A 108,636-nucleotide genomic window follows, 5' to 3' on the forward strand; every position below is an offset into this window, starting at 1 on the left:
CCTTTATGAGGAGCGGGACGCGCGGATCTCCATCTTGGCAGCGGCCACCGAGCCGTCATAATGACGTGACTCGGTGTGCGGCGAAGAAGCGGCTGCCCCCCAGCTATATCATGAAATCCGGAAAGTGGCAGCGCGCGGACCGGCGCGACTGTGGCCGCTGCCCGCTCAAGGCACAGTGCCTCCCGCAAGGCGCGCCATCCCGTCGAGTGCATATCGTCACCAACCACGCGGCCCTCCAACGCGCCCAACGCAAACGCCTGGCATGGGGCGAGGACGAACACGCGGTCTACACTCGCCACGGCTGGCGAGTCGAAGGCGAGCACGGCACGGCCGAGAAGCTCCACGGACTGGCCAGAGCCGTCCGCAGGAGGCTCGACAACATGAAGATCCAAGCCCTCCTGACCGTCAGCGGACCTCCCCCACTCCGCCTGCCAAGGGAAACCATTCCGACGTACCCACTATTGCGACCGCCTGCAAAGTGCCCCACCAAACGGGGGCAGGACCTGGCTCTCAATGCCATGCCGCCGGACACCATGTTCCTCCATGCACATCGGTTGTTGATGCCTGTGCATTGTGATCCCGGCATCCGCGGGCGACTGTCTCGCATCATCCAGGAAGGAAATCGGAATGAAGCACATCGCCCTTGCAACCGCCCTCGCCTTCTCCGCCTCGGCTGCCGTCGCCGCACCCGAAGCCTATGTCCTCGATCCAAGCCACAGCCAGATCGTCTTCACCTACAACCACCTCGGCTTCTCGACCGGGAGCGGCATGTTCTCGGGCTTCGAGGGCGAGATCGCGTTCGACCAGGACGATCCGGCCGCCTCGTCGGTCACGGTCTCCTTCCCGGTCCGGTCGATGCTGACCGGCTGGGAAGCGCGGTTCGAACATTTCATGTCGGCCGACTTCTTCGATGCGGGCGAGGACGAGATGGTGACCTTCACCTCCACCGACATCGAGGTGACTGGCGAGAAGACGGCGAAGATCACCGGCGACCTGACGCTGAACGGCGTGACGAAGCCCGTGGTGCTCGACGCGACGCTGAACCAGGCTGGAATGCACCCGATGGAGAACAAGCCCTGGGCCGGGTTCGACGCCACCACCACGGTCCTGCGGTCGGACTTCGATCTCGGCCAGTTCGCGCCCTTCGTGTCCGACGAGGTGCAGATCCAGATCTCGATCGAGGCGATGAAGGCCGAGTGAGGCGCATCGGTTCGCGTCGGGAGGCAGGTTTGCCCTTGGCGCGCTTGAAACGGAAGGGCCGCCACCGGCGGCCCTTTTCGCGCGGAAGCCTGCGCCCGTCCGCGCGCAGCCCGGATCACTCCGCCGTGACTGCCCGCCGCGCCGTCAGCGCCACATCGACCCGCACCTCATGGCCGACCGTCGCCTCGTCCGCGTAGCTCTGGCCGATGCCGAAATCCCGACGGTCCAGCGTGACAGACCCCGTCATCCGCGCCGTCCCGCCGTCGATCGCGAGGTCAAAGGGCAGATCGACCGGCACCTCGACACCCCGGAGGTCGAGCACGCCCCGCGCGACATGGCCCGCCCCCTCCGGCACGATGTCGGCGGCGAAGACCGCCTCGGGATGACCGGCCACGTTGAAGAACTCTTCCTCCTGCGCCTGGCTGGTAACCGAGCCGATCCTCACGCTCGGCATCGCGATCGTCACGCGGACATCGCCGCTCCGTCCCGCAACCGGCTCTTGCTCGAAGCGGATGGCGGCGGTCCACTCTTCGAAGGAGCCGGTGACCTCGCTGCCCATCTGGCGCACCGTGAAGGTCAGGGCCCCCTCCTCGACCACCCAGTCCGAGGCGACCTCGGCCAGCGCCGGCGACGAACCGGGCCTGTCGGAGGGCATCAGGGCCAGCGCGGCGCCCGCAGCGACTGCATAGACGGCAAGCGCGGCCAGGGCCGGTCCCCGGTGGCGGGCGGCCGGACCCCGCCCTCCCTCGACGCCGCGGACCATCCGCGCGAGCGTCGCGTCGCGATCCACCAACGCATGTTTGGCAACGCCCGCCAGATGCAGCCCGATGGCCGCGATCAGGCCCCATGCGAAGGTTACATGCAGCGTGGCGGCCACCTCCGCCACGGCGGGCGACTTGGGCACCAGCGGCAGCGATTGCCCGAACGGCCAGAGGATCGGCGCGAAGCCGTCGGTCGCGGCATGTTCCACCCACCCCGCGAGGGGCACCAGCACCAGCGAGAGATAGAGGAACCCGTGCACCCAACCCGCCAGTGCCGTCTCGAGCCGCCGCTCGGGATGAAGCGGCGCGGGCCGCGGCTGGATCGCCACCCAGACAAGACGGGCCAGCGCCAGCAGGAAGATCGTGACGCCAAGGGTCTTGTGCAGCGAGAATAGCAGCGCCTTTCGCGCCACCGCCTCGGCCGTGTCGTAGGGAAGCCCTTCGGCCAGGATGCCAAGAGGGGCGGCGCTCAGTATCATGAGCGCCATCAGCCAGTGGAAGCCGCGCTCTATCGTTCCGTACCTGCGGGGTGTGTTGCCGAGGGCCATTGAGGATCTCCTTTCGCGCCGAGAGCTAGAGGAAATCCCGCGGGCCCGATACGAGAAGCGACGCACAGGCGCTGTGCAGAAGGTGCGGACCCCGGCAGCCGCGGGCTCAGCAGACCACAGACCTCAACCGGCGCGCGGGCTCAGCTGCAATGGACCAGACGGAACTGGTCCTCGGGCCGGAGCCTGTATTCGCCCATCATCATGTAGACCGGACGGCCCCGGCGAAGGTGGCGCAGCAGGGCGGCCTCGTCGGGAAATTCGTCATCGTTCGTGGCGAGAAGCGCCGCGAGTCGCGTCTCGTCGAGCGGCACCTCGCTGGCAGGACAGCCCCGGATGGAACGGACGATGGTGGCAGGGCGCATGGCAGTCTCCGTGCTGCGCGAGGGTCGAGCGGCGCGCGGCCCGTCCTGTCCGGGGGCCGAGGGCGCCCGCGGCGCCCACCGGGTCAGAGCCGCAGCGTCTGCTGATTGCCTAGCCTGCGCGGCGGGCGCGCGTCCACGTCTCAAACGGCCGCAACCCCCTCCGAAGGAGAGCGGATCACGCCCCTCGGCATGGGCGCAGGGCGGGGGCGATCCGGCGGGTCAGGGCGCGGCCGAAAGACCGTGCGCCACCGCGTCCCATTCCGCCTCGCCCGTGACGGCAAGGATCAGCCGGCCGGCCGCATCATAGGCCTCGACCGTCAGGCCGCCGGCTGGGCCCCGGTCGGTCAGGAACACCGAAGCGAGATGGTCGGTGCGCAGATGCAGGTTGTAGCCGGGGTCCATGACGTTGATCCAGTAGCCGGCCGGCAGGATACGCTCCACCCGGCCGCGGAAGATCTGCAGGCATCCGGGGTTGCCACCGCGGATCTCCAGCGGAACGCCGCCCGCGGCCGCACGCTCAAGCAGTTCGGTCATCGCGACGGGCCGAAGCGGCCGGGCCCGCGGCGCCCCCAGTTCCTTGAGGACATCGGGCGGCGACATCGCCGCGGCCGTCAGACGCGCAGCGAGGGCCTCTGTCGAGGGCGCCTCTTGCCACAGCTGCGCGAGGCCCCCGCCGGCTGGGCTGCCCGACGGGGCGGCCGGGGCCGCGGGAACGAGCGGAAGATCGTCGCTCTGCTCGGCAAGCCGCAGCTCTTCGATCAGGCGCCCGAAGGTCGCCAGGTCGCTGGTCCCGGTCAGGTGGATCTTGTGCACCGCCTCGCCCGCCGCGTCGAAGACCTGGATCGAGCGTTTGGCCCCTTTCGCGGTTTCCTCGGTGACGGCAAAGGCATGAACCCAGTGCTGCGGATCGAGCTGCAGCTCGATCCCGTCGCCCGTCAGCGCCCATCCCTCGCCGCGCGGCGCGAGCGGACCGTAGCGGCCCTCGCGCTCCTGCACGGCCGAGGCGTTGCGGGTCAGGGCCAGCGCCTCGCCCAGCTGCCGGACGAGCGGCAGAAGCCTCTCGGGCCGGGCCTCCACCGCCACGACCCCCGGCCCGATGAAGGCCGCGACCAGCGCCGCCTCGGCGAGACCGTGGCTGTCGGCAAAGTCGCGGGCACGGGCGCGGTGATTGGCGGCGCGGGCCTTGCGGATCTCGGCAGGGGTCATCGGCTCATCTCCTCTCGGCTGTGCCAGCGTGGCGGGTGGCCCTGCATGGGTGCCACGAGCTGCCGCCCGCCCGAAAGGCGCAATTTGCCGCCGCCCCCGCAGGCGGCCGTCGCTCGCCCCTCAGATGACGAGGAAATCCGCAGCCGTGACCGAGAGGCCGGGTGCGAGCACGGCAAACTTGATCGGCGCCACCCGGCCCGTGCCGTCGGCGTCGTACCAGAGCGCGCCGGTATCGGTTTCGTAGATGATCCGGTCGGTCGCATCCTTGGCCCGGCCAGCCGCGTTCGCGCTGAAGGCGGAATTCGCCAGGCGCCCGGGCGCGAGGGCCCGGAAGATCGCGTCGTCCAGCCGGATCGTGTCATCCACCACGTTGAAATCGGTGATCCGGTCCACATTTCCGCCGCCGAGGGCGGTGGAGAAAACAAAGCTGTCGGCCCCGCCCCGCCCGGTCAGCACATTGGCCGCACCATTGCCGACGATCACATTGGCCAGATCGTTCCCCGTGCCGTTGATCGCGCGGTTCCCCGTCAGGGTCAGGTTCTCGACATGCGCGCCGAGCTGGAAGCTCGCGCTCGAGATCACGCGGTCGACGCCGTTGCCCGCAAGCTCGATCACGCGGTCGCCTCCGTCCACGCGGTAGATGTCATTGCCCGCCCCGCCGCGCAGCGTGTCCGAGCCGCCGCCCCCGCCCAGGTCGTTGTTGGCCGAATTGCCGAAGATGACGTCATCGCCCTTGCCGCCGCGCGCTACCTCGATCACCGTTCCCTGCGCGATGGTGAGATTGCCGACGGCGCCATAGACATTCGAGACGCTGCCCGGCCGCAGGTCGATCACCTGCGCCGCCGTCGCCGACCGCAGGTCGAGGATGTCGCGGCCGCCCTGATCGTAGATGGTCCAGGCGACCTCGCGCCCCGGCAGGCTCGCGATCCGGTCATACATGCCGCCGGCGTTCGAGTTGTCGCCGTAGGTGGTGTTCCCCGCGCGGATGCCGCTTGGCGTGCCGTAGATCATCTGGACCGCCACGATGTCCGCGATCATCGGCGTGACGACGAACGCCTTGTCGGCCTTGATGGACGTGTTCTCGGTCTGGCTGAAATAGGACATGACCGACATCTGCCAGCTGTCGTTGAGGAACAGGTTGTCGGTGCCGTAACTGGCCGAGCCGTTGTAGTTCCCCGGATGGCCCAGACCCAGCGCGTGGCCAAGCTCGTGGATGTAGGTCTGCAGCGAGTAGCCGTTGACGTCGGTCCCGTAGTCCGAGAGCCATTTCGTGCCGATATTCACATGGGACTTCAGGATCTTGCTGCCCGTGTAGGTCGAGGACGTGCTCGCCCCGGATCGGTCATCATCCATCGTGATATGGACCGTCGCCGTCCGCGCCGGGTTCGTGTTGAAACGGATTCCGGTCGCGTCCGACCAGCTCTCCAGCGCGAGGGTCGCAAGGCGCTTGCCGTCGGAGGTGAGGCCCGAGATATCCACGTTGAGCGTGCCCCCCGGCTTCACGTCGAAACCGTGCGCCGAGCCGCCTTTCCACTCCCAGTAACCGCTCACGAGGTGCTTGGCGATGGCCTGCGCCGATCCGAAGGTCGGTGCGGACGACGGGCTGGTCGTGGTGGACGAACCGATCGGGAAGGCGAAGGCCTCGTCCCGCTGAACCGAGATTGCGGCAGGCTCATTGCTGCGGGCAGGCGCAGGGCCGCTGAACAGGGCCCAGTCGAAGACCCTGGCCTCTTGCGGGCGGCCGGACGAGGCGGCTTCCTCCGGCACGGGCGTGGCCACGGCCTTGAGGTCGAGGGCGCCCCGACCCGCGGGCCGATCGGAAACCCCGGCCGACCACAGGAGCCCCGGCCCATCGTCGCCGGAGGGCCCCAGATACCGCGAGACGGTCGCGGCCACGGCCTTCGGCAAGCCGGCCGGTCCGACCGCCCACGGGAACAGGGAGGAGAGGTTCATGGGGCGGTTCCTTCTTGGGTCATTCGCTTGGCCGGTTCGCAGCCGGAGGAAGCGGAGGTTCCACAAGCTCCACGAGGGTTCTCACGAAGCCCGGCAGGGCGGATGCGGGGATGGCATCGCTGTCCTCGACCGTCAGGTCGAGAACCGGGCTTTCGCCGCCGGCGTCGCCCGAAGACCAGTGCAGCTGCGCCGAGAGCGCCGTGGGGCGCGCCGCGACCAGCCGGAGGTGCAAAACGACCGGCGCAGCCTCGCCCCGGACCGGATCAAGCCCGTGGCGCTCCCGAACCACCTCCTCCAGCGTCCGGCAGAGCTGTTCGACCATATCCTCGGCGCCGGCCGGTCCCTCGCACGAGAGGCTGGGCTGCCCGCCCGCCGTCGCCGCTGTCGCAACCCACAGCGTCAATATGCCGATTCTCAGATCGAGAGGCACGGGCCCATCCTATGTCAAACGGCGCATGATTATCCGAAGGCATGGCAGTGCGGCAAGCGTCACATCCGGCGGATTGGAGGGATCGGCCGCGTTCGCCCCTGCCGGCTCCGCTTCGGGCCTGGCCGTTCCGAGCCATCCCGCGCGAGGCCGGGCGCCGCACCTGCGCCCCGGGCAGTTCACCTTCGTCCTGCGCTAGTCGTCATAGGCGATCTCGATCTCGATCCGGCGATTCTGGGTGCGGCCGGCCTCTGTCGCATTGTCCGCGACCGGATCGAACTCACCCCGGCTGACGGCGGTGATGCGGCTGGGATCGACCCCGCCCGAGGCCACCAGTTCGCGCACCACGCTGGCCGCCCGGCCCGCCGCAAGGGCGATGTTGTCCCGGAAGACCCCGCCCGCGACCGGCACGTTGTCGGTGTGCCCGGTCACGGTGATCGTCCGCTCGGGATGCTGCGTCGCCTCGGCGATCCTCGACATCACCGCCCGCGCGTCCTCGGACAGCACATCGGAGCCCGAGGTGAAGGAGCCGCCCGCGCCAAGGCTGACGAAGACCTTGCCATCCATCTGCTCGACCTTCACCAGCCCCTCGGCCACCTCGCGGTCGAGCGCATTGCGCAGCCGCAGCGTGTCCAGCTCGGCGCGCACCGACTTGCGCAGCGCCGCCCCCTGCTCTCCGCCCACCGGCGGACCGGCCGGCGCGCCCGTGCCCTCGCCCGGACCGGCGGGGCCCGCCTGCGGCTCGGGCCGCGGCTGGGCCGTGGTCTGCGGCTCGGGCAAGGGGCCGGTGCCGATCCCCGCGGCCTCGGCCAGCGCCTGTGCGAGCGCCTGCGCTGCGGGCTTGCCCGGCAGTTCGATCACGACCGACCCGTCTTCCGCCCGGACCTGCAGTTCGCCCCGCTCGAGCGCCTCGCGCAGCGCCTCGGCCACCCGTTCGGGCGCGTCGCCCCCCGGCTCTTCACTGCCGCCCATGTCCGAGCGTTCGTCGGGATGCAGCCCGTCAGGGTCCGCCGGCGGCATCCCCAGCTCGATCACCGTGTTGCCCGAGGTCGCGTCGCGGATCGAGTGGAAGCCGAAGGTCTCGCGCATCGCCCCGGCCATCTTGCTGAAGGAGGGCTCGTCGAACTTGGCAAAACCCAGGATCAGCACGAAGAAGGCCATGAGGTTCGTCGCGATGTCGGCGAAGGTCGCGAGCCAGGCCGGCGCCCCCGGAGGCGGGCATTTCGGGCATTCGTCGCCGTCCCCGTCGTCGTCAGGGACGGGAGGCTGAAATCGGACGACCTTGGGTTTGGCTGCCATGACGTCCTCAGGCGGCCTTGCGCTTCAACTGCTGCTTGCGGTCGAGGGCGCAGACCATCTGATCCTCGATCACCCGCGCCGACTCGCCGCGCGCGATCCCGCGCAGCCCCTCGATCACCAGCTCGCGGTAGGTCACCTCGTCGGCCGAGTAGCCCTCGAGCTTGTTGAGGATCGGCGCGAAGATCACATTGGCCATCAGCGCGCCGTAAAGCGTCGTCAGCAGCGCGACGGCCATGGCGGGGCCGATGGACTTCGGGTCGGTCATGTTGCCCAGCATCAGCACGAGCCCGATGAGCGTGCCCACCATCCCCATCGCGGGGCCGATGTCGATCCAGGCCTTGACCGCGCCCTGATAGGCCTCGTGGCGGACCTTCATCGCCTTGATCTCGTACTTGAGCTGCTTGACGAGCTTGGCCTCGTCCGTGCCGTCCACCAGAAGCTGCAGGCCCTTCTCGAAGAACGGATCGGGCACCGCCTTGCCCTCGAGCGCCATGATCCCGTCCTTGCGGGCGGTGTTCGACAGCTCGACCATGACCGAGATCACCTCGTTCGTGTCGAACCGCGTCGGTTTGAACACCTTCGACATGGCCCTGAAATGGCCGAGAAAGACCGGAAACGGCTTCATGGCGAGGACGATGAAGGCCGTGCCCACCACCACGATGAAGAAGGACGGAATGTCCACGAAGGGCGATACGCCGCCCGCATAGATCATCGAGCCGACGACCATGATGACGGCCCCGATCAGTCCGATGATTGCTGCGATGTCCATGCCGGCCCTCTGGTCCCACCATCCGCGGCAGGAGCGGCAAGAAACATGCCAGCCAGAGACGCCCTTCGATCGTTCCGCGCACGATCACGAGAGCGTGCTCAGCGCGGCGCCTGTGTGCGGGTGCTGCACGGCGCCTGCCGCCGCCTCTCGCGCCTTGCGCATGCTGCATGGCAGCACGGCGATAACGGCCGTTGTTAGCGCCAACATTCGACGCCAATTAGGGGGCCAGGAGGAAAGGAACTCTCGAAGGACGCATGACATGAAAACCCTGATCCAACCGATTCTCGCCGTGCTGCGCGACCATGCCCGCTACCGGCGCACCCGCGCCGAACTGGCCCGCCTGCCGATCGACACCCGGCTCGACCTCGACATCTACGACGTGGACGCCTTTGCCCGCCGGGCCGTCTGGGGCTGAGGCAGCATCCTGCCGGTCATCCGCCGCGATGCGGGCTGTGCATCCGCCAGCCCCTCCGGCGGGCCGGGCCCCCTTGCTGGCCGATTCAGCGATACTTTGCCATCAGCGCCGCGCCCACATCGGGCGTGACGAAACTCGACACATCCCCGCCGAGCCGGGCGATCTCCTTGACCAGCTTCGAGGCGATGGCCTGACGGCGGGCGTCGGCCATCAGGAACACGGTCTCGATGCCCGCATCGAGCGCCCGGTTCATGCCGACCATCTGGAACTCGTATTCGAAATCGGCGACCGCGCGCAGTCCGCGCAGGATCACCGAGGCCCCCACGTCGCGGGCGCAGTCGATCAGCAGATTCTCGAACGGATGCACCACGATCTCGCCACCGTTGGCGGCGATGGCGCGGCACTCGCTCTCGACCATGCGCACGCGCTCTTCGAGCGAGAACAGCGGCCCCTTGTCCCGGTTGATGGCGACGCCGATCACCAGACGGTCCACCAGCGCCATCGCGCGCTGGATGATGTCGAGATGGCCGAGGGTCAGCGGATCGAAGGTGCCGGGGTATAGACCGATGCGCATGATGCCTCCCACTTGGTCGGAAGGCACGCAAACGCATCGCGCAGCGGGATGCAAGCCCGAAACGCCGCGTCAGAATCCCTTGATCATTCCTTCCAGCGCATCCTTCTCCATCGACAGCTCCGACAGGCGCGCCTTGACCACGTCTCCGATCGAGATCAGCCCGACCATCTCGCCCTCGGCCATCACCGGCAGGTGGCGGAAGCGGCCCTCGGTCATGATCTGCATGATCCCGTCCGCCTCGTCGGAACAGGCGCAGGTCACGATCTTCGAGGTCATGATCGATTCGACCGTGTCCGAGAGGCAGCCGGGCCCGCGGCGCCCCAGTTCGCGCACGATGTCGCGCTCGGAGAGCATCCCGTCCGGCTGCTTGCCATCGCGCGACACCACGACCGCGCCGATCCGGCGCGAAGACAGCACCTCGGCCGCCTTCGCGACGCTCGACCCCGGCGGAACCGTCACCACACCATCATCGGACTTGGTCTTCAGTATCTGCTGAACGAGCATCTTGCGGGCCTCCTCCCGAATTCTCCATCTGAGAGTCAGTCTAACGCAATTTACGGGCGAGTCATGCCCTCCAGACGTAGGACTTCCCGCTTCAGTCCCTGCGCCAGCGCATCGGCGAACCTGTTCAGCCGTTCGAGCCGGGCATCGTCCTGATGCCGGATAAGCCAGAAGCTGCGGCTGAGGCTGAGCGCCTCCGGAAGGATCTTCACCAGTTCGGGCGCCGAAGGCATGGCGAAATCATGCACGATCCCCACCCCGGCCCCGGCCCGCAGCCAGTTGAGCTGCACCGACACCGAGTTCGAGGCGAAAGGCACCGCCCCCGAGCCGAGCCCCGTCAGGTAATCCAGCTCCTTGTCGAAGATCATGTCGGGGATGTAGCCCACCATCCGGTGCGCCACGAGATCCTCGAGCGTGGCGATCGGCGGGTGGCGCGCCAGATAGTCCCGGCTGGCCGCCAGATGCAGATGGTAGTCGGCCAGCTTCTGCACCCGCAGCCGCCCGGCCTCGGGCCGGCTCACCCCGATCGCCATGTCGGCTTCGCGCTTCGAGAGGTTGAAGACCCGCGGAAGGGCCACGATCTGCACCTCGAGCCCGGGGTTCCCGTCGCAGATCGCAGCCAGCACCTGCGGCAGCAGGTAGTTCGCGCAGCCATCCGGCGCCCCGATGCGGATCTGCCCCGAGAGCCCTGCCGCGCCCTGCAGATCCTCGGCCGCCTCGATCACCGCCTGCTCGGCGCGCTCGGCATGGGCCAGCAGCCGCTGGCCGGCCTCGGTCAGCGCGTAGCCCTGCGGGCTCTTGGCAAAGAGAGGCGCCCCCAGCGCCTCCTCGAGCCGCGCCACGCGCCGCCCCACCGTTGCGGGATCCAGCCTCAGTCCGCGGCCCGCCCCCGACAGGCTCTCGGCGCGCGCTACGGCAAGGAAGATGCGCAGGTCGTCCCAGTCCAAAGCGGCCTCCGTTCGGGCATTTCTGCAAGACGCTTTTGAACTCTTGCCGCTTTCTCACCCGGAATTGCAAGCTATCCTGCCGCCCAACCAAGGGAGGATTCCATGGAAGAACTGAGCCACTGGATCGACGGCAAGCACGTCAAGGGCACCTCGGGCCGCTTTGCGGACGTGTTCAACCCCGCCACAGGCGAGGTGCAGGCCCGCGTGCCGCTCGCCTCGAAAGCCGAGCTGGACGCGGCCGTGGCCTCGGCCGCCGCGGCGCAGGTGAAATGGGGCGCCACCAACCCGCAGCGCCGCGCCCGCGTGATGATGGAGGTGGTGCGCCTTCTGAACCGCGACATGGACAAGCTTGCTGAAGCTCTCAGCCGCGAGCACGGCAAGACCCTGCCCGACGCCAAGGGCGACGTGCAGCGCGGGCTTGAGGTGATCGAGTTCTGCATCGGCGCGCCGCATCTTCTGAAGGGCGAGTTCACCGACAGCGCGGGCCCCGGCATCGACATGTATTCGATGCGCCAGCCGCTGGGCGTGGCCGCGGGCATCACGCCCTTCAACTTCCCCGCGATGATTCCGCTGTGGAAGATGGGCCCGGCGCTGGCGGCCGGAAACGCCTTCATCCTGAAGCCGTCCGAACGCGATCCCTCGGTTCCGCTGTTGCTGGCCGAGATCTTCCAGGAGGCTGGCCTGCCCGATGGCGTGCTGCAGGTGGTGAACGGCGACAAGGAGTCGGTGGACGCCATCCTTGACAATCCCACGATCCAGGCGATCGGTTTTGTCGGCTCGACCCCGATTGCGGAATACATCTATTCCCGCGGCTGCGCGAACGGCAAGCGCGTGCAGTGCTTCGGCGGCGCCAAGAACCACATGATCATCATGCCGGATGCTGACCTCGACCAGGCGGCGGATGCGCTGGTGGGCGCGGGCTACGGCGCGGCCGGCGAACGCTGCATGGCGATCTCGGTCGCGGTGCCGGTGGGCGACGAAACCGCCGACGCGCTGATCGAGCGGCTGATCCCGCGGATCGAGAAGCTGAAGGTCGGCCCCTATACCGCGGGCAACGACGTGGATTACGGCCCGGTGGTGACGGCGGCTGCGAAGGAGAACATCCTGCGCCTCGTGAACTCGGGCGTCGAGCAGGGCGCGAAGCTGGTGGTTGACGGCCGCAACTTCGCGCTCCAGGGCTACGAGAGCGGCTTCTTCGTCGGCCCGCATCTCTTCGACCACGTCACGCCCGAGATGGACATCTACCGCAAGGAGATCTTCGGCCCGGTGCTCTCGACCGTCCGCGCGGCCTCCTACGAAGAGGCGCTCGGCCTCGCCATGCACCACGAATACGGCAATGGCACCGCGATCTTCACCCGCGACGGCGACGCGGCGCGCGACTTTGCCAACCGGGTGAATGTGGGGATGATCGGGATCAACGTGCCGATCCCGGTGCCGCTGGCCTATCACACCTTCGGCGGCTGGAAGAAATCGGCCTTCGGCGACCTGAACCAGCACGGGCCGGACGCCTTCCGCTTCTACACCCGGACCAAGACCATCACCTCGCGCTGGCCGAGCGGGATCAAGGAAGGCTCGGCCTTCAACTTCAAGGCGATGGACTGAAACGGCGAAGGGCGGCCCGGTCGGCCGCCCTTCTTCCCTCGCAGATGGCGCCTCAGGCCAGCTTGCGCCGGCGCCTCATCACGGCAAGACCGCCGAGGCCGGCCAGAAGCAGAAGCCCCGTGGCCGGGAGCGGAACCTCGGAAACTTCCAGTCGGCCGTAAAGGCCGGCGTGCGACAGGCCGTGCTTCTTGTCGACACTCCACGAACCGCTCAAGGCGCCATCCGTCAACGAGAACGCGGCCCAGTCCGGATTGTAGGTCGCCACGCCGGTCTTGAAGGCGAGGATCGCGTTCGTCAGCTTGTAGCCCGTCGGCACCAAGATGCTCCAGAAGCCGGAGGTTCCCCCAAGGCCGCTGACAGAGAGGGTCACGCTGCCCGGAGCGTCCCCGTCGTCGGTCTTGTCCAGCAAGTTGGCGCCCGGAAGGCTGACGTTGCCGGGACCGTAGGCAAAACAGCTGGCCGAACCGCTGTCTGTCCCGACGGTGAAATCCTGATCGGTAATAATGGCCGTTCCCGGGCAGGAGACCACCGTCGCGGCCGACACGCTTCCCGTCCCGGCCATGAAGGCTGCCACGGCAACGGCGGGAAGCGCCCGTGCGAAATCTCGTAGGAAGAACATCAGAAACCTCGGAATGATAACTGCCTTTTTCCTAACACTTTTTGGCCCATCCTTCAACTTAATAACGCATTGTTGCCACATTCTGCCGATGGACGCAGCGTGGGAGAAGATCGGCCCCTGTTTTGGCAATCCTGACGTGCATTGGCCGGCGGACGGCCGCCCTCTGCAGGTCTGGCCCCACCACCGAGCGACCACCGCCGCGCCAGCATGACGGCGGACGGCCGGCGTTCGAGTCGCGGGCTCGCGGCGAAGCCGCGCTTGACCTCGCTCCCGCTTCTGTCTTCTTGACCATCACGACGATCCGAAAGGACAGAAGATGACATGGCTTGACCAGGCACCCGATCTCTCCGGTCTCTCGCAGGATTGCCGCGGCCGCCTCGAGGCCCTGCGCCCCGTCCGCCTGCCCCGCGGCACGTTGATGTTCCGGCCCGGCGATGCGGCGCAGGGCTTCGTCGTCGTCCTCGAGGGGCGGGTCGAGGTCTTCCTGACCGGCCCCACCGGCCGCGAGATCCTGCTCTATGCGGTCGAGCCGGGGCAAAGCTGCGTCCAGACCACGCTCGGCTTGATGGGCGGCGAGGATTACACCGGCGAGGCGATCGCCGCGACAGAGGTGAGCGCGGTCGTGATCCCGCGCCCGCTGTTCCTGCGCCTGATGGACGAGAGCGCCGCCTTCCGCGGCTTCGTGTTCACCGCCTTCGCCACGCGGATGCAGACCATGATGCATGTGCTGGAACGGGTGGCCTTCCAGCGCGTCGAAAGCCGGCTGGCCAGCACGCTCCTCGCCATGGCCGAGGCGAACGAGGTCACCGCGACCCAGGCCGATCTCGCCACCCGCATCGGCTCCGCCCGCGAGGTCGTCTCGCGGCGGCTCGACCAGTTCGCCCGGCGCGGCTGGGTGCGGACCGATCGCGGACGGGTGCGGCTCCTCGATCCGGGGGCCCTGCGCCGGATCGCAGCCGTGGATGGCGCGGGCTAAGTCTCGGTGATCAGGTCACAGACCGGGCGCCGCGCCTCGGCTAGGATCGCGCCATGCCCCGCAGCCCGGGGTGGATCCATCGGAAAGGGTGACCCATGTTCAAGACCAATGTCGGCGGCATCGACCGCATCCTTCGCATCGTTGTCGGCCTCGCGCTGCTCGCCGCCTTCTTCCTGCTGCCCGATGCCGGCTACCGCATGTTCCTGCTCATCGGCATCGTGCCGCTGCTGACGGGCCTCTTCTCGACCTGCCCGCTCTATTCGATCATCGGCATCAACACCTGTCCCGCCAAGAGCTGACCCCTCCGGGCGCCGCGGCCGACCGTGGCGCCTGCCGCTTCCCTCGCGGGGTTCCCCACCGCCGCGGGCCCCGGCGAAACCGGCCGCGGGTTGATCCGCGGCAGCGCGGCGCGAGCGGGGCTCGATGCCCCCGAGCGGCGCTCCCCCGCCGCTACTCCGCGGCCAGCCGCTTCGGCTTCAGCATGTCGCGCAGGTAACGCCCGGTGTGCGAGGCCTCGACCTTCGCCACCTCCTCCGGCGTGCCTTCCGCCACCACCCTCCCGCCGCCATCGCCGCCCTCGGGGCCGATGTCGATGATCCAGTCGGCGGTCTTCACCACGTCGAGATTGTGCTCGATCACCACGACGGTGTTGCCCTGATCGACCAGCTCGTGCAGCACTTCCAGCAGCTTCTTCACATCCTCGAAATGCAGCCCCGTCGTCGGCTCGTCGAGGATGTAAAGCGTCCGCCCCGTCGCCCGGCGCGCCAGCTCCTTGGACAGCTTCACCCGCTGCGCCTCGCCGCCTGACAGCGTCGTCGCCTGCTGGCCGACCTTGATATAGCCAAGGCCCACGCGCATAAGCGCATCCATCTTCTCGCGGATCGAGGGCACCGCCTGGAAGAACTCCTGCGCATCCTCGACCGTCATCTCGAGAACGTCGGCGATGCTCTTGCCCTTGAAGCGAATTTCCAGCGTCTCGCGGTTGTAGCGGTGGCCCTTGCAGGTCTCGCAGGTCACATAGACATCGGGCAGGAAGTGCATCTCGATCTTGATGACACCGTCGCCCTGGCAGGCCTCGCAGCGCCCGCCCTTCACGTTGAAGCTGAACCGGCCCGGCTGGTAGCCGCGCGCCTTGGACTCGGGCAGGCCCGCGAACCAGTCGCGGATCGGGGTGAAGGCGCCGGTATAGGTCGCCGGGTTCGAGCGCGGCGTGCGCCCGATGGGCCGCTGGTCGATGTCGATCACCTTGTCGAGATGCTCGAACCCCCTGATCGTCTCGCAGGGCGCCGGCGTCTCGCGCGCCCCGTTCAGCCGCATCGCCGCGGTCTTGTAGAGCGTCTCGATGGTCAGCGTCGATTTCCCGCCGCCCGAGACGCCGGTCACGCAGACGAACTTGCCCAGCGGGAAGTCCACCGTCACGTCGTGCAGGTTGTTGCCGCTGGCCTTCACCACCGTCAGCGCCTTGCCATTGCCCTTGCGCCTTTCGGCCGAGACGGGGATCGCGCGCGTGCCCGACAGATACTGCCCCGTCAGGCTCGCCGGATCGGAGGCGATCTCGGCCGGCGTGCCATGCGCCACCACCTGCCCGCCATGCACCCCCGCGCCGGGGCCGATGTCGAAGACATAATCCGCCTCGCGGATCGCATCCTCGTCATGCTCCACCACCAGCACCGAATTGCCCTGATCGCGCAGGTTCTTCAGCGTGGTCAGCAAGCGGTCGTTGTCGCGCTGGTGCAGCCCGATCGAGGGCTCGTCGAGCACATAGAGCACCCCGGTCAGCCCCGAGCCGATCTGGCTGGCCAGCCGGATCCGCTGGCTCTCGCCGCCTGACAGGGTGCCCGCCGCGCGGCTCATCGAGAGATAGTCGAGGCCGACATTGACGAGGAAACCAAGACGTTCGCGGATTTCCTTCAGGATGGCGCGGGCGATCTCGTTCTTCTGCGCGGTCAGGCTGCCCGGCACCGTCTCGACCCAGGCGAAGGCCTCCTTGATCGACATCTGCACCACCTGCCCGATGTGCAGCCCGCCGATCTTCACCGCAAGCGCCTCGGGCTTCAGCCGGTAGCCGCCGCAGACATGGCAGGGGCGGTTGTTCTGGTAGCGCTCGAACTCTTCGCGCACCCAGGCCGAGTCGGTCTCGCGGTAGCGCCGCTCCATGTTGGGGATCACCCCCTCGAAGCTGCGGCTGACCTGGTAGATCCGCCCGCCCTCGTCATAGCGGAAGGTGATCTCTTCCTCGCCCGACCCGCGCAGGAAGACCTCGCGCACCTTCTCGGGCAGGTCCTTCCACTTCTTCTTCGGATCGAACCCGTAGTGCCGCGCCAGCGCCTCGACGGTCTGGGTGTAATAGGGCGACTTCGACTTGGCCCAAGGTGCGATGGCGCCCTGCTTCAGCGTCAGCCCCTGATCGGGCACCACGAGGCGCTCGTCGAAGAACAGCTCCACCCCCAGCCCGTCGCATTCCGGGCAGGCCCCGAAGGGCGCGTTGAAGGAAAACAGCCGCGGCTCGATCTCGGGGATGGTGAAGCCCGAGACCGGGCAGGCGAACTTCTCGGAAAAGGTCGTGCGCACGGGCTCGCCCTCGGCGGGCGCGCTCTCGAAGATCGCGATCCCGTCGGCGAGGTTCAGCGCCGTGCGGAAGCTGTCGGCGAGCCGCGTCTCGATCCCCTCGCGCACCACGATCCGGTCGACCACCACGTCGATGTCGTGGCGGAACTTCTTGTCGAGCGTCGGCGGCTCTTCCAGCTCGTGGAAGGTGCCGTTGACCTTCACCCGCTGGAAGCCCTGCTTGCGCAGCTCCAGAAACTCCTTCCGGTATTCGCCCTTGCGGTCGCGGACGATGGGGGCGAGCAGATAGCCCCGCGTCCCCTCGGGCATCGCCATCACCGCATCCACCATGTCCTGCACCTGCTGCGCCGCGATGGGCAGGCCGGTGGCGGGCGAATAGGGCGTGCCGACCCGCGCCCAGAGAAGGCGCATGTAGTCGTAGATCTCGGTCACGGTCCCCACGGTCGAGCGCGGGTTCTTCGAGGTCGTCTTCTGCTCGATCGAGATCGCCGGCGACAGGCCCGAGATATGGTCCACGTCCGGCTTGCCCATCATGTCGAGGAACTGCCGCGCGTAGGCCGACAGGCTCTCGACATAACGGCGCTGGCCCTCGGCGTAGATCGTGTCGAACGCGAGGCTCGACTTGCCCGAGCCCGAGAGGCCGGTGATCACCACCAGCTGATCCCGCGGGATGTCGATGTCGATGCCCTTGAGATTGTGCTCGCGCGCGCCGCGCACCGAGATGAACTTCTGTTCGGCCATCGCCCACGTCCCCGACTGTCCAGAACGGCGGATATAGCGGACGCAGCCCGAGTCTCCAACCGCCAGTGGTGAACATAATATGAACTTTTGCGCGATGGCAGGGATTATTTCACGCGGTTGCCCTGCGGCGGGCGGAAAGCCACTGATGCAGCAGGATGCCGGCGAGGCATGGCAGCAGCACGAAGAGGATCAGCCCCCGCGCGCCCTGCCCGGCCATCAGCGCCGCCAGAAGCGGCGTTCCGCTCGTGGTGCCGAGATTGCCAAGCTGCGCCACCGCCCCGGCCGCGCGGGCACGATCCTCGCCCCCCGGGTTGAGCTGCGGGATCGCCGCGAACGAGGCTCCCTGCACCAGCCCGAGCGCCGCCGCCAGCGCCAGCGCCGCCGCCTGCATCGGCAGATCCTGCCCCCAACTCGCCCAGAGGCCGAAGACGGCGAGGATCGCCAGGCCGAACCCGCCCTGCACCATCGTGACGGCCGACATCTTCCCCAGCATCCAGACCCCCAGCGTCAGAGACACCAGGATCGAGGCCAGCGGCATGGCCGAGGCGAGGAACGCCGGATGGTCCGTCTCGGGCGGCAGCAGGGTCAGCAGCGCGACATAGACCAGTGTGTAGCAGAAGAAGCCGATCGCCGGAGCCGCGACACGGGCCGAGGCGTAGATCTCGACATGCTGCCGCAACAGCGGCCCCTGCGCCCGCGCGGCACCACGGGCCTTAACATCGGCGGGCAACACGGCCAGGATCAGCATCGCGCAGCCCGCCATATAGAGCGCGTGGATCACAAACAGCGGCGGGATCCCCCAAGCCGCCACCAGCGGCCGCCCGATCCATGCCGTGAAGGCAAAGGCCACCGCAAAGAACGAGGACCAGAGCGTCATGGCAAAGCCCTGCCGCGACGGCGGCGCGATCTGCGCGATGAGGACGGGCGCGGCCACCACGATGGCGAGATGGCTCACCCCTTCCAGCGCCCGCAGGACCAGCATCAGGGGCAGCGGCGGCAGCATCGCCTGGGCCAGCGACAGCCCTGCCCCGGCCCCCAGCGCCGTGACCAGCACCCTCCGATAGCCGAGCCGGACCGCAAGCAACCCGGCGGTGGTGCCGAAGATCAGGCCGGCAAAGCCCACGACGGACACGACAAGCCCCAGCGTGACCTCCGACGCCCCGCCATAGAGGTCCGAGATCGGCCCGAAGATCACGCCCACCTTGGAAAACTGCGCGGCCGCGCCCAGTCCGGCGAACCAGAGCACGAAAACCTGAAACATCGGCGAGCGGATCATGCGTCTTCCTACTCCGCCGACCGCGCCGAGGCCAGACCGGCGGCGCCACGACCAACGGCGCCGCAAAAGGTGCCGTCGCAAAAGCTGGCTCGCCGTCCGGCTTCAGAAATGGATGGCGCGGCCGTAGGCGTCGAGGACCGACTCGTGCATCATCTCGGACAGGGTCGGGTGCGGGAAGACGGTCTCCATCAGCTCGGCCTCGGTGGTTTCCAGCGCGCGGCCCACCACATAGCCCTGGATCAGTTCCGTCACCTCGGCGCCGACCATGTGCGCGCCCAGAAGCTCGCCGGTCTTCGCGTCGAAGACGGTCTTGACGAAGCCCTCGGCCTCGCCGAGCGCGATGGCCTTGCCGTTGCCGATGAAGGGGAAGCGGCCGACCTTGACCTCGTAGCCCTTCTCCTTCGCGCGCGCCTCGGTCAGACCGACGCTCGCCACCTGCGGCTGGCAATAGGTGCAGCCCGCGATCGAGCCCGGCTTGATTGGATGCGGATGGCCGCCGGCGATCAGCTCGGCCACCATCACCCCCTCGTGGCTGGCCTTGTGCGCCAGCCAGGGCGCCCCGGCGATGTCGCCGATGGCATAAAGCCCCTCGACGCCGGTGCGGCAGAACGCGTCGGTCACCACATGGCTTCGGTCGATCTTCACGCCCGCTTCCTCCAGCCCCAGCCCCTCGACATTGCCGACGATCCCCACGGCCGAGATGACGGTGTCGAACTCCATCGTCTCGGTCTTGCCGCCGGTCTCGACATGGGCCGTCACCTTGCCGCCCGCACGATCCAGTTTCTTTACAGTGGCTTGCTCGAGGATCTTCATCCCCTGCTTGAGGAACTGCTTCTTCGCGAAGGCCGACACTTCGGCATCCTCGACCGGCAGGATGCGCTCCATCACCTCGACAACCGTCGTGTCCGCGCCCAGCGTGTTGAAGAAGCTGGCAAATTCGATCCCGATCGCGCCCGAGCCGATCACCAGCAGCTTCTTCGGCATCCGTTTGGGCTGCAGCGCGTGACGGTAGGTCCAGACCAGATCACCATCGGCCTCAAGCCCCGGCAGCTCGCGCGCCCGCGCGCCGGAGGCCACCACGATGGCCTTGGCCTCAAGCTCTTCGGCCCCCTTGTCGGAGGTCACCGAGACGCGGCCCGGACCGGCCAGCTTCGCCACGCCCATGACGACCGTGACCTTGTTCTTCTTCATCAGATGCGCCACGCCCGACGAGAGCTGCTTGGCCACCCCGCGCGAGCGTTTCACCACCGCATCAAGGTCATAGCCGATCCCGTCCGCCTTCAGCCCGAACTCCTTCGCGCGGTGCATCAGGTGAAAGACCTCGGCCGAGCGCAGCAGCGCCTTGGTCGGGATGCAGCCCCAGTTCAGACAGATTCCGCCGAGGTTCTCGCGCTCGACGATGGCGACGTTCAGGCCCAGCTGAGCCCCCCGGATCGCGCAGACATACCCGCCGGGGCCGGCGCCGATCACGATCATGTCGAAGCTTCTCGCGGGCATCCTCGCCTCCCTGGAAAAAGTAGTTTGGCCTTAAACCATTTCCCGACCGGGCGCAACGGCGGCCGCCTCCGGCCGCCTTGCTCCCCGCCGCGGCGCCGGTTTGCGCGTGGGCCTGCCCCTCACGTCCGCAGACGCCGCACTTCGGCCGCATAGGCACCGGCGGCCAGAAACTCCTCCTCCTCCGGCGTCGAGTCGCGCCCAAGGGCCGCATTGCGGAACGGAAACCGCCCGAAGCGCGCGATGATCGCCGCGTGGGCATGGGCATGAAGCAGCCCCTCGGCGCCCGTTTCAGGCATCCGCTCCTGAAAGAGCCGCACCGCCTCGGCCTGATCGGCCGCATCCTCCGAATGTTCCAGCGGCAGATAGAAGAACTGCCGCTCCGGCTCGGGGGCGCCCAGATCCCAGTCGGCCGCGATGGCCTTGCGGGCGCAGTCCCGCGCCAGCGGATCGGTCGCGAAGGCCTCGGCGCTGCCCCGGAACATGTTGCGCGGAAACTGGTCGGTCAGGATGAGGAACGCAAGGCAACCCACGGTGCCCTCGGTCCAGTGGTCGAGTCCGCCGCCGCGCGCCGCCTGCCAGAGATCGCCGAACCGCTCGCGGATCGCCTCGTCCACCTCGGGATCGATCGCATACCAGCCCTCGGGGCCCACCTCGCCCAACCAGAAGTCGAGCACCGCCACCGGATCGTCCGCCATTCCTGCCTCCTGCGCCTGCCTCCCGAGCCTGACAGGTCGGGCTCGGAGCGGCAACCCGCCCCTTTCACTCTGCCCAAATATCCCGCGGGGGAGTCCGGCCAGAGGCCGGACGGGGGCGCGAAGCCCCCGCTCTCCGCCGGCCGTCGGCGCCTCACTCGGCCGCCTGCTGCGCCTCCTGCGCCTCGGTGACCACTTCCATGACGGCCCCGACGGCCACCGACGAGGCGGTCGGCGCGACGGATGCGAAGGAGCCCGTGTCGGCCACCGCGGGCGCCGCGCGCTGCGTCATCCGCCAGCCCGCATAGATCGCCATCGCCCCGTAAAGCAGGCCGATGAAGAGAAAGAAGCCGCGCGGACCCGCCTGTTCCATGATCCAGCCGGTCACGAGGGGCCCGCAGACCGCCCCCAACCCGTTCATGAACAAGAGCCCCGCCGAGGCGGCCGCCATGTCCTCTTTGCCGAGGAAGTCGTTGGTATACGCGATCAGCAGCGAATAGACCGGGTTGGTGATCCCGCCGAGCAGCAGAGCGACCCCGATCAGCCCCCAGAAGGGCGGCTGGAACAGGACGGTCACCCCCATCAGCAGCCCCGCCACCACCGCAAGCCCGAGGATCAGCTGACGCCGGTCCATCCGGTCCGAGACCCAGCCGATCGGATATTGCAGCACGAGGCCCCCGACATAGATCGAGCCGATGAAGATCGAGATCTCCTGCACCGAGAGCCCCTCGAGCGTTCCCCAGACCGAGGCCATGCCGAACATGGCCGAGAAGATCCCGCCGGTCATCAGCATCCCCACCACGCCCAAGGGCGACACGCGGAACAGCTCGCGCACCGAGAGTCTCCGGGTGCTCTCGAAGGTCGGCGTGGGCGTCACGGTCAGAAGGATCGGCATGAAGGCCAGCGACACGAGCACCGAGGGGATCACGAAGAGGGTGAAGCCCGACGGATCGGCCGCATTCAGCAGCGCCTGACTCGTGATGATGCCCACCATCTGCACCATCATGTAGGCCGACATCGCCTGCCCCCGCGTCTCATTCGTTGCTGTGTTGTTCAGCCAGCTCTCGGCGGTGATGTAGACGCCCGAAAAGCTGAAACCGATCAGCACCCGCAGCAGCGTCCAGACCGCCCAGTCCGGCAAGACCGGATAGACCACCAGCACCGCCGAGATCATCGACCCGAGCGCCGCAAAGACCCGCACATGGCCCACCCGGCGGAGCAGGCCGGGCACGACCTGCGAGCCCACGAGGAACCCCGCGAAATAGGCCGAGGTCACGACGGCCAGCTGCGTGGTCGAAAATCCCTCGATCGCGCCCCGGATGCCCAGCAGCGAGGCCTGGACCCCGTTGCCGACCATGAGCAGCATGACGCCCAGCAGAAGCGGCCAGGTTGCGGCGAGGACCTTGAACATTCGGGGCTCCGTGACTTGGCGGACAGGCTAGAATGGGATGCGAGGAGGCCCCGCCGGAAGGCGACATCCGACAGCGGTTTCAACCGCCAGGGATCAGGAGGGAGGCGTCGCCGTACGAGAAGAAGCGATAGTCGTGGCGCACCGCATGGTCATAGATCGCACGGATCCGCGCCTCGCCCATCAGCGCCGAGACCAGCATCAGAAGCGTCGATTTCGGCAGGTGGAAATTGGTCATCAGCGCATCCGTCACCCGGAACCTGTAGCCCGGATAGATGAAGATGTCCGTCTCGCCCCGCCAGGGCCGGATCGTGCCCGTGGCGGACGCGCTCTCGATCAGCCGGAGCGCGGTGGTGCCGACCGGGATCACCCGCCCGCCCGCGGCCTTCGTCGCCGCGATCTCGGCCGCCGCGGCCTCGGTCACCTCGCCCCATTCGGCATGCATCCGGTGCGTGGTCACATCATCGACCTTCACGGGCAGGAAGGTGCCCGCCCCCACATGCAGCGTGACCTCGGTGAAGGCCACGCCGTTCGCGGCCAGCGCCTCGAGCAGCGGGCGGTCGAAATGCAGCGAGGCCGTGGGGGCGGCCACGGCACCCGCGTGGCGGGCAAAGACCGTCTGGTAATCCTCGCGATCCTGCGCATCGGGCGCGCGGCGAGCCGCGATGTAGGGCGGCAGCGGCATCGCGCCCGCCTCGGCCAGGGCGGCGTCGAACTCCTCTCCCGCGCGGTCGAAGACGAGGCGCAGGTCGGTCACGCCCTTCTCGGCCACCTCGGCCGACAGGGCGTCGGAGAAGCGGATCGTCTCGCCCTCCTTCAGCTTCCGCAGGGGCTTGGCCAGCGCGCGCCAGCCACCCGCCGCGGCGGGCTCCATCAGCGTGATCTCGATCTTCGCGCTGGCCTCGCCCCGCGTCCGCGTGCCGACAAGCCGCGCGGGGATCACGCGGGTGTTGTTCAGCACCAGCCGGTCTCCGGGGCGGAAGATGCCCACGAGGTCGCGCACATGACGGTCCTCGATCCGGTCCCCCTCGGCCAGCAGAAGGCGCGCGGCCGTCCGCGGACGCGCCGGGCGCGTGGCGATCAGCCGCTCGGGCAGGTCGAAGTCGAAGTCGGACAGTTTCATGACAGGCAACAGGCGTTCGGTGGCGGGAGGGCGGCAGGAGGCGGGGCCCGGCCGGGGACTTGGGGCGAAAGGGCGCCGAAGGCAAGGGCGATCAGGGCAGGACCGGCACCGGGCGGCGAAAGATCTCGCGGAACATGCCGGGGGTGAGGATCGAGAGCGGGTTGACCGTCACCGCCGGCCGGTCGGCCGAGCCCGTGATCGAATAGTTGAAGCCGAAGAGCCCCTCGCCCCGCCGGGTCAGAAGCGAGCCGATGCCGTTCAGCAGATAGATGGGCGAGATCACGCCCTGAAGGTCGAGCCTGCGGTCGCCGGCGCGGTAGAGCCCCGCGAGCGTGACCCCCATCGAGGCCCCCACGGCCGAGGCCTGCGAGATCTCGACCGCGCCCGGCTGGATGCGGAACTCGGCGTCGCCCTCGGCAAAGAGCAGCCCGTCTCCGTTCAGCTGCTCGAGAAGACCCACGACCGACACCGCATTCAGAAGCGCCGCAAGGACCGGCGCGTTCGTCACGCGGAAGTTCGAGACCACCGCCCGGCCGCGGTAGCCCTCGCGCCCTTCGGGCACCAGATGCAGATCGAGATCGCCGCCGCGGGCGTCGGGGAAGATGCCGGCCGAGGCGATCACCCCGCCCGCATCGCGCGACCGCAAGCGGACGGCGCTGCGTCCGCTCATCGGCACCACGGTGCCCTCGACGGCGGCGCGCCCGTTCACCCGTCCGCGGAAGCCGCCGTTGAAGCCGCCCCGCGTGCCGAAGCGGCCCTCCACATCCGTCAGCGCGATGCCCGAGGTCACCTGCAGCCGGTCGAGCGCCACGAGGATGGGCAGCGGCGTCCCCTCTCCGCTTCCGCCAGCCCCTCCGCCTCCCGCGGCACCGAGCCTCGTGAGATCAACGGACCCGCCCCGCACCTGCACCTCGATCGGCTGGCCCGTCCCCCTCCCGGCCAGCGTCACCGGCGCGTCGAGCCAGCCGTTGAGTCGCACCCTGTCGAACCGCACCGCATCAAGGCCGCCGTCGGCGCGCAGGGTCACCCGACCCGTGGCCGAGAGCCCGCCGCCTTCGAGAACCAGCTTTTCCACCGTCACGGGCTTGCCCAGCGTGGCCGCCAGCTCCAGCCGGCCGCTCCGCCCGGCGGGCTTCGACCAGCCGATCGCGGCCAGCCCCATCCGCAAGCCATCCAGATCCGACGAGAGCGTGAGGCGGGGCTCGGCCCCCTTCGCCATCTCGATGCGGAAGCGGCCGGGCGCGGCGCCCTCCAACGTGCCCGGCGGCAGGTTCAGGTTGAATTCCTCGGCGGCGGCGGGGGTCAGGGTTGCCGTCCCCTCGACCGTGGCGCGCCCCCCCGCCTCGGGCCCGAAGGCGAGCCGGTAGGCCCCATCGAACGGCACGCGCCCGAACCGGCCCGCGCCGCTGACGCGAAGACCCTCGGGCATTGCCTCAAGAGCGAGGCTTGGCGCGGTGATCGTCCGCCCCGGCACGAGCGTCTCCGAGCGGAAGTCGCTGATCGTGCCCCGGACCGAGAAATCCACCTCGTCGGGCATCACCTCCTGCTTCAGCGGCAGGTTCAGCGCGGTCTCCATCACGGCGCGCCCCACGCCGAGATCGACCGAGCGCCCCGCCTTCTCCAGAAAGCGGAACGGCGGCTGGTCGAGCAGCGAGAGCGCGGCCGTCACCCCGCTTTCGCTGTTCAGCGAGATCCGGGCGCGAGCGGGCCTCTCGCTCACGTCCGGCACCTCGAAGACCGAGCGCGTGACGCGGATGGGCCCGCCGGTGGGCGGGGTGACACGGCCCTCCTCCAGCACCATCAGGTAGCGGCGATCCTCGATCACCGCATAGCCCGAACCCTTCTCGATGGGCGGCAGGGTCTTCAGATACCGCACGTCGCCATCGCGGAACTCGTAGCCGAGCGAGAGCCGGGTCTCTGCGCCCGGACTCATCCGCAGCCCGGCCTCGACCTCGAACAGTCGCCCCTCCTGCACGTTCTCGGCCAGCCAGCTCCGCGTCTTGGGCACCAGCGCCAGCGGCCAGAGCGCGAGAAGGTCGCTGTGCGAGATCTCGTTCAGCCCCAGATCGAAGGCCACGCGCCAGCCGCCCTCCTCGGCCGAGGCCCGACCGCGGCCGATCAGCCGCCGGCCCTGCTCGACCAGCGCCAACTGGCCGATCTCGACTCGGAACGGATCGAGCCGCATCCTCAGATCCAGCGCCCCTTCGGAAAAATGCACCGGGGTCTCGAACAGGCCGTCGGGATCGGCGCTCGCATCCTCGACCCGGATCTGGGCCAGGATCTCGCGCGGCAACCCCTCGGACACGCCCGGCAGATAGGCGTGCCCCTGCGCCGACAGCCGCAGCGAGCGCCCCTGAACCTCGAGCCGCGTGAGGTTCAGCCGCTCGCGTGCGGGATCGTAGGAAAAGGCCATCCCGGCCCGGTCGAAGGCGATCGGCTTCGTCTCGGGGCGCGGCTGCAGCGCGCCCGCGCCGCTGTCGAGCGTGGCCTCGAACCGCGTGAGCCGCCCCTCGCCGTCGAGCGCGGCCGAAAAGCCGCCCGAGAGCGCCGTGTCCAGCACCTCGAGCCAGGCCACCGGCGCGGCCTGCGCGGCTATGTCGGACGCGGCCACCTGATCGACCGTGGCCGAGATCCGCGCCTCGGGGCTGCCGGGCGTGGTGACAAAGGTCATCACCGCCTGCGCCGGGGCACCGCCGCCCGGATCGAGCAGCGACAGCCCCAGTTCCAGCGCGCGCCGGTCCGGTCCGTTCACCAGCGCAAGCCGCCCGTCGCCCGCCTGCCACGTCCGCCCCGCCCGGCGATCGTCGAGCGTGAGCGTCGTGCCCTCGGCCTCGATCCGCGCAAGGTCGGCCAGCACCGGAGCCGCGAACATCCGGTCCACCGCCTGCCGCGCCTCGGCGTAGCTTGCGATGCGCAAGCCGCCGCCCTGCTCGCCCATCGCCAGGTCGAAGCGCCCGTCCCGCAGCCGACGCAGCGCGATCCGCGCCCCCGACAGCGTGATCACCTTCGGATGAAGCGCCCCCCGCAAGGCCGCGCCACGGTCAAAGACCACCCGCGCCTCGGGCAGGCTCACCAGCACGCGCCCGTCCGCCTGCAAGAGCCGCACATCATCCAGCCGAAGCCGCGGGATCCAGTTCGGCTCGACCGTCAGGACAAGCCCGCCGACCGACACCGACAGCGACGGCGCGAGCGCCCTGTTGATGCGCGCCTCGGCCTCGCTCACGGCCCAGACCGGCAGGGGCAGCGGCCGGCCCGTCAGGGCCAGCGTGCCGAAGCCCGCCACCCCCGCCAGAAGCGCAAGGCTCAGCAGCAGCCACAGCGAGACCCGGCCGCGCCGCGACCGCCCGCTCCGCCCCGGCTCCTGCTGGTCGCCGCCTACGGTCATGCGCTCCGTTTCCCTGTCACAGACTTGCCTTTACCGGCACCGTCGGACAACTAAAACTGCCGTGACCCATCCCTCAGCAAGGAGCCGCCCATGATCGACGCAGGCCAGCCCGCCCCCGATTTCAACCTGCCGCGCGAGGGCGGCAGCACCGTCTCTCTCTCGGCCCTGAAGCCGGGCAAGGCGGTCGTCTATTTCTACCCCAAGGATGACACGTCCGGCTGCACGCTCGAGGCGCAGGAGTTCACGGCCCTGGCCGCCCAGTTCGCCGAGATCGGCACGACCGTGATCGGCATCTCGAAGGACAGCGTCAAGTCGCACGACCGGTTCTGCGCCAAGCACGGGCTGGGAATCATCCTAGCCTCGGACGAGGGCGCCTCCACCGCCGAGGACTACGGCGTGTGGAAGGAGAAGAACATGTACGGCAAGACCTACATGGGAATCGAGCGTTCGACCTTCCTGATCGACGGCGAGGGCCGGGTCGCCCGCGTCTGGCGCAAGGTCTCGGCCCGCGGCCATGCGGCCGAGGTGCTGGCCGCCGCACGCGAACTCTGACCTTCCGGCCCGCGCGGGAAGGCCGGCAGGCTCCCTCGGGGACGCAGAGGGTGGAGGCCTGCCCTCTGCGCGGGCTTCCGCCGATCTTTTTCCGCAAACGACGGAACTTTCCCGCTATCGGCGAGTTTTCGCCCATTCAGGCAAGGTTCCGCCTTCAGCATCCCCCGATTGGTCAAATCGGTTGCACCCCTGCCACCCGCTGGCTAGTCAGTCTGCGGGGACAGGAAGCCGGCCCCAGAGCCGGCCATGGTTCGTCACCGCGAAACAACAAACGGGACTGACCGGTGCTGACGCGACTTCATTATCGGATCAATTCGAGCCTTGAGCGTATCCTGCCGGAAAAGCGGCTCTTCCTTAAATCCGATAGCGATACGCGCTTCATCCGTCTGCGACCCGTGACCCAGCTCGCCGCGCTGGCGGGCGGCACCCTCCTCGTAAGCTGGACGATTCTCGCCACCTCCATCGTGCTGATGGATTCGGTCGCCGCCGGAAACACCCGCGACCAGACCCAGCGCCGGCAGGCGCTCTATGAATCCCGCCTCAATGCGCTGTCCGCCGACCGCGACCACCGCGCCGAAGAGGCCGTGCGCGCGCAGGAGCGGTTCAACCTCGCCCTGGCCGAGGTCTCGAAGATGCAGACCGCGCTCCTCGCCACCGAGGATCGGCGCAAGGAACTCGAGACCGGGATCGAGGTGCTGCAGGACACGCTGATCCGCACCATCGACGAGCGCGACGAGGCCCGCGCCCAGTCCGAGCGCATGACCCTCGCGCTGGCAGAGCAGACCGGCTCGGCGCGCACCGACGGCTCGCGGATGGCCGATGCGGAAGCCACGCTCGAGCAGGTCTCCTCGGCGCTCGCCGCCCTCGCCCGCCAGCGCGACGACATGGCCACGGCCGTGCTGCTCGCCAAGGAAGAGACCGAAGAGGTCCTTCAGCAGAAGGCGGAACTGCAGGCGCGCAACGACCTGATCTTCGCCCGCCTCGAAGAGGCGGTGACCGTCTCGATGGAGCCGCTGGACAAGATGTTCCGCGCCGCGGGCCTCTCGACCGAGTCGCTTCTGAACCAGGTCCGCCGCGGCTACTCGGGTCAAGGCGGACCGCTGTCGAAGCTGACCGTCTCGACGATGGGCGGCGACCTCACGCCCGAGGAGCGGCGGGCCAACGAGATCCTGAACGGCCTCGACCGCATGAACCTCTACCGGCTGGCCGCCACCAAGGCGCCCTTCGCAATGCCGGTCAAGACCGCCTTCCGCTACACCTCGGGCTTTGGCGGGCGCGACGACCCGTTCGGCCGCGGCAAGCGCCGCCACGAGGGGATCGACATGGCCGGCGCCAGCGGCAGCCCGATCTACGCCACCGCCGACGGCGTCGTGACCGAGGCCGGCTGGGCCAACGGCTACGGCCGGGTGATCAAGATCCGCCACGACTTCGGCATCCAGACCGTCTATGGCCACCTGTCCCAAATCCGGGTCGACAAGGGACAAAGGGTATCGCGCGGGGACCGGATCGGTGATATGGGCTCTACAGGCCGGTCCACCGGCACCCATCTCCACTATGAGGTCCGCGTGGACGGGACTCCCGTCAACCCGATGACCTTCATCAAGGCGGCGAAAGATGTTTTCTAAGAGCAGAATCAACGAGCCCGGTCCCAAGCAGGGCGAGGCCGACAGGCCGAAGAATCAGGAAGCTCCCGTGCAGAAATCCTCGACCGACTTCGCGCCCGGTGCGCCCAAGCCCAAGCCCTCCGCCTCGGTCCTGTCCTCGGACCTGACGGTGGTCGGAAACCTCCGCACCACCGGCGACATCCAGGTGGAAGGCACGGTGGAGGGTGACATCCGCGCCCACCTGCTGACGGTCGGCGAAAGCGCCACCATCCGCGGCGAGATCATGGCCGATGACATCGTGGTGAACGGCCGCGTGATCGGCCGCGTGCGCGGCCTGAAGGTGCGCCTCACCTCGACCGCCCGCGTCGAGGGAGACATCATTCACAAGACCATCGCCATCGAATCCGGCGCCCATTTCGAGGGCTCGGTGCAGCGCCAGGAAGATCCGCTCCAGAGCGGCAAGCCCGGCGCTCCGGCGGCCCCGGCTGCGGCCCCGGCCCCGCAGGCCGCGAAACCCGCCGACCACTGATCCGTCTTCGCCGTCGGACCGACAGGATCAAGGGCTCCCACGCGGCGCCCTTTTGCATGTTTTCAATCAGTTGCGGCGTGTCCCTGTGATTGCGAATGAAGGGTCCGGCCGCGAACAGGGCGGCCGGCCACCTGTCAGTCGAGCGCAAGCCGGTAGAGATGCCAGGTGGCATGGCCCAGCACCGGCAACGCCACCAGAAGCCCCAGGAACCCCGGCAGCATGGCGAAGAACAGGATGCCGCCGATGGTGACGCCCCAGGACAGCATCAGCACCGGATTGGCCTGCACCACCTGAACGCTCGTGATCATGGCCGTCACGAAGTCCATCTCCCGGTCGAGCAGCAGGGGCAGACTGACCACCGTGATCGAGAACAGGATGCTGGCAAAGACCGCCCCGATCAGCATCTCGACCGCCAGCAGGGTCAGCCCGTTCGCGGTCATGAAACTGTCGAGCGAACTCGAGATGTTAACGATGGGCTGCGTCCCCATGAACAGCGCGAAGACCATGTGCGACAGGAAGTTCCAGAACAGGAAAAAGATCACCACGACGGCCGCCATCGAGGGGATCTGGCGATCCTTCTGGGCCACCACCACCCCGAGCACCTGCCCCCACCTGAGCGGCAGGCCAAGCTCCAGCCGGCGGCTCACCTCATAGAGACCGCAGGCGATGAACGGGCCGAGGATCGGAAAGCCCGCGGCCGCAGGCAGGATCCACCAGAAGTTGCCGCTCGTCGTGAGGGCCAAGAGGATGATCCAGCCGCAGATCACATAGACGGCCGAGAAGAACAGGCCGAAGGCCGGGGCGCGGCGAAAGTCCCGTATCCCGGCAAAGAGCGCAGTCCGCAGATCATCGGGGGTGAGCAAACGCACCTCCGGGACCGCCGAAGCGGGTTCCAAGTAGCTTTCCGACATTCCGAGGCTCCTCCATCTCGTGGGGAGAAGCGTAAGCTCAGGTGCCGTTCAGCGCCAAGATGATTCTGCACCTCAGCTTTTCGTAGGACATCGTGAGACAGCGCCCGTGGCCGACGGGGCGTTCGCGCCTCAGTCCTCGGCGTTGGCCTCGGCGCGGCTCTTGCCGGCCACGTCCTGCGCCAGCGTCGCCTGCATGAAGCGGTCGAGGTCGCCGTCGAGCACGCCCTGCGTGTCCGAGGTTTCGACCCCGGTGCGCAGGTCCTTCACCATCTGGTAGGGCTGCAGCACGTAGGAGCGGATCTGGTTGCCCCAGCCCGCCTCGCCCTTGGCCTCGTGCTGGGCGTTGATCGCGGCGTTCCGCTTGTCCAGCTCCATCTGGTAGAGCCGCGCCTTCAGCGCGTTCATCGCGGCCTCGCGGTTCTGGTGCTGCGACTTCATCGACGAGGTCACGACAATGTTCGTCGGCAGGTGGGTGATCCGCACCGCCGAGTCGGTGGTGTTGACGTGCTGCCCGCCCGCGCCCGACGAGCGATAGGTGTCGATGCGGATCTCGTTGGCCGGGATCTCGATCTCGATATTGTCGTCCACCACCGGATAGACCCAGACAGACGAGAAGGAGGTGTGCCGCCGCGCCGCCGAGTCATAGGGCGAGATCCGCACCAGCCGGTGCACCCCGCTCTCCGACTTCAGCCAGCCATAGGCGTTCGGCCCCGAAATCTTGTAGGCGGCCGACTTGATCCCCGCCTCTTCGCCCGCCGATTCCGACTGAAGCTCGACCTTGTAGCCCTTGCGCTCGGCCCAGCGGACATACATCCGCGCCAGCATCGAGGCCCAGTCGCAGCTTTCGGTGCCACCCGCGCCTGCGTTGATCTCGAGGAACGTGTCGTTGCCGTCGGCCTCGCCATCGAGCAGCGCCTCAAGCTCCTTGGCGCGCGCGGTCTGGACCAGGGTGCGAATCGCCGCCTCGGCCTCGGTCACGATCTCGGTGTCGCCCTCGGCCTCGCCCATCTCGATCAGCTCGACATTGTCGCGCAGGCCGCTATCGATCAGCCGATAGGTCGAAAGCTGGTCCATCAGCTGCTGCCGCTCGCGCATCAGCTTCTGCGCCCGGGCCGGGTCGTTCCAGAGGTTGCCGTCCTCGATCATCGCATCGAACTCTTCCAGACGATGCGGCGCGGTCTCGAGATCCATGCGCTGCCCCAGAAGCTCGAGCGAGCGCTTGATGGCCTCGACATGGTTCTGGGTCTCGGTGCGCATGGGCGGATGTCCTCGGATCGGTTCAGGCGGGGGTGATAGCGCGAAGGCGCGGACCGGGCAAGGCCGGGCCGCGCCTGCGATGTGGGGCTGGTTCAGTAAAGGCCGCCCGAGCTGAGCGTGCCGAAATCGGCCTTCTTGGGGATGACCTTCCGCTCGCCCGTGGCGGTCGTGACGGTCGAGCCCTGCTCGGTTTCATCCTCGCCATAGGCGAAGAGCGGCAGGTTCGATCCCATGGCAAAGCCGCCATCGACCATCGCGCCCATGCCGAAGACCGGATCCTCGCCCTGGCGGAAATACTCGGCCACCACGTTCTCGCCGGTCGCATCGTCGGGCAGCCGGGCGCCGGTGAAACGGTCGATCTTGATGAAGTAGCCGCCCGGCGGCACGCGGAACTCGGAGCCGCCGTATTTCTGCACCGCCTTGGTCATGAAGCTCTGGAACACCGGGCCGCAGAAGCCACCGCCCGAGGCCGAGCCCATCGACCGCGGCTGGTCGTAGCCGATGTAGCAACCCGCCACGATGTTCGAGGTGTAGCCGATGAACCAGACATCCTTGGCGTCGTTGGTGGTGCCCGTCTTGCCCGCCACCGGCACGGGCAGGTTGATCCCCCGCCCCGTGCCGCGCTTGACCACGCCCTCCATCATCGAGGTGAGCTGATAGGCGGTGATCGCATCCATCACCCGCTCGCGCTTCGAGGTGATGCGCGGTGCCCGGCCATCGGGCAGCAGCGGCTGGGCGCAATCCTCGCAGATCCGCTGGTCATGGCGATAGATCGTGCGCCCGAAGCGGTCCTGCACCCGGTCCACGAGGGTGGGCTGCACCCGCTCGCCGCCATTGCCGAACATGGCGTAGGCCGCCACCATCTTGAACAGCGTCGTCTCTTCCGCGCCAAGAGCGTTGGCGAGGAACTGCCCCATCCGGTCATAGACCCCGAACCGCTCGGCATAGGAGGCCACGGTGCCCATGCCGATTTCCTGCGCGATGCGGACGGTCATCAGGTTCCGCGACTGCTCCACCCCCGTGCGCAGCGGCGTCGGCCCGTAGTATTTTCCCGAGGCGTTCTTGGGCGTCCAGAGGCCCTGCGCCGTCTGCACCTCGATCGGGGCGTCAATGACGATGGTGGCCGGGGTGAAGCCCGAATCCAGCGCCGCCGCATAGACGAAGGGCTTGAAGCTCGACCCCGGCTGGCGCGTGGCCTGCGTGGCGCGGTTGAAGACGGAATACTGGTAGCTGAAGCCGCCCTGCATCGCGAGCACCCGGCCCGAGTTCACATCCATCGCCATGAAGGCGCCCTGAACCTCGGGCACCTGCCGCAGCGACCAGCGGCGCAGGCTGCCGTCCTCGGCCTTGAGCCCGCGCACCAGCACGACCTCCCCGACCGCAACCAGATCGCCCGCCACCTGCGCCTTGCGGCCAAGCCGGCCATCCGCCTGCCGCTTGCGCGCCCATGTCACGTCCTCGGCGGGGATGTAATGGCCGTCCTCGTCCTCCTCGACGCCCTCGATGCCGATCCGGGCCGCGCTGCCCCCCACCTCGAGCACCACCGCCGGATGCCAGCCCGGCACGTCGCGCGGCACCGGCGCCTCGGCCAGCGCCGCGCGCCAGTCGGCCTCCGAGCCGAGCCGTTCAACCGGGATCACCTGCCGGGTGCCGCGCCAGATCCCGAGGCTGCGGTCATACTTCTCAAGGCCCTCGCGCAGCGCCGCCGCCGCCTGCTCCTGAAGCTCGCGGTCGATGGTGGCGCGGATCGTCAGGCCGCCGCCAAAGAACTCCTGCTCGCCGAACTCGGACGACAGCTGCCGGCGGATCTCGTCGGTGAAATAGTCGCGCGGCGGCAGCGCCTCGCGGAAGGCGGGATAATCGCCGTTCTGCACCGACCGCAGCGGCTCGTTCAGCGACGAGGTCAGCGTCGCCTCGTCGATGTAGCCGTTCTCGAACATCTCGCGCAGCACGTAGTTGCGCCGCTGGGTCAGCCGCTCCTTGGCGCGCACCGGATGATACTGGCTGGGCGCCTGCGGCATCGAGGCCAGCGTCGCGGCCTCGGCCGGGGTCAGTTGCGAGAGCGTCTTGTTGAAGTAGGTCTGGGCCGCCGCCGCCACCCCGTAGCTGTTCTGGCCGAGGAAGATCTCGTTCAGATAGAGTTCGAGGATCTTGTCCTTGGGCAGCGTCTCCTCAATGCGGGTCGCAAGGATGATCTCCTTGATCTTGCGCTCGCCCGTCCGGTCGCCCGACAGCAGGAAGTTCTTCATCACCTGCTGGGTGATGGTCGAGGCGCCGCGCACGTTCTGCCCGCGCGAGCGCACCGCCTCGAAGGCGGCGACGGCGATTCCGCGGGCGTCATAGCCGTGGTGGCTGTAGAAGTTCTTGTCCTCGGCCGAGATGAAGGCGTTCTTGACCAGATCCGGGATCTCCTCGATCGGCGCGAAGATCCGCCGCTCCTGCGCGAATTCGTCGATGATCCGCCCCTCGCCCGAATAGATCCGGCTGATCGTGGGAGGGGTGTATTGCGCAAGGCTCTCGTGGCTCGGCAGGTCGCGGGAATACATCCAGAACACCGCGCCAAGGGTCAGCGCCAGCGCAAGCAGGCCCAGCGTGATCGCGGTGAAGATGGCCCCGAAGACCGAGCCTACGAACCTGAACAATGGCGGTGCCCCCTCTGGTTGGCGCCCTTATACACGCCGGCGGCGGGAAGGGCAAAACCTGCCCTCGGCCCCCGCTTCGCGTTTTCGCGATCAGCGCCGAAGCATCTCCTTCAGCGCCGCATCCTCGCGCGCCCAGGCTTTCAGCCCCTCCACCAGCGCCCCGATCATCCGGGCCCTCCAGGCGGGATCGCGCAGCCGTGCAAGATCGGCGTCGCTCGACATGAAGCCGGTCTCGACCAGGATCGAGGGCATGTCCGGCGACTTCAGCACCGAAAAGCTGGCGGCCTGCCGGGGATGGCGGTGCATCGCCAGACCGCGGTCCCTGATGGCCGCCTCGAGCGCCAGCGCCAGCCGCTCGTTGCGCGGCCCGGTCTCGGTCCGGGCCAGATCCATCAGCACGCCCGCCACCAGATCATCGTGGCCGGTCAGGTCGATCCCCGCCAGCAGATCGTCGCGGTCGTGCCGCTCGGCCAGCGCCGCAGCCGCCGCGTCCGAAGCCTCCTCGGCCAGCGTGTAGAGCGTGGCCCCCACCGCCTCGCCCTCCGCAATCGCATCGGCATGAAGCGAGACGAACACCTGCCCGCCCGCCGCCCGTGCCCGCGTGATGCGCGCCTCGAGCGGCACGAACACATCCTCCTCCCGCGTCATCGCCACGCGGAACGTGCCGTCGCGCAGCAGCGCCTCCTTCAGTTCGCGCGCCAGCGTCAGCATCAGGCTCGCCTCGCTGATGGCCCCGCGCTCGGCGCCGGGATCGATCCCACCGTGCCCGGGATCGAGCACGACCGTCAGCGGGCCGGACCCCTGCGCCCTCCGGGGCAGGTCCGCCGCCGGCGGCAACGCCCAGCCCGGCGGCTCGGCCGCGCCCGCCCGCGCGGCGAACTCCGCCGCATCCGCCTTGCGCAGCGTGACCGCGATGCGCGCGCCCTCCTTCGTGCGCATTCCGGCCGTCTCCACCACCATCGGCCCGGCCAGCTCCATCACCAGCCGCGACCAGCCGGGCCGGAACGCGCCGGCGCGCACCTCCCTGACCCGGTCCGTGGTCTTCGGCAGCGCCTCGACAGGGCCGAACTCCACCTCACGGAAATCCATCACCAGCCGCGGCGGCCCGTCCATCACCCGCACGCGCCACGGCACCGGCTGGCTCAACCGCAGCTCGACCGAGACGCCGCTCCAGCCACTTCCGGCGATCCGCGACGCGCCGGCATCGAGCCGGGCGAGCCCCGTCAGCTCCTGCGCCAGAGCCGTTGGCCCGACCACCGTCGCCAGCACCACCACGAGCAGCGCCAGCCGGCCGCGCACCAGTCTCAGGATCTCCATCCGCGTCCTTTCACGCTCGTCCAAATATCCCCGCCGGAGGCTCCGACGGTCAGCGCCGGCGCGCCGCCATGAAGGCCTCGAGCCGCCGCAACCCCTCGACGATGTCCTCCGTCGCCCGCGCGTAGGAGAAGCGCAGCGTCCTCGCCCCGCGCACCGGGTCGAAGTCGAGGCCCGGCGTCACCGCCACCCCCGCCTCGCGCAGGATCTCGGCCGCGAAGGCCAGGCTGTCGTCCGTCAGGTCCGACACGTCGGCATAGACATAGAAAGCCCCATCCGGCGGGGCAAAGCGGGTGAAGCCGGCCTTCGGCAGCCCTTCCAGCATCAGGCGGCGGTTCTCGGCATAGACGATGCGGTTGGCCTCAAGCTCCTCCAGGCAGTCCAGCGCCGCCAGCGCCGCGATCTGGCTCGCATGGGGCGGACAGATGAACATGTTCTGCGCCAGCCGCTCGATCGGGCGCACATGCGCCTCGGGCACCACCAGCCAGCCCAGCCGCCAGCCGGTCATCGAGAAATATTTCGAGAAGGAATTGACCACATAGACATCGTCCGTGATCTCGAGCGCCGAGACCGCGCGCGTGCCATAGTCCAGCCCGTGGTAGATCTCGTCCGAGATGAAGGCGATGGCGCGCTCCGCGCAATGGCCCGTCAGCGCCGCCAGCGCCTCCTTCGAGAGCATCGTCCCCGACGGATTGCCCGGCGAGGCCACGATCAGGCCCGCAAGATCGGCCACCCCTGCCAGATCCTCGGGCACGGGTTGCAGGCGGTTCTCGTCCCGCGTGGGGATGCCCACCGGCTCCAGCGACAGCGCGCGCAGGATCTGGCGGTAGCTCGGATAGCCGGGCTCGCCCAGAGCCACCCGGTCGCCCGCCTCGAAGAGGGCGGTGAAGGCCAGAAGGAAGGCCGAGGATGAACCGGCCGTCACCACCACGCGGTTGGCGTCCAGTTCCACCCCGTACCAGCGGCGGTAGAGGTCCGCGATCCCCTTGCGCAGTTCGGGCAGGCCAAGCGCCACGGTGTAGCCGAGCGGCCCCGCCTCCATCGCCCGCGCCAGCGCCGCCCGCGCGCCCGCCGGCGCGGGCGTTCCGGGCTGGCCCACCTCCATGTGGATGATCGACCGGCCCGCGGCCTCCAGCGTCCGGGCCTGTTCCATCACATCCATCACGATGAAGGGATCGACCGCTCCCCGCCTTGAAACCCGCATCTTCCGCCTCTTAGACTTTTCCTGCCGTTCCTGAGACACCGGGGCGCGAAGGTCAATGGCAGGCCGCCGCCGCCCTCGCGCTTATCCGGTTGCCAAGGCGGCCGGATCGGTGTTCCTGTCCTGATCCGCAACCCGCCCCCGCGACCCGCGCCAACCGGAGCCCATGATGAGACTGATCCCCCTTGGTGCCGCTGCCCTGACGGCCGCCCTCGCCCTTGCCCCTGCCGCACAGGCCGAGATGAGCGCCGCCGAGCGCGAGGCCTTCCGCGCCGAGGTCCGGGCCTATCTGCTCGAGAATCCCGAAGTGCTGATGGAGGCCTTCGCCGCCCTCGAACAGCGCCAGCAGCTTGACCAGATCAACGCCGACCTCGCCCGCCTCGAGGAACATTCGGACGAGATCTACCGCGACCCCGCCAGCTGGGCCGGCGGCAACCTCGAGGGCGACGTGACGGTGGTGGAGTTCATCGACTACCGCTGCGGCTATTGCCGCAAGGCCAATGCCGAGGTCGAAGAGCTGGTGACGTCCGACGGCAACATCCGCTTCGTGCTGAAGGAATATCCGATCCTGGGCGAGGAATCGGTGGTGGCCTCGCGGTTCGCCATCGCGGTGCTGCAGATCGCCGGCGACGAGGCCTACAAGCAGGCGCACGATCGGCTGATCGCCTTCCGGGGCGACATGACGAAGGAGGCGCTCGGCCGCCTCGCCGACGACATGAAGCTCGACCGCGCCGCCATCCTCGAGCGGATGGATCACGCCGAAGTGACGGCCGTGATCGCGGCCAACCACCGGCTCGCCGAGACGCTCGAGATTTCGGGAACCCCGACCTTCGTCATCGACCGCACGATGGTGCGCGGCTATGTGCCGCTCGACGGGATGCGCCAGATCGTCGAGGGCCAGCGCAAGGGCTGAGCCCCCGCCCCGATGAGGAAAGGCGCCCGAGCGGGCGCCTTTTTCATGCCGGTCATTCGCGAAGCGTGAATGCCTCGGCTATTCGGCGGCCTCGGCCGCCGCGCTCTTCTCGGCCTCGATCTCGGCGGCCCGGCGCTCGACCATGCCCACGATCTCGTCGATCATCCGCTCGTTGCCGAGCTTGTGGCTCTGCTTGCCGGCCAGATACACCATGCCCGAGCCGTTGCCGCCGCCGGTGAAGCCGATGTCGGTCATCAGCGCCTCGCCCGGACCATTGACCACGCAGCCGATGATCGAGAGGCTCATCGAGGTGGTCACATGCGCCAGACGATCCTCGAGTTCGGACACCGTCTTGATCACGTCGAACCCCTGCCGCGCGCAGGAGGGGCAGGAGATGATCGTCACGCCGCGGTGGCGCAGGCCCAGCGACTTGAGGATCTCGTAGCCGACCTTGACCTCCTCGACCGGATCGGCCGAGAGCGAGACGCGCAGCGTGTCGCCGATCCCCGACCAGAGGAGGTTGCCAAGGCCCACCGCCGACTTCACCGTTCCCGCCGTCAGCCCGCCCGCCTCGGTGATCCCGAGGTGGATCGGCGCGTCTGTCGCATCGGCCAGCGCCTGATAGGCCGCGGCGGCGAGGAACACGTCCGAGGCCTTCACCGAGATCTTGTACTCGTGGAAATCGTTGTCCTCGAGGATCTTGATGTGGTCCAGACCCGACTCGACCATCGCCTCGGGGCAAGGCTCGCCGTATTTGTCGAGCAGATGCTTTTCGAGCGAGCCCGCGTTCACCCCGATCCGCATCGAGCAGCCGTGGTCGCGGGCGGCCCTGATGACCTCGCGCACCCGGCTGGCGTCGCCGATGTTGCCGGGGTTGATCCTGAGACAGGCGGCCCCCGCCTCAGCGGCCTCGATGGCGCGCTTGTAGTGGAAATGGATGTCGGCCACGATCGGGACCGGGCTCGCCGCCACGATCTCCTTGAGCGCGCGGGTCGAGGCCTCGTCGGGCACCGAGACGCGGACGATGTCGGCCCCGGCTTCGGCGGCGCGCAGCACCTGCGCGATGGTCGCCGGCGCGTCGGCCGTGATCGTGTTCGTCATGGTCTGCACCGAGATCGGCGCATCGCCGCCCACCGGAACGTTCCCCACCATGATCTGCCGCGACTTGCGGCGGTGGATGTTGCGCCAGGGGCGGACATGATTCAGCGACATGGGTGGAAACCTCGGGTGATGGTCGCCGACAACTTAAACCCGGCGAGGCAGCGGCACAACCGGCTGCGCTTAAATGCCCTGCCCCATCCTGCGGCAAGGCAGGGCGCGCGGGTCCGGTCGTCAGCGGGTCTCGTTCTGGGCGACGGTGGCGTAACGGGCCAGATCCGCGTCCCCGGTCAGGTCGGCCATGGCATATTTGTCCACCAGCGCCTCGGCCGACAGCGCCACATTCTTGACGACCTGCGCCCCCGGAGCCGACGGACCGTAGGTCTTGCCGTTCACGGCAAAGTAGAGAGAGCCCGAGTTTCCGGCCCGCAGGACCGGCGGCTGCTCCATCTGCGGCACGACGAACCGCTCGCCCGCATCGAGGATCTTCTCGAACAGGACGGTGCCATCCGCGGCCTGCACCCGCACCCAGGAGGGCCGCACGGCCAGAAGCTCCACCGTGGGCGGGGCCGCCTCGGCAACCTGCACCTCTTCCTCGACCGGAGTGGCCGCAACCGGCTCGGGCGCGACCTCGAGCGAGGCCCGTTGCACATTGTCGCTCATCCGCGGATTGATCGCGGCGATCGGACCATCCCGCGACACCAGCACGGGCACGTCGAGCGCCTGCGCCTGCGGGCGATAGAGCCGGCCCATCAGGTCGGGCTGCACCGGATCGGCCGAGGCGAGATCCGTGACAGGCTCACTCCGCACCAGCGGCGCGACCGTGCTCACGCTGCCCAGCGGATCGATCTCGGCCACGACCTGCGGCGCCTGATCGACGGGGGCCACCTGCACGCGCTGCACCTGTTGCAGCACGGACCAGCCGCCGTAGCCGATGCCACCGATCAGCGCGAGCAGCACGAAGACCGAGCCCACGGCGCCCGGCTCGATACGCGCCAGAAAGCTCTCGTCCCGCGGCACGAAGAGCGCGTTCGGATCGGCCAGCGGATCGCGCGCCTCCCCACCCACGCGGGTCCGCGACTGCGCATCCCGCCGCGCACCGGACACCGAGATCGCCATCCCGTGCATGGTGGTGAAATTGGCTTCCTTGCAGAAGCGCGCGAAGGACTCGTCCGGGTCCATCCCGAGGTAGCGCGCATAGGAGCGCACATAGCCCGCCACGAACCCCTGCGTCTCGAAAGCCGAGACGTCGGCGTTCTCGATGGCGGCGATATAGGTCGCCTTGATCTTGAGTTCGCGCTGAACATCGAGCAGGCTCTTGCCGAGCGTGGCGCGTTCACCGCGCATGATATCGCCCAGCCGCAATTCGAAGTCGTCAAAACCCTTCGGCTTGTCGACTTCGGCCGTCGAAGGTTGATTCCTCCGCCAGATCATGCGTTTGCCCGTCCCTGCCCCGTTTCACCCCGGCCGGTTCCTCGCCGACTCAAGGGTATCCTGTACCGACAGAAGTAGCACAGGGCAGAGACCTTTGCATCCGCAGAAGCGGTCAGGCAACCACCTCGGCGCGATTCAGCGCACAGTGCTGCCAGAGCACATCCATGGCCTTCACAAGGTGATCGATCATCCCCGAATCATGCACCGGCGAGGGAGTGAAGCGCAGACGCTCGGTCCCGCGGGGCACGGTCGGGAAGTTGATCGGCTGGACGTAGATGCCGAAATGTTCGAGCAGCATGTCCGAGATCATCTTGCAGTGCACCGGGTCGCCGACATGGACCGGCACGATGTGCGAGCCGTGGTCGATGATCGGCAGGCCGAGACCCTTCAGCCGCATCTTCAGGATCTTCGCCTGGGTCTGGTGCTTCTCGCGCAGCTCGACGTCGCCCTTGAGGTGACGCACCGAGGCCGCGGCGCCGGCGGCCACCACCGGCGGCAGCGACGTCGAGAAGATGAAGCCCGGCGCGTAAGAGCGCACGGCGTCACACATTTTCGCCGAAGCCGCGATATAGCCGCCGAACACGCCATAGGCCTTGCCCAGCGTGCCGTTGATGATGTCGATCCGGTCCATCAGCCCGTCGCGCTCGGCCACGCCGCCACCACGGGGGCCGTACATGCCGACGGCGTGCACCTCGTCGATGTATTTCAGCGCGCCGAACTCGTCGGCGATGTCGCAGATTTCCTTGATGTAGCCGAAGTCGCCGTCCATCGAATAGACCGACTCGAAGGCCACGAGGATCGGCCGGCCCTTGCCGATCGAGCTGAGGATGCGGCGCAGGTCGTCGAGGTCATTGTGCTTGAAGATGTGCTTCTCGGTGCCCGAGCGGCGGATGCCCTCGATCATCGAGGCGTGGTTCAGCTTGTCCGATACGATGACGAGGCCCGGGATCAGCTGCGGAAGCGTCGAGAGGGTCGCGTCGTTGGCGATGTAGGCCGACGAGAAGACCAGCGCGGCTTCCTTGCCGTGCAGGTCGGCCAGCTCGGCCTCGAGCCGCTTGTGATAGAGCGTCGTGCCCGAGATGTTGCGCGTGCCGCCCGAGCCTGCGCCCGTGTTCTCGAGCGCCTCGTGCATGGCGCCCAGCACGACCGGATGCTGGCCCATGCCGAGATAGTCGTTGCCGCACCAGACGGTGATTTCCTTCTCGCTCCCGTCGGGCTTGCGCCACATGGCTTTCGGGAAGGCACCCTTGCGCCGCTCGATGTCGATGAAGGTCCGGTACCGGCCCTCGGTGTGGAGCCGGTTCAGAGCGGTATCGAGTGCCTGGTTGTAGTCCATCTTCGTCTCCCTGACGCCCGGGCTGCCGGGCAAGCTGGGTGTGATAATGAAAATTCGGCGCGCCGCGGCCTTGATGAGGATCAAATCCTAAGTCTGGAACCGGCCAATTTGAAACCCGTTCATTGGTCCCTGCGTCAATCGGCCACCACGATCGCGCAGTCCCGCGCGCCCCCGGTGCTGGCGCAGGCCCGAAGCGCCTCCTGCTGCGCGGCCCCACCCTGCCCGAGACCCCAGCGGCCGGTGGCGGGCGAGATCGCCAGGGCGCGGGGGCCGCGCGTCCCGTAGTCGGCCCCAAACCCGCGTGTTGCGTCAGAGGATAGGCTGAGGGCGCGGCCCTTCCAGCCCGCGGGCCGGATGTATGCCGCAATCTCGCAGGACCGGCGCCCCGTGCGCTTTTCCTCGCAGGCGGCCAGCGCCGCCTTGGCCGCTGCCTCGGTCGAATGGTGGTTGGCGGCGGCGATGGTCGCCTCGGAGGCGAGTCCCTCCTCGGGCGACAGGGCGACGGCGCCGTAGTAGGGCTGTTCGCTCACCACCATCCGCAGCAGCTTTTTGTCATTGGCGGACAGGAAGTCCGCGGGCAGGATCTCGACCTCGGCCTTCAGGGGCGCAAAGAGCATCCGCTCCGCCTGCCGGCCCGTCACCGGCTCGGCCAGGGCGGCCCCGGCCGCCGCAAGGCTGAGGGCTGCCATGATCGCCAGACGCATCCTCGACTCCGCCACCTCATCGTTGCCCGCCCTCTTAGCGCAACCCGGCCCCGCTGCACAGGGCCTCCGCAGCTTGTGATCGGCGGGCCTTCCTCGAAATTGACTTCTCCGACAGTGCGGCAGCATACACGGGGGCGGGACTCTCTGCCGCACCGGCAGGGCCAGCCCGCCTGGGCCCGACGAGGCCCGCAAGGCCGCCCGAGGGCGGACAAACCCGATGAGGAAGGATCAAAGATGACGCTCGACGCGGTGCTCGCCCGGATCGACAACAGCCTGCCCGAGGCTCTGGACCGGCTGATGGCGCTGTTGCGGATTCCCTCGATCTCGACGGATCCCGCCTATGCCGCCCACTGCGACGCGGCGGCCGACTGGCTGGTGGCGGATCTCGCCTCGCTGGGGTTCGAAGCCTCGAAACGCGCGACGCCCGGCCATCCGATGGTGGTGGCCCACGCCCCCGGAGAGGGCCCGCACCTGCTGTTCTACGGCCACTACGACGTGCAGCCCGTCGATCCGCTGTCGCTCTGGGATCGCGACCCGTTCGATCCGGCGCTCGAGGAGACGCCGGTGGGCCCGGTCATCCGCGCGCGCGGCGCCTCGGACGACAAGGGCCAGCTGATGACCTTCCTCGAGGCCTGCCGCGCCTGGAAGGCCGAGCACGGCCGCCTGCCCTGCCGGCTGACGATCTTCCTCGAGGGCGAGGAGGAATCGGGCTCTCCGTCGCTCGTGCCCTTCATGAAGGAGAATGCGGACGAGCTGACGGCCGACCTCGCGCTGATCTGCGACACGGGTCTGTTCGAATCGCGCACGCCCGCCATCGTCACCATGCTGCGCGGCCTGCTCGGCGAGGAGATGGTGGTGCGCGGGCCCTCGAAGGACCTCCATTCCGGGATGTATGGCGGCGTCGCCATCAACCCGATCCGGGTGCTGACGAAGGTGCTGGCGGGCCTGCATGACGAGACCGGCCGCGTGACCCTGCCGGGCTTCTACGACGGCGTGACCGAACTGCCCGAGGCGATCCGCGCCCAGTGGCAGGGCCTCGCCTTCGATCACGCGCGGTTTCTCGGCGATGTGGGCCTGTCGCAGCCGGCCGGAGAGCAGGACCGCACGCCCCTCGAGATGATCTGGTCGCGGCCGACCTGCGAGATCAACGGGATCTGGGGCGGCTACACCGGCGAGGGGTTCAAGACGGTCCTGCCGGCCGAGGCCCATGCCAAGGTCAGCTTCCGCCTTGTGGGCGATCAGGACCCCAACGCGATCCGCGAGGCGTTCCGCGCCCATGTCCGCGCGCAGCTGCCGCCCGATTGCAGCGTCGAGTTCCACGGTCACGGCAACTCGCGCGCCGGCCACATGCGCACCGACTCGCCCGCCTTCGAACAGGCCCGCGCCGCCCTGACCGAGGAATGGGGCCGCTCGGCCGCCTATGTCGGCTGCGGCGGCTCGATCCCCATCGCGGGCTATTTCCAGACGATTCTCGGGATGGACGCCATGCTGGTCGGTTTCGGCAAGGACGACGACCAGATCCACTCGCCGAACGAGAAATACGACCTCGAGAGCTTCCACAAGGGCATCCGCTCCTGGGCCCGCGTCCTTGCACGGGTCGCGGGGTGAGCGTCTCGATCCGCACCGCCACGGCGGCCGACGAGGCCGCCTTCCGCGCCCTCTGGGGGGATTATCTGGCCTTCTACCAGATGACCCTCCCCCCCGAGGTCATCGACACGACCTGGGCGCGCATCCTGGATCCCGCCTCGCCCCTGACCGCCCGGCTTGCGGTGACCGAGGGGCGCGTGCGCGGCTTTGCGCTGCACCACACGCATATCTCGACCTGGGGCATCCACCCGGACGGCTATCTCGAGGATCTCTATCTCGAGCCCGAGGCGCGGGGCCTTGGCCTCGGCCGCGCCCTGATCGAGGATCTGATCGGGATCGGACACGCGAGCGGCTGGCACCGGCTCTACTGGCACACCAACGAGAGCAACACGACGGCGCGCAAGCTCTATGACAGCTTCACCCCGACCGACGGCCATGTGCGCTACCGCCTGATGCTCTGAGGTTACGGCTCGGCAGGCGGGGCGTCCCGGCCCCCGCCTGCACCGGCCTGCGCCATCAAGGCCCCGGCCCGGGACGCATGAAGGCTTCGGCCACCGTTTACGGTTGGATCGGCGAGTGCTGGCCTGACCGCGCAGAGATCGGGCTGCCGCCCGTGTCCCTGAAGTCTGAAAGCGACGTGATGTGTGGGAAGAAGTGGCGCGGTTGACGGGGCTCGAACCCGCGACCCCCGGCGTGACAGGCCGGTACTCTAACCGACTGAGCTACAACCGCGTGCGCCGTCCGGTCGCCGCCGAACGTGAGGCGGGTATTACGCAGCCTCTCGGGCGGCGTCAAGCGCCCCCGCGCCGAAAAATGCGAAAGTCGGTTTCAAGAGCCCGGCCCGGCCGCCCACCCTGCCCCGACACGGTCCCAAACCGGCCGCACCCCCTTGCAGAGTCACCCTCTGCCGCCTATGGCAGGCCATGACCCAGCACGACCGCCTTCTCATCATCGACTTCGGGTCGCAGGTGACCCAGCTCATCGCGCGCCGCCTGCGCGAGCTGAATGTCTATTGCGAGATCCACCCCTATCAGAACGTGACCGAAGCCTTCCTGAAGGGCTTCGCTCCCAAGGCCGTGATCTTCTCGGGCGGCCCCTCCTCGGTCTTTGCCGAGGGCGCGCCGATGCCGCCCGCCTGCGTCTTCGAGATGGGGGTGCCGATCCTCGGCATCTGCTACGGCCAGCAGGTGATGATGCACTGCCTCGGCGGCAAGGTGGAGCGCGGCCACGGAACCGCCGAATTCGGCCGCGCCTTCGTGACGCCCGCCGAAGGCCGCCTCGCCATCCTCGACGGCTGGTTCGAGGACGGGCGCGAGCAGGTCTGGATGAGCCACGGCGACCATGTCTCGAAGATCGCGCCGGGGTTCCAGGTCTTCGGCACCTCGCCCAACGCGCCCTTCGCCATCACCGCCGATCCCGCGCGCCACTTCTACGCCGTGCAGTTCCACCCCGAGGTGCACCACACGCCGAAGGGCGCGAAGCTCTACGAGAATTTCGTGAAGCTCGCGGGCTTCAAGGGCGACTGGACCATGGGCGCCTACCGCGAAGAGGCGATCGCGAAGATCCGCGCGCAGGTGGGCGATCAGAAGGTGATCTGCGGCCTGTCGGGCGGGGTCGACTCCTCGGTCGCGGCGGTCCTGATCCACGAGGCGATCGGCGACCAGCTGACCTGCGTCTTCGTCGATCACGGCCTTCTGCGGCTGGGCGAGGCCGAGCAGGTGGTCACCATGTTCCGCGACCACTACAACATGCCGCTGATCCACGCGGACGAGAGCGACCTGTTCCTCGGCGCGCTCGAGGGCGTCAGCGACCCCGAGGTGAAGCGCAAGACCATCGGCCGGCTCTTCATCGACGTGTTCCAGAAACACGCGGCCGACGTGGGCGGCGCCACGTTCCTCGCGCAGGGCACGCTTTACCCGGATGTGATCGAGTCGGTCAGTTTCTCGGGCGGTCCCTCGGTCACGATCAAGTCGCACCACAACGTGGGCGGCCTGCCCGAGAAGATGGGCCTGAAGCTGGTCGAGCCGCTGCGCGAGCTGTTCAAGGACGAGGTCCGCGCGCTCGGCCGCGAACTGGGCCTGCCCGACAGCTTCATCGGCCGTCACCCCTTCCCCGGCCCCGGCCTCGCCATCCGCTGCCCCGGCGAGATCACCCGCGAAAAGCTCGAGATCCTGCGGCAGGCCGATGCGGTCTATATCGACCAGATCCGCCGCCACGGGCTTTACGACGAGATCTGGCAGGCCTTCGTGGCGCTGCTGCCGGTGCGCACGGTGGGCGTGATGGGCGACGGGCGGACCTACGACTATGCCTGCGCGCTGCGCGCGGTGACCAGCGTGGACGGCATGACGGCCGACTACTACCCCTTCACCCACGAGTTCCTCGGCGAGACCGCAACGCGGATCATCAACGAGGTGCAGGGCATCAACCGGGTGACCTACGACATCACCTCGAAGCCGCCGGGCACGATCGAGTGGGAATGACGGACGCGGCGGGAGCCTTCCCGCCGCCCTTCGCCGCCCTCTGACGGCGTCTGCCTCGTGACGCGCGAAGAGGCCTCAGGCGGCCTCTTCCTCCTCGGCCGACTGGCGCAACCACATGGCGGCGTAGCGGCCCCCGCGCGCGAGCAGCTGCTCGTGCCGCCCCTCCTCGATGATCCGGCCCTCTTCGAGCACCACGATTCGGTCCGCATCGGCAATGGTCGAGAGCCGGTGCGCGATCGTGATCACCGTCCGCCCCTCGCCCATCTCGCGCAAAGAGTCCTGGATGTCGCGCTCGGTCTGCGTGTCGAGCGCCGAGGTCGCCTCGTCCAGCAGCAGGATCGGCGGGTTCTTCAGCAGGGTCCGGGCGATACCCACGCGCTGCTTCTCGCCGCCCGAGAGCTTGAGGCCCCGCTCGCCCACCATGGTCCGGTAGCCGTCGGGCAGCCGCAGGATGAAGTCATGGATCTTCGCCGCCCGCGCCGCCGCCTCGACCTCCTCGGGGGTGGCATGGGGACGGCCATAGGCGATGTTGTAGAAGATCGTGTCGTTGAATAGCACCGTATCCTGCGGCACCACTCCGATGCGGGCGTGCAGCGAATCCTGCGTGACCGACCGCAGGTCCTGCCCGTCGATGCGGATCGCGCCCTCGTTCACGTCGTAGAAGCGGAACAGAAGCCGCCCGATGGTGGACTTGCCCGACCCCGAGGGCCCGACCAGCGCCACGGTCTCGCCGGCCTCGACCCGCAGCGAGATACCCTTGAGGATGATCCGCCCGGGATCGTAGCCGAAATGGACGTTCTCCAGCTCGACCGTGCCGCCCGCCACGGCGAGCGGCTTCGCGTCCGGCGAATCCGTCACCTCGGCCGGCTGGCCCAGAAGGCCGAACATCTGGCCCATGTCCACCAGCGCCTGCCGGATCTCGCGATAGACCGTGCCGAGGAACCCCAGCGGCAGGGTGATCTGGATCATGTAGGCGTTGACCATGACGAAATCGCCCACCGTCAACTGGCCCGCCTGCACGCCATAGGCGGCCATGACCATGACCGCGACAAGGCCCGCGGTGATGAGAATGCTCTGGCCTGCGTTCAGGAACGCGAGCGACTGGCCGGTCTTGACCGCGGCCTTCTCGTAGCCCGCCATGGCCACGTCATAGCGCTCGGCCTCGCGCTGCTCGGCGCCGAAATACTTCACCGTCTCGAAGTTCAGCAGCGAGTCGATCGCCTTCTGATTGGCGTCGGTGTCCTGTTCATTCATCTGCCGGCGGATCTGCACCCGCCATTCGGTGACCTTGAAGGTGAAGGCCACGTAAAGCGCGATGGTCGCCACCACCACCGCCATGTAGGACAAGCCGAACACCACCGCAAAGATGATCGCGACCAGCGTCAGTTCGAGGATGAGCGGCCCGATCGAGAAGAGCATGAAGCGCAGCAGGAAATCGACGCCCTTCACCCCCCGCTCGATGATGCGGCTGAGCCCGCCGGTCTTGCGGCTGATGTGGTAGCGCAGCGAGAGGCGGTGGATGTGGGTGAAGGTCTCGAGCGCAAGCTGGCGCAGGGCGCGCTGGCCCACGCGGACGAAGATCGCATCGCGAAGCTCGCCGAAGGCCACCGCGCCCAGCCGCGCAAGCCCATAGGCCACCGTCATGCCGACCGCGCCGAGGCCCAGCATGAAGGCCGGAGACGGGGCATCGCCCGCCAGCGCGTCCACTGCCGCCTTGTAGAAGAAGGGGGTCGAGACCGAGATCACCTTGGCCAGCACCAGCATGACCATGGCGATGATCACGCGGCGCTTCACCCAGGTCTGACCCTTTGGCCAGAGGTAGGGCGCCATGCGCTTCATCGTGGCCCAGCCGCTCAATTCCGGCGGATTTGCGGGCGTCGGACCCGGCCTCTGTCTCGCTTCGCTCATCGGGGATCTCCTCGGAGAGCCCTACCTAAGCCTGCGGCCATCGGAACACCAGAGGCGGAAAAGGAAGCATTTCCGCCAGAAGAATCTGCGGACACGGATAGCCCCCTGCCCGGTCGGGGCGAGGCGGCGGGATCAGTCGGTGGCGGCCGGCAAGGTGAAGACCTGCCCCGGATAGATGAGGTCAGGATCGCGGATCGCGGAGCGGTTCGCCTCATAGACCTTCACATAGAGCATGCCCGCGCCGAAATTGTCCTGCGCGATGCGCCAGAGCGAGAAGCCGGGCTGCACCGTCACCGTGACGGGCGCGCCGGTCGGAGGTTCGGCCTCGGGCCCGGCTGCAATCCGGCTGTCGGGCACGGCCAAGGGCGTCGTGGCATCGGCGCCCGGCACCCTGGGCGAGGACCCGTCGGCCGATCCGGCGCCTTCGGGCGCGGCGGGCGCAGAGGCTGCGGCCGCGGGCGGGCCACCGTTCTGCGCCTCGAGGGCGGCCGCCACCGTCTCGTGCGTCTCGCGCGCAAAGGGGGTCTCGAACCGGGCCACCACCTCGCCATCCTCGCCGATGCGATCGGCCCGCAGCTGGTAGCGGCCCGGCTCGATGCCGGTGAGGCTGACCGCCCAGGTGCCGTCGGGTGCGATGGCAACCGTGGCGATCTCGCGGTTGTCGAGATAGAGCCGCACGAAGTCGCCCACGCCGCCACGGCCCGACAGGAGCACCGCCCCGTCCGACGCGTAGGAGATCGTGTCCACCGACACGCCCGCCAGATCGTCGAGCGACTCGCCGGCGGGCTGCAGGACCTTGACCTCCCCCTCTCCGAGCAGGAGCGCCGCCGGAGCGCGCGGTTCGGGGGCCGGGGTGGCGGCTGCGGCCGGATCGTCGGCCTCGGCCAGCCTGTCGCGCGGCGCCAGGATGGGCGCGACGATCACGCTGCCCCGGGACTCATGCTCGGTGCCGTCCTCGAGCAGCATGCGCAGAGAGAGCCGCCGGGGCTGCTCATCCGCCGGAAGGGTGAACATGACGGCAAAGCGGTTGGCCGCATCCGCGGTGGTCGAGGCGGCCTCTTCCCCCTCGACCAGCACCTTGACCTCGGAGCCGCGCTGCGCGCGCCCGGCCACCAGCGCCGAGCCGTCGCTCTCGATGCGGACCACGTCGAAGGCGGGCTGCACCACGAGCGGCGGGGCTTCGGGGGCCTGCGCCTCGGGCGGGGCGGCACCGGATGCCGGCCCTGCCGCGGGCGCGGGCATTGCGGACCCTGCGGCTTCGGGCTCGGCCGGAGCGGGATCGGGCGGTGCGGGATCGTGCGGAAAGGTTCCGGGGGTCGCGGACCCCTGGGCAGGCGGCGGAGAGACTGCGGCAAGCTGCGGCTCGGCCGGCCCTTCGAGCACCGCGGGCGGAGCGGGCATCGGACGCAAGGTCCAGCCGTAGTAACCGGCGCCTCCCACCGCGGCGGCGGTTCCCGCCGCAACGGCTGCCCAGGCAACCGATCCGATCCTGCCAATCAGGGCCATCGTCCTTCCACTCCCGGCGCGGTCGGCCGCGCCTGACTTGTGTCCCTCACAGGAACGCGGATATCAAGGCCGGACGCAAGCCCTTATCCACAGGTCGGTCATGTCCCAGCTTCGCTCCGTCTGCGTCTTCTGCGGCTCTCGCGCCGGGCTTCGGCCCGCCTTCGCAGGGGACGCGCGCGACCTCGGGCGGGCAATTGCTTCGGCCGGCTGGCGGCTTGTCTACGGGGCGGGCGACGTCGGGCTGATGGGAGAAGTCGCGCGGGCGGCGCTGGCCGAGGGCGGGCGAACCATGGGCGTGATTCCGACCCATCTCCTCGTCCGCGAACAGGGACGGCGGGACCTGGGCCAGATGGTGATCACCGAGAACATGCACGAGCGCAAGAAGGTCATGTTCATGAACTCGGACGCGATCGTGGTGCTGCCGGGCGGCGCGGGATCGCTGGACGAGTTCTTCGAGGTGCTGACCTGGCGTCAGATCGGGCTGCATGAAAAGCCGATCTTCCTGCTCGATACGGAGGGCTACTGGCAGCCGCTGATCGGGCTGATGGACAATGTCATCCGCCACGGATTCGCCGAGGAGACGCTGCGCGACTACTATGTCGCGGTGGGCGATGTGGACACGCTGGTGGCCCGGCTGCGCACCGCCCTGTCGTGATGACCGGCCGGTGAGGCGGGGGCGCTGCCCCCGCACCCCCGGGATATTTGAGCGAGAATGAAGGGATGGGCCCGCGAGGGTCACATCCGGGAGGCCACGTTCTCCCAGTTCACCAGCTTTTCGAGGAAGTTGGAGAGGTAGGCCGGGCGCTTGTTGCGGAAGTCGATGTAGTAGCTGTGCTCCCACACGTCGCAGCCCAGAAGCGCGGTCTGGCCGAAGCAGAGCGGGTTCACGCCGTTCTCGGTCTTGGTGACCTTCAGGCTGCCGTCGGTGTCCTTCACGAGCCAGGCCCAGCCCGACCCGAACTGGCCCGCGCCCGCCGCCGAGAATTCTTCCGTGAATTTCTCGACCGACCCGAAGCTCTCTGCCAGGGCCTTTTCAAGCTCGCCCGGCATCTTCTTGTCGCCCGGGCCCATCATTTCCCAGAACTGGCAGTGGTTCCAGTGCTGGCTGGCGTTGTTGAAGATGCCGTTCTGCGCCACGGCGCCGGGCTGGTAGGTGCCCTTGACGATCTCCTCGACCGACTTTCCTTCCCACTCGGTGCCGGCGATCAGCTTGTTGCCATTGTCGACATAGGCCTTGTGGTGGATGTCGTGGTGATACTCCATCGTCTCCTTCGACATGCCGAGGGCGGCCAGCGCGTCGTGGGTATAGGGAAGGTCGGGAAGGGTGAAGGCCATCGGTCTCTCCTTTGCTTTCGCAATCCGTAAGTTCGCGGTCAATAAGAGCGCGGCCGGCGGCGAGGTCAAGAGGCCGCGGCGACGGGATGCCGCAGGAAGCCGGAAGCCGTCCCAAGGGCGCGCGGCGAAGAAGCTGACGCCGGGGCTTGAAATGCCGCGAATCGCCCGACATCATCATGAAGAGGAAGCGGGTCATTTCGCCCGCCACATCCTGAATTCATACTTCGGCCGCTCGCGGCGCCTTTTCATAAACCACTCCTCTGCAGGACTTGAATTCATGCTTTACCGGCCCGACGTGGATGGCCTTCGCTCGCTTGCGATCCTTCCGATCCTGTTCTTTCATGCCGGCGTCACGCTCTTCTCGGGCGGCTACATCGGCGTCGACATCTTCTTCGTGATCTCGGGCTACCTGATCACCACCATCATCCGCGACGATCTTGCCGCGGGACGCTTCTCGATCGTGACCTTCTACGAGCGGCGCGCGCGGCGCATCCTGCCCGCGCTGTTCTTCACGCTGGCGCTGACCACCGGCGCGGCGCTGATCCTGTTCCTGCCCGCGCAGCTGATCGACTACGCCCGATCGCTGTTCGCGACGGCGACCTTCACCGCGAACCTGCATTTCTGGAAGAACTCGGGCTATTTCGAGACGAGCGCGCAGCTTCGGCCGCTGCTGCACACCTGGTCGCTGGCGGTCGAGGAGCAGTTCTACCTCATCGTTCCGGTGGCGGTCTGGGCCATATGGCGCTTTGTGCGCCGGGCCGAGATGGCGGCGCTGCTGATCGCGCTGCTGGGCTCGCTCGCGCTCTCGATCTACATGACCGAGCGGGGGCCGACCGCGAACTTCTTCCTGCTGCCCACGCGCGCCTGGGAGTTGCTTCTGGGCTCGCTGGTGGCGATCCTGCCCGCGCGCCTGGCCCTGCGCGGACCGGCGAACGAGGCGGCGGCGCTGGCCGGGCTCGTCCTCGCCCTCGCGCCCGTCGTGCTCTACACCGAGGCGACACCCTTCCCCGGCGTGACCGCGCTTCCGCCCTGCCTTGGCACGGCGCTGATGATCTGGACCGGCCGTTCGGCGCCAACGCTCGTCTCGCGGCTCCTGTCGCTCGGGCCGCTGGTGCGGATCGGCAGGATCTCCTACTCGCTCTACCTCGTGCACTGGCCGGTCTGCGTCTTCCTGCTCTACACGACGCTCGAGCGGCCGGGGCCGGCGCAGGTGGTGCTGGTCGTGGCGCTGAGCTTCCTGCTTGCGCTGATCTCCTACCGGTGGGTCGAGCAGCCCTTCCGCAACCGCACGACCATGGCCCGGCGGCCGGTGCTGTTCGGCTCGGCCCTGGCGGGGCTGGCGGGGTTTGCCGTGCTCGGGACGGTGCTGGTGCAGACGGGGGGCCTGCCCGCGCGCCATCCGGGCTGGCTGGCCACCGCACAGGCCGAAACACGCGAGGGGACGCGCAACTCGTGGCACAACGGCACCTGCTTCTTCGAGCATGACTGGCAGTTCGGCAACTGGAACGCCGAAGCCTGCGAGATCGTGAGGAACGAGGGCAAGCGGGTGCTGCTGTGGGGCGATTCCTACGCAGCCCATTACGCGCCGGGGCTGGAGGCGCAGGCCGAGGGCATACCGCATCGGATCTGGCAATATACCCAGGCCGGCTGCCCGCCCGTCCTGTCCTACTATTCCTTCGCGCGGCCGAGCTGCCAGGCCTTCAACGCCCACGCGCTGGAGTTGATCGAGACGATCGACATCGACACGGTGGTGCTGTCGGCGCGCTGGATTGACCTTCGCTCGCGGGGGATCGGGACGCTGGCCGGCACGGTGCAGGACCTGATCGACCGGGGGATCGAGGTGCATGTCATCGGCCAGTCGCCCCTTTTCGTGACCGATGTGCCGATCATCTCCTACGCCAAGTCGGGCGGCGCGGCCGAGGCCGCCTGGCCGGTCGTCGTCGAGCCGCATCTGAACGACGAGGTGGCCGCGGCCAGCAGCGGCGCGAGCTTTGTCCATCCGATTGCGGCGCTTTGCGGCGACGGGCCCTGCCCCTACCGCGTGGAGGGGCAACTGCTCTTTTACGATGCCGGCCATTTCACCGATTTCGGCAGCCGTCGCGCGGTCAGGGCCTACTTTCCGCTGGCGAGGCAGGTTCCGGTGATCGCGGCAACGGTGGCCGACTGAGGCACCTGCGAAGAAGGCCACGGCCCTTTACGAGCCAGCGGCCTTCCTTCCTGCCGGGCCCGTCTCCGGAGAGATCTCAGGCGGGGAAAAGCTCGCTTCCGGGCCGGGCGGAGTGGGTCAGGATGCCCATCACATAGGCCGCGACCGAGCGGAAGGCGACGAGACGCAAGCCGCCCTCCTCGGCCCAGAAGGCCGCGGGCACCTGCGCGGCCCGCGTGCGGCGCAGCTCGCCCGCTTCCAGCGCGGCCATGTCCACCGGGCAGAGCTTCATCAGAACCTGCGCGGCCTTTTCGCCCTCGATGGCAAAGAGGCAGCGGGCGTCGGAGACATCCGCCACCAGCGCATGCGCCGTGCCCAGGGCCTCGGTCAGCGCGGCCACACGGTCCGCGACCTCGGCGTAAGGCAGCAGGATCAGAAGCTCGTCGGGCGACATCCAGCCCACCCGCACCTCGCCCGCCGGGACGATGCGCCGCTGCGCCGGCAGTTCCGCCTTCAGCACCATCTTCAGCGCCTTCGGCAGCGCCGGCAGATCGTGCTTCGCCCGGAGCGTGATCATCCCCACAGGGCCCAGTTCCCGGACCGTCGCAAAGCCCTCGAAGCTGGCGTTCCCCAGCGCGCTCACCGCCTCAGACATCCTGCTTCTCTCCCGCCTTGTCGTAGAACACCGGATCCACGATCCGCGCCTGCACCACGCCGCCCCAGATCTTCGGGAACTCGATCACCTCGCCCATCCGCTCGGGGCCACGATGGACGAGGCCCATGGCGATCCCCTTCTTCAGCGTCGGCGACCAGTAGGTCGAGGTCACGCGGCCTTGCGTGTTGCGCTGGCCGTTCGCGTTCGAGCCGGGCGCGGGCGCGATGGCGCCATCCGGCAGCACCGAGCCGTCGAGCGTCTCGAGCCCCACGAGCTTCCAGCGGTCGGGGCTGGCGAGGAAGGCCCGCTCCATCCCGCGCTTGCCGATGAAGTCGGCCTTCTTCTTCGAGATGGCCCAGCCGAGGTTCAGGTCCTGCGGGATCACCGTCCCGTCGGTCTCGTCGCCGATCATGATGAAGCCCTTCTCGGCCCGCATCACATGCAGCGCCTCGGTGCCGTAGGGCATGGCGCCGAACTCGGCCCCCGCCTCGAGGCAGGCCTGCCAGAAGGCCAGACCCTGCCCCGCAGGCACCGCCACCTCGTAGGACAGCTCACCCGAGAAGCTGATGCGGAACACGCGCGCGGGAATGCCCGCGATGGTGCCTTCCGCCCAGTGCATGAAGGGCAGCGCCTCCTTCGAGACGTCCATCCCGCCGAGCTTTTCCAGCAGCTTGCGCGCGTTGGGGCCGACGATGGCCACCTGCGCGAACTGCTCGGTCAGGTTGGCGGTATGGACGTGCCAGTCCCACCATTCGCACTGGAGCCAATCCTCCATGTGGGCGTGGATCCGGTCGGCCCCGCCCGAGGTCGTGTGGCAGAGCCAGCTGTCCTTGGAGATCCGCGCCACGACCCCGTCATCCATCAGGAAGCCGTTCTCATTGCACATGAGACCGTAGCGGCAGCGGCCCACGGGCAGGCTCGACATGACGTTGGTGTAGAGCATGTCGAGGAAGCGGCCCGCATCGGGCCCCTTCACGAGGATCTTGCCCAGCGTCGAGGCGTCGAGGAGACCGAGCTTCGTGCGCGCGTTGGTGACCTCGCGGGCCACCGCGTCGCCGTGGCTCTCGCCGGGGCGGCTGTAGCAGTAGGGCCGGCGCCAGAGGCCCACCGGCTCCCAGTAGGCGCCGTGGGCCTCGTGCCAGTCGTGCATCGGCGTGCGGCGAAGCGGCTGGAAGATCTCGCCCCGCGCCTCGCCCACCAGCGCGCCGAAGGTGACGGGCGTGTAGGGCGGGCGGAAGGTGGTGGTGCCAACCGCGGGGATCGGCGCGTTGAGCGATCCCGCCAGCACCGCAAGCCCGTTGATGTTGCTGAGCTTGCCCTGATCGGTGGCCATGCCGAGAGTCGTGTAGCGCTTGGTATGTTCGACCGACTCGTAGCCCTCGCGGGCGGCGAGCTGCACGTCCGACACCTTCACGTCGTTCTGGTAGTCGAGCCACATCTTCGAGCGCAGCGCGGGCGTGGCCCCCTGTGGCATGATCCAGACCGGCTCGGTCGGCGCCTCCTCGGGGCTCTGCGCGCGGGGGGCCGGGCCCGCGCCGCCCACGGCGCGGATGGCATCGGCCAGCACATCGGCCGACAGAAGCTCGCCGTTGGCCGAGCCCGCGGCCGCCACCATCGCCGAGCCGTCGTGGGTGATCGGCGGGCGGGCCGGATCGGGACGGAAGGCGGATTGCGCCTCGTCCCAGATCAGCTTGCCGCCGCAATGGCTCCAGAGATGGACGACCGGCGACCAGCCACCCGACATGGCGACCGCATCGCAGGCGAACTCGTCGAGCACCGCCCCCTCGCCCGCCTGCGCGCAGACAGCGACGCCGGTCACGCGCTTGCCACCCGTGACCTTGGCCACCGCACGGTTGGTCAGGACCGGGATGCCAAGGCTGCGCACCTCTTCGGGCAGCGCGCCGTTGGCTTCGGCCCGCGCATCAAGCACGGCCGGCACGGTCAGGCCCGCCCGGTGGACGGCGATGGCGGTGCGGTAGGCGTCGTCGTTGTTGGTCACGATCACCACCCGGTCACCGGGCGAGACAGCCCAGTTCACCAGATAGTCGCGCACCGCCGAGGCGAGCATCACGCCCGGAATGTCGTTGCCCGCGAACGGCAGCGGCCGCTCGATGGCGCCCGTCGCCGTCACCACCTTGCCCGCGCGGATGCGCCAGAGCCGCTTCTTCGGCCGCCCGTCGCCCGGCGTGTGGTCGGCCACCCGCTCTTCGGCCAGCACATAGCCGTGGTCGTGCACCCCCGCCGCCATGCAGCGGGTCCGCAGCGTGACGTTCGGCGCAGCCTCGAGCGCGGCCACCGTGGCGGCCACCCAGTCCGCCGCCGGGCGGCCCTCGATCAGCACGTCATCGACCGGCGCGCGCCCGCCCCAGTGCGGCGTCTGCTCGAGCAGCATCACCTTCTCCCCCGAGGCCGAGGCGCTCAGCGCCGCCTGCAACCCCGCGATGCCGCCGCCCACCACAAGCAGGTCGCAGAAGGCGTAGGCCTGTTCGTAACGGTCGGCATCGGGCTCTTCCGGCGGCCGCCCGAGGCCCGCCGAGCGGCGGATCACCGGCTCGAACAGGTGCTTCCACGCCAGCCGGGGCTGAAGGAAGGTCTTGTAATAGAAGCCCGCGGGCAGAAAGCGCCCTGCGGCCGCGTTCATCGCGCCCACATCGAACTCGAGGCTCGGCCAGTGATTCTGGCTCGCGGCGGACAGGCCCGCGAACAGCTCGGTCGTGGTGGTGCGCTGGTTGGGTTCCGACCGGCCGCCGCTGCCAAGCTGGACGAGCGCGTTCGGCTCTTCGGCGCCCGCCGCCACGATGCCGCGCGGACGGTGATACTTGAAGCTGCGGCCAACCAGCATCTGGTCGTTGGCCAGCAGGGCCGCCGCGAGCGTATCCCCGGCAAAGCCGCGCATCCGCTTGCCGTTGAAGGTGAAATCCAGAGGGTGATTGCGGTCGATCAGCCGCCCGCCGCGGGCCAGACGCGTGCTCATTTGCAACCCTCCCAGTCCGGCCGGCGGGCCTTGATTCGGGCCACGATGTCAGGGGGCGGCTCGGAGGTCTGGGCGGGATAGGTGCCGAACACCTCGAGCGTCGCGGTGCAGCGCGCGGCGAGGAACCACTTGCCGCAGCCGTAGCTGTGCCGCCACCGCTCGAAATGGACCCCCTTGGGGTTCTTCCGGGCGAACATGTAGGATTCGAAATCCTCATCCGACGAGCCGGGCCCGAAGCGCTTCAGATGCGCTTCATGACCCGGGCTCAGTTCGGTCTCCTCGGCTTTCACGCCGCAATAGGGACATTCGAGGATCAGCATGCGCGTGCGCTCCGGTCAGGCCGGGCGCAGGCGCCCGGTTCATTCGATGGGATAGATGACGGTGGGGCGGTTGTTGGCGTCCGACGAGCCGCCGAAGTTGCCCGTCGAGAAGATGCCGGCCAGAGACAGCGCCAGCAGGGCCCCGGCGGCAAACCCGCCTGCCTGGTAGCGGTACTTCCAGACCGTCTCGAAATCGCGCTGGCGACGGGCGGCGACTTCCTCTTTCGTGGGCAGGCGCTTCCAGATCCAGGTGACCGGATCGATCTTGAGTTCCTCGTCGTTGAGAAGCTCACGCGACTTCTGGACGAGGCGCGAGTCGTTCCAGCGCTTTTCCCAGCCGTATTTCCTGAGGTCGTCCCGCACACGGGCCCTGATCTGATCGAGGGACGGGATGTCGTCGATGAATGAGAACATGTCGGCGTCTCCAGAGAGTTGTGCACAGGAGATACCGCATGGGGCACGGGCGTCAAAGCGACACGGTAACGCGGTTGCATCAGTGCGCGACCCCGGCCGCGACCGATTCGTCGATGAAACGGCCCGCGCGGAACCGATCCATGCCGAATTCCGCGGCAAGCGGCCCCGGTTCGCCCCGGGCCACCAGTTCCGCCATCGCCCAGCCCGAGCCCGGGATGGCCTTGAAGCCCCCCGTGCCCCAGCCGCAGTTGATGAAGCAGTTGCCCAGCGGTGTCTTAGAGATGATCGGCGAGCGGTCGCCGGTCATGTCCACGATCCCTCCCCACTGCCGCAGCATCTTGAGGCGGCTGATGATCGGGAAGGTCTCCACCAGCGCGCGCAGCGTCTCCTCGATGTGGTGGAAGCTGCCGCGCTGGGTGAAGTTGTTGAAACTGTCGGTGCCGCCGCCGATCACCAGTTCGCCCTTGTCGGACTGGCTCATGTAGCCGTGGACCGTGTTGGCCATCACCACGACATCGATGCAGGGCTTGATCGGCTCGGAGACCAGCGCCTGCAGAGCCACCGCCTCGACCGGCAGGCGGAAGCCCGCCATCCCGGCCACCTGCCCCGAATGGCCCGCCACCACGATGGCAAGCTTCTTCGTGCCGATGAAACCCTTCGTCGTCTCGACCCCGGACACGACGCCGCCTTCGGAGCGGACGCCCGTCACCTCGCACTGCTGGATGATGTGCATCCCCATCGCCGAGCAGGCCCGCGCGTACCCCCAGGCCACCGCATCGTGGCGCGCCGTGCCGCCGCGCTTCTGCAGCAGCGCCCCCAGCACGGGATAGCGCGGCCCGTGGATGTTCATGATCGGCACGAGGCGCTTGACCTGATCCGGCCCGATCCACTCGGTCTCGACCCCCTGGAGGAGGTTCGCATGGACTGTGCGCATGTAGCCGCGCACCTCATGGTGCGTCTGTGCCAGCATGAGAAGGCCGCGCGGGCTGAACATGACGTTGTAGTTGAGATCCTGGCTCAGCGTCTCGTAGAGGCTGCGCGCCTTCTCGTAGATCGCGGCCGAGGGGTCCTGCAGGTAGTTCGAGCGGATGATCGTCGTGTTGCGGCCAGTGTTGCCACCGCCGAGCCACCCCTTCTCGATCACCGCGACATTGGTGATCCCGAAGTTCTTGCCGAGGTAATAGGCCGTGGCGAGCCCGTGCCCGCCCGCGCCGATCACGATCACGTCATACGAGGACCGGGGCTCGGGCGAGGCCCAGGCGCGCTCCCATCCCGTATGGTGGCGCATCGCCTCGCGCGCGATGGCGAAGACCGAATAACGTTTCATGGTGCCGACTCCCCGTCTCGGGCCTTTAGTGCCTTCTGGAACGAGCAGGAGTTATAGCCCCGCGCGCAAGCGGCACAATCCGCACAAATGCGACATCACGCGGATGCGACGGGCCCCTGCGTCCCGATGACGGCGTTTTGACCCTTTTGCGCATGCAGGCGAGGCCTTACATGGAGGCCGTCAGCATGGGGGACTGCATGGGGATGACGCTGTTCTGGATCCTCGCCGGCGTGATCGCGCTCGGCGTCGGTGCAATCCTCGTGCAGGCGCTGCTGCGCGGCGGGCGCGGGGCTGCGCCTGCGGCCGCCTATGACATGCAGGTCTACCGCGACCAGCTGCGCGAGATCGAGCGTGACCTCGCCCGCGGCACCATCGCCGCCGAGGAAGCTGACCGGCTCAAGGCCGAGGTCTCGCGCCGGTTGCTCGAGGCCGACCGCGCGGCGCGAAGCGGCGAGAGCGACCGGCGCGCGCCCGGATCGGCGGCGATCGCCGCGACAGGCGCGGTGCTGCTGCTGCTGGGCGGCTCCTTTGCAGCCTACCTCGACCTCGGCGCTCCGGGCTACCCGGACATGCCGCTCGCGGCGCGGATGGCCGATGCCGACGCCGCCTATCGCGACCGTCCCAGCCAGGCCGAGGCCGAGGCGCGGATGGCCGCCTCGCATGCGTCCACGGCCCCCGCGCCCGACCCGCAGTTTGTCGAACTGATGGAAAAGCTGCGCGAGGCCGTCACCCGCAACCCGAACGACATCCGCGGGCAGGAGCTGCTGGCGCGGAACGAGGCGGCTTTGGGCCACTACGCGGCGGCGGCCCGGGCGCAGGAGCAGGTGATCGCCCTCTCGCAGCCCAAGGCCACGGCCGAGGACCATGCCGCCCTGGCCGAGCTGATGATCCTGGCCGCCGGCGGCGCCGTCTCGCCCGAGGCCGAAGCACAGCTGACCGAGGCCCTGCGGATCGACCCCTCCAACGGGACGGCCCGCTACTATTCGGGCCTTCTGCTGGCGCAGACGGGCCGGCCAGACATGGCCTTCCGCCTCTGGCGCGCGCTGCTCGAGGGCTCGCGCCCCGGCGACCCCTGGGTGGCGCCCCTCCGGGCCCAGATCGAAGAGCTGGCCTGGCTGGCCGGTGCGAAATACCAGCTGCCCCCGGCCCCGGCCGAGGACACCGGCACCCCCGGCCCGACGCAGGAAGAGATGCAGGCCGCCGGCGAGATGACGCCCGAGCAGCGGCAGGAGATGGTGCGCGGCATGGTCGAGGGGCTGAACGAGCGGCTCGCGACCGAGGGCGGCACCGCTTCGGAATGGGCGCGGCTGATCTCGGCCCTCGGCGTGCTGGGCGAGACCGACCGTGCCCGCGCGATCTATGGCGAGGCGATGGGCCGGTTCGAGGGGCGCGAGCCGGATCTGGCCGCCATCCGCGCCGCCGCCGTGCAGGCGGGGGTGGCCGAGTGATCCACGAGAGCATCGAGGAGTTTCTTGCGGCCCTGCCCCGCAGCGGCGCGCTGATCGGGCTTGATCTCGGGACGAAGACCATCGGGGTTGCGGTGACCGACGGGCTGCGCCGGATCGCCACTCCACTTCTGACCATCCGGCGGACCAAGTTCACCGAGGATGCGGCCAGGCTGCGGGCCATCACCACCGAACGGGGGCTGGTGGGGATCGTGCTCGGCCTGCCGCGCAACATGGACGGCAGCGAGGGGCCTCGGGCGCAGTCCACCCGCGCCTTCGCCCGCAATCTCTCGCAGGTGCTGCCGCTGCCCATCGGCTACTGGGACGAGCGGCTCTCGACCGTCGCCGCCGAACGCGCGCTGATCGAGGCGGATACGTCGCGGAAGCGTCGCGCCGAGGTGATCGACCATGTGGCCGCCGGTTATATCCTGCAGGGGGTGCTGGACCGGCTGGACTGGCTTGGCCGAGAGAGGAACGCATGAAGGACGAGATCTGGAGACGTGACGAGATCGAAAGCCCCTGCGTCAAGCTCTGCACGATCCATCCCGAGGAACGGATCTGCGTCGGCTGCGCCCGCACGATCGAGGAAATCGCGGGCTGGTCGCGCATGACGCCCGAGGCGCGCCGCGCCGTCATGGACGACCTGCCCCAGAGGGCGCCGCGCCTGACCCGCCGCCGCGGCGGGCACGCGGGCCGCACCGGGGGCTGACACCCCGCCCGCCTCCGCCCCACCGCAAGGAAACTTGACCCGACGACAGCCGGCCGGACCGGGAACTTTCGGCCGCATTCATGCATCCGTCATGCATCTTGTCAGTCTGCCGGATAGTCGCGTCATGTTCCTTCTGTCGATCGGTATCTTCCTCTGGGTCGGGGGCCACCTGTTCAAGCGGATCTTCCCCGAAGTCCGCGCCCTGATGGGCGACCCCGGAAAGGGCCTCATCACGATCATCATCACGGTCGGGCTTGGCTTGATGATCTACGGCTACCGGACGGCCGACTACATCCCCGTCTACACGCCTCTGCCCGAGATCGGCTATCTGAACAACCTGCTAATGCTGGTTGCCATCGTGCTGCTGGGGGCGGGGGTGCTGAAGGGGGTGATCTGGACGCGCATCCGGCACCCGCAGTTCCTCGCCACCATGATCTGGGCCACGGCGCATCTGCTGGTGAACGGCGATCTTGCTGCGATCCTGCTGTTCGGCAGCATGTGGCTCTGGGCGGCGGGCTCGATCCTGCTGATCAACGCGCAGGAGGGAGAGTGGGTGCGCCCGCCGCCGGGACCGCTGCGGCGCGACGCCGTGCTGGTGGGGATCGGGCTCGCTCTCTATGGCGCGATCACCTCGACCCACATCTACCTCAACCACAACCCCTTCATGGGCAGCTACTACTGATCCCTTCCAGCGGATAATCCGCCAGTTCCTCGTAGCGCGCGCCCTTGGGGCCGAGGAATGACCGGTAGAGGACGAAGCGCGTCACATCGAAGGCGCCCGCCTGCGAGGCCGCCCCCCCGGCCACGGCGCGCTCGAGCCGCATCCGCTCCTCCGGCGGGGGTGGAGAGAAGCGGCCGAGCGTGACGTGGGGCTTGAACCGGCGACGCTCGGGCTCGATCCCGGCGACCCTTGCGGCACGCTCGACCTTGGCCTGAAGACGCTCCAGCGGGGCCGACGGGCTCACGCCCGCCCATGCCGCGCGGGGCCGGTCCCCGCCGAAAAGCCCGAGCCCCACGATCTCCAGCCGGAAGGGCGGCATGACGATCCCGGCGAACCCCTCGTGCGCGGCCTCCAGCACCGCTTCCTGCACTTCGCCCAGAAACAGAAGCGTCAGGTGCAGGTTCTCGGGCTCGATCTTGCGCGGCAGCGGCAGAAGGAACTGCTGCAGGACGAGGGCCGAGCGGATCGCCTCGGGCAGCGGGATGGCGACGAAGGCGCGGATCATCGGCGCGCCAGACGAGCGAGCCGCTCCCGGATCTCGGGCCGCACCGGACCTTCGCGGGGCGGGTCGCGCAGCGTCTCGATCATCGCGGCCGCGGGCGGCGGGCGCCCGCCGCCGACCCAATCGAGTGCCTCCAGCACCGAGCGCGCGGATGCAGGCAGGCGGTCCGGGATCTCGTGGCCGGAGAGGACGGCCCAGACGCCCGCCCAACAGCGGCCGACGGACCAGGGATTGTAGCCCCCGCCACCAAGAACAAGGAACCGCGGCGCCACGGGGCGCAGGGCCGTCACCACCTCGAAATGCGCATTGTTCGACAGCGACAGCCGCGACAGCGGATCCTCGTCCAGCGCGTCGGCTCCGCATTGCAGCACGAGCGCCTCGGGGCGGAAGGCCGCGAGCCGGGGCAGGATCAGCCCCTCCAGCGCGGCGCGCATCTCGGTGTCGTTGAAACCGCGCGGCACCGGCAGGTTGAAGCAGTTCCCGCCCCCGTCCGCATCAAGCGTGCCGGTGAAGGGCCAGCGCCCCTCCTCGTGAACCGAGATCAGCAGCGCCTCGGGATCGCCCGCAAAGGCATGTTCCACCCCGTCGGGATGGTGGGCGTCGATATCGACATAGGCTATGCGCCGCAGGCCGGCGCGCCGCAGGACCAGCATCCCCAGCACCGGGTCGTTGAGATAGCAGAAGCCGTTCGCCCGATCCGGCAGTCCGTGGTGCGTGCCTCCGCCGGGGACATGGACGCAGCCGCCCGCCCGCAGAAGCTCGGCCGCCAGCATGACGCCCCCTGCTCCCGTCGCAGGCCTGCGGAACATCTCGGGGAAGACGGGATTCGACAGCGTCCCCAGCCCGAACGCGGCCAGCGTGCCGGGGGCCGCAAGCCCCGCCTCGGCGGCCTGAAGCGCGGCGACATACTCGGGGTCGTGCCAGATGTGCAGCGCGGCCGGCTTGGCGCGCGGTGCGCCGCGGTAATTGGCGGGCGAAAGCCAGCCCATCGCGCGGGCCAGGTCCATCACGGTCGAGACGCGCGGAACGCGCAGCGGATGGCGCAGCGGATGGCGCAGCCCGTAGCTCGAGCCGCGGTAGATCTCGGACCCGATGAAGATGGGCTGATCGAGAGGCGATGGGGGCGCGGCCGGGCTGCGCACCCCGGGCGGGGCCCTCTCCGCCTCTTCCGATACGCCGATCATGGCCGCAGGCTCGTCACGGAAGAAGCGCCTCGATCCGCCGCACGATCGCGCCATCGGTCGGCCGCACGGGCGAGGCCCAGCTCGCCACCAGCTCGCCCTCGCGGTCGATCAGCACCTTGTGGAAGTTCCAGCCCGGAACCACCTGATGCTCCTCGGCCAGCCAGCGGTAGAACGGATGGGCCTCGGTTCACGTCACATGGGTGATGGTGGTCATCGGGATCGTCAGGTCGAAGTTCGTCGCGCAGAAGTCACGGACGGCCTGGGCGTCATCCAGTTCCTGCCGGAAATCGTCGGAGGGCACGGCCAGCACGGTCAGACCCTGCGCGGCGTAGCGATCCGAGAGATCCTGCAGGTCGTCATACTGCGGCGTGAACCCGCAGAGCGACGCCGTGTTCACCACGAGAACCGGCCCCCTGGCCCGCAGATGATCGAGCCGGATTTCTCCGCCGTCGATCGAGTCGAAGACGATCACGGGCGCGCTTGCGGCAAGGGCCGGGGCGGCAAGGTGGCAGAAGGCGGCGATGAACAGCAAACGGGGGAACATGGCGGGTATCCCGGCACGAGGCACCTCTACCGGAGGCGCGCGGAGCGGCCGATGGAACGCCGCTTGCACCCATAGCATAGGAGAACTTGCCCGCCGGTCAAACGGACCGCGGGCGAGCTTCCTTCCTTTGCGGATCTTTTCGGCGGCCTGCAACAATTTGAGAACATTTTTCGGTTACGCTGCGTTACGGTGGTGCGACGAAGCCAGAGGGCTTGGCGGGGCGGAATCTGGGCGGGGCGGAACCAAGATGAGAAACGGGCCACGATGCCCGGCAGGAGGTAGCGATGGGCGACGGGCGGTTCAGGATGGTCACCGGCAATGCGGAAGAGGCCGGCGAGGTGCGCATCCAGTGCGGCGCGGTCTGCTGGCGCCGCAACGGCGGAGAGGTGCAGGTCCTGCTCATCACCAGCCGCGACACCGGGCGGTGGGTGATCCCCAAGGGCGGACGCATCGCGGGCCTCGACGATCCGGCCTCGGCCGCGCAGGAAGCCTGGGAGGAAGCCGGCATTCGGGGCGCGGTCGGTGCGCGCGCGCTGGGTCGCTTCACCTACCGCAAGCTGGCCAAGAACGCCGGAAGCATCGCCTGCGAGGTCATGGTCTTCCCGCTTGAGGTCGATGAGATGCTGGACGCCTTCCCCGAGCGTGGGCAGCGCAAGCGCAAGTGGTTCAGCCCCGACAAGGCGGCCCTCAAGGTGGCCGAGCCCGAGCTGCGCGAGATCCTTGGACGGTTCGATCCCGTCGCCGATGCTCCGTCGGACGAATTGCCGCTGCAAGACCGTTGAACCTCGTCACGCAGATCTTTACCTGACAGGATGAGGGGCCGCACAGGGGCGGCTCCGATCCGGTGCCGAGATGATCCGCTACTCCCTCAAATGCGCTGACGACCACGGGTTCGAAAGCTGGTTCCAGTCGTCTGAAGCCTTCGGCGGGCTGGTGAAGGCCCGCAAGGTCACCTGCCCCGTCTGCGGTTCGGCCGAGGTCGAGAAGGTGTTGATGGCACCCGCTGTCCAGCCGTCGCGCGCGGTCAAGCCCGCCCCCGATCCCGCCCGCGCGCTCGCCGTGCCCTCATCGAAGATCGAGGAGGCGCTCCTGACGCTGCGGCGGCAGGTGCAGGAAAACTCGGAATATGTCGGCATGGGATTTGCCAGCGAGGCACGCCGGATCCACAACGGCGAGGCGCCCGAGCGTGCGATCTACGGCGAGGCGAAGGTCGAGGAGGCGCGGCGCCTGATCGAGGACGGTGTGCCCGTCGCCCCCCTGCCCTTCATGCCGCAGCGCAAGGTCAACTGAGGCGCGCCCTTCTGTCTGCGCGGATCGTCGCGGCGGCCGGGCGGTCCCTTGACCTTCCCGCCCCGGCGGGGCCTTCTGGCCGCGTTCCATCCTGACCCGGAGACCATGCGTGAAGATCAACGGCACCCCTTTCCGCTCGATCTGGACCGAAGCGGGCGAAGTCCGCATCATCGACCAGCGGTGGCTGCCGCATGAACTCCGCATCGTTCCGCTGCGCTCGCGGGCCGAGTTCGCCACCGCGATCCGCGACATGTGGGTGCGGGGCGCCCCGCTGATCGGCGCCACCGCCGCCTGGGGCATGGCCGTGCAGATGGCCCAGGACGCCTCGGACCGCGCGCTCACCGAGACATGGGAGGTGCTGCACGAGACGCGGCCCACCGCCATCAACCTCCGCTGGGCGCTCGACGAGATGAAGCGGCTTCTGGCCCCGCTGCCCCCCTCGGAACGGGCGGCGGCGGCCGCGCGCCGGGCGGCCGAGATCTGCGACGAGGATGTGGAGATCAACCGCCGCATCGGCACCCACGGCCTCTCGCTCATCCGCGAGATCGCCGGGCGCAAGGCGGGGCGCGTCAACATCCTGACCCATTGCAACGCCGGATGGCTCGCCACGGTGGACTGGGGCACCGCGACCTCGCCCATCTACCATGCGATCGAGGCCGGGATCGACGTGCATGTCTTTGTGGACGAGACCCGGCCGCGCAATCAGGGTGCGCTGCTCACCGCCTGGGAGATGAACTCGCACGGGGTAAGTCACGACCTGATCACCGACAATGCCGGCGGCCATCTGATGCAGCATGGCGAGGTGGACATGGTGATCGTGGGCACCGACCGGACCACCGCGCAGGGCGATGTCTGCAACAAGATCGGCACCTATCTGAAGGCGCTGGCGGCGAAGGCGAACGGGGTGCCCTTCTATGTGGCCCTGCCCTCTCCCACGATCGACTGGACGGTGCGCGACGGCGTGAAGGAGATCCCGATCGAGGAACGCTCCGGCCTCGAGGTGACCCATGTGCAGGGCAAGGCGCCTGACGGAACGGTGCTTTCGGTCCAGATCTCGCCCGATGGCACAGGGGCGCGCAATCCGGCGTTCGATGTGACCCCGGCCGCACTGGTCACGGGCCTCATCACCGAACGCGGGATCTGCGCCGCCGATGCGCGATCCATGGCGGCCATGTTCCCCGAACAGGGCGCCGCCTGAGCCGTTCAGCGCCGCGCGAACCTCAGCAGCACGACGGCGGCCACGGCCAGAAGCAGGATGGCCGACGCTTCGAGCACAATGTTCTGCGGGTCCATGTCCTTGCCCTGCAGCACGATCAGCCGGGCGAGCGCGGTGATGGCGATGAAGATCGGATAGACGAAGGGCAGCCCCTTGCCGGTGTAGAAGATCGCGACCATGCCGATGACCTCGGTGTAGAGGAACATCAGCAGGATGTCGCCAAGGTTGACGCTCCAGCGGTCGATGATCGACCAGATCTCGACCGCGGTGGCGGCCAGCGTAAGAAGGGCCACCAGGATCAGAAGGGCCCGCTCGATCACGCCGAGCGCGGTGACCATCACCAGCTTTTCGGTCCGCCCGGCGCCGGGAGAGCGGGTTTCCTCCTCTGCCCCCATCCTGTCGTCCTCTGGCACCATCGCGTCCCCCGTCACCGATACGACGACGAGGCTATCAGGCCGGGTGCTTCACGCCAACCGGCAGGTGGACGCGCTACGCCGCCCGCTGAAAAGGGCGGAGCGCAGCCTCCGGGGGAAGGCTGCGCTCCGGTTGTCCGGGCGAGGGGCAGACGCCCGGACGAAAGGCATCACTTCGGCGCGGACCGTCAGACGGCTTCGGTCGGCTTGTCGCCCGACCGCGCCACCGCCGGCTTGGGTCGGGCCGCAGCCTCATCGGCATTCGGTGCCGGAGACGCGGCCGGCCCCGGAGCCGGCGACGGTGTGGACGAAGTGTGATGCGGCTCGGTCGTGCGCCTTGGCGCCATCCCGAGTTGCGTGCTCCCGGCCCGGCGTTCTGCGGCCATGAAGCCGAACCAGCAGACCGCCAGCATTCCCAGGAACACGAGGATTCCCAACATGTATGCCATAGATGTCCTCCTTTCCGGCGCCCAACGTCCTTCGCAAGACCCGGTTCCGAAGGATCGCGCAAATCACCTTCGGTGGCAATCTGGCCGGTCAAGCCGCCGACGCCCGCGGGCCGATCCTGGCAAAAGGGTCGGCGGAAGCCGCCGCCCTTCAGCCGAAGGTCGCCACATTGTGCACGCCCACATCCGGGTCATGGTCCGTCACGTTGGCCTTGGCGATCTCGTAGGCGAAGCGCGCCGAAGAGCCGGTCGAGGCCCAGATCGCCGCGCTTTGCAGCCGCACCGACAGCATCACGAGGTCGGGATCGTCCTTGCCGTCGAACCAGGCGCCCACCACCGGGTTCCACATCTCGTCGAGCCGTGCGCGGTCCATCTCGGCCGCAATGGGGCCCGAGGCGCAGGCGTGGAAATCCTGATCGGGCGAGATGATGCAGAAATGCGCCTTGCTGGTGGTCCCGATCGCCTTGAACAGGTCGGTGCTGCGCTTGGTAAGGAACCAGATCCTGCCGCCCGCCTCATCGCAATGATGCGACATCGGCTGCATGTGCTGGCCCGAGCCCTCGATGCCGAGCATGCCGGCGCGCAACTTGCCGACCCCTTTCCAGAAGGCGGCTTTGGGATCGGTCTGGGCAAGTTTGATGTCGGCCATTCGGCCCTCCTGATCTGCTGTGGCACGGCGGGTGCAACCGGCCCCGCCTCGGGTTGGTTCCCGCGGCGGCGATGCGCCGGGGCGGGGCATGCGGCTCGGAACAAATGGCTGGCGACGCCTGTTTCTGGGCGACACGGGGCCGGGCCGATGCCTGTCGCATCGCCGGCCGCAGACATCGCGAGGAGATCAGGATGCAGACCGACAAGAACATGACCGGCCCGGGGACAGCCTCGGCTCCGTCCGGCCGTCCGGGCCTCACCGACAGCGTGCGCGAGACCGCCCGCCGCGAGATGGACGATGCGCGGGACCATCTGCATGGCGCGGCCGGCCGCGCCCGGAACGAGGCGCGCCAGGCGCGCAGCAGCGTGTCGCGCCTTGTCATGGAAGAGGTGGACCGCCGGAAAGAGGACCTCTGCGCCGGGATCCACGGGCTGGCCGAGTCGATGCGCAAGGCCGCCGACGAGGCCGAGCGCCGCGACGACACGCCGACGCCGCCGCACATGATCCATCAGGCGATCAACACGCTCGACGACATGGCGGACCGGCTGCGCCACCGTTCGGCCGATGAGATGGCGCGCTCCGTCGCCCGCTTCGGACGCGAGAACCCCGCGCTCTTCGTGGGCGGCGCGCTCTTTGCCGGCCTCGCGTTGGGCCGGTTCCTCGTCTCCTCCTCGTCCGACCGCCACCGCCGCGGGAACTGGGACAACGAGGACCGCATGGGTCTGCGCGACGAGGATCGCTGGGGCAGTTCCCCGGCCGGAGGCGCCTCGCCCTCGCGCACGTCGGGCGACCCGATGGGAACCCGCTCGGACCCGACCGGATCCGGCACCGGCATCGGCGGCACGCGCGTCGGTGGCGCGGGCGTAGCGGGCGCGGGCGTCTCGGGCTCGGGCGTCTCGGGCCCGGGACTGGGCGGAACGGGTTCGACCGCAGGTGCGGGGGCCTCGGGCGCATCCTCGGCCACATCGGGCCAGAGCGGCACCTCGGGCGCTGCAAGCTACAGCACCGGCAGCGGCGCTGCGATGTCGGGCAGCGGACAGGCAAGCTCGGGCCGCACGAACGAGGGCGACGCGCGTCACCAAGGCGGCTCGCCGTCCGCTCCGGCCGGCAGCCCGATCGTTGGCGAGACGGCGAAGCCCGTGGGTTCGGGGGCAAAGGACGGGCTGAAGGACAAGGAGGCAAAAGATGGAAGCGCCTAAGCGCCCTCTCGGCACCGAACGGTCGATAGCGGACCTCCTGTCGGATCTGGTGCGTGACCTCACCGGCCTCGTGCGCAGCGAAAGCAGGCTGGCGCGGGCCGAGATCGCCGAGGCGGGGCGCAGCTTCGCCATCGGCGCCGAAATGATCGCCGCGGGCGCCGTCCTGCTGCTCGTGGCGCTTCTGGTGCTGGTGCAGGCCCTCGTGGTCCTGCTGGCCCACTGGGTCGGCCCCGCCTGGGCCGCCCTGATCGTGGGCGTGGCGCTGGCCGCGATCGGCGGGATCCTCATCGCGCGCGGCCGCAAGGACCTGAGCGCCGCCACCCTGGTGCCCGAGCGCACCATCGAACAGACCAGCCGCGACGTGCGGCTTGCACGGGAGCAAATCTGATGAACTCTGACAAGATCGAACGCGAAGTGGAAGAGAACCGCGCCCGGGTCGAGAGCACGCTCGATGCGCTGAAGGAACGGATGACGGTCAATCAGGTGGTCGATGACCTGGCGCATTTCGTGGGGGTCGAGGACGTGCGCGGAGTGATGAACTCGGCCGGGCGGCAGGTGCGGGACAATCCGGTGGCCCTCGGGCTGATCGGCCTCGGCCTCGCCTGGCTCGCCTTCGGCGGCTCGTCCGACCGGAGCCGGTCCCGTTCCTCCTACGGGCCGGAGGGCTATTCCGATTATCCGGGCAGAGACTATGCCTCGGGCGGCCGCTCGTACGAGCCCTATGGCGGGGGCGCCGAATACCGCTCGTCGTCCCGCGAAGGCATGGCGTCTCGTGTGAAGCACGCGGTCAGCGACGCGGCCGACAGCGTCAGCCGGGCCGCCCATGCCGCCTCCGAGCGGGTCAGCCACGGCGCCCATGCCGCGGCCGAGAAGGTGGGCGGAGCCTTCGGCGATGCCCGCGACCGCGCCGGCCGGGCGCGTGAAGGCGCCTACGACCGCGCCGGGCACTGGCGTGACGACCTCGGCCATCGCTCGGACGATCTGCGCCATCGCGCCGATCACTGGCGGGGCCGCGCCACCTCGAGCGCCCAGCACATGCGCGAGAGCGTGGTGCACGGGATGGAACAGCAGCCGCTGCTGGTAGGGGCCGCGGCGGTGGCGCTTGGCGCGGTGATCGGTGCGGCCATGCCGCGGACGCGGACTGAGGACCGCTGGATGGGCCGCACGAGCGACGATCTCTGGGACGAGGCCAAGGCAAGCTCGTGGGAACTGCGCGACCGTGCGATGCGCGCGGCGCGCGAGACCTATGACGCCACCATCGACGCCGCCCGCGAGGAAGGGCTGATGCCCGAAAAGGGCGAGACGCTCGCCTCGAAGCTCGGCCGTGTGGCCGAAGCCGCGGCCTCGGAAGCCAAGGCGCAGGTCGAACCGGTCCTGCACGGGAAAGAGAGCGAGGAGGCCACCAGCTCATCAACCGGACAAGCCTCCGGCCCAGGCTCGACCAAGGTTGCCGGCAAGAGCGTCTGAGGCACCCGAAACGAACAAAGGGCGGACCGACCGGTCCGCCCTTTTCCTGTGTCGCGGAAGCGGCGACCCTGGGGCCGCCGCCGCATCCCGTGGGCCCCTGCCGCTCAGGAGTAGATCGGCGGCGTCTGCTCGCCCGGATCGGGCAGGTCCGGGTCGCCCGGCGGGATCGGATCCGGGTCCGGCATCGGGTCGGGATAGGGGTTCGGCTCGGGCATCGGATCCGGCGTCGGCGGATCGTTCGGGCCGAGGCGCATTTCGTCACTCATTCGCTTGCTCCTCTCCTTCGGGCACTCCTTGCCCTTCTGCCACCAAGATGCGCCGGCGCGGAATGTTCCGGCTCAGAACCTCCGGCTCAGGCAGGGCGAGCCCTGCAGGCCGAACCGCCACGGCCGCTCGGCCGCGCGGCTGATGCCGATGCGGGGCCCCTCGAGGATCGCCCCGGCCTCGAGCGGCGCGCCCGCGCGGAGGAGAAAGCCACCCGTGCCAAACCGCACTCCGTCGTCCGCCAGCGAGAGCCCCAGCGCCTGCCCGATCCGTCCCGGCCCCGAACATAGACGTTTGACCTCCTCGGTCCCCCGACGCCGGGCCATCTCGGCCAGGCCCTCGGTTGGCTCCAGAGCGCGGATCAGCACGGCATGGCCCGGCGCACAGACGACATTAAGGCACAGATGGATGCCGTAGGACACATAGACATAGGCGCAGCCCGGAGGGCCGAACATCGACCCGTTGCGCGCCGTGAGGCCGCGAAAGCTGTGCGAGGCGGGATCGTCGGGCGCATAGGCTTCGGTCTCGACGATGCGGCCGCCTGCGCCCCGCACCGCCAGATGCGCGCCAATCAGATCCACGGCGACCGAGGCGGCATCCCTGCCGAAGAACGCCGCAGCAGCCCGTTCCATGTCCGTCTTCCGCCCCCACCAGACCTCGCCGCAGCGCAGCCTTTGCCGGAACATTCCTCGACCGAAAAGGTTCTTACCGCAAGACCGCACCCGTGCGGCATCCCTGTGAAGATTACGAATGGAGAGAATGTCGATGATGAAAGTTGCTTTGGCTGCAACCCTTTTCGGTCTCGCCGGTCTGCCGGCCCTCGCGCAGAGCGGCGCCGACGGCATGGACCCGACCCGGCCCGTCGCGACCGAGACCGGCACGGGCAGCATGCGCGACATCAGCGAGCAGACCTGGTCGGACGACGTCCGGGAGGTCTTCTTCATTGATGAAGCGATGACGTCCCTGCGGCCGACCGACGAGATGGAGGAACGCTGGGCGGCCCTCGATCCCGAAGCCAAGGAGCGCGCCAAGCGCGATTGCCAGGCCTTCCTGATGGACGCGGGCTCGATGGGCGGCGCCTCGGCGGGCGGCCTCGGTGGTGCGCTCCGACCCGACCCGGAGCAGGCGGACTCGGGGTCGCAGATCGGGGGCGCCGACACGCCTGCCCCGGTGCCGACCGACACGACCAATTCATCCGAAGCCCCGCCCGCGCCGGGCAATGCGCCCGTCTGGAACCAGGCCTGTTCCTTCGTCACCTCGTTCCAGTCCCAGTAAGGGCGCCCCGCGACCGGACAAGCCCGGCGCGAGCCCCGTTCACCGCTGTCTGACAGCCTCGCTGTCCGTCAGCGCATCCGACCCGGCCGGATCGTCGCCCGATGATCCGGCCGAACCATGCCCGGCCCCTGCTGCCGGCCCTCATCCATTCCGTCGTCAAGGAGAGCCAGATGGCCGATGACAAGCCCACTTCGCGTCCCGGAAGTTTCGAGAACCTCGTGTCCGACTACGGGGCCGGAGGTGAGTTCCATCAGCATGCCGGAGACCGGGACGACCGGCTGACCACCGCCCAGGGCGTCACGATCGCCGACAACCAGAACTCGCTCCGGGTCGGGCGGAACGGACCCACCGCGCTCGAGGATTTCGTCCTTCGTGAAAAGATATTCCACTTCGACCACGAGCGGATCCCCGAGCGGGTGGTCCATGCGCGCGGCTTTGGCGCCCACGGGCTCTTCGAATGCACGAAGGCCATCCCCGAGATCACCCGCGCCGCGCCCTTCCAGAAGGTCGGCAAGGTCACCGAGACCTTCGTCCGCTTCTCGACGGTGGCGGGCTCGAAGGGCTCGATGGATCTGGCGCGCGACGTGCGCGGCTTCGCCACCAAGTTCTACACCGACGAAGGCAACTGGGACCTCGTGGGCAACAACATCCCCGTCTTCTTCATTCAGGACGCGATCAAGTTCCCCGACCTCGTCCATGCCGTGAAGCCCGAGCCCGACCGCGGCTTCCCGCAAGCGCAATCGGCGCATGACAATTTCTGGGACTTCATCTCGCTGACGCCCGAGTCGATGCACATGGTGATGTGGCAGATGTCGGATCGTGCGATCCCCAAGAGCTTCCGCTTCATGGAAGGATTCGGCGTCCACACCTTCCGCTTCGTCAATGCCGATGGCCAGTCGAGCTTCGTCAAGTTCCACTGGAAGCCGCGGCTCGGCCTTCAGTCAGTCCTGTGGGACGAGGCGCTGAAGGTCAATGGTGCCGACCCCGACCGGCACCGGCGCGACCTGTGGGAGGCGATTACCGCGGGCGACTTCCCCGAATGGGACCTGGGCCTGCAGATCTTCGACGAAGCCTTCGCCGACCGCTTCGACTTTGACGTGCTCGACCCGACCAAGATCATCCCCGAGGATCTGGTGCCCCTGACCATCGTGGGGACGCTGACGCTGGACCGCGTGGTGGACAACTTTTTCGCCGAGACCGAGCAGGTCGCCTTCTGCACCCAGAACGTGATCCCCGGCATCGACTTCACCAACGACCCGCTGCTGCAGGGCCGGAACTTCAGCTACCTCGACACGCAGCTCAAGCGGCTGGGCAGCCCGAACTTCACCAAACTGCCGATCAACGCGCCGCGCGGCTGCCCCGTGCACAATTTCCAGCAGGACGGTCACATGCAGACCGCCAACCGCAAGGGCCGCGTGAACTACGAACCCAACGGCTGGGGCAAGGGGCCGCGCGCCCACCCGCTCGAGGGCTATGTGAGCTACGCCGTACGCGAGGAAGGCGAGAAGCGCCGCCTCCGGCCCGAGAGCTTTGCCGACCACTACAGCCAGGCACGGCAGTTCTTACTGAGCCAGACGCCGGTCGAGCAGGGCCATATCCGCGATGCGCTGGTGTTCGAACTGTCGAAATGCCAGGAGATCGAGATCCGGGCGCGGATCGTGGCGCACCTGCTCAACATCGACGAGGGGCTGGCAGAGGCGGTCGCCAAGGGGCTGGGCCTTGCCGCGATGCCCGATCCGGCCCCGGCGGCCCGGCCCACCCGCACCGACCTGCCCCCGTCGGACGCGCTGAGCATCCTGAAGAACCCGCCGCCCTCCTTTGCCGGCCGGACCGTCGGCATCCTCGCCGGAGACGGGGTCGAGGCCAGCCTGCTCTCGGAACTGCGCTCGATCCTTGCGGCCGAGGGCGCCATGGTCAAGCTGGTAGCCCCCCGCATCGGCGGGGTGACGGACAGCGCGGGCGCGCTGCATCCGGCGGATGAGAAGATCGGCGGCGGGCCCTCGGTGCTCTTTGATGCGGTGGCGGTGCTGCCGGGCGCCGAGGCGGCGGCCATCGCCGCCAATCCGGCCGCGCAGGACTTCCTCAAGGATGCCCACGCCCATTGCAAGTTCATCGCCCACCACAGGGCCGAAGCCCTGATCGACGCCTGTGCGCTTCAGGACAAGATGGACGAGGGCTGGCTTGCGCTCGAGGGGACATCCGACATCGACAGCTTCGTCGCGGCCTGCCGACGCCTGCGTCACTGGCCGCGCGAGCAGACGCTGGGCGGGAACCCTCCCCTCGCGCGGACGTTTTCGCTCTAGGCCCCTCGGGGCGTAAGGAAAGAGGATCGACCATGGCTTACGCGAGGAACGAAACACGCGCGGGACAGGGGCGGAATTCGACGCTCATGCTCACCTCCGCCGTGATTCTCGGCGCTTTCGGTGCTCTGGCGGTGCGGCATCTGATGAACAGCCGCCAGCCGTCGGGCTACCCGGACGTCAGGCCCGCAGGCCCGGACGCGATGCGTGAACCGCCGAGCGACTGGGACGAGGTGGACGAGCAGCTGGATGAGTCCTTCCCTGCCAGCGATCCACCTTCGAACTACTAGCACGGCCAGAGGGCGCCCCAACAGGGCGCCCTTTTCCACCTGTCCCGCCCGCGGCCCGCGCCGGGTGACCGCGCGGCACCCGCTTTCGACGCAGGAACCTACCGCTGTGGACCGCGTTTACCGCTTTGGCGAACGAGGGACCAAGCATGTCGAACAGCGACGCCCGCCATGGAGCGGGACCTTCCGATACAACCTCCTCCGGCCGCGAGATCCCGCGCGATCCCCGGCTTGATGCCTCGGTGGGGCTGCTGTCGGAAGGCTACAGGTTCGTGTCGAACCTCTGCGACCAGCTGGGCAGCGACATCGTCACAACCCGCATCCGCCTGCGCGGGGTGGTCTGCCTGCGCGGCGGCACCGCGGCCCGGCTGCTCTACGGCGCCGAGGGGCTGACGCGCGTGGGCGCCATGCCCTCGAGCGTGCTGCATCTGTTGCAGGACAAGGGCTCGGTGCAGCAGCTTGAAGGGCCGGCGCACCGTCACCGCAAGGCGCTCTTCCTCGGCATCTGCATGGACCCCGCGCGCGTGGAGGCGCTGGTCGCCGAGTTCCGCGCCGCCTGGCGGGCCGCGCTGGATGACTGGCAACAGGCCGACAGCATCGTCCTGCAGCAGGAGGCGGCGCGCGTGCTGACCCGCGCCGCCTGTCGCTGGGCCGGCGTCGAGAACCAACCCGAGGCACGGCTTGCCGAAGAGATCTTCGACATGATCGACAAGGCCGGCAGCATCGGCCCGCGCAACTGGCTGGCCCAGATGCGGCGGTCGGGCACCGAACGGCGCCTGCGCAAGCTGATCGAGCAGGTGCGGGCCGGCGAGGTGGTGCCGGGCGATGCGACGGCGCTTCATGCCATCGCCTTTCACCGGGAGGCCGACGGCGAGCTGCTCGAGGCCTTGGTGGCGGCGGTCGAGCTGCTCAATGTCCTGCGCCCCATCGTGGCGGTCGGGCGCTACATCACCTTCACGGCGCTGGCGCTGCACCGTGAGACCAACTGGCGCGAACTCTTCCGCTCCGGCACGCTGGAACTCGCGGCGGACTTTGCCGAGGAGGTGCGGCGTATCTCCCCCTTCTTCCCCTTCACGGCCGCCGTCACGACCCGCCCCCTGCAGTGGGAGGGCTACGACCTGCCCGCCGACCAGTGGCTGCTTCTGGATCTTTTCGGCACGCTGCACGATGCGCGCAACTTCCCCGATCCCGCCCGCTTCCGGGCCGAGCGGATGCTGAGCTGGTCCGGGCAGGACGATTGCTTCGTCCCGCAGGGCGGGGGCGAGGTCGCCGTCACGCACCGGTGCCCCGGCGAGATGATCACGGTCGAACTGCTGAAGGAGGCGATCCGCCTGCTCTGCTGCGAGATGGACTACGACGTTCCCGCGCAGGATCTTGGCGTGCGGCTGAACCGCCTTCCCGCCCAGCCCCGCAGCGGCATGGTGCTGGCCTCGATCCGACGCCGCGCGGGAACAGAGCCTTGCGTTGCCGGTTGACCTGACAACGGAAAGGAGAATCCCATGCTCAAGTTCATCGGCGGCACCGTCGGCTTCATCTTCATCGTCGGCCTGCTCGTGATCATCGGAATTCTCGCGCTGATCTTCTGACCGAGGGGCATCGCCCCGGAAGTGCGGCGGAGTGCCGAAGCGGCGGCCCGAGCGGCCGCCGCATCCGTTTCGCCGAAGCCAGGTCAGCCCCAGTCCAGCACCACCTTGCCCGAGGTTCCGCCGCGCATGACGGCAAAGCCCTCGGCAAAGTCCGCCACGGGAAAGCGGTGGGTGATGACAGGTCGGATGTCGAGGCCGTTCTCGAGCATCGCGATCATCTTGTACCAGGTCTCGAAGATCTCGCGGCCATAGACGCCCTTGATCGTCAGCGCCTTGAAGACGATGCGGCTCCAGTCCACCGGGCTGCGGCCGGGCGGTATGCCGAGCATCGCGATCCGGCCACCCATGACCATCGCTTCGACCATCTGGTCGAACCCCGCAGGCGCGCCCGACATCTCCATGCCGACGTCGAAGCCCTGCACGATCCTGAGCCGCCCCATGACCTCGCGCAGATCCTCGGAGCCGACATTCACCGGCACGACATCGGCCACCTCGCCCGCCAGCCGCAGCCGGTCGGGATTGACGTCGGTGATGACCACGTGCCGGGCGCCCACATGCCGGGCCACCGCCGCCGCCATGATCCCGATCGGGCCCGCCCCGGTGATCAGCACATCCTCGCCCACCAGATCGAAGCTGAGCGCCGTGTGAACCGCATTGCCCAGCGGATCGAGGATCGCCCCCACCTCATCGTCGATCGTGTCAGGCAGCGGCACCACGTTGAAAGCCGGCAGCCGGAGGTAATCGGCAAAGGCGCCCGCGACATTGACGCCGATGCCCCGCGTCTCGGGATCGAGGTGGAAGCGCCCCGCGCGCACCTGCCGCGAATGATGCCCGATCAGGTGCCCCTCGCCCGAGCATCTCTGCCCGACCGTCAGATCCTCGACATCGCGGCCCACCTCGACGATCTCGCCGGCAAACTCGTGCCCGGTCACCAGAGGCACCGGCACCGTCCGGGCCGCCCACTCGTCCCAGTTCCAGATATGCACGTCGGTGCCGCAGATCCCGGTCTTCTTCACCCGGATCAGCACCTCGTCGGGGCCGATCTCGGGCACCGGGCGCTCCTCCATCCAGAGACCGGGCTCTGCCTTCGCCTTGACCAGCGCACGCATCAGATCGCTCCCACCGCCTTGCCTGCCTCTCGGAACGCGCCCAGGGCGAACTCCAGATCCGCCCGCGTCAGGGCCGCGTTCATCTGGGTGCGGATCCGCGCCTGCCCGCGCGGCACGACCGGAAAGAAGAAGCCCGACACATAGACCCCTCGCTCGTAGAGCGCGGCGGCCATCTCCTGCGCGAGCCGCGCCTCGCCCAGCATCACGGGCACGATCGGATGGTCGCCGGGCAGAAGGCGGAAGCCCGCCTCGGCCAGCCCCGCGCGCCAGAAGGCCGTGTTCTTGAAAAGCGCCGCACGCAGATCGTCGGCCGCCTCGACCAGATCGAGCGCGGCAAGGCCCGCCGTCACGATCGCCGGCGGCAGGGCGTTGGAAAAGAGATAGGGCCGCGCCCTTTGCCGCAGGAGGTCGATCACCGGCTGCGGGCCCGCGACATAGCCCCCCAGCGCCCCGCCGAGCGCCTTGCCGAGCGTCCCGGTGAGGATGTCCACCCTCACGCCATGATGGGCGGGCGTGCCCTGCCCCTTCGGCCCCATGAAGCCCGTCGCGTGGCAATCGTCCACCATTACCAGCGCGCCGAACGCGTCGGCCAGCGCCACGATCTCGGGCAGCCGCGCAAGATAGCCGTCCATCGAGAAGACGCCGTCCGTGGCGATCAGGATGGTGCGGGCCCCGTCCGCCCGCGCCTGCGCAAGCTGCGCGCGCAGATCCTCCATGTCGGAATTGGCATAGCGATAGCGGCGCGCCTTGCAGAGGCGGATGCCGTCGATGATGCTCGCATGGTTGAGCGCGTCGGAAACCACGGCATCCTCGGGCCCCAGCAGAGGCTCGAACAGGCCGCCGTTCGCATCGAAGCAGGCGGCAAAGAGGATCGCATCCTCCATCCCGAGATAGCGGGCGATCCGGCCCTCAAGCGCGCGGTGGATGTCCTGCGTGCCGCAGATGAAGCGCACCGAGGCCATGCCGAAGCCGTGGTCCTCCATCCCCCGCCGGGCCGCGTCGATCAGGGCCGGATGGTTGGCAAGCCCGAGGTAGTTGTTGGCGCAGAGGTTCAGAAGCTCGCGCCCCGCCACCGTCACATGCGCCCCCTGCGGCGAAAGGATCGCCCGCTCGCGCTTCGTGAGCCCCTCGGCGTCGATCTCCGCCAGCGCCGCGCGCACGCCCTCGAGGAACCTCTCTCGTCCTGTCATCGCCCTCTCCCTCTCCGCTGGCCCGGAGCTTACGCCACCGGCGCGCTCACGTCCCGCAGAAGGTGCGGTAGCTCTCATCGAACCCCGCCGGCGCGGGCTGCGCCAGATCCTCGAGGCCCGACCGTTCCGTGAACGGATCCGAGAGCGCCTCGATCAGCCGGTCGAAGGGCCCGAGATCCCCCGCATGGGCCGCGGCCAGCGCCTCCTCGACCCGGTGGTTCCGCGCGATGTAGATCGGGTTCACCGCCCTGATCCGCCGGGCTGCATCAGGCGCAAGCCGCCGGCGCCAGCGGGCAAGCCAGTCCCGGAGCGCGTCGGGCCCCTGGAAGACGGGCCGCAGCGCCTCGTCGTCCGTCACCGCATCGGCGAGGCGGCGGAAGGTCAGCGTCCAGTCGGCGCGCGCGCCCTGCATGGCGGCCAGCAGCTCGTCGGCCAATGCAGCGTCGCCCTCTTCGACCCCCGCAAGACCCAGCTTGGCGCGCATCCCCTCCAGCCAGCGGGCCTGATAGCGGGCGCCGACCGTGCCCAGCACGGCGTTGGCCTTCTCGGCCGCCCGACCCGCGTCGGCATCGAACAGGGGCAGCAGCGCCTCGCCCAGCCGCGCCAGGTTCCAGGCCAGGATGCAGGGCTGGTTGCCATAGGCATAGCGCCCCTGCAGGTCGATCGAGGAAAAGACCGTGGCCGGATCGAACCCCTCCATGAAGGCGCAGGGCCCGTAGTCGATCGTCTCCCCCGAGATCGCCATGTTGTCGGTGTTCATCACGCCATGGATGAACCCGACCAGCATCCAGCGCGCCACGAGATCGGCCTGCGCGTCCGCCACGGCCTCATAGAAGGCGAGGTAGGGCTCTGCCGCCCCGGCGAGCGCCGGATAGTGGCGCGCGATGGCATAGTCGGCCAGCCGCCGCACCCGCTCGATGTCGCTCCGTGCTGCGAAGAACTGAAAGGTGCCGACGCGGATATGGCTCGCGGCCACGCGCGTCAGGATCGCCCCCGGCAGCTCGCCCTCCTGCCGCAGGACCGGCTCTCCGGTCGCCACCGCGGCCAGCGCCCGCGTCGTCGGAACCCCGAGGCCGTGCATCGCCTCGCCCACGAGATATTCCCGCAGCACCGGCCCGAGGGTCGCCTTGCCATCCGCCCCGCGCGAGAAGGGCGTCCGCCCCGAGCCCTTGAGCTGCAGGTCGCGGCGACGGCCCGAGCGATCCGTCACCTCGCCGATGAGCAGCGCCCGCCCGTCGCCAAGCTGCGGAGAGAAACCGCCGAACTGGTGACCGGCATAGGCCTGCGCCAGCGGATGCGCCCCCTCGGGTATCCTCTTGCCCGAGAAGATCGCCGCCCCCTCGGCCTCGAGCCGGTCCGCATCCAGCCCGAGGTCCCCGGCCAGACCCCGGTTCAGGCGCAAGAGCCTGGGAGCGGGCACCGGCGCCGCCTGCCAGTCCACATAGAAGCCCTCGAGCTCGCGGGCGTAGCTGTTGTCGAAGCGGAAGGTCATAGGATCCTGCACAAGTTCCCTTTTCCCGATATGCTCATCGAGGGCCGCCAGAGCAACCCGAGCGCAGGAAAAGAGATGCGGATCGTGCAGCTTTCGGAAGAGCCGGAGGTCGCCCTGCCGGATCCCGCCTCAGGCCCCGCGCGGCGTCACCAGACGGACGACCTGCGCGCCGGGGCGGTTGGAACGGAAGACGGGCAACTCGTCCACAAGACGCTTCTGGATGTCGGCCACGGCACATTCCCGCCGCAGGACTTCCGGCAGGCAACTGCCGCAGAGGCCGAGCAGACCGCCGACCACGGCGGCCACAAGCTGCTCCTGCCAGTCCGTCAGCCGGCCGTCGAGAACGCCGCCCTTGCCCACGGCGAACATGGCCGCCAGAGCCAGAAACGTGCCCGAGAGGATGAAGACGGCGCGCCGATAGGCCAGCGTCCGCTCGACCAGCCGCCGCGTGAAGCGGTGGCGCCGCACCGGATCGATCCGCTCCCACCCCGCGCTCGGCATCGGGGTTCCGGCCCGCAGCACCAGGACCGCGGCCATCACCGGAAGCACCGCGATCAGCGCCAGCATCAGCTCATCCAGCTCATGCGCAGGCACCAGAGCCGCGAAGAGCCCCGCCAGTCCCGTTACAGTCACGATGTTGAGCAGCCAGTTCATCGCCCGTCCTTCAGTTTCCAGAGGAGGCAAAGTGCGGTTGCCGGGGTGACAAGTCAAATGACACGGCCGTGTCCCGGCATGATCCCGCCGCCTGAACGCCTGGAACGCCGGGAGAAGGCCGCTCCGCCCCTCGCCCCGGCCGACCTGAAGGACGCCTTCAGGCACCGATGGCAAATCGCCGATCGGTCTCCGTCGTCACCGGATCGCGCAGGACGTAGCCGCGGCCCCAGACGGTTTCGATGTAACTCTCGCCTCCCGTGGCTTCGGCCAGCTTCTTGCGCAGCTTGCAGATGAACACGTCGATGATCTTCAACTCGGGCTCATCCATGCCGCCGTAGAGATGATTGAGAAACATCTCCTTGGTCAGGGTCGTCCCCTTGCGGAGCGAGAGAAGCTCCAGCATCTGATATTCCTTGCCGGTCAGGTGGACGGGCTTTCCCTCGACCTCGACCGTCTTTGCATCGAGATTGACCAGGATCTTGCCGGTTCGGATGATCGATTGCGCATGACCCTTCGAGCGGCGGATGATGGCGTGGATGCGGGCCACCAGTTCCTCCCGGTGGAACGGCTTGGTCATGTAGTCGTCCGCACCAAAGCCGAAACCCTTGATCTTGTTCTCGGTATCATCCGCGCCGGACAGTATCAGGATCGGCGTGTCCACTCGCGCGAGGCGGAGCTGGCGCAGAACCTCGTGACCGCTCATGTCGGGCAGGTTGAGATCCAGCAGAATGAGATCGTAATCATAGAGCTTTGCCAGATCGATCCCGTCTTCACCCAGATCGGTGCAATACACGTTCAGATTCGCGTGGGTCAGCATCAGCTCGATGCTTCTGGACGTGGTCGGATCATCCTCAACCAGCAGTATTCTCATCACAAATGCTCCGCATCGCCACCATCGGTATTAACTACAATGGAGCCCAATGGTTAATCATGGGTTACTCTTGCATAAGCGGAGCCAGAAACAATCTACAGTTGTCGAAATTTCTGGATCATCGTCACCTTCAGCGCCTTCTCTCCGTGCGACGTCACGGCCGCGCGCCAGAGGGCGAATTCCTCCTCCGACAGCGCGTAGCGTTCGAGCGCCTCCTGCTCGGAGATGAGGCCGTGGATCACGGCCTTCACGACCGCGGCCTTGCGGCTTGCCACCCAGCGCCGTGTCTCTGGCGGGGGCAGGTCGGCCCGGCTGAACACGGTTCCATCCGGCAGCGTGACCTGCCGGGGACCATCGACTCGCTTCAGATACATCGCTCATCCCTCCATCGGACCGGAGGCTGACCGAGCAGGCTTAAGCATCGGTGAAACGCGGGGTTGAGAGTGCGCTGCATTTTCCTATATTGCGCGCTTCACCTTCCGAAGGCACACCGCCATGCTTGACCATCCGCTCAATTCGCTCGGCTTCGCCAAGCCGCCCTCCGCCACGCGTGTGGTCGTGGCCATGTCGGGGGGCGTGGACAGCTCGGTCGTCGCGGCCGAACTGGCCGCCGAGGGCTACGATGTGGTGGGCGTGACGCTCCAGCTTTACGACCACGGGGCGGCGCTGGCGAAGAAGGGGGCCTGCTGCGCGGGTCGCGACATCCACGATGCGCGGCGCGTGGCCGAGACGATGGGCTTCCCGCATTATGTGCTCGACTACGAGAACACCTTCCGCGAGGCGGTGATCGACGAGTTCGCGGACGCCTATCTGGCGGGGGCGACGCCGGTTCCCTGCATCCGCTGCAATGAACGGGTGAAGTTCAAGGACCTGCTCCAGACGGCGAAGGATCTCGACGCCGACTGCATGGCGACGGGCCATTACATCCAGCGCAAGATGGGTGCGGCCGGGCCCGAGCTGCATTGCGCGGCCGATGCGGCGCGCGACCAGAGCTATTTCCTCTTTTCCACGACGCGCGAGCAGCTCGACTATCTGCGCTTCCCGCTGGGCCATCTCGCCTCGAAGGCCGAGACGCGGGCGCTCGCGGCCCGGCACGGGCTGCCGGTGGCCGACAAGCCCGACAGCCAGGACATCTGCTTCGTGCCGAACGGCAACTACGCCGCCGTGATCGAGAAGCTGCGCCCCGGCGCGGCCGATCCGGGCGAGATCGTGGACCTTTCGGGCAATGTGCTGGGCCAGCACCGGGGGGTGATCCACTACACGATCGGCCAGAGGCGCGGTCTCGGCATCGGGGGCCTTGGGGATCCGCTCTTTGTCGTGCGACTCGACCCCGAGCGGCGGCAGGTGATCGTGGGGCCGAGGGAGGCTCTCTCGACCCGCATCGTGCCGGTGCGCGAGATCAACTGGCTGGGTGACGCCCCGCTCACCTCGCAAGCCGAGTGGCATGTGATGGCCAAGGTCCGCTCGACCCGCGCCCCGCGCGACGCAGTGATCCGGCCGATCTCCGAGACCGAAGCCGAGGTCGAACTGATTGCCCCGGAAGATGGCGTGTCGCCGGGCCAGGCCTGCGTCTTCCATGCGCCCGGCGACAGCCGCATCCTCGGCGGCGGCTGGATCTGGCGCGGCCGCTGAGGGCCCCTAGCCCGCCACGGCGCGAAGCGCACGGGCCCGGGCGGCCGGAATCGCCCGGATCTCCAGCCCGGTGAAGACATGGAGTGTGTTCAGGTCGTGATCGACCACGGCATGATCGGACACCCAGCCGCCCATCATCAGATAGGTCCGCAGAAGCGGCGGCATCAGCATGAGCGCGCGCCGGGCGTCCGGCTCGCGCCGGGCGAGCTTCTGGGCAAAGCGGAAGACGGTGGGCGCCTTCACCCGCGGCAGCCAGCGCGCCGGGGCAAGGTGGCGCTCCTTCAGCATGGCAAAGACATCGAGATAGGCGTCGATCTCGACGCCATGAAAGGACGAGCAGCCGAAGAGCATCTCGACGCCGGCCTCATCGACATGCCGTGTCATCGCTCCCCAGGCCACGCGCAGGATGTCCGGGTCGCGCCGACCGGGATGGATGCAGAAGCGCCCCATCTCGACCATCGGCCCGGAAAAGCTCTCCAGCGCGCCCAGCTCGTAGAACTGCGCCGAATAGCTGCGGCCGATCTCGCGGCCATCGCGAAGCGGCAGGAAGCGAAAGCAGCAGACAAGCTCGCCCGTTGCCACCTCCTCCACCAGCATGTGGGTGCAGACCGCGTCGAACCCGTCGGCATCGAGGCCCGCCCCTCCCGGCGCGCCCTGCCCCGCGCGAAAGGCCGTCCAGCGCAGCTCCTGCGCCCGGCGGAGATCCTCGGGGCCCGCGGCCGCCCGGGCCGCATAGCGACCCCTGCTGAGCGAGAGCATCGACAACCTCCTCGTGACTTGCCGGAGCGAAACGGCATCTTAGATATGAGCCGCGCCACGACGGGGCGCAAGCGGTCAAGCGGCCGCGGACCCAACGGGAGAGACCCATGACCGACAGCCGGGACAAGGTGGTGAAGAGCGACGCGGAGTGGAGGGCGCAACTCTCCGATCTGGCCTACAAGGTGACGCGCAAGCACGGCACCGAGCGCGCCGGCACGCACGACCACTTCCCCAAGCAGCCCGGCACCTTCCATTGCGTGGGCTGCGGCGCCCCCCTCTTCGACCAGGCGCAGAAGTACGAAAGCGGCACCGGCTGGCCGAGCTTCTGGGCCCCGATCGCGCCCGACGCCGTGGGCACGCGCGAGGACCGCAGCCTGTTCATGCGCCGGACCGAGGTTCATTGCGCGCGCTGCGAGTCGCATCTCGGCCATGTCTTCCCGGACGGGCCCCAGCCCACCGGCCTGCGCTACTGCATGAACGGAGTCGCAATGACCTTCGAGCCCCGCGAGTAGCGGCACGCCTTCCCCGTTCACTCTTGTCCAAGTATCCCGCGGGGGTCCGGGGGCGCGAAGCCCCCGGCGGTGCGCCGGTCACCCCCGGCCGACCGCCCGCAGGCCCGTCCCGCAAACGGCATCAACGGCCGCGCGCTACTCGATCAGATCCTCGGTCCGAAGCGCGCCGATGTTGCCGAACAGCTGCCGCAGGAAGCCCGTGCCCTGGATGGTCGACTCGGTCACGCGGCGCGACAGAGGCACGATCTGCCCCTTCTCGAGGCCGAACCGCTCGATGTTCCGCACCGTGCCGGACTCGTTGAAGGTGATCGCCACCACCTCGCGATCCACTTCCTGCGGTTCGCGGGCGCCGTAGTGGCGGTAGCGGCTCTGGACATAGTACCAGCCGCTGTCGTTCAGCAGCGTCGAGGCCGAGGGCCGGCCGACGATCTCGGCCACCGTGTCGCGGGTGTCGCGCCCGACCTCGATCTGCCGAAGGTCGATCTCGGTGGGCGCGTAGCCGTGGTTGCGGTAGATCGGCTGACAGGCGGCCACCGCCATGCCCAACGACAGCACCAGCGCCATCCTGCGCAGGCCCCGCCCGTCAAGCGTCGCTCCGATCCTGCCTTCCCGCGCCATGACGACCCCTTGCCTTGGGGGGCGAAGCCCCGTATCCCGAAACCCGACGATGGACCGTCTGCGGCTCAGCCACCGGCTTACAGAAGGTCCGGCCTCTGTTCAAGGAAGGAACGAGGACCGGCGCCCACCCGGACAGCCCCGCCGCGCGCGCCCCCACCGGCGGCTGCACCTGCAACAGGCCCGTCACGCAACCGCCCGAAATTCGGAAAGAAACCGCGCCATGCCGGAACCTGTCCAGCCCTCCACCGCCGACCTTCCCCTCACCTGCCCGTTCCGCGTCGCGGCCCTCCCGGCGAACCGACCCACCCGCTTCAGGATCCAGCCCGACGCCGAGATCCAGGGCCTCGTGGCGGCGCTTCTCGGCATCAGCGCCGTCCGCGGCCTGAGCTTCGAGGGCGAGATCCGCCCCCGCGGCCGGCGCGACTTCGACCTTGAGGGGCGGCTCGTGGCGACGGTCGTGCAGCCCTGCTCGGTCACCCTCACACCGGTCACTACCCGGATCGAGGAGACCGTCAATCGGCGCTACCTCGCCGACTACGTGATGCCCGAGGGCGACGAGGTGGAGGTGCCCGAGGATGACAGCGAACCCCTGCCCGACGTGATCGACGCAGGCGCGGTGGCCGTCGAGGCGCTGGCGCTGGCGCTGCCGCTCTATCCCCGTGCGCCGGGCGCGGAACTGACCGAGGCGGGCTTTGCCCCGCCGGGGGTGGCGCCGCTCTCGGAGGCCGACCTGCGTCCCTTCGCGGGGCTTGCGGACCTGCGTCGCAAGATGGGGGGTGACGAGCCTTCGGGCGGCACCGGGGGCGACGGCTGATCGTCTCGCGCGGCCTCTCCCCCGACGCACAAAGGGGCTTGCGCCGCGCCAGAATACCACTATGTTCCGCGCCTCGTTCGACACGCGGATCAGAAGCGCCGGCCCCACGGGATAGCGCGCGATTCCATCAGGATAATCAGGGGCCTGGCCCCTCCGTAACACGAGGTTGAGACATGGCTGTCCCTCAGAACCGAGTCACCCGTTCCCGGCGCAACATGCGTCGTTCGCACGACGCGCTCGTGGCCGCGAACCCGGCCGAATGCCCGAACTGCGGCGAGCTGAAGCGCCCGCACCACGTCTGCGGCGCCTGCGGTCACTATGACTCGCGCGAAGTGGTCGCGGTCACGGCCGAAACCGATCTGGACGAGGACGCGGCGTAAGCCGCGCCTGACCGCCCCCACGCATGGCTAGGGATACCGCACCCCAGGCGACGGGCGCAGGCCGGATAGTGATATCCGTCGATGCGATGGGCGGGGACCGGGGTCCGGCGGCGGTGGTGGCCGGCATTGCCGGATCCGCCTCAGCCAACCCGGGCGCCTACTTCATCGTCCACGGTGACGAAGCCCAGATCGGGCCGATGATCGCCAAGCGCAAGGACCTCCGGGGCCGCTGCGAGATCCGCCACGCCCCGCGCGTGGTCACGATGACCGACAAGCCCAGCCAGGTCATGCGCCATGGCGAAGGCACCTCGATGTGGTCCTGCATCGAGAGCGTCCGCGCCGGCGAGGCTACCGTGGCCGTCTCTTGCGGCAATACGGGCGCGCTCATGGCGGTCTCGATGATCCGGCTGCGCAAGCTGCCCGGCGTCAACCGCCCGGCCATCGCCTGCCTCTGGCCCTCGCGCAACCCCGGCGGCTTCAACGTGATGCTGGACGTGGGCGCCGACATCAAGGCCGACGCCGAGGATCTGGCGCAGTTCGCCCTGATGGGCGCCTCCTACGCTCGCAACGGCCTCAGCCTCGAACGTCCGCGGGTGGGGCTGCTGAACGTGGGCACCGAGGAACACAAGGGCCGCGCCGAGCTGAAGAGCGCGCAAGACCTCATCTCGGCCAATGCCGAGGCCGGCGCCTACGAATATGTGGGGTTCCTCGAGGGGGGCGACATCCCCGGTCGGCGCTGCGACGTGATCGTGACCGACGGGTTCACCGGCAACGTGGCGCTCAAGACCGGCGAAGGCACCGCCAAGCTGATCTCGGACTTCCTGCGCGACGCCTTCGGCGCGAATGTCCTGTCCAAGATGGCCGCGGTCCTGGCGCTCGGCTCGCTCAAGCGCCTGCAGAAGCGCATCGATCCGCGCCGCGTGAACGGGGGCGTTTTTCTCGGGCTCAATGGAACCGTTGTGAAGTCCCACGGTTCGGCCGATGCGACCGGGGTCGCCGCGGCGATCGGGCTGGCGGTGCGGCTCGCCCGTTCGGGCTTCCACGAGCGTCTGGCGGCGCGGCTTGCATCCGCCGGGCGTGCGGGGCAGGATGCCCCGCAGGACGAGGTGGCCGCGCCCCGGCAGATCTGAGAGACGGTAGAGCTGAATGACAATACGCGCCGTGGTGAGGGGCGTCGGGCACTATCTGCCCGACCGCGTCGTCCCGAACTCTGAACTCGAGGCGGTCGTCGAGACGACCGACGAATGGATCCGCACCCGGTCCGGCATCGAGCGGCGCCATTTCGCCGCCGAGGGTCAGACGACCTCGGATCTGGCCGCCCGTGCCGCGCGTGCGGCGCTTGCGGATGCGGGCCTGCAGCCGGACGACATCGACACGCTGATCGTGGCGACCTCGACGGCCGATCTCACCTTTCCCTCGGCCGCCACCATGGTTCAGGCGGCTCTGGGCATGTCGCGCGGCTTTGCCTTCGACGTGCAGGCGGTCTGTGCGGGCTTCGTCTATGCGCTGGCCAACGCCGATGCGCTGATCCGCTCGGGCCAGGCCAACCGCGTGCTGGTGATCGGGGCCGAGACCTTCAGCCGCCTGATGGACTGGAGCGACCGCGCGACCTGTGTCCTCTTCGGCGACGGGGCCGGCGCGCTGGTGCTCGAGGCTGCGGAGGGGGCCGGAAACTCGGCCGACCGCGGCATCCTTTCGACCGATCTTCATTCCGACGGCCGCTTCAAGGACCTGCTCTATGTCGATGGCGGCGCCTCGACGGGCAGCACCGGCCACCTGCGGATGCAGGGACGTGAGGTCTTCCGCCACGCCGTTGAAAAGCTTGCGGAAACCGCCCACACCGCCCTCGACAAGGCGGGCCTGACCTCGGCCGATGTCGACTGGATCGTGCCGCATCAGGCGAACCTGCGCATCATCTCGGCCACGGCGCAGCGGATGCAGGTGCCGATGGACCGCGTGGTTCTCACGGTGCAGGATCACGGCAACACCTCCGCCGCCTCGATTCCCCTCGCGCTCTCGGTCGGCAAGGCCCGCGGGCAGATCAAGGAAGGCGATCTGCTGGTCACCGAGGCGATCGGCGGCGGCCTCGCCTGGGGCTCTGTCGTGCTGCGCTGGTAAGCGCGTATCAAGGGCCCGTTGCAAGCCGTTGATATTGACTCGGAATCCCTCATACACCATCCTGTGTTCAAATCTGGGTGGGGAATGGGATGAGCGACAAGACCTTGACGCGCATGGACCTGAGCGAAGCGGTGTTCCGCGAGGTGGGCCTGTCGCGCAATGAATCGGCGCAATTGGTGGAGTCCGTGCTCCAGCATGTGTCGGACGCGCTGGCCTCGGGCGAGACGGTGAAGATCTCGTCCTTCGGCACCTTCACGGTGCGCGACAAGTCGGCGCGGATCGGACGGAATCCCAAGACAGGCGACGAGGTTCCGATCTCGCCTCGCCGCGTCCTGACCTTCCGCCCCTCGCATCTGATGAAGGAGCGTGTCGCCGCCGGCGGCAAGAACTGATCGGGCATGCGGATGGAAAAGTCGGCCGAAGCCTTCCGCACGATCAGCGAGGTCGCCGAGATTCTGGAGACGCCCGCGCATGTGCTGCGCTTCTGGGAGAGCCGCTTCCCCCAGATCCGCCCGGTCAAGCGCGCGGGCGGGCGGCGCTACTACCGCCCCTCCGACGTGGCGCTGCTGGCCGGCATCCGCCGGCTTCTGCACGACGAAGGCATGACCATCCGCGGGGTGCAGAAGATCCTGCGCGAGCAGGGCGTGCGCCATGTGGCCAGCCTCAGCGGGCACGAGGGAAGCCTTGTCCCGCAGGAGCGGGCGGGCGACGGGGTCCCGCTGCATGGCGACGAGGCCGGCTACACCTTCGAGGAGGTTCCCGAGCAGAGGGGCGAGGTCGTGCCCTTTGCGCGCGATGCGCAGAAGGGCGGCACGCTCCGCGCCGAGGCGCTTCGTCGCCCTCCCACGTCCCGGGCCGAGCCCGCGCCCGGACCCGATCTCCCGGCCGAGACCGCGGCAGAGCCACCCCTCGCCGACGCGGGCGCGCAAGCCGCCGCCCCGCGCGAGGACGCCGCCCCGCGCGAGGACATGGCCGCCTCCACGGGCCAGGATGCCGCCGCCCTGCCCGAAACCGCCTGGTCGGCGCCCGAACCACTCGTTCCCCGCAGCCACGGGGCCGAGCCCCCTGCCCCACGCTCAGAATCACCGGCCGGCCGGGCACCGCTTGAGGCGCCCGTGGAACCGGGGCCGCACGAGGATGATTCGGATGCGGAAGGTCTCTGGTGGGCAACGCCTCTGCGCGCCCTTGCGCGCGGCAGCCTGACGCACCGGCGCGAGGAGGTTCTGGCGTTGCGCGCACGCCTGCTGGCCTTGCGCGAACGGCTGCAGGGGTCCTGATCCGCCGCGGCGCGGGATGCGATCCGAAGGATGCGTTTCCCGCTTGCTCCCGCGGCAAATCTCGTTATGTATCCCGCCTGTCGGGCCGTGGCGCAGCCTGGTTAGCGCGTCCGTCTGGGGGGCGGAAGGTCGCGAGTTCGAATCTCGCCGGCCCGACCATCAAAAAGGCCCGCCTCGCATGAGGCGGGCCTTTTTGCATCAAGGGAGCTGGAGAGAAAGATGGCCGGAGTTCTCGCATCGCAACGGATCCGGTCCCTGATCGCCTCGGGCGCCATTTCCGCACATCCCGCACCGATTCCCGCCCAGATCCAGCCGGCCAGCCTCGACCTGCGCCTCGGGACCGTCGCCTACCGCGTGCGCGCCTCGTTTCTCGCCGGGGCCGGCCGCACGGTCGCCGAGCGGCTCGACGAGTTCGAGATGCACCGGATGGACCTGACCGCCGGCGCCGTGCTCGAAAAGGGCTGCGTCTATGTCGTGCCGCTGATGGAGAGCCTCGCCCTGCCCGCCGGCATCTCGGCCGTGGCCAACGCCAAGAGTTCGACGGGCCGGCTCGACCTGCTGACCCGGACCATCGCCGACGGCGGCACCGAGTTCGACCGCATCCGGGACGGCTATGCGGGTCCGCTCTACGCCGAGGTCTGCCCCCGCAGCTTCTCGGTCCTCGTGCGCCCCGGAATGCGCCTGAACCAGATCCGCTTCCGGGCGGGCGAGGCCACGCTGGCGGATGCCGAACTGGCCCAGCTCCATGCGCGCGAGCCGCTGGTGGACGGCACCCCCGTCATCTCGGGCGGGCTCGGCTTTTCGGTCGATCTGCGGCCCGGCGACGGCGACCTCGTGGGCTACCGCGCCAAGCCCCACACCGGCCTCATCGACCTCGACCGCATCGGCCATTACCCCGCCTCGGACTACTGGGAGGAGATCCGCGCCCGCGACGGCCGCATCATCCTCGATCCCGGTGCGTTCTACATCCTGGTCAGCCGCGAGGCGGTGACCATTCCCCCCGACCATGCCGCCGAGATGGCGCCCTACCTTGCGATGGTGGGTGAGTTTCGCGTGCATTATGCGGGCTTCTTCGACCCCGGCTTCGGTCATGCGCAGGCGGGCGGCACCGGCTCGCGCGGGGTGCTCGAGGTGCGCTGCCACGAGGCGCCCTTTGTGCTGGAACATGGGCAGGTCGTGGGCCGGCTGGTCTATGAACGGATGGAGGAGCGGCCCGACATGCTCTACGGCGCCGGCATCGCCTCGAACTACCAGGGCCAGGGCCTGAAGCTCGCCAAGCATTTCCGCGCCGGCTGAGGTCTGCTGGACGCGCGGTTCTGGGCTGCTGAGCCCATGCGCGCCGCCGCGACGGCCGGGCACGCCGCAGGGGGCTGCGCTTGCGACGCATTGCACATCGGCGCGGATCGTGAGACGTCAGGCCCGCCCCGCCGGGGCGCGGGGGCATCCGGGCTCCGGCGCCGGACCGGCCGGCAGAGAGGAGACGCCGGATGACCGAGGAGGCCGCCTTTGTCCCCGCCGCCGATGCGCGCGCCTTCCGCGACGCGCTCGGCTGCTTTGCGACCGGCGTCACCGTGGTGACCGTGCTTGCCGAGGACGGGCCGATGGGCATGACGGCCAACAGCTTCTCCTCGGTCTCGCTCGATCCGCCGCTGGTGCTCTGGTCTCCGGCGCGCGCCTCGAGCCGGTTCGACTTCTTCGCCCGCGCGCCCCACTTTGCGATCCATGTGCTCGATGCGGGAGAGGACGACCTTGCCCGCCGCTTCACACGGGGCGGCGCGGGGTTCGAGGGCCTCGCCTACCGTTCGAGCCCCGAAGGCGTTCCGCTGCTGCCGGCACCGCTTGCCCGGTTCGAGTGTCGGCAGGCGGCGGTGCATGACGGCGGCGACCATGCCATCGTCGTGGGCGAGGTGATCCGCGCGGCGATGCGGCCGGGCGAGCCGCTGCTCTTTTCGCAGGGGCGGTTCGGAACCTTCCTTCCGAGTCGGTAAACCGGCCTTGCGACATCTCGCCACGCACCGGCCTCCGTGCTAGATGTGCTGCGGATGAGGAGTTCCATGACCATGTCTCTCGACCTGCCCGACACGCATCGCACAGCCCCGGAGGCGTCGCCCGTTCCGCCCGAGCGGATGGTGGCGCAGGCTCAGGCGGCCGCTGGGTTCCTGAAGGCCCTCTCGCACGAGGGGCGGCTGATGATCCTGTGCCACCTATCGAACGGCGAGCGATCCGTGACCGAGCTTGAGACGCTGCTGTCCACGCGGCAGGCGGCGGTCAGCCAGCAGCTTGCGCGGCTGCGGCAGGACGGGCTGGTTTCGGCGCGGCGCGAGGGGAAGACGATCTGGTATTCGATCGCCGATCCCAAGGTGAGCCGCGCGGTCGCCATGCTCTACGACATGTTCTGCCGGCCCTGAGGATCGGGCCATGTGCGGGCGAATGGCCCACAAGGAGCTGACCTGGGCCCAGCTGGCCGGCTGGATGCAGGGTCTGGCGCCCGCGCGGTTCGAGATCGAGACGCGCTACAACGTGCCGCCCACCGCGCTGATTCCCATCGTGCGGCGGACGGACTCGGGGCTTCAGGGCGATCTGGCACGATGGGGCCTTGTCCCGCCCTTTCACCGCGGCGCCCTTCGGGACTGGAAGGCCAGCACCATCAACGCCCGCATCGAGAGCGTGGCCACCGCGCCGAGCTTTCGCGCCGCCTATCGCGACGGGCGCTGCCTCGTGATCGCCTCGGGCTATTACGAATGGCAGCTGCGCGGGGGCGTGAAGCATCCGCATTACATGTCGCCCGCCGGCAATGCCCCGGCGCTGCTGATGGCCGGGCTCGAGAGCCGGGTGCGGCTGCCCGATTACGAGGGGCCAACCTGCGCCATCCTCACCGAGCCGGTGCGCGGGGAGCTGGCCCGGGTCCATGACCGGATGCCGGTCATGATGGACCTCGAGGCGGCCGGCGACTGGCTGGACGGCTGCCCGGTGGAGGAGCTGCCGAGGCTCCCGATGGGCGCGCTGCGCTGGCATGAGGTCGGGCACCAAGTGAGTTCCGTCCGCAACGAGGGCCCCAAGCTGATCGAGCCCGTCGAGCCCGCGGCGCCGGATCTCTTCTCGCGCTGAGGGGCGGACGCCGACGGCGGCGGGCGTCAGGGATCATGATCGCAGCCTGACGTCCGGCGGCCGCGGATCCGTGCGCTGTTACAAAACCGTCACCGAACTGAAATAAACCCGACTCGCAACGGGGCTAGGACGGCGCAGAGGTCGCCCGCTGCGGCCGTCCAACCGACAGGAGAGTTCCATGTCCCTTCTCAAGCTCACGGTGTCCTCGCTGGCCGTGGTGGCCGCTTCGGCCGGCGTCGCCGCTGCGCGCGACAACATCCAGACCGCGGGTTCCTCGACCGTGCTGCCCTACGCCACCATCGTGGCCGAAGCCTTTGGCGAGAACTTCGACTTCCCGACGCCGGTCGTGGAATCGGGCGGATCGGGCGCGGGCCGCAAGAAACTCTGCGAAGGCGTCGGCGAGAACACGATCGACATCGCCAACTCCTCCTCGCGCATCAAGCAGTCCGACATCGACCTTTGCGCCCAGAACGGCGTGAACGAGATCATGGAAGTGCGCATCGGCTATGACGGCATCGTGTTCGCCTCCGACATCGGCGGGCCGGACTTCGCCTTCACCCCGGCCGACTGGTTCAAGGCGCTTGCCGCTCAGATCGTCGTGGACGGCCAGGTGGTCGCGAACCCGAACGGCCGCTGGAACCAGGTGAACCCCGAGCTGCCCGACCAGCCCATCCTCGCCTTCGTCCCCGGCACCAAGCACGGCACCCGCGAAGTGTTCGACGAAAAGGTCATCATGGCGGGCTGCGAGGAGTCGGGCGCGATGGAGGCCTTCGCCGCCGCCAACGGCGGTGACAAGGACAAGGCCCACGACATGTGCATGGCCCTGCGCACCGACGGCGTGTCGGTGGACATCGACGGCGACTACACCGAGACCCTCTCGCGCATCGACGCCAACAGGAACGCGATCGGGGTGTTCGGCCTCTCGTTCTACCAGAACAACACCGACAAGCTGAAGGTCGCGACCATGTCGGACGTGGTCCCCTCGGTCGAGACCATCGCCTCGGGCGATTATCCGGTGTCCCGGCCGCTGTTCTTCTATGTGAAGATGGCGCACCTCGACGTGATCCCGGGCCTGCAGGAATATGTCGAGTTCTTCGTCTCGGACGAGATGGCCGGTCCCGACGGGCCGCTGGCCGCCTACGGCCTCGTGTCCGACCCCGAGCTGGCGGCGACGCAGGACATGATCGCCAACCGGGTTCCGATGGGCCCGCTCAGCAACTGATCCCCTCCGGCGGCGCGGGACGCCCCCGCGCCGCCCCTTCCCAGTCCCGGACCTCACATGAGCCTCGGCATCCTCGTTCTGGCCGTCCTGATCCTCGCCGCCGCAGGCTTTCTGGCCGGGCGGCGACGCGCCATTTCCTCGGCGGGCGGCGATCCCCGCCGGCTGCATTCCCTGCCCGGCCACTACGGCCAGTTCGCCGCGCTGCTGACCGCGGTGCCCGCTCTCGCGCTGCTGGCGGTCTGGCTCATGGCACAGCCCATGGTCATCGAGCAGCGCGTCGCGTCGCTGCTGCCGGCCGGCGACGCCAGCGCCAGCAGCCTGTTGATGGCGGACGTGCGTCGCATTTCGACGGGGCTTCAGCGGCTCGCCGTCACCGACGGCCTCTCGCCGCGCGACGTGGCGGGCCTCAGCCCCGAGGGCCTCGCGCCGCGGCTGCGGGTCGTGGGTGTGGCCGTGACCAGCATGGGCCCCGAGACGCTGGCCGCGGCCCGCGCCCACCGCGATCTGCAGGACAGGCTCGGATTCTGGATGGTCGTCTCGGTCCTTGCGACCAGCGCCGCGGGCCTCGGTCTCGCGCTCGCGCGCATCCGCCCCGAGTTCCGCGCCCGCAACATCACGGAGCGGTTCGTCATGGTGATCCTGATCGCCGCCTCGCTCGTGGCGGTGGCGACGACGGTCGGGATCGTGATGTCGCTGCTGTTCGAGACGATGAACTTCTTCCGCCTCTATCCGGCGCAGGACTTCTTCCTCAGCCTGACCTGGAACCCGCAGTTCCGCGGCGGGTCGGACCTCGGGATCTGGCCTCTGCTCTGGGGCACGATGTACATCTCGTTCATCGCGCTGCTGGTGGCCGTGCCGATCGGCCTTCTCACCGCGATCTACCTTGCGGAATATGCCGGTGCGCGCACCCGCAGCTGGGCCAAGCCCGCGATCGAGATCCTCGCGGGGATCCCGACGATCGTCTATGGCCTCTTCGCCCTCGTGACCGTGGGCCCGGCGCTGCGCGACTGGTTCGCCCAGCCGCTCGGGCTCGGGGCCAGCTCGTCCTCGGTCATGACGGCGGGCCTCGTCATGGGGATCATGCTGATCCCCTTCATCTCGTCGCTGTCCGATGACATCATCAACGCCGTCCCGCAATCGCTGCGCGACGGCTCGTACGGGCTCGGCGCCACCCGCTCCGAGACGGTCAAGCAGGTGATCCTGCCCGCGGCCCTGCCCGGCATCGTGGGCGCGATCCTTCTGGGCGCGAGCCGTGCCATCGGCGAGACGATGATCGTCGTGCTCGGCGCGGGCGCGGCCGCCAAGCTCTCGCTGAACCCGTTCGAGGCCATGACCACCGTCACGGTCAAGATCGTGAGCCAGCTCACCGGCGACACCGAGTTCGCCTCGCCCGAGACGCTGGTGGCCTTCGCGCTCGGCCTCACGCTCTTTGCGATCACCCTCGTTCTCAACGTGATCGCCCTCTACATCGTGCGCAAATACCGGGAGCAGTACGAATGACCGACGCCGCCGCACCCGAAGCCGCCCGTCCCGAAGCGGGCTCGCTCTTTGCGCCCGACGCCCGGACCCGCCGCCGCAACGCGGCCGAGCGCCGGTTCCGCGCCTATGGCCTCGGCGCCGTGATCCTGGCGATCCTCGCGCTGCTCCTGCTGCTGACCTCGGTGCTCGGCAACGGCGCCGGCGCCTTCCGCCAGACCTTCATCGCGATCCCCGTGACGCTCGACGCGGCCATCGTGGACCCGCGCGGCAACCGCGACATCGAGGAGATGAAGAAGGTCACGACCATCGGCTACGGCCGGCAGCTCGAGGCCTCGATGGTGGCGGCCGTGGCCGCGGCTGGCCTCCAGTCCGAGGGGATCAGCGACAAGGACATCGCAGGCCTCCTGTCCAAGGAAGCCGCCGCCGGCCTGCGCAACCGCGTGCTGGCCGATCCCGAGCTGGTTGGCCAGACCATCGAGGTCCGGGCGCTGGCGAACGGGCGGGTGGACGGCTTCTTCAAGGGCCGCGTGACGATGGAGAGCGCCGCGCTCGACAGCAACATCACCCCCGAGCAGCTGGTCCTTGCGCAAAGGCTGCGCGAGGCGGGCCTGATCACCATCGCCTTCAACCCGCAGTTCCTGTTCGGCCCCGACGCCTCGGAGCTGCGCCCCGAGGCGGCGGGCCTCGGCGTCGCCATCCTGGGCTCGGCCTACATGATGTTCATCGTGCTGGTGCTGGCCCTGCCGATCGGCGTCGCCGCCTCGATCTACCTGGAAGAGTTCGCCCCCAAGAACCGCTGGACCGACCTGATCGAGGTCAACATCTCGAACCTTGCGGCCGTGCCCTCGATCGTCTTCGGCATCCTCGGGCTTGCGATCTTCATCAACTTCATGGGACTGCCCCAGTCCGCGCCGATCGTGGGCGGCCTCGTGCTGACGCTGATGACGCTGCCCACCATCATCATCGCCACGCGCGCCAGCCTCAAGGCCGTGCCGCCCTCGATCCGCGATGCGGCGCTGGGTGTGGGCGCCTCGAAGATGCAGGCTATCTTTCACCATGTCCTGCCGCTCGCCATGCCTGGGATCCTCACGGGCACCATCATCGGGCTGGCTCAGGCCCTGGGCGAGACGGCGCCGCTGCTGCTGATCGGTATGGTCGCCTTCGTGCGCGAGTTTCCTGCAGCCCCGCCGGAGGGGTTCTTCGACCCCGCCTCGGCCCTGCCGGTGCAGGTCTTCAACTTCACCCAGCGCGCCGACCCCGCCTTCGTCGAACGGGCCTCGGGCGCGATCATCGTGCTGCTCGTGTTCCTCGTGGCCATGAACACGGTCGCCATCATTCTTCGCCGCCGCTTCGAGCGCCGCTGGTAAGGAGCTGACACATGGACGATATCCGCTATGCCGAGCGCGTCGTGAGCGCCACCGAAGTCAAGATCGCCGCCCGTGGGGTGCAGGTCTTCTACGGGCTGAACCACGCGCTGAAGGATGTGGACGTGGAGATCCTCGGCAAGACCGTGACCGCCTTCATCGGGCCCTCGGGCTGCGGCAAATCCACCTTCCTGCGCTGCCTGAACCGCATGAACGACACGATCCCGGGCTGCCGGATCGAGGGCAGGATCACGCTCGACGGCCACGACATCTACGACCCGCGGGTGGACCCGGTCCAGTTGCGCGCCAAGGTGGGCATGGTGTTCCAGAAGCCGAACCCCTTCCCCAAGTCGATCTACGACAATGTGGCCTATGGCCCGCGCATCCACGGCCTCGCCCGCTCCAAGGCCGAGATCGACGAGATCGTCGAGACCGCCCTGCGCCGCGCGGCCCTCTGGGAAGAGGTGAAGGACCGGCTTGCGGCACCCGGTACGGGCCTGTCAGGCGGCCAGCAGCAGCGGCTCTGCATCGCCCGCGCCATCGCCACCTCGCCCGAGGTGCTCCTGATGGACGAGCCCTGTTCCGCGCTCGATCCGATCGCCACGGCCCAGATCGAAGAGCTGATCGACGAGCTGCGCACGCAGTTCTCGGTGGTGATCGTCACCCACTCGATGCAGCAGGCGGCGCGCGTGAGCCAGCGCACGGCCTTCTTCCACCTGGGCCGCCTTGTGGAATATGGCGAGACGGGCCAGATCTTCACCAACCCGCACGACCCCCGCACGGAAAGCTACATCTCGGGCCGGATCGGCTGAGGAGGAGGACCGCATGATGACCGAACCCCATATCTTCCAGGCCTTCGACCGCGATCTCGAAGCCGTGCAGGCCCTCATCATGAAGATGGGCGGCATGGTCGAGGCGGCGATCCTCGACGCGGCCCAGGCGCTCGAGACCCGCGACGAGGAACTGGCCGAGCAGGTCCGGCGCAACGACGCCGCCATCGACGCGCTCGAGGAACGCATCCAGGCGGAGGCCGCGCGGCTCATCGCGCTGCGCTCGCCGACTGCGACAGACCTGCGCACCGTGCTGACGGTGATCAAGATCGCGGCCGCCCTCGAACGCTGCGGCGACTATGCCAAGAACCTCGCCAAGCGTGCAGTCGTTCTGGGCCAGCTTGCGCAGGTGGGGGATTCCGCGGGCTCGATCCGGCGCATGGCCAAGACGGTCGAGCTTCTCCTCAAGGATGCGCTCGACAGCTACATCCACCGCGATGCCCAGCTTGCGGCCGACGTGCGCCAGCGCGACCGCGAGGTGGACCAGATGTACAATGCGCTGTTCCGCGAGTTCCTGACCCACATGATGGAGGATCCGCGCAACATCACCGCCTGCATGCACCTGCATTTCATCGCCAAGAACATCGAACGCATGGGCGACCACGCCACCTCGATCGCCGAGCAGGTGATCTATCTGGTGACCGGACGCCTGCCCGAGGAGCCCCGCCCCAAGGCCGACATGACCGCCAGCAGCACCGGCCTCGCCGTCGGGGAGGCCGGCTGATGTCGCCCGCCGACCAGCCCGTCGTCCTGCTCGTCGAGGACGAGCCCGCCCAACGCGAGGTTCTGTCCTACAACCTCGAATCCGAAGGCTTCCGCGTGGTGCAGGCGGGCACCGGCGACGAGGCGCTGATGCTTGTCGAGGAGACGGGGCCGGACGTGATCGTGCTCGACTGGATGCTGCCGTCGGTCTCGGGCATCGAGGTCTGCCGCCAGCTGAAGTCGCGCCCCTCGACGCGCTCGGTGCCGATCATCATGCTCTCGGCCCGCTCGGAAGAGGTGGACCGGGTGCGCGGCCTCGAGACCGGGGCCGACGACTATGTGGTCAAGCCCTATTCGGTGGTCGAGCTGATGGCCCGCGTGCGCAGCCAGCTTCGCCGCGCGCGGCCCTCGAGCGTGGGGCTCACGCTCGAGTTCGAGGACATCCGCCTCGATCCCGAGACCCACAAGGTTCACCGCGCCGGCCAGATCCTCAAGCTCGGCCCGACCGAGTTCCGGCTGCTCTCGACCTTCATGGAAAAGCCGGGCCGGGTCTGGAGCCGCGAACAGCTTCTCGACCGGGTCTGGGGCCGGGACATCTATGTGGACAGCCGCACCGTCGATGTCCATGTGGGCCGCCTGCGCAAGGCGCTCTGCGTCCACGGCGGCGAGGACCCCGTCCGCACCGTGCGCGGCGCGGGCTACGCCTTGGGCTGAGGGCGGCCGCCTCCCCCTAAAGTGGGATTGCTGGCCCCGGCCGATCCTGCAACTCTCGCCGGACGGACGGCCAGGGAGGGGTCGGATGACAGGACCGAGACCGCAGAACGGCCCCGGCCGGCGCCCGGCGGGTGCCGGGACGGTCACTCTGCTGCGCCTTGGGTTCGTGCTCTGCCTGATCCTTCTGTGGGCCCTGGCCGCGGCCACCGTGCCGAGGGGGATGATCCCGTCGCCCGCGGCCACGGTCGAGGCGGCCGGGCGCCTCCTCTCGGAAGGGCGGCTGCAGGGCGCGCTTGGACAGAGCCTCATCACCTATGGCACGGGCCTCGGCGCGGCGATCCTCGTGGGCATCCCCTTGGGCGCGCTGATGGGCATGGTGCGTCTCTTCGGGCGCACGGTCGATGTCTTCGTCTTCGCCCTCGCCGCGACGCCGCGGGTGGCCTTCATCCCCCTCATCATCGTGCTGCTCGGCCTCGGGATCGAGGCGAAGGCCATGATCGTCTTTCTCGGCGCGGTCATGCCCATCATCCTCAACACCTATGCGGGCGTGCTGGCCCGCGATGAAGAGCTGATCGAGATGGCCCGCTCGACCGGCGCCTCGGCGGCCCGCATCCAGATCCATGTCGTCCTGCCCGGCGCGCTGCCCTTCCTTGTGGTGGGGCTGCGTCTTGGCGCCACCATCGGCCTGATCAACACCGTGGTGGCCGAACTCTACACCGCGGTGTCCGGCCTCGGCGGGCTGCTCGCCCTCTATGGCAACACCTTCCGCATGGCGGAATATTTCGTGATCGTGCTGGCCCTCGCCGCGATCGGCGTGATCGTGACCGAGAGCCTTCGCCTGCTGGAGGGCCGCCTGTCGCGCTGGCGCCTTCCGGGCAGGCCGTAACCTGTGACCCGGAGGATCCATGAACCCCCTTGCCCCCCTTGCCCTGCTGCTCGCCCTCGCCCTGCCCGCGGCGGCAGAGCCCTTCCGCCTCATCATCAGCGACCTCGAGACGCCGCTGGTGCCGAACTCGGTCGTGGATCTGGCCCTGACCAACGGCTATTTCGAGCGGGCGGGGGTCGAGGTCGAGCTGGTGCGCGTCCAGCAGACGCCGATGGCGATGGCGGCCCTTCAGGCGGGCGAGGGCGAGATGGCCAATGTCTCGACGGATGCGCTGCTGCAGATGGTTGCGCGGGGCACGAGCGACCTGCGCGCCGTGATGTCGCCCAACAAGTCGCTGCCGTTCCTGATCGCCGCACGGCCCGACATCACCGATCCCGCGCAGCTCGAGGGGCGCAGCTTCGGCATCGGCCGCCTCGGCTCGCTCGACCATTCGCTGAGCGCGAAGGTGCTGGCGGCCAACGGAGTGGACGTGGACCGGCTGGATCTGGTGCCGCTGGGCCAGCCCGCCGTCCGCGCGCAGGCGCTGCTGGCCGGTCAGGTCGATGCCACCACCATGTCCATCGGCACCTGGACCGCGATGCCCGACCGTGACAGCGTCAGCATCCTCGTCGGAATGGACGACTATTTCGCCGCCGCCCCGGTGACGACCAAGGTCAATGTGGTCACGACCGAGGTGCTCGGGAACCGCCGGGCCGAGGTCGAGGCGGTGATCGAGGCGCTGGTCCTCGCGTCGCGCGACTTTCAGGACCCGGACATATGGGTGGAGCGGATGGTGGTGGCGCGGCCGGACGTGGCGCGCGAGGATCTGATGGTGCTGGCCGAGGCCTACCGCAACAGCTGGAGCGTGGACGGCGGCCTCACGCGCGAGGAACTGAAGGTGACGACGGAATGGATGTACGGCACGGAGGACTTCCAGGGTCTCCGCCCGGTGGGGCTCGAGGAATGGACCGATTTCGGGCCGCTCGAGACGGTGCTGCGGAAGCTCGGCCCGGCCGAGGGGTGACGCACGTCCGGCTCGAGCAGGTCTCGCTCGCCTTCGGGCAGGGCGCCGACCGGATGCCGGCGCTCGAGCGGGTCTCGCTCTCGCTGGGACGCAACGAGGTGGTGGTGGTGCTTGGCCCGTCGGGCTGCGGCAAGACCACCCTCCTGCGGCTGGTCGCGGGCCTGCTCGCGCCCGACGAGGGCCGCGTGAGCGTGGACGACCGCCCCCCGCGGCCGGGCGAGGATGCGGCGATGGTCTTCCAGTCCTTTCGCCTGATCCCGTGGAAGAGCGCGCGCGAGAACGTGGCCTTCGCGCTGCCCCACCTGCCCCGCGCCGAGGCGCGGGCGCGCGCCGATGCCTATCTCGATCTGGTCGGCCTTTCACGCTTCGCGAAAAGCTGGCCTGCGCAGCTCTCGGGCGGGATGCGGCAGCGGCTGGCGCTGGCCCGCGCGCTGGCGGCCGAGCCGGGGATCCTCTTGATGGACGAGCCCTTCGCCAGCCTCGACGCGCAGTCGCGCGAGCTGATGCAGATCGAGCTGATGCGGCTGATGGAGCGGCGGCCGGCGACGGTGCTTTTCGTGACCCACTCGGTCGATGAGGCGCTGATCATGGCCGACCGGATCCTGCTCATGTCGCCGCGTCCCGGCCGCGTGGTCGAGGAGGTGGAGGTGCCCTTCCCGCGGCCCCGGTGGGAGGGCGACATCCGCGCCCTGCCCCTTTACGCCGAGCTGCGCCGACACCTCTGGGACCGGCTGCGCGACATGGTGTTGAACGACCCCGGCTCGGATTTCCACGGCCGGCGCTAGCGCCCGGCCGTGGCGGGTCAGAAGCAGGTCATCTCGGCCTCGGCCTGCGCGCGGCGCAGATCGGCCACCCCGGTCTGGGTCGAGGGGATGCGGAAGAGGTTTGCGCGCTCGCCCGCCCCCAGACGCATGGCAAGGATGGTTTCGGCCTTTTCGTAGGCCTCGTAGGGCAGGATCGAGGCGATCACATCGATCGAACAGGCACAGCGGCGCATCGTGTTCCGGTCCTGCCCATTCGCGGCAAGGCAGGCAAAGATGTAATCCGCCCGCGCCAGCGTCGGATAGTCATTCAGGCTCTCGTCGAAATGGAGGTCGGGTGCGGCCCGCACGGCACCGGCGTCCGGCCCCGACAGTCGCCGCCCGGCACCCGCGTCTGGCCCGGAGGTCGCGGCGCTGCCGCCAGCCTCCGCCGGAGGGGTCGCCTCTCCGGCCGTCTGGGCCAGTGCGGGCAAGGGCAGAAGGGCAAGGGCCAGCAGAAAGCGCATGCTCATGGCGTCTCCAGCCTCAGGGTTTCCCGGTAGCTGCCGCCCGCGGCCGTCGTATCGGCCTCAAGGGCGCGAAGCGGCACGGACGCCGAAGGGTCCACGGTGATACGCAGGACCAGATCGGCGAAGGCGCCCATCTCCTCGCGCCGCTCGTCCGTCTCGAAGGGGCGCAGCTCGGCCGTCACCGGCCCCTCGGTCTCGTCGAGCCCGGCCTGACCCAGCGCCTCGCGCATCCGATTTCGGATGTAGAACGGGCTGCCCTTGGTGATGGTCGCCATGCTGCGCACCGTGTTCTCGAGAAACCACAGCAGCACCGGATCCCCGCCCGACGCCGCGAAATCCGCGACGGGCAGGTCGTGCCCCTCGACGCGGTGGGTGAGCGCAAGGCGGGGGCCGCCCTCGCCTGCCTCGGGGGTCACCATGAGTTCGCCGCTTTCCACAAGCCGCAGGCCCTCGACCTCGGGGCCCGCCCGCATGTGGGCGTAGCGCGTGACGCTCTCGGTCGCGGCGAAGGCGCCGGGGCGGAAGATCACCTCGGACAGCCGCCCCGCCTCAACGGCCGACCCTGCCATCAGGGCCCCCAGCAGAAGCATTGCTCTTATAGGTTTCATCCTCATCCTTTCATTCCGCCGCGGCCGCACCCCGGCTGCGGGCGTCGAGAAGCGCCGAGAGAGTCTCGCGAAGCTCGCTTTCCGATACGGGCTTGCGCAGCAGCGCCGAGGCCAGCCGATCCGCCTGCGCCTGAAGTTGCGGGTCGGGCTCGGCGGTGACGATCAGCGCGGGCAGCCGCGTCCCGAGCCTGCGGCGCAGCGCGGCGATGGTGCCGAGGCCAGTGTCATCCCGGTCGAGCCGATAGTCGGTGACAAGGGCCTCGGGCACGAAGCCCGCAACCTGCTCCAGCGCCGCCTGCGTGCCGTCGGCCGTGGCCACCACCATGCCCCACCGCCGCAGCAGGAGCGCGTAGGCGTCGCGCATCGCCGCGTCATTCTCGACCACCAGCACCCGCCGCCCCGCAAGCGAGGCCGGCGCAGGCCCCGCCACGGGATCGGCCATCCGCAGCGGATCGGGCGGCGTCCCTGCCAGCCGCTGCACGGCGCCGGTGGTCGCAGCCGGAGCCGGCCCGGCCGCCAGCGCCCCCGGCGCCTCAAGCGCGCGCGGCAGACGGATGCGGAATACCGAGCCCCGCCCCGGCGCGCTCTCGAGCGCGATCTCGTGGCCAAGCCGCAGGCAGGCGCGCCGCACGATCGAGAGGCCAAGGCCGGTGCCCGGCTCCTCCCCCTCGGGGGCCAGCCGCTCGAACTCGTTGAAGATCCGCTCGCGGTCCTCGGGGGCGATGCCGGGCCCGGTGTCATGCACCTCGAGCCAGACATCCGCCCCCTCGCGCCGGGCGCCCACCAGCACCCGGCCCGTCCGTGTATATTTAATCGCGTTCGAGATCAGGTTCTGCGCGATGCGCCGCAGGAAGACCGGGTTCGACATCACCGTGGCCGACGAGATCACGAAGCGCAGCTCAAGGCCCCGCGCCTCGGCGTCGTTCTGGAAATCGACCATCAGCCGCTGGAAGAGCCGGCCCAGCGAGACGCGCTCGCTGGAAATGTCGAGCCGGACCGAGTCGAGCCGCGAGATCTCGAGCAGCGCGCGGATCAGCTCTTCGGTGGAGTCGAAGGCTGTGGCGATCCGGGTCACCAGATCGACCTGCAACGGCTCGTTCACCGTTTCGGACAGATGCGACAGGAACAGCTTGGCCGCGCTCAGCGGTTGCAGCAGATCGTGGCTGGCCGCCCGCAGGAAGCGGGTCTTCGAGCGGTTGGCCTCATCGGCCGTCTCGCGCGCAAGGGCCAGCTCGCGGTTGACGGCCTCCAGATGGGCCAGCGCCTGTTCGAGATCGCGGTTGCGGGCGAGCAGCTCCTGCTCGAGCACGGCGGCGGTCTGGAACAGCATCCAGTGCGAACCGCGCGAGGCATCGGCCCGGTCCAGCCGGTCGATCAGCGCCGCGTTGATCCGCTTGAGCTTTTCGACCTGCCGTTCGAGATCGTCACCGTCACGCAGCATGGGCGGGCTCCATCAGCGCGAGACCCACGAAGGTCTGGTTGACATGCACCCCGCCATGCTGCTCGCCGTAGGTGTTGAAGCCCGCGATGCGCCACTCGGCAAAGAGGCGGGCGACGGCCGGTTCCAGCCCGGCCTGTTCGAGCGCGAGACGGCGCAGGATGCAGTCGAAAGCCAGGATCAGCGCCGGACGCTCTCCCAGCGCCTCGAGCCGGGCCTGAAGCCCATGCGTCAGGTCGTCGGCACGGCCAAGGGCGAGCAGCACCCCGCTCTCGATCGAGGACATCAGCGTGAGCCCGCCTTCGGGCGTGACCTCACGGATGGCCCGGACGTGATACTGCCCCCCCATCCGCACGAGGAGCGGGTTTTCGGCGAAGACACGTGGGTTCAGCGCCTCGGGGGCAAGGCCGATCAGGCGGGCGTATTCCTCGGCCGCGGGCTCGGCGTTGATCTCGAGGATCAGCCGTTCTTCGGGCACGGCGGCCGTCACCACCATCCGGCTGCCCGAGGGGGTGAAATGGTCGAAGATCACCTGCTCCAGCGCGAAGTCCGTCTCGAAGAGGGCAAAGATCGCGCTGTCCCGGTGGCTTTCGCCGTCAAGGACAAGGCAGGTTTCCTCGAACCGCAGCCCGTCGCCCGCCGATCCGCCCAGCACCGGCAGCCGGTGGGCGACCGCATCGACCGTGGCCGCCACCAGCTCTTCCTGCCGGCTCAGCCCGTCGATGAGCAGGAGGCCGAACCGATGCCGCCGCGGCTGCCCCTCGAACCGGGAAAAGAGCGCGCGCAACTCGGCCATCCAGTCCGACACGCCCAGCCCCGCGAGGTTCCTCAGCCAGACGGCGTCGGTGTGAAAACGCGCGCCGGGCAGCCCCACCGCGACCACATGCCCGTTGCCATAGCCGCCGCAGGCGAACTCGCCCGCCGAGGAGCAGCCGATGATCCGGGCCCCGAGCGTCGAGCCCAGACGCGCCGCCAGCGCCGGAAGATCCGCGCCGGGTGACGAGAACAGCAGAACCGCCGCCGGCGCCGCCCCCGCAAGCCCCGCATACAGCCGGTCCGCCAGATCCGGGGCGCTGGCCGGCTCGGACAGCACGACCGGCACCCCGGCGCAGCCGGGACGCTCCCCTTGCGTCGCTCGCCGTTCGTCCAACCGCAGCCCCCTAGCGCGCGAAGATCCGCGCCTTGCTGGCCAGAAGGGCGGCCTGGGTGCGGTTCCTCACGTTGATCTTGGACATGATGGCGGCAATGTGGGTCTTGACGGTCGCCTCGGCGATCGAAAGTTCGTAGGAGATCAGCTTGTTCGGCCGCCCCTGACAGATCAGCCGCAGGATGTTCATCTGCTGCGGCGTGAGGGTGGCAAAGCTGCGGGCCAACTCGCGCATCTGCTCGCCACTGTCCTCGCCGCCGCCCTCGGCGTCATACTCCTCGGGCGTCACCGGCTCGCCGGCCCACATACGCCCGAAGGCCTCGATCATCTGCGGCCGCGGCAGGCTCTTGGAGACATAGCCCGTCGCCCCCGCCGCCATCACCGCCGTCACCATCTCGGCATCGACCTCGGCCGAGATCACCGTGAGCGGGACGGCGCGCGCAAGCTTGCGAAGGCTCATCACCCCCTCGATGCCCCGCACGTCGGGCAGGTTCAGGTCGAGCACGATGGCGTCCGGCAGCGGCCCCTCGCGCAGCAGCCGTTCGGCCGCCGACAGGCTGGCCGCGCTGCGCACCCGCTTCAGCCCGAAGGCATGGGTGAGGGTCATCGCCAGCGCATCGCACATCAGCGGATGGTCATCGACGATCAGGATGTCGCCGATCGTGCGTGCCGGCACGCGCTGCGCCCCGGCGCATGCGATGCCCCCACCAGGAACATGTCCCATAGTTTCCTCCCGTTTCCGCGCGGGCTTCCTCCTCCCTGCGCGGTCATCCCACATCGGTCCGGTCGCCTGCCGCTCCTCTTGCTCCTGTTCCGGCAGCGCGATCTTGCCCAGTTCCGGGAACGCGCGGCAAGCCCATCCGGTTCCCGTCGGAAAAGACTCTTCTCAGCCGGCGGGCACCGGGAAGGTGCCGCCAAACTCGACGCCCTCCGTATCGACGGCACGGACGACGATCTCGCCCGCGCCGTTGTTCCGGTAGCGGAAGGTGAAGACCGGATCCTCCGAGATCGAGATGCCCCCGGTCATGGAGAAGAGAAGCTCCTCGCCCTGCCGCACTTCGAGCAGGTCGATGAAGCGGGCCGGAATGGTCAGCAGGGTGATCTGATCGCGCTGGAGGCCCGAGTAGTTCGGATGCCGGATCATCAGCTTGGCTTCGCGCCGCATGTCGCCGCCGCTTGTCGCGGACGACAGCGGCTGAAAGCGGGTCTGACCCAGATGGGCGAGTGCCGCCTCGGCGTCCTTGCCTGCGGGCGCGGCGCAGCCGCCGGTCGCGCGGACAAAGCGCCCCGCCATCGCCCAGTCGCCGCCTTCCGTCCGTGCCACGGCCCGCACGTTGGAATAGGCATTGACCCGCACCCGCACCTCCATGTCGAGCGGATGCATCGCCTCGCCCAGCGTGAAGGTGGCGGCGACCGGCGAGGGGTTCTCGTCGATCATCAGGGTCAGTTCCTCGATGCGCGCCCCGTCGGCGGGCTGCGTCACCCGCACCGGAACAAGCGCCGGATCATGCGCCCGGAACGGCGCCTCGAGCGAGAGCGCGCCGGGCGTCTCGACAAGGGAATCGGTGCCGAAGACGTCGAACTGCAAGCTCTCCCAGGCCTCGCCGGGCTGCATCGGGCTCGGCCTTTCCTCGGCCCAGAGCGGTGTGGTCAGCAGAACTGCACAAATGACGGTCGGCCGGATGATGCGCATGGCGATCTCCTGTGCTGTCGGCAGATATGAAACCACGCGGCGTCCGCCCCGCCTATCAGACTTTCGGCTGAGTGCGCGCAGAGGCGGAAGCGGCTAGGCAGGGACATGTTCCACCTGCTTCTTCACGCGTGCCTCGCGGCCGAGCCCGCCATCTGCGCCGAGCGGCTGCTGCCCGCGCCCGCCCCGCTGACCGAGGAGGAGTGCCGCTCCACCGCCGCCGAGCGCGCCGCAAGCTGGCTGCTGCGGCACCCGGAGCTGACGCCCGGCCCCAGCCGCTGCGCGCCGACCTCGGATCTGCCGCAACTGGCGCTGAAGGAGGTCGCGCCGGGGGTCCTCGTGCACGAAGGGCAGGATGGCCTGCCCGACACCGCCAACCGGGGCGAGATCGCGAACCTCGGTGTCGTGATCGGGTCCGAGGACATCGCCGTCATCGACGCGGGCGCAAGCCGGGCGCAGGCCGAGGCGCTGTTCGCGGCCATCCGGTCCCGCAGCGACCTGCCGATCCGGGCGCTGATCCTGACCCACATGCATCCCGATCATTCCTTCGGGGCGGACCTCTTCCGCGAAGTCGGGGCCGAGATCCTCGGTGCGCCCAGGCTGGCCGCGGGCATCGAGGCGCGCGCCGCGACCTGGATGGAGAGCTATCCGCCTCAGGTCGGGACCGGCGCGCTGCTGGGCACCCGAGTGGCCCTGCCCGACCGTGGCACAGCCGACGAGACGCTTGAACTGGGGGACGCCACGCTGCATCTGCGGGCGGTCGCCACCGCGCATACCGACAACGACCTCACGGTGTTTCACGCGCAGTCGGGGACGCTCTTTGCCGGCGATCTCGTCTTCAACGAGCTTCTGCCCACGCTCGACGGCTCGGTGAACGGCTGGCTTGCCTGGCTGGACGAGCCGCGCCCCGAGGTGCGCCGGATCGTGGCCGGGCATGGCCCCGCCCCCGTTCCCTGGCCTGACGGAGCCCAGACAACGCGCGCCTATCTCGAACGCCTGCGCACCACGATCCGCACCGCGATCGCCGCGGGGCAGCCGATGAGCGTCGCGATCCGCGACCGCGATCCCGACGAGGCCGCGCGCTGGCAGGCGTATGACACGAGCCATCCCCGCAATGTCTCGGCCGCCTACGCCGAGCTGGAGTGGGAATAGACGCCGCCCCCGCCGCTACTTCGGCAGATGCTGTGCCACGGCGCGACCCAGCGCGAAGGCCCGGCGCTCGAGGATCACGGGCGTCTCGCAAACGTAGGTGAGCG

108 protein-coding genes, 2 tRNA genes and 2 pseudogenes (1 of these 112 only partly in view) are annotated in these 108,636 nt (G+C 68.9%); 53 read left to right on the forward strand and 59 right to left on the reverse strand.

Annotation, left to right across the window (positions count from 1 at the left end):
- Nucleotides 1–5: 5 nt before the first annotated feature.
- Nucleotides 6–398 (forward strand): annotated as a pseudogene (locus FG154_RS21855) (transposase); the annotation flags it as partial.
- A 229-nt stretch (nucleotides 399–627) separates the two neighbouring features.
- Complete coding sequence (locus FG154_RS02590; RefSeq protein ID WP_145104084.1) at nucleotides 628–1,200, forward strand: YceI family protein; 573 nt, start codon at nucleotides 628–630, stop codon at nucleotides 1,198–1,200.
- Between the two features lie 115 nt (nucleotides 1,201–1,315).
- On the opposite strand, the gene FG154_RS02595 is transcribed toward FG154_RS02590, so the two are convergent.
- The 7 genes from FG154_RS02595 to FG154_RS02625 all read right to left on the reverse strand — a co-directional run bounded on the left by FG154_RS02595 (nucleotide 1,316) and on the right by FG154_RS02625 (nucleotide 8,525).
- Nucleotides 1,316–2,509, reverse strand: a complete 1,194-nt coding sequence (locus FG154_RS02595) for a cytochrome b/b6 domain-containing protein (RefSeq protein ID WP_145104086.1) — start codon at nucleotides 2,507–2,509, stop codon at nucleotides 1,316–1,318.
- A gap of 140 nt (nucleotides 2,510–2,649) precedes the next feature.
- A complete protein-coding gene (locus FG154_RS02600) occupies nucleotides 2,650–2,871 on the reverse strand; it encodes a hypothetical protein (RefSeq protein ID WP_145104088.1) in 222 nt (73 codons plus the stop codon).
- Nucleotides 2,872–3,090: 219 nt separating this feature from the next.
- On the reverse strand, nucleotides 3,091–4,077 hold the full coding sequence (locus FG154_RS02605) for a ChuX/HutX family heme-like substrate-binding protein (protein WP_145104090.1): 987 nt from the start codon (nucleotides 4,075–4,077) through the stop codon (nucleotides 3,091–3,093).
- Nucleotides 4,078–4,197: 120 nt separating this feature from the next.
- A complete protein-coding gene (locus tag FG154_RS02610; protein WP_145104092.1) occupies nucleotides 4,198–6,030 on the reverse strand; it encodes a M10 family metallopeptidase in 1,833 nt (610 codons plus the stop codon).
- A gap of 19 nt (nucleotides 6,031–6,049) precedes the next feature.
- Nucleotides 6,050–6,460: a hypothetical protein gene (locus tag FG154_RS02615; protein ID WP_145104094.1), complete on the reverse strand. Its 411-nt coding sequence runs from the start codon at nucleotides 6,458–6,460 to the stop codon at nucleotides 6,050–6,052.
- 192 nt (nucleotides 6,461–6,652) lie between these two features.
- Nucleotides 6,653–7,756 (reverse strand): OmpA family protein, encoded by a 1,104-nt coding sequence (locus FG154_RS02620; protein ID WP_145104096.1) that lies wholly within the window; start codon nucleotides 7,754–7,756, stop codon nucleotides 6,653–6,655.
- A gap of 7 nt (nucleotides 7,757–7,763) precedes the next feature.
- Nucleotides 7,764–8,525 (reverse strand): motility protein A, encoded by a 762-nt coding sequence (locus tag FG154_RS02625; protein ID WP_145104098.1) that lies wholly within the window; start codon nucleotides 8,523–8,525, stop codon nucleotides 7,764–7,766.
- Between the two features lie 259 nt (nucleotides 8,526–8,784).
- Between FG154_RS02625 and FG154_RS02630 the strand changes: the two genes are divergently transcribed.
- The gene (locus tag FG154_RS02630) at nucleotides 8,785–8,940 is read left to right on the forward strand and encodes a DUF1127 domain-containing protein (RefSeq protein ID WP_145104100.1); all 156 of its coding nucleotides are present in this window, start codon (nucleotides 8,785–8,787) and stop codon (nucleotides 8,938–8,940) included.
- 85 nt (nucleotides 8,941–9,025) lie between these two features.
- Here FG154_RS02630 and coaD read toward each other — a convergent pair whose 3' ends face one another.
- The 3 genes from coaD to FG154_RS02645 form a co-directional block, all read right to left on the reverse strand.
- Nucleotides 9,026–9,514 carry a pantetheine-phosphate adenylyltransferase gene (coaD, locus tag FG154_RS02635; protein WP_011908424.1) on the reverse strand — a complete coding sequence of 163 codons (489 nt, stop codon included), beginning with the start codon at nucleotides 9,512–9,514 and terminating at the stop codon, nucleotides 9,026–9,028.
- A 69-nt stretch (nucleotides 9,515–9,583) separates the two neighbouring features.
- Entirely contained in the window at nucleotides 9,584–10,018 is a 435-nt protein-coding gene (locus FG154_RS02640; protein WP_145104102.1) for a CBS domain-containing protein, read from the reverse strand.
- 50 nt (nucleotides 10,019–10,068) lie between these two features.
- Nucleotides 10,069–10,962, reverse strand: a complete 894-nt coding sequence (locus tag FG154_RS02645) for a LysR family transcriptional regulator (RefSeq protein ID WP_145104104.1) — start codon at nucleotides 10,960–10,962, stop codon at nucleotides 10,069–10,071.
- 102 nt (nucleotides 10,963–11,064) lie between these two features.
- Here FG154_RS02645 and FG154_RS02650 point away from each other — a divergent pair, with 102 nt between their 5' ends.
- Nucleotides 11,065–12,564 (forward strand): CoA-acylating methylmalonate-semialdehyde dehydrogenase, encoded by a 1,500-nt coding sequence (locus tag FG154_RS02650; protein ID WP_145104106.1) that lies wholly within the window; start codon nucleotides 11,065–11,067, stop codon nucleotides 12,562–12,564.
- A 52-nt stretch (nucleotides 12,565–12,616) separates the two neighbouring features.
- Here FG154_RS02650 and FG154_RS02655 read toward each other — a convergent pair whose 3' ends face one another.
- Nucleotides 12,617–13,126 (reverse strand): VPLPA-CTERM sorting domain-containing protein, encoded by a 510-nt coding sequence (locus FG154_RS02655; protein WP_145104108.1) that lies wholly within the window; start codon nucleotides 13,124–13,126, stop codon nucleotides 12,617–12,619.
- A gap of 373 nt (nucleotides 13,127–13,499) precedes the next feature.
- Here FG154_RS02655 and FG154_RS02660 point away from each other — a divergent pair, with 373 nt between their 5' ends.
- Both FG154_RS02660 and FG154_RS02665 read left to right on the forward strand, forming a co-directional pair.
- Complete coding sequence (locus tag FG154_RS02660; protein WP_145104110.1) at nucleotides 13,500–14,159, forward strand: Crp/Fnr family transcriptional regulator; 660 nt, start codon at nucleotides 13,500–13,502, stop codon at nucleotides 14,157–14,159.
- A gap of 95 nt (nucleotides 14,160–14,254) precedes the next feature.
- The gene (locus tag FG154_RS02665; protein ID WP_145104112.1) at nucleotides 14,255–14,458 is read left to right on the forward strand and encodes a YgaP family membrane protein; all 204 of its coding nucleotides are present in this window, start codon (nucleotides 14,255–14,257) and stop codon (nucleotides 14,456–14,458) included.
- A gap of 151 nt (nucleotides 14,459–14,609) precedes the next feature.
- Here FG154_RS02665 and uvrA read toward each other — a convergent pair whose 3' ends face one another.
- The 7 genes from uvrA to FG154_RS02700 all read right to left on the reverse strand — a co-directional run bounded on the left by uvrA (nucleotide 14,610) and on the right by FG154_RS02700 (nucleotide 26,849).
- Nucleotides 14,610–17,468, reverse strand: coding sequence for an excinuclease ABC subunit UvrA (uvrA, locus tag FG154_RS02670; protein ID WP_145104114.1), 2,859 nt, complete (start codon nucleotides 17,466–17,468; stop codon nucleotides 14,610–14,612).
- 109 nt (nucleotides 17,469–17,577) lie between these two features.
- Nucleotides 17,578–18,744: an MFS transporter gene (locus tag FG154_RS02675; RefSeq protein ID WP_145104116.1), complete on the reverse strand. Its 1,167-nt coding sequence runs from the start codon at nucleotides 18,742–18,744 to the stop codon at nucleotides 17,578–17,580.
- Nucleotides 18,745–18,846: 102 nt separating this feature from the next.
- Nucleotides 18,847–20,241, reverse strand: coding sequence for a dihydrolipoyl dehydrogenase (gene lpdA, locus FG154_RS02680; protein ID WP_145104118.1), 1,395 nt, complete (start codon nucleotides 20,239–20,241; stop codon nucleotides 18,847–18,849).
- Between the two features lie 119 nt (nucleotides 20,242–20,360).
- Complete coding sequence (locus tag FG154_RS02685) at nucleotides 20,361–20,936, reverse strand: DUF924 family protein (RefSeq protein ID WP_145104120.1); 576 nt, start codon at nucleotides 20,934–20,936, stop codon at nucleotides 20,361–20,363.
- Between the two features lie 151 nt (nucleotides 20,937–21,087).
- Entirely contained in the window at nucleotides 21,088–22,344 is a 1,257-nt protein-coding gene (locus tag FG154_RS02690) for an MFS transporter (RefSeq protein ID WP_145104122.1), read from the reverse strand.
- Between the two features lie 79 nt (nucleotides 22,345–22,423).
- Nucleotides 22,424–23,464: a tRNA preQ1(34) S-adenosylmethionine ribosyltransferase-isomerase QueA gene (queA, locus tag FG154_RS02695; protein ID WP_145104124.1), complete on the reverse strand. Its 1,041-nt coding sequence runs from the start codon at nucleotides 23,462–23,464 to the stop codon at nucleotides 22,424–22,426.
- A 91-nt stretch (nucleotides 23,465–23,555) separates the two neighbouring features.
- Nucleotides 23,556–26,849: an AsmA-like C-terminal region-containing protein gene (locus FG154_RS02700; RefSeq protein WP_145104126.1), complete on the reverse strand. Its 3,294-nt coding sequence runs from the start codon at nucleotides 26,847–26,849 to the stop codon at nucleotides 23,556–23,558.
- A gap of 90 nt (nucleotides 26,850–26,939) precedes the next feature.
- Here FG154_RS02700 and FG154_RS02705 point away from each other — a divergent pair, with 90 nt between their 5' ends.
- The 3 genes from FG154_RS02705 to FG154_RS02715 all read left to right on the forward strand — a co-directional run bounded on the left by FG154_RS02705 (nucleotide 26,940) and on the right by FG154_RS02715 (nucleotide 29,534).
- Nucleotides 26,940–27,401, forward strand: a complete 462-nt coding sequence (locus tag FG154_RS02705; protein WP_145104127.1) for a peroxiredoxin — start codon at nucleotides 26,940–26,942, stop codon at nucleotides 27,399–27,401.
- A gap of 284 nt (nucleotides 27,402–27,685) precedes the next feature.
- Entirely contained in the window at nucleotides 27,686–29,026 is a 1,341-nt protein-coding gene (locus FG154_RS02710; RefSeq protein WP_145104129.1) for a M23 family metallopeptidase, read from the forward strand.
- Nucleotides 29,016–29,534, forward strand: coding sequence for a bactofilin family protein (locus tag FG154_RS02715; RefSeq protein WP_145104131.1), 519 nt, complete (start codon nucleotides 29,016–29,018; stop codon nucleotides 29,532–29,534). Before FG154_RS02710 ends, FG154_RS02715 begins: the two co-directional genes overlap by 11 nt.
- A gap of 134 nt (nucleotides 29,535–29,668) precedes the next feature.
- Here the strand turns inward: FG154_RS02715 and FG154_RS02720 are convergent, their stop codons facing one another.
- The 5 genes from FG154_RS02720 to FG154_RS02740 form a co-directional block, all read right to left on the reverse strand.
- The gene (locus tag FG154_RS02720) at nucleotides 29,669–30,445 is read right to left on the reverse strand and encodes a DUF2189 domain-containing protein (RefSeq protein WP_145104133.1); all 777 of its coding nucleotides are present in this window, start codon (nucleotides 30,443–30,445) and stop codon (nucleotides 29,669–29,671) included.
- A gap of 129 nt (nucleotides 30,446–30,574) precedes the next feature.
- Nucleotides 30,575–31,702 carry a peptide chain release factor 2 gene (gene prfB / locus FG154_RS02725; RefSeq protein WP_145104135.1) on the reverse strand — a complete coding sequence of 376 codons (1,128 nt, stop codon included), beginning with the start codon at nucleotides 31,700–31,702 and terminating at the stop codon, nucleotides 30,575–30,577.
- A 92-nt stretch (nucleotides 31,703–31,794) separates the two neighbouring features.
- Entirely contained in the window at nucleotides 31,795–34,344 is a 2,550-nt protein-coding gene (locus FG154_RS02730; RefSeq protein ID WP_145104137.1) for a penicillin-binding protein 1A, read from the reverse strand.
- 90 nt (nucleotides 34,345–34,434) lie between these two features.
- The gene (locus FG154_RS02735) at nucleotides 34,435–35,661 is read right to left on the reverse strand and encodes an N-acetylmuramoyl-L-alanine amidase (RefSeq protein WP_145104139.1); all 1,227 of its coding nucleotides are present in this window, start codon (nucleotides 35,659–35,661) and stop codon (nucleotides 34,435–34,437) included.
- Nucleotides 35,662–35,710: 49 nt separating this feature from the next.
- The gene (locus FG154_RS02740) at nucleotides 35,711–36,862 is read right to left on the reverse strand and encodes a pyridoxal phosphate-dependent aminotransferase (RefSeq protein ID WP_145104141.1); all 1,152 of its coding nucleotides are present in this window, start codon (nucleotides 36,860–36,862) and stop codon (nucleotides 35,711–35,713) included.
- Nucleotides 36,863–37,028: 166 nt separating this feature from the next.
- On the opposite strand from FG154_RS02740, the gene FG154_RS02745 reads away from it, so the two are divergent.
- Nucleotides 37,029–37,772 carry a DsbA family protein gene (locus FG154_RS02745; protein ID WP_145104143.1) on the forward strand — a complete coding sequence of 248 codons (744 nt, stop codon included), beginning with the start codon at nucleotides 37,029–37,031 and terminating at the stop codon, nucleotides 37,770–37,772.
- Between the two features lie 78 nt (nucleotides 37,773–37,850).
- Here the strand turns inward: FG154_RS02745 and ispG are convergent, their stop codons facing one another.
- The 4 genes from ispG to FG154_RS02765 all read right to left on the reverse strand — a co-directional run bounded on the left by ispG (nucleotide 37,851) and on the right by FG154_RS02765 (nucleotide 42,344).
- Nucleotides 37,851–38,984: a flavodoxin-dependent (E)-4-hydroxy-3-methylbut-2-enyl-diphosphate synthase gene (gene ispG, locus FG154_RS02750; RefSeq protein WP_145104145.1), complete on the reverse strand. Its 1,134-nt coding sequence runs from the start codon at nucleotides 38,982–38,984 to the stop codon at nucleotides 37,851–37,853.
- 120 nt (nucleotides 38,985–39,104) lie between these two features.
- Complete coding sequence (locus tag FG154_RS02755) at nucleotides 39,105–40,304, reverse strand: helix-turn-helix domain-containing protein (protein WP_145104147.1); 1,200 nt, start codon at nucleotides 40,302–40,304, stop codon at nucleotides 39,105–39,107.
- A 112-nt stretch (nucleotides 40,305–40,416) separates the two neighbouring features.
- Nucleotides 40,417–41,640: a 5-aminolevulinate synthase gene (gene hemA, locus FG154_RS02760; protein ID WP_145104149.1), complete on the reverse strand. Its 1,224-nt coding sequence runs from the start codon at nucleotides 41,638–41,640 to the stop codon at nucleotides 40,417–40,419.
- Nucleotides 41,641–41,774: 134 nt separating this feature from the next.
- Nucleotides 41,775–42,344 (reverse strand): DUF4189 domain-containing protein, encoded by a 570-nt coding sequence (locus tag FG154_RS02765; protein ID WP_145104150.1) that lies wholly within the window; start codon nucleotides 42,342–42,344, stop codon nucleotides 41,775–41,777.
- 234 nt (nucleotides 42,345–42,578) lie between these two features.
- Between FG154_RS02765 and FG154_RS02770 the strand changes: the two genes are divergently transcribed.
- Both FG154_RS02770 and FG154_RS02775 read left to right on the forward strand, forming a co-directional pair.
- Nucleotides 42,579–43,952, forward strand: coding sequence for a M20/M25/M40 family metallo-hydrolase (locus tag FG154_RS02770; RefSeq protein ID WP_145104152.1), 1,374 nt, complete (start codon nucleotides 42,579–42,581; stop codon nucleotides 43,950–43,952).
- Nucleotides 43,949–44,392 (forward strand): GNAT family N-acetyltransferase, encoded by a 444-nt coding sequence (locus tag FG154_RS02775; protein WP_145104154.1) that lies wholly within the window; start codon nucleotides 43,949–43,951, stop codon nucleotides 44,390–44,392. Before FG154_RS02770 ends, FG154_RS02775 begins: the two co-directional genes overlap by 4 nt.
- Nucleotides 44,393–44,586: 194 nt before the next feature.
- On the opposite strand, the gene FG154_RS02780 is transcribed toward FG154_RS02775, so the two are convergent.
- Nucleotides 44,587–44,663: transfer RNA gene (locus tag FG154_RS02780), tRNA-Asp, on the reverse strand.
- A 191-nt stretch (nucleotides 44,664–44,854) separates the two neighbouring features.
- On the opposite strand from FG154_RS02780, the gene guaA reads away from it, so the two are divergent.
- Entirely contained in the window at nucleotides 44,855–46,411 is a 1,557-nt protein-coding gene (gene guaA, locus FG154_RS02785; RefSeq protein ID WP_145104156.1) for a glutamine-hydrolyzing GMP synthase, read from the forward strand.
- 75 nt (nucleotides 46,412–46,486) lie between these two features.
- On the opposite strand, the gene FG154_RS02790 is transcribed toward guaA, so the two are convergent.
- On the reverse strand, nucleotides 46,487–48,319 hold the full coding sequence (locus FG154_RS02790) for an ABCB family ABC transporter ATP-binding protein/permease (protein WP_145104158.1): 1,833 nt from the start codon (nucleotides 48,317–48,319) through the stop codon (nucleotides 46,487–46,489).
- Nucleotides 48,320–48,451: 132 nt separating this feature from the next.
- Nucleotides 48,452–49,825, reverse strand: a complete 1,374-nt coding sequence (locus tag FG154_RS02795) for a LysM peptidoglycan-binding domain-containing protein (RefSeq protein ID WP_145104160.1) — start codon at nucleotides 49,823–49,825, stop codon at nucleotides 48,452–48,454.
- A 100-nt stretch (nucleotides 49,826–49,925) separates the two neighbouring features.
- On the opposite strand from FG154_RS02795, the gene FG154_RS02800 reads away from it, so the two are divergent.
- Nucleotides 49,926–50,480: an LOG family protein gene (locus FG154_RS02800; protein WP_145104162.1), complete on the forward strand. Its 555-nt coding sequence runs from the start codon at nucleotides 49,926–49,928 to the stop codon at nucleotides 50,478–50,480.
- Nucleotides 50,481–50,560: 80 nt separating this feature from the next.
- Here FG154_RS02800 and FG154_RS02805 read toward each other — a convergent pair whose 3' ends face one another.
- Nucleotides 50,561–51,160, reverse strand: a complete 600-nt coding sequence (locus tag FG154_RS02805) for a superoxide dismutase (RefSeq protein ID WP_145104164.1) — start codon at nucleotides 51,158–51,160, stop codon at nucleotides 50,561–50,563.
- A 277-nt stretch (nucleotides 51,161–51,437) separates the two neighbouring features.
- On the opposite strand from FG154_RS02805, the gene FG154_RS02810 reads away from it, so the two are divergent.
- Nucleotides 51,438–53,327: an acyltransferase family protein gene (locus FG154_RS02810; RefSeq protein ID WP_145104166.1), complete on the forward strand. Its 1,890-nt coding sequence runs from the start codon at nucleotides 51,438–51,440 to the stop codon at nucleotides 53,325–53,327.
- 76 nt (nucleotides 53,328–53,403) lie between these two features.
- Here FG154_RS02810 and FG154_RS02815 read toward each other — a convergent pair whose 3' ends face one another.
- The 5 genes from FG154_RS02815 to FG154_RS02835 all read right to left on the reverse strand — a co-directional run bounded on the left by FG154_RS02815 (nucleotide 53,404) and on the right by FG154_RS02835 (nucleotide 58,996).
- Nucleotides 53,404–53,961, reverse strand: coding sequence for a sarcosine oxidase subunit gamma (locus FG154_RS02815; protein WP_145104168.1), 558 nt, complete (start codon nucleotides 53,959–53,961; stop codon nucleotides 53,404–53,406).
- The gene (locus FG154_RS02820) at nucleotides 53,954–56,935 is read right to left on the reverse strand and encodes a sarcosine oxidase subunit alpha family protein (protein WP_145104170.1); all 2,982 of its coding nucleotides are present in this window, start codon (nucleotides 56,933–56,935) and stop codon (nucleotides 53,954–53,956) included. Before FG154_RS02820 ends, FG154_RS02815 begins: the two co-directional genes overlap by 8 nt.
- The gene (locus FG154_RS02825; protein ID WP_145104171.1) at nucleotides 56,932–57,255 is read right to left on the reverse strand and encodes a sarcosine oxidase subunit delta; all 324 of its coding nucleotides are present in this window, start codon (nucleotides 57,253–57,255) and stop codon (nucleotides 56,932–56,934) included. The genes FG154_RS02820 and FG154_RS02825 overlap by 4 nt, the downstream gene beginning before the upstream one ends.
- 39 nt (nucleotides 57,256–57,294) lie before the next feature.
- A complete protein-coding gene (locus FG154_RS02830; protein WP_145104173.1) occupies nucleotides 57,295–57,669 on the reverse strand; it encodes an MFS transporter in 375 nt (124 codons plus the stop codon).
- Between the two features lie 79 nt (nucleotides 57,670–57,748).
- A complete protein-coding gene (locus FG154_RS02835) occupies nucleotides 57,749–58,996 on the reverse strand; it encodes a sarcosine oxidase subunit beta family protein (RefSeq protein WP_145104175.1) in 1,248 nt (415 codons plus the stop codon).
- Nucleotides 58,997–59,166: 170 nt separating this feature from the next.
- On the opposite strand from FG154_RS02835, the gene ccmI reads away from it, so the two are divergent.
- The 4 genes from ccmI to FG154_RS02855 all read left to right on the forward strand — a co-directional run bounded on the left by ccmI (nucleotide 59,167) and on the right by FG154_RS02855 (nucleotide 61,832).
- Nucleotides 59,167–60,444, forward strand: a complete 1,278-nt coding sequence (ccmI, locus tag FG154_RS02840) for a c-type cytochrome biogenesis protein CcmI (protein ID WP_145104177.1) — start codon at nucleotides 59,167–59,169, stop codon at nucleotides 60,442–60,444.
- A complete protein-coding gene (gene ruvX, locus FG154_RS02845) occupies nucleotides 60,441–60,923 on the forward strand; it encodes a Holliday junction resolvase RuvX (protein WP_145104180.1) in 483 nt (160 codons plus the stop codon). Before ccmI ends, ruvX begins: the two co-directional genes overlap by 4 nt.
- Nucleotides 60,920–61,150 carry a DUF1289 domain-containing protein gene (locus FG154_RS02850; RefSeq protein ID WP_145104182.1) on the forward strand — a complete coding sequence of 77 codons (231 nt, stop codon included), beginning with the start codon at nucleotides 60,920–60,922 and terminating at the stop codon, nucleotides 61,148–61,150. The genes ruvX and FG154_RS02850 overlap by 4 nt, the downstream gene beginning before the upstream one ends.
- Nucleotides 61,151–61,274: 124 nt before the next feature.
- A complete protein-coding gene (locus tag FG154_RS02855; protein WP_145104184.1) occupies nucleotides 61,275–61,832 on the forward strand; it encodes an NnrU family protein in 558 nt (185 codons plus the stop codon).
- Here FG154_RS02855 and thpR read toward each other — a convergent pair.
- The 3 genes and pseudogenes from thpR to FG154_RS02870 all read right to left on the reverse strand — a co-directional run bounded on the left by thpR (nucleotide 61,813) and on the right by FG154_RS02870 (nucleotide 64,101).
- A complete protein-coding gene (thpR, locus tag FG154_RS02860) occupies nucleotides 61,813–62,376 on the reverse strand; it encodes an RNA 2',3'-cyclic phosphodiesterase (RefSeq protein ID WP_145104186.1) in 564 nt (187 codons plus the stop codon). The two genes, FG154_RS02855 and thpR, sit on opposite strands and share 20 nt — an antisense overlap.
- The gene (locus tag FG154_RS02865; RefSeq protein ID WP_246100112.1) at nucleotides 62,373–63,557 is read right to left on the reverse strand and encodes an acetoin utilization protein AcuC; all 1,185 of its coding nucleotides are present in this window, start codon (nucleotides 63,555–63,557) and stop codon (nucleotides 62,373–62,375) included. The genes thpR and FG154_RS02865 overlap by 4 nt, the downstream gene beginning before the upstream one ends.
- Nucleotides 63,558–63,570: 13 nt before the next feature.
- Nucleotides 63,571–64,101: pseudogene (locus FG154_RS02870) on the reverse strand (glutathione peroxidase).
- A gap of 284 nt (nucleotides 64,102–64,385) precedes the next feature.
- Between FG154_RS02870 and FG154_RS02875 the strand changes: the two are divergent.
- The 3 genes from FG154_RS02875 to mtnA all read left to right on the forward strand — a co-directional run bounded on the left by FG154_RS02875 (nucleotide 64,386) and on the right by mtnA (nucleotide 66,589).
- Nucleotides 64,386–64,883, forward strand: a complete 498-nt coding sequence (locus FG154_RS02875; protein ID WP_145104188.1) for an NUDIX hydrolase — start codon at nucleotides 64,386–64,388, stop codon at nucleotides 64,881–64,883.
- Nucleotides 64,884–64,953: 70 nt separating this feature from the next.
- Entirely contained in the window at nucleotides 64,954–65,391 is a 438-nt protein-coding gene (locus FG154_RS02880; RefSeq protein WP_145104190.1) for a DUF1178 family protein, read from the forward strand.
- 109 nt (nucleotides 65,392–65,500) lie between these two features.
- On the forward strand, nucleotides 65,501–66,589 hold the full coding sequence (gene mtnA, locus FG154_RS02885; protein ID WP_145104192.1) for an S-methyl-5-thioribose-1-phosphate isomerase: 1,089 nt from the start codon (nucleotides 65,501–65,503) through the stop codon (nucleotides 66,587–66,589).
- A 5-nt stretch (nucleotides 66,590–66,594) separates the two neighbouring features.
- Here the strand turns inward: mtnA and FG154_RS02890 are convergent, their stop codons facing one another.
- From FG154_RS02890 to FG154_RS02900, 3 genes are all read right to left on the reverse strand, one after another.
- Nucleotides 66,595–67,002 (reverse strand): phosphate-starvation-inducible protein PsiE, encoded by a 408-nt coding sequence (locus FG154_RS02890; protein ID WP_145104194.1) that lies wholly within the window; start codon nucleotides 67,000–67,002, stop codon nucleotides 66,595–66,597.
- Nucleotides 67,003–67,208: 206 nt separating this feature from the next.
- Entirely contained in the window at nucleotides 67,209–67,469 is a 261-nt protein-coding gene (locus FG154_RS02895; protein ID WP_145104196.1) for a hypothetical protein, read from the reverse strand.
- A gap of 148 nt (nucleotides 67,470–67,617) precedes the next feature.
- A complete protein-coding gene (locus tag FG154_RS02900) occupies nucleotides 67,618–68,115 on the reverse strand; it encodes a pyridoxamine 5'-phosphate oxidase family protein (protein ID WP_145104198.1) in 498 nt (165 codons plus the stop codon).
- 191 nt (nucleotides 68,116–68,306) lie between these two features.
- Here FG154_RS02900 and FG154_RS02905 point away from each other — a divergent pair, with 191 nt between their 5' ends.
- Genes FG154_RS02905 through FG154_RS02915 form a run of 3 tightly spaced genes read left to right on the forward strand, consistent with a single transcriptional unit; the run spans nucleotide 68,307 to nucleotide 70,781 of the window.
- Complete coding sequence (locus FG154_RS02905; protein WP_145104200.1) at nucleotides 68,307–69,314, forward strand: tropomyosin; 1,008 nt, start codon at nucleotides 68,307–68,309, stop codon at nucleotides 69,312–69,314.
- Entirely contained in the window at nucleotides 69,301–69,702 is a 402-nt protein-coding gene (locus FG154_RS02910) for a phage holin family protein (RefSeq protein WP_145104202.1), read from the forward strand. The genes FG154_RS02905 and FG154_RS02910 overlap by 14 nt, the downstream gene beginning before the upstream one ends.
- A complete protein-coding gene (locus FG154_RS02915) occupies nucleotides 69,702–70,781 on the forward strand; it encodes a DUF3618 domain-containing protein (protein WP_145104204.1) in 1,080 nt (359 codons plus the stop codon). Before FG154_RS02910 ends, FG154_RS02915 begins: the two co-directional genes overlap by 1 nt.
- A gap of 104 nt (nucleotides 70,782–70,885) precedes the next feature.
- Here FG154_RS02915 and FG154_RS02920 read toward each other — a convergent pair whose 3' ends face one another.
- Nucleotides 70,886–71,047 (reverse strand): hypothetical protein, encoded by a 162-nt coding sequence (locus FG154_RS02920; protein WP_011908906.1) that lies wholly within the window; start codon nucleotides 71,045–71,047, stop codon nucleotides 70,886–70,888.
- 72 nt (nucleotides 71,048–71,119) lie between these two features.
- Nucleotides 71,120–71,677, reverse strand: a complete 558-nt coding sequence (locus FG154_RS02925; protein WP_145104206.1) for a DNA-3-methyladenine glycosylase — start codon at nucleotides 71,675–71,677, stop codon at nucleotides 71,120–71,122.
- 133 nt (nucleotides 71,678–71,810) lie between these two features.
- Between FG154_RS02925 and FG154_RS02930 the strand changes: the two genes are divergently transcribed.
- From FG154_RS02930 to FG154_RS22090, 5 genes are all read left to right on the forward strand, one after another.
- Complete coding sequence (locus tag FG154_RS02930; protein ID WP_246100113.1) at nucleotides 71,811–72,320, forward strand: hypothetical protein; 510 nt, start codon at nucleotides 71,811–71,813, stop codon at nucleotides 72,318–72,320.
- 170 nt (nucleotides 72,321–72,490) lie between these two features.
- Entirely contained in the window at nucleotides 72,491–74,623 is a 2,133-nt protein-coding gene (locus FG154_RS02935) for a catalase (protein ID WP_145104514.1), read from the forward strand.
- 32 nt (nucleotides 74,624–74,655) lie between these two features.
- Entirely contained in the window at nucleotides 74,656–74,910 is a 255-nt protein-coding gene (locus FG154_RS02940; RefSeq protein WP_145104211.1) for a hypothetical protein, read from the forward strand.
- A gap of 146 nt (nucleotides 74,911–75,056) precedes the next feature.
- Nucleotides 75,057–76,382, forward strand: coding sequence for a cytochrome P450 (locus FG154_RS02945; RefSeq protein WP_145104213.1), 1,326 nt, complete (start codon nucleotides 75,057–75,059; stop codon nucleotides 76,380–76,382).
- Between the two features lie 24 nt (nucleotides 76,383–76,406).
- Nucleotides 76,407–76,493, forward strand: a complete 87-nt coding sequence (locus tag FG154_RS22090) for a small membrane protein YohP (protein WP_101340979.1) — start codon at nucleotides 76,407–76,409, stop codon at nucleotides 76,491–76,493.
- Between the two features lie 83 nt (nucleotides 76,494–76,576).
- Here the strand turns inward: FG154_RS22090 and tdh are convergent, their stop codons facing one another.
- From tdh to sciP, 6 genes are all read right to left on the reverse strand, one after another.
- Nucleotides 76,577–77,602 (reverse strand): L-threonine 3-dehydrogenase, encoded by a 1,026-nt coding sequence (gene tdh, locus FG154_RS02955; RefSeq protein ID WP_145104215.1) that lies wholly within the window; start codon nucleotides 77,600–77,602, stop codon nucleotides 76,577–76,579.
- On the reverse strand, nucleotides 77,602–78,792 hold the full coding sequence (locus tag FG154_RS02960) for a glycine C-acetyltransferase (RefSeq protein ID WP_145104217.1): 1,191 nt from the start codon (nucleotides 78,790–78,792) through the stop codon (nucleotides 77,602–77,604). Before FG154_RS02960 ends, tdh begins: the two co-directional genes overlap by 1 nt.
- Nucleotides 78,793–78,838: 46 nt before the next feature.
- Complete coding sequence (locus FG154_RS02965) at nucleotides 78,839–80,284, reverse strand: protein adenylyltransferase SelO (RefSeq protein WP_145104219.1); 1,446 nt, start codon at nucleotides 80,282–80,284, stop codon at nucleotides 78,839–78,841.
- Nucleotides 80,285–80,413: 129 nt separating this feature from the next.
- Complete coding sequence (locus FG154_RS02970; RefSeq protein ID WP_145104221.1) at nucleotides 80,414–80,938, reverse strand: hypothetical protein; 525 nt, start codon at nucleotides 80,936–80,938, stop codon at nucleotides 80,414–80,416.
- A 157-nt stretch (nucleotides 80,939–81,095) separates the two neighbouring features.
- On the reverse strand, nucleotides 81,096–81,809 hold the full coding sequence (gene ctrA / locus FG154_RS02975) for a response regulator transcription factor CtrA (protein ID WP_011908916.1): 714 nt from the start codon (nucleotides 81,807–81,809) through the stop codon (nucleotides 81,096–81,098).
- A 95-nt stretch (nucleotides 81,810–81,904) separates the two neighbouring features.
- Nucleotides 81,905–82,183, reverse strand: coding sequence for a CtrA inhibitor SciP (gene sciP / locus FG154_RS02980; protein ID WP_145104223.1), 279 nt, complete (start codon nucleotides 82,181–82,183; stop codon nucleotides 81,905–81,907).
- A gap of 121 nt (nucleotides 82,184–82,304) precedes the next feature.
- Here sciP and mnmA point away from each other — a divergent pair, with 121 nt between their 5' ends.
- On the forward strand, nucleotides 82,305–83,441 hold the full coding sequence (gene mnmA, locus FG154_RS02985) for a tRNA 2-thiouridine(34) synthase MnmA (RefSeq protein WP_145104225.1): 1,137 nt from the start codon (nucleotides 82,305–82,307) through the stop codon (nucleotides 83,439–83,441).
- A 6-nt stretch (nucleotides 83,442–83,447) separates the two neighbouring features.
- Here mnmA and FG154_RS02990 read toward each other — a convergent pair whose 3' ends face one another.
- Complete coding sequence (locus tag FG154_RS02990) at nucleotides 83,448–84,200, reverse strand: GNAT family N-acetyltransferase (protein WP_145104226.1); 753 nt, start codon at nucleotides 84,198–84,200, stop codon at nucleotides 83,448–83,450.
- A gap of 107 nt (nucleotides 84,201–84,307) precedes the next feature.
- On the opposite strand from FG154_RS02990, the gene msrB reads away from it, so the two are divergent.
- Nucleotides 84,308–84,712, forward strand: a complete 405-nt coding sequence (gene msrB, locus FG154_RS02995) for a peptide-methionine (R)-S-oxide reductase MsrB (RefSeq protein WP_145104228.1) — start codon at nucleotides 84,308–84,310, stop codon at nucleotides 84,710–84,712.
- Between the two features lie 135 nt (nucleotides 84,713–84,847).
- Here the strand turns inward: msrB and FG154_RS03000 are convergent, their stop codons facing one another.
- Nucleotides 84,848–85,330, reverse strand: coding sequence for an outer membrane protein assembly factor BamE (locus FG154_RS03000; protein WP_145104230.1), 483 nt, complete (start codon nucleotides 85,328–85,330; stop codon nucleotides 84,848–84,850).
- A 220-nt stretch (nucleotides 85,331–85,550) separates the two neighbouring features.
- Here FG154_RS03000 and FG154_RS03005 point away from each other — a divergent pair, with 220 nt between their 5' ends.
- The 20 genes from FG154_RS03005 (at nucleotide 85,551) to FG154_RS03100 (ending at nucleotide 102,012) form a co-directional block, all read left to right on the forward strand.
- Nucleotides 85,551–86,144: a YceD family protein gene (locus FG154_RS03005; RefSeq protein WP_145104232.1), complete on the forward strand. Its 594-nt coding sequence runs from the start codon at nucleotides 85,551–85,553 to the stop codon at nucleotides 86,142–86,144.
- Between the two features lie 173 nt (nucleotides 86,145–86,317).
- The gene (gene rpmF / locus FG154_RS03010) at nucleotides 86,318–86,524 is read left to right on the forward strand and encodes a 50S ribosomal protein L32 (RefSeq protein WP_011908923.1); all 207 of its coding nucleotides are present in this window, start codon (nucleotides 86,318–86,320) and stop codon (nucleotides 86,522–86,524) included.
- Between the two features lie 23 nt (nucleotides 86,525–86,547).
- The gene (gene plsX, locus FG154_RS03015) at nucleotides 86,548–87,654 is read left to right on the forward strand and encodes a phosphate acyltransferase PlsX (RefSeq protein WP_145104234.1); all 1,107 of its coding nucleotides are present in this window, start codon (nucleotides 86,548–86,550) and stop codon (nucleotides 87,652–87,654) included.
- A gap of 16 nt (nucleotides 87,655–87,670) precedes the next feature.
- Nucleotides 87,671–88,642 (forward strand): beta-ketoacyl-ACP synthase III, encoded by a 972-nt coding sequence (locus tag FG154_RS03020; RefSeq protein ID WP_145104237.1) that lies wholly within the window; start codon nucleotides 87,671–87,673, stop codon nucleotides 88,640–88,642.
- An 89-nt stretch (nucleotides 88,643–88,731) separates the two neighbouring features.
- Nucleotides 88,732–89,034 (forward strand): integration host factor subunit alpha, encoded by a 303-nt coding sequence (gene ihfA, locus FG154_RS03025; protein ID WP_002719760.1) that lies wholly within the window; start codon nucleotides 88,732–88,734, stop codon nucleotides 89,032–89,034.
- A gap of 6 nt (nucleotides 89,035–89,040) precedes the next feature.
- Nucleotides 89,041–89,919, forward strand: a complete 879-nt coding sequence (locus FG154_RS03030) for a MerR family transcriptional regulator (protein ID WP_186312272.1) — start codon at nucleotides 89,041–89,043, stop codon at nucleotides 89,917–89,919.
- An 81-nt stretch (nucleotides 89,920–90,000) separates the two neighbouring features.
- Nucleotides 90,001–90,078: transfer RNA gene (locus tag FG154_RS03035), tRNA-Pro, on the forward strand.
- A 60-nt stretch (nucleotides 90,079–90,138) separates the two neighbouring features.
- Nucleotides 90,139–91,215, forward strand: a complete 1,077-nt coding sequence (locus FG154_RS03040; RefSeq protein ID WP_145104239.1) for a 2'-deoxycytidine 5'-triphosphate deaminase — start codon at nucleotides 90,139–90,141, stop codon at nucleotides 91,213–91,215.
- A 191-nt stretch (nucleotides 91,216–91,406) separates the two neighbouring features.
- Nucleotides 91,407–91,907: a flavin reductase family protein gene (locus tag FG154_RS03045; protein WP_145104241.1), complete on the forward strand. Its 501-nt coding sequence runs from the start codon at nucleotides 91,407–91,409 to the stop codon at nucleotides 91,905–91,907.
- Nucleotides 91,908–91,973: 66 nt separating this feature from the next.
- Nucleotides 91,974–92,327, forward strand: a complete 354-nt coding sequence (locus FG154_RS03050; protein WP_186312273.1) for an ArsR/SmtB family transcription factor — start codon at nucleotides 91,974–91,976, stop codon at nucleotides 92,325–92,327.
- 10 nt (nucleotides 92,328–92,337) lie between these two features.
- Entirely contained in the window at nucleotides 92,338–93,027 is a 690-nt protein-coding gene (locus FG154_RS03055) for an SOS response-associated peptidase (protein WP_145104243.1), read from the forward strand.
- Between the two features lie 178 nt (nucleotides 93,028–93,205).
- Entirely contained in the window at nucleotides 93,206–94,249 is a 1,044-nt protein-coding gene (locus FG154_RS03060) for a substrate-binding domain-containing protein (RefSeq protein WP_145104245.1), read from the forward strand.
- Nucleotides 94,250–94,306: 57 nt separating this feature from the next.
- The gene (gene pstC, locus FG154_RS03065) at nucleotides 94,307–95,749 is read left to right on the forward strand and encodes a phosphate ABC transporter permease subunit PstC (protein WP_145104248.1); all 1,443 of its coding nucleotides are present in this window, start codon (nucleotides 94,307–94,309) and stop codon (nucleotides 95,747–95,749) included.
- Complete coding sequence (pstA, locus tag FG154_RS03070; RefSeq protein WP_145104250.1) at nucleotides 95,746–97,095, forward strand: phosphate ABC transporter permease PstA; 1,350 nt, start codon at nucleotides 95,746–95,748, stop codon at nucleotides 97,093–97,095. The genes pstC and pstA overlap by 4 nt, the downstream gene beginning before the upstream one ends.
- Before the next feature lie 11 nt (nucleotides 97,096–97,106).
- Entirely contained in the window at nucleotides 97,107–97,904 is a 798-nt protein-coding gene (gene pstB, locus FG154_RS03075) for a phosphate ABC transporter ATP-binding protein PstB (protein ID WP_101340967.1), read from the forward strand.
- Between the two features lie 13 nt (nucleotides 97,905–97,917).
- Nucleotides 97,918–98,646 (forward strand): phosphate signaling complex protein PhoU, encoded by a 729-nt coding sequence (gene phoU / locus FG154_RS03080; protein ID WP_011908935.1) that lies wholly within the window; start codon nucleotides 97,918–97,920, stop codon nucleotides 98,644–98,646.
- Nucleotides 98,646–99,338 (forward strand): phosphate regulon transcriptional regulator PhoB, encoded by a 693-nt coding sequence (gene phoB / locus FG154_RS03085; RefSeq protein WP_011908936.1) that lies wholly within the window; start codon nucleotides 98,646–98,648, stop codon nucleotides 99,336–99,338. The genes phoU and phoB overlap by 1 nt, the downstream gene beginning before the upstream one ends.
- Nucleotides 99,339–99,423: 85 nt before the next feature.
- Nucleotides 99,424–100,224: an ABC transporter permease gene (locus tag FG154_RS03090; protein ID WP_145104252.1), complete on the forward strand. Its 801-nt coding sequence runs from the start codon at nucleotides 99,424–99,426 to the stop codon at nucleotides 100,222–100,224.
- A gap of 19 nt (nucleotides 100,225–100,243) precedes the next feature.
- Nucleotides 100,244–101,227, forward strand: a complete 984-nt coding sequence (locus tag FG154_RS03095) for an ABC transporter substrate-binding protein (RefSeq protein WP_145104254.1) — start codon at nucleotides 100,244–100,246, stop codon at nucleotides 101,225–101,227.
- A 53-nt stretch (nucleotides 101,228–101,280) separates the two neighbouring features.
- A complete protein-coding gene (locus tag FG154_RS03100) occupies nucleotides 101,281–102,012 on the forward strand; it encodes an ABC transporter ATP-binding protein (protein ID WP_342779048.1) in 732 nt (243 codons plus the stop codon).
- A gap of 17 nt (nucleotides 102,013–102,029) precedes the next feature.
- Here the strand turns inward: FG154_RS03100 and FG154_RS03105 are convergent, their stop codons facing one another.
- The 6 genes from FG154_RS03105 to FG154_RS03130 all read right to left on the reverse strand — a co-directional run bounded on the left by FG154_RS03105 (nucleotide 102,030) and on the right by FG154_RS03130 (nucleotide 107,383).
- Nucleotides 102,030–102,500, reverse strand: coding sequence for a hypothetical protein (locus tag FG154_RS03105; protein ID WP_145104258.1), 471 nt, complete (start codon nucleotides 102,498–102,500; stop codon nucleotides 102,030–102,032).
- A complete protein-coding gene (locus FG154_RS03110) occupies nucleotides 102,497–103,105 on the reverse strand; it encodes a hypothetical protein (RefSeq protein WP_186312274.1) in 609 nt (202 codons plus the stop codon). The genes FG154_RS03105 and FG154_RS03110 overlap by 4 nt, the downstream gene beginning before the upstream one ends.
- Before the next feature lie 10 nt (nucleotides 103,106–103,115).
- Nucleotides 103,116–104,546 carry an ATP-binding response regulator gene (locus FG154_RS03115; protein ID WP_145104262.1) on the reverse strand — a complete coding sequence of 477 codons (1,431 nt, stop codon included), beginning with the start codon at nucleotides 104,544–104,546 and terminating at the stop codon, nucleotides 103,116–103,118.
- A complete protein-coding gene (locus FG154_RS03120) occupies nucleotides 104,536–105,693 on the reverse strand; it encodes an FIST N-terminal domain-containing protein (protein WP_145104264.1) in 1,158 nt (385 codons plus the stop codon). Before FG154_RS03120 ends, FG154_RS03115 begins: the two co-directional genes overlap by 11 nt.
- Before the next feature lie 10 nt (nucleotides 105,694–105,703).
- A complete protein-coding gene (locus FG154_RS03125) occupies nucleotides 105,704–106,414 on the reverse strand; it encodes a response regulator (protein WP_145104266.1) in 711 nt (236 codons plus the stop codon).
- A gap of 162 nt (nucleotides 106,415–106,576) precedes the next feature.
- Nucleotides 106,577–107,383, reverse strand: coding sequence for a quinoprotein dehydrogenase-associated SoxYZ-like carrier (locus FG154_RS03130; RefSeq protein WP_145104268.1), 807 nt, complete (start codon nucleotides 107,381–107,383; stop codon nucleotides 106,577–106,579).
- A gap of 105 nt (nucleotides 107,384–107,488) precedes the next feature.
- Here FG154_RS03130 and FG154_RS03135 point away from each other — a divergent pair, with 105 nt between their 5' ends.
- Entirely contained in the window at nucleotides 107,489–108,532 is a 1,044-nt protein-coding gene (locus FG154_RS03135; protein WP_145104270.1) for a quinoprotein relay system zinc metallohydrolase 2, read from the forward strand.
- Nucleotides 108,533–108,547: 15 nt separating this feature from the next.
- On the opposite strand, the gene FG154_RS03140 is transcribed toward FG154_RS03135, so the two are convergent.
- On the reverse strand, nucleotides 108,548–108,636 hold the end of the coding sequence (locus tag FG154_RS03140; RefSeq protein WP_145104272.1) for a hypothetical protein. It continues 505 nt past the right edge of the window; the window shows 89 of its 594 coding nt (coding positions 506–594); its start codon lies beyond the right edge, outside the window; it ends in the stop codon at nucleotides 108,548–108,550.

This window comes from Cereibacter sediminicola (assembly GCF_007668225.1).
GTDB lineage: Bacteria > Pseudomonadota > Alphaproteobacteria > Rhodobacterales > Rhodobacteraceae > Cereibacter_A > Cereibacter_A azotoformans.

Excerpts from the sequence above, each read along its gene's own strand:
- FG154_RS02590 (WP_145104084.1), top strand. The coding sequence starts at position 628 with ATGAAGCACATCGCCCTTGCAACCGCCCTCGCCTTCTCCGCCTCGGCT.
- FG154_RS02595 (WP_145104086.1), bottom strand. The coding sequence starts at position 2,509 with ATGGCCCTCGGCAACACACCCCGCAGGTACGGAACGATAGAGCGCGGC.
- FG154_RS02600 (WP_145104088.1), bottom strand. The coding sequence starts at position 2,871 with ATGCGCCCTGCCACCATCGTCCGTTCCATCCGGGGCTGTCCTGCCAGC.
- FG154_RS02605 (WP_145104090.1), bottom strand. The coding sequence starts at position 4,077 with ATGACCCCTGCCGAGATCCGCAAGGCCCGCGCCGCCAATCACCGCGCC.
- FG154_RS02610 (WP_145104092.1), bottom strand. The coding sequence starts at position 6,030 with ATGAACCTCTCCTCCCTGTTCCCGTGGGCGGTCGGACCGGCCGGCTTG.
- FG154_RS02620 (WP_145104096.1), bottom strand. The coding sequence starts at position 7,756 with ATGGCAGCCAAACCCAAGGTCGTCCGATTTCAGCCTCCCGTCCCTGAC.
- FG154_RS02625 (WP_145104098.1), bottom strand. The coding sequence starts at position 8,525 with ATGGACATCGCAGCAATCATCGGACTGATCGGGGCCGTCATCATGGTC.
- FG154_RS02630 (WP_145104100.1), top strand. The coding sequence starts at position 8,785 with ATGAAAACCCTGATCCAACCGATTCTCGCCGTGCTGCGCGACCATGCC.
- coaD (WP_011908424.1), bottom strand. The coding sequence starts at position 9,514 with ATGCGCATCGGTCTATACCCCGGCACCTTCGATCCGCTGACCCTCGGC.
- FG154_RS02640 (WP_145104102.1), bottom strand. The coding sequence starts at position 10,018 with ATGCTCGTTCAGCAGATACTGAAGACCAAGTCCGATGATGGTGTGGTG.
- FG154_RS02650 (WP_145104106.1), top strand. The coding sequence starts at position 11,065 with ATGGAAGAACTGAGCCACTGGATCGACGGCAAGCACGTCAAGGGCACC.
- FG154_RS02655 (WP_145104108.1), bottom strand. The coding sequence starts at position 13,126 with ATGGCCGGGACGGGAAGCGTGTCGGCCGCGACGGTGGTCTCCTGCCCG.
- FG154_RS02660 (WP_145104110.1), top strand. The coding sequence starts at position 13,500 with ATGACATGGCTTGACCAGGCACCCGATCTCTCCGGTCTCTCGCAGGAT.
- FG154_RS02665 (WP_145104112.1), top strand. The coding sequence starts at position 14,255 with ATGTTCAAGACCAATGTCGGCGGCATCGACCGCATCCTTCGCATCGTT.
- uvrA (WP_145104114.1), bottom strand. The coding sequence starts at position 17,468 with ATGGCCGAACAGAAGTTCATCTCGGTGCGCGGCGCGCGCGAGCACAAT.
- FG154_RS02675 (WP_145104116.1), bottom strand. The coding sequence starts at position 18,744 with ATGATCCGCTCGCCGATGTTTCAGGTTTTCGTGCTCTGGTTCGCCGGA.
- lpdA (WP_145104118.1), bottom strand. The coding sequence starts at position 20,241 with ATGCCCGCGAGAAGCTTCGACATGATCGTGATCGGCGCCGGCCCCGGC.
- FG154_RS02685 (WP_145104120.1), bottom strand. The coding sequence starts at position 20,936 with ATGGCGGACGATCCGGTGGCGGTGCTCGACTTCTGGTTGGGCGAGGTG.
- FG154_RS02690 (WP_145104122.1), bottom strand. The coding sequence starts at position 22,344 with ATGTTCAAGGTCCTCGCCGCAACCTGGCCGCTTCTGCTGGGCGTCATG.
- queA (WP_145104124.1), bottom strand. The coding sequence starts at position 23,464 with ATGAAACTGTCCGACTTCGACTTCGACCTGCCCGAGCGGCTGATCGCC.
- FG154_RS02700 (WP_145104126.1), bottom strand. The coding sequence starts at position 26,849 with ATGACCGTAGGCGGCGACCAGCAGGAGCCGGGGCGGAGCGGGCGGTCG.
- FG154_RS02705 (WP_145104127.1), top strand. The coding sequence starts at position 26,940 with ATGATCGACGCAGGCCAGCCCGCCCCCGATTTCAACCTGCCGCGCGAG.
- FG154_RS02715 (WP_145104131.1), top strand. The coding sequence starts at position 29,016 with ATGTTTTCTAAGAGCAGAATCAACGAGCCCGGTCCCAAGCAGGGCGAG.
- FG154_RS02720 (WP_145104133.1), bottom strand. The coding sequence starts at position 30,445 with ATGTCGGAAAGCTACTTGGAACCCGCTTCGGCGGTCCCGGAGGTGCGT.
- prfB (WP_145104135.1), bottom strand. The coding sequence starts at position 31,702 with ATGCGCACCGAGACCCAGAACCATGTCGAGGCCATCAAGCGCTCGCTC.
- FG154_RS02735 (WP_145104139.1), bottom strand. The coding sequence starts at position 35,661 with ATGGAGATCCTGAGACTGGTGCGCGGCCGGCTGGCGCTGCTCGTGGTG.
- FG154_RS02740 (WP_145104141.1), bottom strand. The coding sequence starts at position 36,862 with ATGCGGGTTTCAAGGCGGGGAGCGGTCGATCCCTTCATCGTGATGGAT.
- FG154_RS02745 (WP_145104143.1), top strand. The coding sequence starts at position 37,029 with ATGAGACTGATCCCCCTTGGTGCCGCTGCCCTGACGGCCGCCCTCGCC.
- ispG (WP_145104145.1), bottom strand. The coding sequence starts at position 38,984 with ATGTCGCTGAATCATGTCCGCCCCTGGCGCAACATCCACCGCCGCAAG.
- FG154_RS02755 (WP_145104147.1), bottom strand. The coding sequence starts at position 40,304 with ATGATCTGGCGGAGGAATCAACCTTCGACGGCCGAAGTCGACAAGCCG.
- hemA (WP_145104149.1), bottom strand. The coding sequence starts at position 41,640 with ATGGACTACAACCAGGCACTCGATACCGCTCTGAACCGGCTCCACACC.
- FG154_RS02765 (WP_145104150.1), bottom strand. The coding sequence starts at position 42,344 with ATGCGTCTGGCGATCATGGCAGCCCTCAGCCTTGCGGCGGCCGGGGCC.
- FG154_RS02770 (WP_145104152.1), top strand. The coding sequence starts at position 42,579 with ATGACGCTCGACGCGGTGCTCGCCCGGATCGACAACAGCCTGCCCGAG.
- guaA (WP_145104156.1), top strand. The coding sequence starts at position 44,855 with ATGACCCAGCACGACCGCCTTCTCATCATCGACTTCGGGTCGCAGGTG.
- FG154_RS02790 (WP_145104158.1), bottom strand. The coding sequence starts at position 48,319 with ATGAGCGAAGCGAGACAGAGGCCGGGTCCGACGCCCGCAAATCCGCCG.
- FG154_RS02795 (WP_145104160.1), bottom strand. The coding sequence starts at position 49,825 with ATGGCCCTGATTGGCAGGATCGGATCGGTTGCCTGGGCAGCCGTTGCG.
- FG154_RS02800 (WP_145104162.1), top strand. The coding sequence starts at position 49,926 with ATGTCCCAGCTTCGCTCCGTCTGCGTCTTCTGCGGCTCTCGCGCCGGG.
- FG154_RS02805 (WP_145104164.1), bottom strand. The coding sequence starts at position 51,160 with ATGGCCTTCACCCTTCCCGACCTTCCCTATACCCACGACGCGCTGGCC.
- FG154_RS02810 (WP_145104166.1), top strand. The coding sequence starts at position 51,438 with ATGCTTTACCGGCCCGACGTGGATGGCCTTCGCTCGCTTGCGATCCTT.
- FG154_RS02815 (WP_145104168.1), bottom strand. The coding sequence starts at position 53,961 with ATGTCTGAGGCGGTGAGCGCGCTGGGGAACGCCAGCTTCGAGGGCTTT.
- FG154_RS02820 (WP_145104170.1), bottom strand. The coding sequence starts at position 56,935 with ATGAGCACGCGTCTGGCCCGCGGCGGGCGGCTGATCGACCGCAATCAC.
- FG154_RS02825 (WP_145104171.1), bottom strand. The coding sequence starts at position 57,255 with ATGCTGATCCTCGAATGTCCCTATTGCGGCGTGAAAGCCGAGGAGACC.
- FG154_RS02830 (WP_145104173.1), bottom strand. The coding sequence starts at position 57,669 with ATGTTCTCATTCATCGACGACATCCCGTCCCTCGATCAGATCAGGGCC.
- FG154_RS02835 (WP_145104175.1), bottom strand. The coding sequence starts at position 58,996 with ATGAAACGTTATTCGGTCTTCGCCATCGCGCGCGAGGCGATGCGCCAC.
- ccmI (WP_145104177.1), top strand. The coding sequence starts at position 59,167 with ATGGAGGCCGTCAGCATGGGGGACTGCATGGGGATGACGCTGTTCTGG.
- FG154_RS02850 (WP_145104182.1), top strand. The coding sequence starts at position 60,920 with ATGAAGGACGAGATCTGGAGACGTGACGAGATCGAAAGCCCCTGCGTC.
- FG154_RS02855 (WP_145104184.1), top strand. The coding sequence starts at position 61,275 with ATGTTCCTTCTGTCGATCGGTATCTTCCTCTGGGTCGGGGGCCACCTG.
- thpR (WP_145104186.1), bottom strand. The coding sequence starts at position 62,376 with ATGATCCGCGCCTTCGTCGCCATCCCGCTGCCCGAGGCGATCCGCTCG.
- FG154_RS02865 (WP_246100112.1), bottom strand. The coding sequence starts at position 63,557 with ATGATCGGCGTATCGGAAGAGGCGGAGAGGGCCCCGCCCGGGGTGCGC.
- FG154_RS02875 (WP_145104188.1), top strand. The coding sequence starts at position 64,386 with ATGGGCGACGGGCGGTTCAGGATGGTCACCGGCAATGCGGAAGAGGCC.
- FG154_RS02880 (WP_145104190.1), top strand. The coding sequence starts at position 64,954 with ATGATCCGCTACTCCCTCAAATGCGCTGACGACCACGGGTTCGAAAGC.
- FG154_RS02890 (WP_145104194.1), bottom strand. The coding sequence starts at position 67,002 with ATGGGGGCAGAGGAGGAAACCCGCTCTCCCGGCGCCGGGCGGACCGAA.
- FG154_RS02895 (WP_145104196.1), bottom strand. The coding sequence starts at position 67,469 with ATGGCATACATGTTGGGAATCCTCGTGTTCCTGGGAATGCTGGCGGTC.
- FG154_RS02900 (WP_145104198.1), bottom strand. The coding sequence starts at position 68,115 with ATGGCCGACATCAAACTTGCCCAGACCGATCCCAAAGCCGCCTTCTGG.
- FG154_RS02905 (WP_145104200.1), top strand. The coding sequence starts at position 68,307 with ATGCAGACCGACAAGAACATGACCGGCCCGGGGACAGCCTCGGCTCCG.
- FG154_RS02910 (WP_145104202.1), top strand. The coding sequence starts at position 69,301 with ATGGAAGCGCCTAAGCGCCCTCTCGGCACCGAACGGTCGATAGCGGAC.
- FG154_RS02915 (WP_145104204.1), top strand. The coding sequence starts at position 69,702 with ATGAACTCTGACAAGATCGAACGCGAAGTGGAAGAGAACCGCGCCCGG.
- FG154_RS02920 (WP_011908906.1), bottom strand. The coding sequence starts at position 71,047 with ATGAGTGACGAAATGCGCCTCGGCCCGAACGATCCGCCGACGCCGGAT.
- FG154_RS02925 (WP_145104206.1), bottom strand. The coding sequence starts at position 71,677 with ATGGAACGGGCTGCTGCGGCGTTCTTCGGCAGGGATGCCGCCTCGGTC.
- FG154_RS02930 (WP_246100113.1), top strand. The coding sequence starts at position 71,811 with ATGATGAAAGTTGCTTTGGCTGCAACCCTTTTCGGTCTCGCCGGTCTG.
- FG154_RS02935 (WP_145104514.1), top strand. The coding sequence starts at position 72,491 with ATGGCCGATGACAAGCCCACTTCGCGTCCCGGAAGTTTCGAGAACCTC.
- FG154_RS02940 (WP_145104211.1), top strand. The coding sequence starts at position 74,656 with ATGGCTTACGCGAGGAACGAAACACGCGCGGGACAGGGGCGGAATTCG.
- FG154_RS02945 (WP_145104213.1), top strand. The coding sequence starts at position 75,057 with ATGTCGAACAGCGACGCCCGCCATGGAGCGGGACCTTCCGATACAACC.
- FG154_RS22090 (WP_101340979.1), top strand. The coding sequence starts at position 76,407 with ATGCTCAAGTTCATCGGCGGCACCGTCGGCTTCATCTTCATCGTCGGC.
- tdh (WP_145104215.1), bottom strand. The coding sequence starts at position 77,602 with ATGCGTGCGCTGGTCAAGGCGAAGGCAGAGCCCGGTCTCTGGATGGAG.
- FG154_RS02960 (WP_145104217.1), bottom strand. The coding sequence starts at position 78,792 with ATGACAGGACGAGAGAGGTTCCTCGAGGGCGTGCGCGCGGCGCTGGCG.
- FG154_RS02965 (WP_145104219.1), bottom strand. The coding sequence starts at position 80,284 with ATGACCTTCCGCTTCGACAACAGCTACGCCCGCGAGCTCGAGGGCTTC.
- FG154_RS02970 (WP_145104221.1), bottom strand. The coding sequence starts at position 80,938 with ATGAACTGGCTGCTCAACATCGTGACTGTAACGGGACTGGCGGGGCTC.
- ctrA (WP_011908916.1), bottom strand. The coding sequence starts at position 81,809 with ATGAGAATACTGCTGGTTGAGGATGATCCGACCACGTCCAGAAGCATC.
- sciP (WP_145104223.1), bottom strand. The coding sequence starts at position 82,183 with ATGTATCTGAAGCGAGTCGATGGTCCCCGGCAGGTCACGCTGCCGGAT.
- mnmA (WP_145104225.1), top strand. The coding sequence starts at position 82,305 with ATGCTTGACCATCCGCTCAATTCGCTCGGCTTCGCCAAGCCGCCCTCC.
- FG154_RS02990 (WP_145104226.1), bottom strand. The coding sequence starts at position 84,200 with ATGCTCTCGCTCAGCAGGGGTCGCTATGCGGCCCGGGCGGCCGCGGGC.
- msrB (WP_145104228.1), top strand. The coding sequence starts at position 84,308 with ATGACCGACAGCCGGGACAAGGTGGTGAAGAGCGACGCGGAGTGGAGG.
- FG154_RS03000 (WP_145104230.1), bottom strand. The coding sequence starts at position 85,330 with ATGGCGCGGGAAGGCAGGATCGGAGCGACGCTTGACGGGCGGGGCCTG.
- FG154_RS03005 (WP_145104232.1), top strand. The coding sequence starts at position 85,551 with ATGCCGGAACCTGTCCAGCCCTCCACCGCCGACCTTCCCCTCACCTGC.
- rpmF (WP_011908923.1), top strand. The coding sequence starts at position 86,318 with ATGGCTGTCCCTCAGAACCGAGTCACCCGTTCCCGGCGCAACATGCGT.
- plsX (WP_145104234.1), top strand. The coding sequence starts at position 86,548 with ATGGCTAGGGATACCGCACCCCAGGCGACGGGCGCAGGCCGGATAGTG.
- FG154_RS03020 (WP_145104237.1), top strand. The coding sequence starts at position 87,671 with ATGACAATACGCGCCGTGGTGAGGGGCGTCGGGCACTATCTGCCCGAC.
- ihfA (WP_002719760.1), top strand. The coding sequence starts at position 88,732 with ATGAGCGACAAGACCTTGACGCGCATGGACCTGAGCGAAGCGGTGTTC.
- FG154_RS03030 (WP_186312272.1), top strand. The coding sequence starts at position 89,041 with ATGCGGATGGAAAAGTCGGCCGAAGCCTTCCGCACGATCAGCGAGGTC.
- FG154_RS03040 (WP_145104239.1), top strand. The coding sequence starts at position 90,139 with ATGGCCGGAGTTCTCGCATCGCAACGGATCCGGTCCCTGATCGCCTCG.
- FG154_RS03045 (WP_145104241.1), top strand. The coding sequence starts at position 91,407 with ATGACCGAGGAGGCCGCCTTTGTCCCCGCCGCCGATGCGCGCGCCTTC.
- FG154_RS03050 (WP_186312273.1), top strand. The coding sequence starts at position 91,974 with ATGACCATGTCTCTCGACCTGCCCGACACGCATCGCACAGCCCCGGAG.
- FG154_RS03055 (WP_145104243.1), top strand. The coding sequence starts at position 92,338 with ATGTGCGGGCGAATGGCCCACAAGGAGCTGACCTGGGCCCAGCTGGCC.
- FG154_RS03060 (WP_145104245.1), top strand. The coding sequence starts at position 93,206 with ATGTCCCTTCTCAAGCTCACGGTGTCCTCGCTGGCCGTGGTGGCCGCT.
- pstC (WP_145104248.1), top strand. The coding sequence starts at position 94,307 with ATGAGCCTCGGCATCCTCGTTCTGGCCGTCCTGATCCTCGCCGCCGCA.
- pstA (WP_145104250.1), top strand. The coding sequence starts at position 95,746 with ATGACCGACGCCGCCGCACCCGAAGCCGCCCGTCCCGAAGCGGGCTCG.
- pstB (WP_101340967.1), top strand. The coding sequence starts at position 97,107 with ATGGACGATATCCGCTATGCCGAGCGCGTCGTGAGCGCCACCGAAGTC.
- phoU (WP_011908935.1), top strand. The coding sequence starts at position 97,918 with ATGATGACCGAACCCCATATCTTCCAGGCCTTCGACCGCGATCTCGAA.
- phoB (WP_011908936.1), top strand. The coding sequence starts at position 98,646 with ATGTCGCCCGCCGACCAGCCCGTCGTCCTGCTCGTCGAGGACGAGCCC.
- FG154_RS03090 (WP_145104252.1), top strand. The coding sequence starts at position 99,424 with ATGACAGGACCGAGACCGCAGAACGGCCCCGGCCGGCGCCCGGCGGGT.
- FG154_RS03095 (WP_145104254.1), top strand. The coding sequence starts at position 100,244 with ATGAACCCCCTTGCCCCCCTTGCCCTGCTGCTCGCCCTCGCCCTGCCC.
- FG154_RS03100 (WP_342779048.1), top strand. The coding sequence starts at position 101,281 with ATGCCGGCGCTCGAGCGGGTCTCGCTCTCGCTGGGACGCAACGAGGTG.
- FG154_RS03105 (WP_145104258.1), bottom strand. The coding sequence starts at position 102,500 with ATGAGCATGCGCTTTCTGCTGGCCCTTGCCCTTCTGCCCTTGCCCGCA.
- FG154_RS03110 (WP_186312274.1), bottom strand. The coding sequence starts at position 103,105 with ATGAAACCTATAAGAGCAATGCTTCTGCTGGGGGCCCTGATGGCAGGG.
- FG154_RS03115 (WP_145104262.1), bottom strand. The coding sequence starts at position 104,546 with ATGCTGCGTGACGGTGACGATCTCGAACGGCAGGTCGAAAAGCTCAAG.
- FG154_RS03125 (WP_145104266.1), bottom strand. The coding sequence starts at position 106,414 with ATGGGACATGTTCCTGGTGGGGGCATCGCATGCGCCGGGGCGCAGCGC.
- FG154_RS03130 (WP_145104268.1), bottom strand. The coding sequence starts at position 107,383 with ATGCGCATCATCCGGCCGACCGTCATTTGTGCAGTTCTGCTGACCACA.
- FG154_RS03135 (WP_145104270.1), top strand. The coding sequence starts at position 107,489 with ATGTTCCACCTGCTTCTTCACGCGTGCCTCGCGGCCGAGCCCGCCATC.